Below are 115,343 nucleotides of genomic sequence, written 5' to 3'. Positions count from 1 at the left end.
GAGTCAAGTACGATAAAGGACTATTTAACCAAGACTTAATTGATGAATTAAGTGGCCGTGGACCAATTACAATCTTTAGATCAAAGTACAGAAAGCTAGTTAATGAATACTTCACGATTGATGAAGTAACTGATCAAGTTAATATTGATTCAGATAAAAGATATTTTGAAGTTAATATAAAATAATAAAGATGACCTAGAGCTCAGTATACTTCTTTGCTGAGCCCTTGGCTTTTTCAACTGGATATTTTTTCGCATTCTTATGCATTTTTCTAAGAGTAACCTCTTCAATATCAATTCCGGCCTTAATTGCAATTCTCATTAAATAAACAAATATATCAGCAACTTCATCCTCAAGCTTCTCTTTAAGATTTGTGTTTGAAGCAATATCATTAGACTCACTTTCTTTTAACCATTGAAAAATCTCAACTAGTTCAGAGGTTTCTACACTAAGGGCCATTGCCAGGTTTTTGATAGAGTGAAACTGGTCCCAGTCTCTCTCACTAATGAACTTACTTACTTCAGAGTTAATCTTTTCAACATTAATCGATTTCATATAGACCTTTTATACGACTCTTCTTGGGGAGTCTCCTATTCGATTATAATAATTTTCACATTAGCAATGCAAGTAATTGTCGATCTCAAATAGTTAGTACAATTAATAGAAAACATTCTTTAATAAATACAATAAATTTATGAGCAATAATCAAAAAGTAAATTTCCTGCTAGAGATAATTCCTTACTAAATAGTTAATAACACAAGTTAAAGTTAACCATCTTAACCATATAAAGTTTTACACAGATCAAATCCCCCTTATAATTAAACTAATACCTTAAGGAGAAGATATGAAAAGAAAGTACGTAGACCACTATAGTAATTTCGATATTAATGAGTTCAATAAATTCTTTGATGGAGATATCAATAACTCAATCAATGCTGCTGTCGAGTGTTGTGACCGCTATGCTGATTCAGATAAGATTGCCCTATACTGGGAAGGTGTAAATGGAGAAGAGGAAGCCATAACTTTTAAGAAGTTAAAAGATGAAACCTCAAGACTTGCAAACTTTCTTGTCGCTCAAGGAGTCAAACCAGGAGAAGTCATTTCAGGCCTTCTGCCACGAACTCCAGAGCTCTTGTATACAATCCTAGGAGCGTGGAAAGCTGGTGTAATCTATCAGCCACTCTTTACAGCGTTTGGACCTAAGGCAATTGAACAAAGACTAAATTCAAGTCAGGCAAAGATTGTATTTACTGATGATACGAACCGTTCAAAATTAGAACAACTCCCAATGAAGCCTAAGAAGTGTGTTATGGTTCGATCTATTGATTACAAATTAGCAGATGATGATTTTGATTTTCGTAAGGTCATGGCCGAACAAAGTGTAGACTTCACCCCAGTTATGAAAAAAGGTGAAGATACATTCTGTCTTCTTTCAACTTCTGGAACCACGGGACTTCCAAAGGCCGTGCCTGTACCTCTCTTTGCCCTATCTTCATTTAAGCAATATATGGACTTAGCAGTTGATTTAAAGCAAACAGATCGTTTCTGGAACCTCGCTGATCCAGGTTGGGCCTATGGCCTCTATTACTCTGTAATTGGTCCACTTGTAAATGGAAATGCTCTTCTCTTTTACGAAGGTGGTTTTAGTACAAAAAGTACAATACGTGTGATTCAAAAATATAAAATAACAAATTTAGCAGGCTCACCAACGGCCTTTAGACTCTTAATAGGAAATGGTGAAGAAGTATCTAAGGCCATAAAGGGACAACTTAGAGTTGTCAGCAGTGCTGGTGAACCTTTAAATCCAGAAGTTATAAATTGGTTTAAGAATAAGCTAGATGTTGTCATTAATGATCACTACGGACAAACGGAAACTGGGATGACGGTTAATAACCACCATGAACTAGAACATATAATAAAACCGGGAAGTATGGGTTATGCCATGCCTGGGTATAAAGTAGTCATCCTTGACGAAAATGGAAAAATCGCTCCACCTAATACTCCAGGAGTCATTGCTATTGATATCGCAAACTCTCCTATCATGTGGTTTAAGGGTTATTTAAAAACAGAAACTCCGGCCATCTCAAATGGCTTCTATACGACTGGTGATACGGCCGAACAAACTGAAGATGGACGCATTACTTATGTAGGAAGAAATGATGATGTCATTACTTCTTCAGGATATAGAATTGGCCCATTTGATGTTGAGAGCGTCCTTCTTGAGCACCCTTGTGTACTAGAAACGGCAGTTATAGGAATACCTGACCTAGAAAGAACTGAAATCGTAAAAGCATTTGTGGTTTTAAATAAAGGCTTTGAAGCTACGATAGAATTAAAAGAAGAGCTTAGCCTATTTGTGAAGAAAGGATTAGCGGCACACGCCTACCCACGTAAGATAGAGTTCATTGACGAACTACCAAAAACTCCAAGTGGGAAGGTTCAACGCTTTCTCTTAAAAAGTCGAGAAGCTTAAAATTTCATATTTGTGACAGGGCAGACAAATTCCTCAAGACGTTTCTTGTAGTCTGCCTCAAAGTCTTCGCGAGAAACTTTTGCAAGCTCACTGAATTCTGACTTTTTCATTTCAGCAACAAGATCAAATGGTAGATACATTTCAAGAGCAGCGAGGCCCCCATCAATTGAATCCACAAGATTCTTGTATCCACGGATATAGCCAAAGGCTTCATCTTGTCTCTTATAACCATCGTAGAATGCTGTTACGATCTCTGCTTTTTCTTCCATAGAAAGAAGATCACTCTCGCCTAACACCTTTCCCCAGTCATCCATAAATGGACCAACAGGAATGAGGAATTTTGAAGACTTTCTAAGACACTTTGGTTGTCTCATGGACATATGACGGTGATTCTCTTTTGAAGAGAATTCTTTATTTACCTTTCCTGTATACACAAGAATCGGGTCGTAGTTTTCATTTAATTGATGACCAAGTTTAAAGATTCGCTTATAAAAAGCATCTTCAGGGTCCATATTCCACTGAACCATCACGCGGTCAAGGTCCCCAAAATTATGGGCCATAAGAGGAGCCGCTCTTAAGAAATTGATATGATCCCTTTCCTCACGAAGCTTTTGCATAATAAGCTCTTCTTTTTTAATCTCTTCCAGAATAACATCGGCCATTTCCTGGGCAAGCTCAGTCTTTCTATTTTTAACAAGAGCACAGTAGGCACCAATGGCAACACTTAGCCATGTTCCCTCGTGAGTACTCATAACCGTATTATTATCGTTATTATAGGCCTTGCGACTAGTAACTTGAGCGTAGTCCCAAGTCCAAGACTCAATTGTAAGCCTTGCCATCTTATCGATATGCTTTGAAATATGCCCATGCTTCCATAGACTTTCACGAATTTGATTATCAACATCAGTTGGAACAAATGTTCCGGCCGTCGCCCAATGAGCACTAATACAAATATGAAAGTATTCCGCTAAATTAATATTACTTAGCTGTTTTAAGTTTTTCTTGTAAAACCTCAACTTCTCTAAGAAGGCACGTTTTTCACCAGTCGTATCCAGCTCTCCTTGAAAGAGAAAAGGTGCTGTATTTTCAACATGTTGAAGGAGAATATTTGGTGCAATTCCTACACCCTGTAGTGCCATAGCTGATTTTTTCTTTTTACTCATGGCCTCTTGATAACATGGTCTCCTTAAAATGAGTACTTATATTAGTAAGTTATATAGGTCGCATAAAAATTATACGGCCCTATTCATTAATACATAATGGGCCATTAAAGGGTAATCTCTTGATAAATTAGGCCCATGATAAAATCACTAAAAATTCTAATGACAATGGCCTGCCTTGTAAGTACACAGGCCAACGAAATCAATGCTCCACTTATTCTCGGTAAGAAACTCACTCCATTTTGGGCACAAGAGTATATTGGAGCCGACCTTATTAAGGACGAATTAAAAAAAATACAGAACTTAAAGAAAATCGATGTGGCCGTAATCGATATTGGATTTGAAAAAGATCATATAAACCTCACTGAAGATATTGAGGTTCCACCACAATTAAATGGCCGAAGAAGAATGATTGGAGATCACGGAACAAGTGTCGTTAATATTTTTAACGGACCTTATGGCATTACTGATCAACTGAATCTCATGAGCTTAGGGCGAGTGAATTATAATTTTCTCTATTCTTACTATTGGGATACATACGTTGAAAGTAATCGCATTCCTCGAATTATAAGTAACTCAGTTGGCTGGTCTGATAATCAAGATATAGCAGATATAGCCAATGAGGCCTTTGAGAAAGATGTTCTCTGGTTTCTAGCATCAGGAAATGGTCACCCAGAAGAAGAGACATCAAAAGTTGAAAGAGAGTCAAAGGCCCTTCTTATTGGAAGCTTTTCCCCTTCAGGCTTAACTAGCTCAGATACACAAAACCATGAAAGCCTACTCGTCCTTGCGCCTGCAAATAATGAGCTTGCTACAATTGATGGACGAGGAAGACATTCTCTCTTTGGCGCAACGAGTGGCGCGACTCCAATGGTTGCAGCGAGTGTGACAAACGTCCTATCTTTTCTTCCAAAGTTAAAACATCATCACGTAATTGCGCTGATAAAGAAGACAGCATTTAAGTCAGTTGAAAACAAACTTGGTAACGAAAGAATGCCAGGGCTTTTTAATGGTTATAAATTCTTTAAAGTTGCCCAAAGGGTTGCAAAACAATGTCCTAATCAAGATAAAACGTGTTTAGATCAAGTAATTAAAGACAGAGAAATTTATCAGTTCACTAAGACCAAGGTCATTTCATGTAAAAAGTTTAAAATGACAGCAACAGTGGATCAAGATGAAACTCTAAAGGCCATGAGAACATCAGCGTTTCTTGGCAATAATGAACAGGCCAGAGAGCTAGCTTGTGCATATGACTATATTGGCTTCGAAAAAAATGCTCAGTATTTTCGTTTTATAACAAGTGACAAGCTTGACCTTAAAGCAATGGAAGAATCAGCAATGAAGGCCATTGATGAAGAGATTTATGGTATCAGTTATTATCGCTACCGCTCCCATTATTCGGATAAGTACAACACGTACATTAAAGAACATAAAAAGATAGGACCCTATTTTAAAGAATCTCTATTGAGCTTCTAAATAGGATTAATCTGTGCTAACTTAGCTCAGTTTTATAAAGCATATGGACAGAAAGTGAATAAAGACAACTCTATGAGAATCAATAAGTATATTAGTCAAAGCGGTATTTGCTCACGACGTGAAGTTGATGGGTTAATAGATCAACAGCTAGTCAAAATAAATGGAGTAATTGCAGGGATTGGTGCAATTGTTAACGAGGGCGACATTGTTGAAGTTCGAGGCACAGTCGTCAAACCAAAAGTTGCGGATAAAGAAATTATTATTGCCCTAAATAAACCACGCGGAATTGTTTCAACAACTGAAAGCAGTGAGAAGGATAATATTGTTGACTACGTCAATCATGTGGAGAGAATCTTTCCTATCGGACGCCTTGATAAAGACTCTCAAGGCCTGATCTTTCTGACTAATAACGGTGATATCGTAAATAAAATCCTGCGCGCAGGTAACAATCATGAAAAAGAGTACATTGTAACAGTAGATAAACCAATCAATGACAACTTTATCAATGGCATGAGTGGTGGAGTTCCTATTTTAGGAACTATGACGAAGAAGTGTAAAGTTGAACAAATGAGTATGATGGTATTTAAGATCACACTCGTCCAGGGCCTAAACCGACAAATTCGTCGTATGTGTGAATACTTTGGCTATACTGTCACAAAGCTGGATCGCGTACGTATCATGAATGTGAGCCTTGATGGTCTTGGAGTTGGTGACTGGAGAGAGTTGAGTGAAGTAGAAGTGGCAACTCTTTACAAGCTAATTGAAAGTTCTTCTTCTGAAGATAAAAATTCAGTAAAAAAATCTCCAGCTAGAAAGCCTCAACAATCACAAAAAAAGAAAAAGAGTAAGTACGATAGGCTCTTTAAAGAGTTAGACAAGGAGTTTAACTTCAGTGGCAAGACAACAAAACGTGAAGAAAAACGTAAGCAAAATGCTAAAGGCAAGCACCGACGTCGTTAAAAACATATTTAATCTGCTCCAAATTTCAATTCTTCTGACTTCTTTGGTGAATATAAACTTCCTGCGATCTTATCCCAAAAAGTAAAACATGTACCATAGTTCTTATTAAAGTGCTTAGGGTTTGAAGAATGATGAATTTGATGCATATATGGGCTTATAAAAGCCTTTTCGAAAATACCAAATCGAATTGGAACACTAGAGTGTCTAAGATTACTAAAAGCACTATTAAAAATCAGACCAAAAATATTAACACCAAGAGCTGTATAGAAAATATCGAGAGAACCAAAAAGAAATGCTCCAATGGCCGTAACAATACCTCCGGATAAAGCATTTCGAAATGTAGCGATTAGAACTTCCAAAGGATGCGCTCTATATAATGTTAATGGATTTAAGCTTGTTGCAGTATGATGTGTACGATGAAGCTTCCAAAGAAATGGTACTCTATGCATTACCAAATGAACTCCAAAACGAATAAAATCATCGAAAGCAAATGCTAACGCAGAAAATAGAACAATTGAAAAAGTCGAAACCTCAATAGAGCTTCTCAAATATGGAAAATATTTCAAGAAGAAAACTTGTAAGTACCAAGCGATTTCAATGCTTAACCCCGCTACCGAAGCGAATACCGTAATTTTTAAAAGTGAATTAAAAAGAAATAATCCTAAATCAGTATGAAACGAGGAGTCTTTAATCGTATTTAAAAAAGATACTTTAAAACTTCTTCCATTCTTTAAATTCCATATACAGATTACAAGAATGGAAGATAAGAGAAATGGCAAGAAGAGCCGTGAAGAAGCTCTTTCAAATTGCCAAATCTCATTAATATAGTCTTGTAAATTAATCACTGTCACCTGTTGCCTGAAGAGTCTTAATTCCAACAGCGTTTAAGCAATCAAATGTTATTTTACGGTTTTTAAATGCTCCCATGCAAACATCACCATTCTTAGTTTTAATAACAAATTCCTTGCTATCAAAAAAGTACTCAAATTTTTCAATTTGCTTAATTGGAAAACCGTCAAGCTCTAGAGCAGATAGTGTCGCCATCTCAACACCTGTTCTTTGTAAAGCTTCGGCCTTTCTTGCCTGAAAACTATCAACTAGCTCATTTGCAAAAACAGCGCTTGCTACAAGTGTAAGTAATAATACTAATATTTTTTTCATTCATTCCTCCCAGAATATTTCATTTATTCCTTATATCCAAAAGTAACTAAAACCTGTTTCCCGTTCTCACCACAAATATTCTTAACTCCGTTTACAGCGAAGCCGAAAGCTATTTGCATATACCCATGTGAACCATCGTAGAAGTATGGAAAGTAGTCCATTAAAGAATCGAAGTAATTCTTTCCTGCTTCACAACTACTATCACCATCCAAACTGTAAGCAACAGAGTTCTCATAGAGCCCTAAATTGGCCCTTGTCTCTAATGTAAATAAAACATCATACTGGCATGTCGTTGACTCTTCTTTAAAAAGTAAAGACATTTTCAAGCGGTCTAGTCCAGCATCACTAGAGAGACTTAAAAACTTTGTATTCCACTCTTTAAAAGCTTGTGGCATACCTTGATCTGCTTCTCCAAAAGATCGACAAATAGTTCTTTCATAGTCAGCTTGATAGACTTGTCCTGGTAAAGTAAGGCCTTTGGCCAAAGCACTACTTCCAATAAAAGATAGCACTAAGATTGATAAGAAAATGGTAGTATTTTTATTCATAGAATTACCTTTGTTTAGTTTGTTTGACTTATAAAACAAATGTTTTAGTTTTTCAACATTCATTGAATAAAATATAGGACAAATATCGACTTGCTACCAAAGGACATCAACTTGTGAATAGATATGAATAATTACGAGGACTTACAATAAGCCATAAAGGCTTGAGGTAAAGAGTAGCTAGAATGCAATATCAAGAAGGAGATCAGCTGCTTGATCTAAAAGTTTATCAAGGGCACTTGGCTTTATTTCTTTTTGTAAAAATGGGCCATCTGAGTAGACGGCAGACTCTAATACTAACCCAGAAGAGATGAGCTTTGCTTCACCGTTAATCGTTGTACCACCAATAAAGTTAAAACCAACAGTTTCACCATCAGCTACATCACAACTAATCTCTGATTTTTTTCGATTTAAAAACATTTGCGTATAATAGTTTTCAACTTCAACATCATCAGTGAAACAATGCGTGCACCCTTGGTAATTCGGTCGCGGTGTAGCCACAATCTTGGCCATAGGAATTACACATTGCTCTTTTCCATATGTTTCAATAAGAATGACTCGCCCTCTTTCAGCAGAAAGAGTAGTCTTACTTATCTTTTTGATTTTATAGGTTTTGCTTTTTTCAGTTGAAGTACGAATTGTTAACGTATTCATTCCATCGCCATCAGCGTGGCCAATAAATACAATTTGAAATATGAGCAATACTTTAATTAGCCTCATGCATTCTTATCGTAATTTTTAACTAACTTCTTTAATCGACGATAGCATCAGGTACGGTAACGTAGCGAATTCTTTGTTGCAATTCTTTTGAAATATTATTTTTAATCCACTTCTTTAAGTCACTAACATTTCTTTGTCTCATATAAGAGAGATCCACAAGAATATGAATATTACCAACGGCCTCAAGCTTATGCTTGATACTATTTCCCGCCTTCTCAATATTAAAACGCCAAGAATGAGTCAGAAGTGGTGAGATTGGTGTTTTCACATCCCAAAAGACTCCATCACCATCAACAAATTCAGTACCCTCAGGCCCTCTTTGAATCCCATCAGCAATGATTCCCCTTTCTTGAGCATAGAGTCCGCTTACGGCCTCAAGCTGACTCGTTTGAGTTTGCTTAAAGTTATGGTCTGGATCTGATGCGAGAGAATCAAAGTCTTCATGAGATAGGTATTTTGGATTAACTGATGCCCCTTGCTCTTTAAAGATATGCCAAAGCATAATATTCTCTTCAAGATTTAAAGGTGAAAGAAAAGTTCTAAGTGCACTTGAGCAACTTATTTCTGAAACAGATCTCGAAGTAGAGTATGAACTTATCGAGCGCTGAATTTCTTTCGTACTAGAAGAATAGAAACCAAGGCCTAAAAAGGCAATAAACTGAATTGATAGTACAAAGAGCTTTATACGCATATAAACGTTTATCGACAATAATTAGTAATAGTTGAGCTTATTCTTTAGGTAAGAAGCTAAAATTATCAAGAGCACTTGGAAGGCGCTTAATCTTATCTAGATTGGCCACAAGATATTTTGATTCTTTACTAATTTGTAAGTCTGCAACAACACCTTTGATCTTACTAACTTGTCCTTGTAAATTAGCAAGGCGCTCACCTGTAAGCTTAGGTGTTGCAATCATTCTCTTATTTAAAGGATTCATCCATCTTCCTCTTGAATCTTTAAAGCCAAAGTGAAGATGTGGGCCAGTTACTCTTCCTGTTGCACCAACTGTTCCAATAACTTGGTGAGACCTAACCCATGCTCCTACTTTTACACTACGACGATTAAGGTGATAGTAGTACGAAGTTGATCCATCTCTATGCCTAATACCAATTTTATTACCTGCAAACTTATTATAAGTAGACATGATAACTTTCCCTGCAGCGACGGCATGTACTCGCTCACCTCTTCTACCTCTCAAATCAACACCTCTATGCATTGCACGCCTTCCCGTCACTGGGTGCATACGCCAACCATAATTTGAACGCACGTGAAGTCTAGAAAGCGGATAACGAAGTCCAGAATTAATAAGGGCCTGGCCATTTGGTGTGTAATGAGCTGTATAAGTTGAGCTCTTTTCCTTATCTTCATAGAAGTAAGCTTCATGACTTCCAGCTTTTACTCCACTATAAGAAGTAAAGAGAACTTTTGTTTGAACAGTTTTATTAGAGTGCTTTCTTTCGCTAAGAAGGATCTTATATTGATCTCCCGCTCGTGCATTCATTCTAAAATTCACTTTGCAAAGAAGGACATTGATAACCTCATTAACAACTGATCTTTCTAGGCCCATGGCCAAAAGATCATCTTGAAGAGTTGATCCCGAGTTGAGATTTCCTTCAATCATTCGCGGCTGCCAATAAGTATCCAGCTCATTTAAAGAGTAATCCCATTTACCAGTATCTTCATTTAAAGAAACAACGTGAGTTTCATAATCATTTTGCGCAAAAGAAAATTTAATAAGCATATTAAATTCATCAAAGGTTGCCTCTAAACGATCACCTACTTTAAGCTTTGAAAACTCAACTTCATCTCTAAGTTGGTTGATTAGATTCAATGCTTGCTTATTATCGATATTAATATTTTTCAGGGCCTGATACAGACCTTGTCCCCTTTTAACCTTCCCTTTTTTTACAATGGTTGTATGAATAAGGGGGCTTTTGACAATCATTTGTGTAGAGGCTTCTACATTTTGAGAGACATAAACTTGTTGGCAGCCAGTAAGGCCACTTAATAGAATTAAGCTAATAAATAATTTCGACATCTTACCAATAAGCATAGCAAACTTATCGGAATATACCAAAATTTCTTAACGAACTCTTAACGAAAGCTAAATAAGAACTAGCTAATTTTAGAAAGTACCGCCTCAATAAATCTGCTCTTCATTTCTTCATAAAGACCAATATCATTTGAGTGATTTTGTATGAGATTCAATTTGGCATTCTTATACTCTGTCGCAATCATAGGCTCAGCGTTTAGGTAATCTCTAAAGTCTAGAATATCGCTGATCTCGATATCACCTTTCTTAAGAATACGAACACTTGTAAGAGCTCTATCCCCCTCAGGAGACTTACGTTCAAATAAGAAATGTTTTGAATCATTTGAAATTAATGAAAAACCTTGGGCCTTGAATTCATTTCTAAACATTTCAATGCCATCGAGAGTATGGACAACACATAGAATATCAAGAGTTGGACGGGCCACAACTTTTGGCATGGCAGTTGAGCCTATATGCTCACAACCCATTAAATTATTTCTCAAAAGCTTTGCCAGAGTCTGACTCTCCTTTGCAAAAACCTTTAACCAAAAATCATTATATTCTACTAACTCTATTTTGTTTTCCATGTGGCCAACTTAGCATATTCATAAAAAGAGTGCGATACTAAAGTTATGAAAAATCAAAGCGTAAAGAAATTTCTATTCATTATTCTCTCAATCCTTTGCTTAAGTCCATGGGCCTCTTCGGCCATTGCTCTTTTTGCAGGCATCTTATTTTCATTATTTATAGGAAATCCATTTCAGGATTGGACAACCAAAGCAGTAAAGAAGTTACTTGCCCTTGCAGTTGTTGGCCTAGGTGCAGGAATGGACTTAAATGTAGTAACAAAGGTTGGGATGCAATCAATTGGTTTTACTGCGCTTAGTATCTTAGCGGTCTTTGCTGTCGGTAGTGTTTTAGGAAAGCTTTTTAAAACTCCTCTTAACACTACTCTTTTAATTAGTTCTGGAACTGCCATTTGTGGTGGAAGTGCAATCGCTGCCGTCGCTCCAGTCATCAAAGCAAAGAATCATGAAGTGACAGTATCTTTGGCCGTTGTTTTTACACTAAATGCAATTGCCCTATTCGTCTTCCCATGGATTGGCCACTTATTAAATATCGACCAAACTTCATTTGGACTTTGGTCGGCCTTGGCCATTCATGATACAAGTTCCGTTGTTGGAGCTGCCTTAAGTTACGGCCCAAAAGCGCTTGAGGTTGGAACAATTGTTAAGCTAGTTCGTGCTCTTTGGATTATTCCACTAGCTCTTATCTTTAGCTTTACAACTGCCGTGCAACTTAAGAAACAAAACGCTGTTACAACAACAAAAACAAAGAAGCCTTGGTTTATCCTAGGCTTCATCACGGCCGCGGCCCTCGTTACTTTTATTCCTGAGTTAAAGTCTACTGGAATGATGGTTTACGCTGGAGCTAAAAAACTTATGGTATTAACTCTTTTCTATATTGGCTCTAGTATAACTTTAGAACATATTAAAGAAGCAGGGATTAAGCCAATGCTTCAAGGAGTGCTTCTTTGGTGTTTTACTGCCGTAACAACACTTACTTTGATCATGTCTAATATTATCTCTTAGGGGCGCGGGTACCAATCGAGATTATAAATACTTACGTGTGATTCAAACTCAGTTCATCTCAAGTATCTATCAGAACTAAGATAATCTAGGTGTTCTATACTCACGATAGCCTTATTTATGACATATCTAGCTCTATTTTCACTAAATAAAGTGAGTAAATCAATTACAAGTTCCCGTAATCTCGAATGGTACCCGCGCCCCTTTTACTTTTAGGATTTAATCAATATACTTCATTTTCTCTATCCAAGACCTTGTCTTGTGATCATTGAAATTGCGTACGGGTCCAACCAAAATCGTTTGCTTCGTTTTAATTCCTGAAAAGCCAAGAATTAAGCTTTTAAGTAGTTTTGGTCCCAAGTTACCTTGTACATACTTATAGAAAAACGGTGGCGTATCCATTGTCGTGACAATGGTTGCTGTTTTTCCTTTTAGAAGTTTGGTTTGAAAACTTTGGCCTTGCTCAAACTTAAAGGCAAATCCAGGCAAGAATACGCGATCAAAGAAACCTTTTAGTTTAGCAGGAAGACTTCCCCACCAAGTTGGATAGAAGATTGCAATATGATTGGCCTCTTTTAAAGAAGCTTGTGCTGAAAGAAGAACTTCTTCGAGAGGAATGATTTCTTTATAGCCTTTTTCTAAAATAGGATTGAACTCTATTTCAGATAAATCAACGAAGCTCACATGGTTTCCCTTCGCCTCCTGTGCCTCAAGATAAGATTTGGCAAGAGAGTGTGTAAGAGATGTTGGATCAGAATGACCTTGGATGACTAAAATATTTTTCATACGCTCCTCAAAGTTAACACTTGTTTACATAATATAAGTTAACACTTGTTTACTTTCAAGACTAAAGAAGGCAAAATGATGAAATGAGAAAAAAATCGGATACTTATCATCATGGCGCTCTAAAAGAATCGATCCTATTAAATGCAAGTCAAATCATTGCAGAGAACGGAAGTGTCGATTTTTCAATAAGAGATATTAGTAATGCCTGTAAAGTTTCACCCGCTGCAATTTACAAACACTTTAAATCAAGAAATGAGATTGCAGTTAAACTTGCTCTACAAGGAGTGAGTCTAATTAAAGAAGAATTCGATATTATTTCAAACTCAAAGTCCCCTAGTCTTTTAAAATTTTGTAAAGCTTATATAAAATTTGCCAAAGAAAACGAGGGACACTTTAGGGCCATTTACTTTAAGAAAATTTGTACAATGGATGAGTTTCAAGAAGTTGAAAAAATAACAGATCAACTTTATGCATATCTGTCAGAATTAATTGATTCAAAGACAAGATTAAAGAAAGTATTGGCCTGTATCCACGGCGTTTCGTTTCTTATCATTGATAATTGTGCAGAATTTTCTGAAAAAGAAATTGATAAGATACTTAAAGATATAATCTAATTATATTTCAGTTTTAAGTTGAGTTAAAAAACTATGAAAAAAATCAAGTCTTCGCCTCCCCTCTTCTTTTCCAGCTTCAGTATTAAGACGATCATTTAGTTTTAATAACTTTCTTTCAAAGTGATCCAAAGAATAGCTCTTGTCATCTAAAGAGCGATCTTTCGCCCAAGGATCTTCCAAATGATAGTACTTTGACTTCATTTTAGTTCCACAGCTGGCCCATCTCATCACGCCAATGGCACCCATTGCATCGAGCTTATCAGCATCTTGTAAGATCTCTGATTCAATCGAGCTGGCCTTTAAGTTAGCACTATATGAATGTTCTAAGATAATTTGTGCGATATGCTCAATTTCATTGTCAGCATAATCACTTTCAACAAGTAGGGACTTGGCCTTTTGTGCAGCAAGAGTGCTGGCCTTACTACGGTGCTCACTATTTTTAGGAATATTGATAATATCGTGTAAGTACGCTGAAGCAATTAAGACTCTCAAGTTTACTTCATATCCTTGAGAGAGCTTCTCACACAGTTGTGTAACTCTAATAACATGTGACCAGTCGTGACTAGGATCATCATGGTCATAATATGACCTGATCTTGTCTAATAAATCTTTTTTAAACACTTAATACCTTATAACTAAATACTATTTCTCACAGTGTCATGATAAGAATAATTTTAACATCCAGTTCAAAAAAAATCTCCTTCCAAAGGCCGACATCTGATATTTTATATCGTAGAATCTCACCAAATATTGAATCAATTACGGAGTTCCTCATGAACGCAAATCTTAAAGAAACATTAACGCAAATCGTAAACAATATGCCAACAGACTGGCTTCGTTTAACGACGCATAGACTTGATATCTACAATGAGTCTCTAGCGAAAGTTGAGTTTCTTCAAAAATTAGAAACAGGTGTTGAGCTCGAAGAGCTTCCTACTGCATATGACTATATTCGTCTCGGTCACCCTCTTTCATGTGTTCTCGAGTGGGCCATTGCAAAAGAAGCAGATCTTAATCCAGAGAGTGTTATTTCATTTTCTTCTGATATGATGCCAATCCTTGCGGTTCTTCGTGCAAATAAATTTCTTGGTATTCGCACACAGATTGTTTGCGAAACACCTCTTTCGGAATTAATTCAATCAGTTTATCAATATGACTTTATTCAAAATCAAGAAATAGATAAAGACTTCGATGGAATAACGATTGTTATAGACGGCAGTGAAAAAGCTGATATCAATGTTGCTCGCTATCCGAATCTTGGAAGTGTTATCATTGTAAATGATAACAATACTGCTTATATTAAAGAAATTCAGCACGTGAGACGTCGTGAATCAATTGCCATGACTCCTCAAAACTGTCTTACTGTTATTAAGGCGATGCTTGGGGAAAGTACAAAAGGTATGAACGCTGTTGATACAACAGAGCTGACAAGAACAATTCAAGAAATTACAAACTCTAAAACTCAAGTAGCTTTTAGTAATTGTGGCCTTTCTGCTCAATATGCAATCATGATGGGACAAATTCACTTTGCAAATAAAAACCACCCAGGAAAAGATATTAAGTTTATCGTTCCTCCAAATTGTTACGGTGGAACAAATGACCAGGCCAGACGTGTAGCGGCCTGTATTGATAACGTTGAGATTATTGACCTTCCGGTTGATAGTGGTAAGGATATGGTAACTGAGCTCGAGCGTATTCTAACAGACGTTGCTCATGCGGATGCAGTTCCATATATTATTGGAGAGATTCCAACTAACCCGCGCGTTGAAATTCCAGACTTAATTAAACTTCGTGAAACACTTAAAAAGCCAAGATTTACAAATGATGGTGCAACAGCTGTTGGTGCAGTTTTTAACCTCGATCAAACATTTTGCCCAAATGTAAAATTCTTTGGCGATCACGGCTACCTTAATGACGTTAAGGTTATTTCTTATGTAAGTGGATCAAAATTTCCAAGTGGAGGTCTTTGTACAGCAGGTTATGCTGTTGCAAGTGATAGTGCCGCTGAATATATGAGTTTTGTTGAAAATCACCTAAAGCTTTGTGATAACGAAGCAACTAATCTACAACTGCAAATTCTTACTCGTGAAATGCCAACAATGAACGAAAGAATTGCTAAAGCCTATGCAAACACACGTGGGTTCGTTGATTATATTCAAGAGCAACTTCCAAAGGCCAAGATCAACTTTGTTTCACATGAATTAGCAGAAGCGACTTTTACTCCTTCAGTATTCTCTCTGGATCTTCCAGCTTCTAACGAAGAACAAAAGCGTGAACTTAATCATAAGCTCATTCGCATGATGATTAATGCTATTCCAGAAGAGAGCAAGCACTGTGTAAGCTATGGCCAACTAAAAGGTTGTTACTGGACAGTTCCAGCGACATCAACTCAAGGAACAACGAAAGAGAGCGACAAAGACTATATCGTTCGTGTTTCTGTTGCTGCCGACTTCGATCTTAAAAAGCACCAAGAGGTCTTCAAGAAATTTGTGAAAGAAGCCTTTTAAACAGAAACAAACACTAGGTTAAAAAGATTGTATTAGAGCGAATGCGCATTTTATCACTTACACGAGTAGGAAAGTATTTTTTGACATTATCTTTTTCGAAATGGACTTCGAAATAGTCAAAGACGCCGTCGTAGAGTTTAAATATATGAGTTACTCTCCCTACTCCAAATTCGTCAGAATATACTTTTGTTTTATTTTCAATATGCATTTCGAAATCAATAATCATTTTTATCTCCTAGAAAAATTGTAAAGGCGCCAATTATTGACGCCCAATTTATTTAGAAACTAATAACGATCGTATGATTTTCTTTTAGATGTTTTTGCCATATTCACAATTAACGATCTTCCCATAAAATTCTTATCGTTAAGATTGTTAATCGCTTTCTCAGCATCACTAATCGTTTCCATTTCAACAAAACCAAAACCTCTAGCTCTACCTGAGTCTTGGTCTCTTATAACGTTTACCGCTACAACATTTCCTTCTTCAGCGAATAGTTTTTCAAGGTCAGAGTTTTCGATATCGTATGATAAATTCCCTACATAAATATTTGATTTCATTTTTACCTCCAAGGTAAATCGGCCTTTACAATAATCAATACTTGTAAAGGATATTAAGAGACTGTTGCCTCAGCTACACAAGATTGTGTAAGTATATTTTAAAATTTAATTATTCAAACTGTTGCTAATAGCGAAAATAACCTAGGATCATTTATTATTACAAATCCTATAGTCAAAAAGATATTTATTTTCAGTGATTGCTAGCTACTTGGCCATAAAGAAAATCTCGACTTAACTAGTATAGCTCATCAACGCACCAATAGCAAACAACGGAAATACTGTGCAATAACGAAGGGTTGTGATTTTGCTAGAACAAAGAAAGCAAAACCTTAATACTTAATACAACTAGCGCTTTCGATGAACAAAAACTAAGGAAGTTTAAATGCAAGTGCTGAAACACTCTCTGGTATTAATTCATGTGAAATTGCCGTAGCAATTCTCCATTCAGGCATAAGCTTATATATTTTCTTTAAGCAAACAGCACGAATGGGACGGACAACATCTCTATCTTCTGCACAATTCTTAAAGAACTTCATTGCTGCTGATCTTTTAGAATGATCGACTTGGGCACTTGCATGAATTTTCCCAATTAGCTCACCGGCTTCTTTTATTAACTCAGGTGTATGGTGAACTTCATCTGCAGTTAATTTTTGAAGGTCTTCATTAATTGGTAAAATATTAAGCTCTCGGTCAAATTCTTCTTCTATCGTTTTATCATTGTCTCCACTATGTTCAAAATTTAACTTCTTACTTTGATTTACTTTATCATTACTCATCGATACTTCTCGACTTTCAGGATGGTTCAGTAAAAGCAAGAACGCCATAGTTGCTAATGTTAAAAAGAGTATTCGCACCTTCATTACTTAACCGATGCCTCTATAAGCATATTAGATTCCTCGATACTAGATTCACTAAAGTCTCCTTCAGGAGTTGAATCCATCATCTTTGGAGCAGGTGTATTTCTTAACTCAAAAAGCTGACTCTTTGCTTTTTCATACATTGCCGTAAAGCGATCGAGCTCTTTTTGAGAGAATTCATTTTGTGAAGGGCTTAAGACCATAAAATCGATATAGAAGTCGATAACCTTCTTATAAGATTCCATCTCATGAAGTAGTTGCTCTTCACTCTTACGATGCGAGACTGTAAGCACGCGATCAAAGCCATCAGCAATTGATGCTTCTAGTTTGGTCTTATCTTCTACACTACAAGTTAAACAGTTTGCTAATAGGTTCTTAGTTGCGATGGCCTCTAGTTGATAAGAACCGTTTCCATACATCTCACAGGCAGAAAACCCATACAAGGTATGTCCTTCGGGACATGTATGGTGATTAAAGCCAACATGTTCAGAGTTCCCATCACTATGTCTAGCTTCATGAAAAAGAGTTCCAAGGCGCTTAATCTTATTGGCTTCTGAGTTTATTTCGTCATTAATTAGAATACTATTTAAAAAGAGCCCTTCACCAATTTGTAAAATTCCTACTCTTGGAGAAGTTGCAAAAACTTTTTGGCGATTAATTTTAGCACCTTTTAAAAGTTTTGATTTCTTCCCACTTAGGTAGAGTCCTGCACCAATATTTGACATAACGACCACACCACCAAAGGCATCGGTATTTTGAAATGATGAACTTCCAGGAAGAGGTGTTGCAGGAAATTCATAACCTCTTTTTGTGACATAGTTACGTCCACGTATACGGTAGTCTTGGCCAACAATATATTTTACACGATTGAAAATCCAATTATAAAGAGTCGGCCCATTCACTTCTTCAAGCTCAAAGAATAAAGAAAAGTCAGAATCTAAATTCTCAAAATCTGATTGATAGAGATATGTAAGATCTTCCTTTAAAGAAAACACCTGATTAGCAGGAATAGAAGAGTCAAAGTAAATACCACCAAATCGCTCAGCGGCTTGTGAAGTTATTGAAATCAATGCCATAAAAGACAATATTTTTAGCGTATTCATGAAGTACCTCTTAATTTCAAGCACCATAACATACTTAAAAAACATGCTCTTATTTCTTTGTAATTATTACCTAAGAGTTTGAATACAAAAAATCTCTTCAAAGTTGAAAGTATTAATAAGAAAGTAATGTAAAAACTTTAGGCTTAATAGCATTACCTTGCTCTAAGTAACTAAAAACTCTATAAAACTCGAAAGTAAACAAATTTAGAACGACAAGGAAAATCTATCCTATGAAGGTAATCACAACTCTTCTTTCACTTCTCACATTAAGTACGGCGCTTGCAAATGATCCCCTAGAAAAAGATCAGTGGTATTTAAAATATAATACTAAGAATAAAGGCGCTAATATCGAGAAAGCTTGGAAAATTCTTGAAACAAATTATCAACCAGTTATTGCAATTATTGATGCAGGCTTTGATATTAGTCATGAAGACTTAAAAGATAGTATTCTTATCAATAAGAATGAGATACCAAATAATGGAATCGACGATGATAATAACGGCTATATTGACGACTATTTTGGTTATAACTCAAATAAGAAAAATGGTGAGCTGGCCGGAGACTACGATTTTCAAACAAAACACGGTACAGCAGTCGCTGGAGTTATCGCAGCTAAACATAATAATGGCCTTGGCATAAAAGGTGTCGCAAAAGGTATAAAAATCATCCCAATCGTCAAACCAGAGCCAATGGCAAAGAGAAAAGAAAAGCTTCCACACCTAATTGAGGCCATGAGATACGCAATGGATCGAGGTGCAGACATCATCAGTTTTTCAGCTCGACTTAAAGTAACTTCTCCAGCGTTTAAGAAAATTCTTCGAGAACTAAATGATAAGGGAATTCTTGTCATTGCTTCATCTGGAAATGTAGGAGTTGAAAACTCAACAAACCGTTATCCAGGAGCCTATGCAAACGAGTTTTCAAATATCATAGTTGTCGGTTCAAACGATAAAAGTGGAAAAAGAGCGAAGTCATCAAATTATGGAGACAAATCTGTTCATCTCTTTGCACCAGGAGTAAAGATTCAAACAACTCACCTATCTAATACATATGGTTACTCAAGTGGCACAAGCTTTTCAACACCTCTTGTAGCGGCCATTGCCGCAATGGTTCTTGCCACTCAAGGACCTGAAACTAGATGGAGTATGCGAGATAGGCTTATAAAGACAAGTCGTCCTCTAAAGAATCTAGAGGGTATGAGTGTGTCAGGTGGAATTGTTGATGCCTTCGAAGCAATCAAGAACTAAATTGTGATATAATGGAGAAATGATAAGTCAAATCTTTGATAAATTCATTCCTCTATTCTTCTTAGGGGCGATGGCCATCTTCGGACTCTTCTTTCATCTTCTTATAAGAAGTGTTAATTCATATTACAGAAAATTTGGTAAACTCACAAAAGGTAAGATCATTGCCTTTAAAGAAGAAACAAATAGAAGAAGAACAAATGGTAGGTATGAAACCTCAACAACGATTCGTCCAGTTATTGAATATATAAAGCAAGGTGAAAGGAAGTTATTCCTTGGTACAAATCAAAACTATCTAAATAATTTCATCGGAAAAGAAGTTGAAATCTATCTTATTGAAGACAAAGAGGATCAAGTTTTACAAAAAGATAATGTCTACAAAATTTTCACCTATGTTTCTCTCTTATTTGTCATCATCCCCTTAGTTATTATTGGCCTTCTGAAAGTTGAAACTATATATAAAATCACTATTCCTACTCTATCACTTTTGACATTTCTTCCAATCGCACTTGTTATTAAAACCCGCATGAGAAAATATCTAATTGCTTCAAACGATCAGCGAGGAATTTTTGAAACAATAAGGGAAAAAATGATTACAAATAATGATATCATTGCTCTTGATGATTTTGACAAAAGCGATAAATATATCAAGACTTCAAGAGACTTTAAGAAGAAAACAAAAATTGCAAATCTTTTTGGTGTAGTATTCTCGCTTCTATTTGGAGGCGGAATCTACTTTCTTATCCAAAATTTATACACAAAAAGAATTTCACAAGATGAAAAACAAGTTATCAATAACTTTCTAGAAGACGTTGGAAAGTACCAACCACTCCTAGATGAATGTAGAAAGAGTAATGACATTTTTATACTTATTGCACTTTGTGGCTTCGCAGTAATTTTAACATATGCTTTCATAAAGAACTTAAGCAGTTTATTAAAATCATGAAACTTCATTCTTCTTTGAATATGCATAGGCCATAGCATGTGTTGCAATTGGAGTTGTTATTAATAAGAAAATAAAGAGCAATAAATTTGTAATGGTAATATTTACTTCAGAGATGATCACACTTGATCCTAGTAAAATAAGAGCTGCCCCAAACGCACTGGCCTTACTTGCGGCTTGAAGTTTCATATAGAAATCCGGCATTTTAACAAACCCTACCACTGCCAAAAAAACGAAGATAGAACCTATGAAAATTAAAATTTCTCCAATAAAATTTATCATTTAATCTCCCTACTCTCATTTGATAGAAAAACTGCAAAGACGAATGCAGTAACAAAACCAACAATCGCAAATAGCTGTGCTATATTGTGAAAGAACGTATCCCTATAAGATGTATATAATATTAAAAAGAGACTGACCCCAGAAGTCCCAATTAAGTCAAAGGCCAAAACTTTTACGAGAACCTCTTTTTCCCTCTTTGCTTCAACTGTAAGTAAAAGAAATGTTAGAATTACAATTCCAGTTGAAATCTTTAACAACACACTCATTTTGATTTCTCCTTTTGACTTCCTCGTAATATCCTTAACACACGACTTTCAATAACATCTTTAAACTCCTGTATCGCATCTTCCTCATTTTCTAAAAACATCATATGAATATATAAGTGTGATTTATCTGAATCTAAATCAATGACCATTGTTCCTGGAGAAAATGTAATTAAATTAGATAGTAGTGCAATTTCAAAATCGCTATGCACTTCGAGAGGAAACTTTATAATGCCAGGGGTAGATAAATTCTTAGGTGTAACAACATCTTGGGCAACTCTTAGTGCCCCCAAAGTAAGATCCCATAAGTAGAGAATAACGAACTCTAAAATATACCATAATCTCATTGATACCTCACTAATACACTAGCCCAATTTTCCCCACCTCTTGGGCGAGTTTAAAGATCAAAAGAGGATTAAAACTAATAATCAAGGTAAAGATACATAATAAAATACAGGATATATATGAACGTATAATTGTGACCTTAGGAAAGGATACTATAAACTCATGGTATTCCCCCCAAAAGACTCCACTCCAAATTTTGACCATACTATATAATGTGAAGAAGCTGCCAATAATCATTGGAATAATGATCCAAATGAGGCGACTTTCAGTCGCTATTTTAAAAAGACCTAATTTTGCCCAAAAACCAGAAAATGGAGGTATCCCAATTAAACTTGCCGCCGGAATCATAAAGAGTAAAGCAATTGCTGGAGAAGTCTTAAGCAGCCCTCCCAATTTTGTTATCTTTTCAGTGTATGCAAAATTTCTAATAAGACCAGAAACAAAAAATAGATTTGTTTTTACAATGATGTGATGGAAAATATAGAATAAAGCACAAGCGAATCCAATTTTCTTCATGGCGACATCTGGATGTAAACAAAAACTCACTCCTATTCCAATGAAGCCGACCTGGCTAATTATATGATAACTTAAGATTTCACGTAATTTATTTTGTACAACAGCGAACCAGACCCCGACAAGAAGTGTAATCATTGCAAGAATTAAAACAGTCCAAAAAAATTGTAGATCTGGAGGAAAAACCTGTCCAAAAACCCTAATCATTGCATAGAGCCCTAGCTTCGTGAGTAGTCCTGCTAAGACCCCACTGAGACCGGGTGATATTTTCGGATAACTTTCAGGTAGCCAAAAGAACAAAGGAAAGAATGCAGACTTTATCGCAAAGGCGCCAAATAATGAAAGAGCAAGGGAGCGAACTAGGCCCGCATCATTCACATATAGCTGCGCTAGCCTCTCACTCAAGATTTTATAGTCTAACGTTTTGGTAAATTTATATATAAGAGCAATTGAAATTAAAAAAATAAGCCCACTAATAAAGTTAAGTAGAATGTACCTTAGTCCACTTTTAAGTCTCTTTCTAGATGAGTCCAATACTACGAGAACGTAGCTACTCATAAGTGTAATTTCAAACCATACAAATAAGTTAAATAGGTCACGTGTCAGGAATGCTCCAGTTAGACCTAGAAAAAGAGTGTTATACAAAAAATGATAAACGCTTTTTTTCTCAACGGTAACTCCAGGATACGCATAGAGCGCACCAGTAAAATATATCGCTCCTATAACAAAAATCATAATACCAGAAAAAAGATCATAGCTTAATGATATTCCAACTCCACTCGCCCAATCGCCTGCAACAAACGTTGAAGTTTCAGTGTATGAGAAGAGACAAAATCCAGAGTACACAAAGTATAACAGTGAAAATAAATTTGAAAAAAATAATCCCAATCTATCAGATTCTTTAAATAAGAGTGTAAATGATGCTGAAAGAAGTGGCAGAACTAGAAAAATGATAAAGAAATATTTATGAATCATTATGCCTTTCCCCCTTGCCTAGAATCATTGATTTTTTTAATTACAGAAATAACAAAGCACAAAGTTGCAAACGAGATAACGATTGCAGTTAGAATGAGAGCTTGAGTTAGAGGATCAGCAAAATGTACATCAAACTTATCACCTTCTTTGGCGAAAGGATAACCATGTGCAACGACCTGACCAATTGAGAAGATAATAAGATTAGCACCATTACCCAATGTGATAATTGCAAAGATACTATTAACCCAAGTATTCTTTAACAAGAACAGAAAACCAATAAATAAAAGTATACAACCAACTAGAAATGTCATTTAACTACCATTCTCCTTTGAGAAACTAATAAATTTCACATAGGCCATGGTAGTGCTTGATGAGACAATAATAAAAACGATTGAATCAAAAATTAAGACAGAGCTAATTTTACCAGCGATAGGAAAAGGAATACTCGTCCACAAAGAGCTAAGTCCCGCCATCCCTAAGGCAATCGGCATTATTAATACAAGTATAAGAACTATAATACTCATAGCGATAATGGATGTATAATTTGTATATATCCATTTCTTAAGCTCAGAGTCCTGATGGGAGATGAAGTGTAGTATCATGGATAATGATAAGACAAGCCCACCAATAAAACCTCCGCCAGAGAGATCGTGACCTCTTAATAGTAACAAGAAAGACAAGATAGCAAGTAGTGGACAGACAACTTTAAAACTACCTCGTATTAATGCCTCATTCACGCTCACCTCTCTTTGAAAAGATAGCAAGTACTCCAACAATCGCAATTGCAACAACAAGAACTTCACCAAATGTATCCATTGCCCGATAATCGACAAGAATCACATTGACGACATTCTCCCCCTTGGCCAAAGGCTTTGAATTTTCAAAAAAGTAGCGGCTGGCAGTCATATCAAAATTAAGATTCTTCGCCATGGAAAAAATAAATATAGAAACTCCGTACAAGAAAGCGATGACAAAATTAATCGGTTTAATATTAATTCTCAAATCACGTCCATCGATGGGAACGGCCTTAATAAGAAAAAATACAAAAAACAAGGATAGCGTTTCAACCATTAATTGAGTCATACTTACGTCTGCAGCACTATGATAACCAAAGAAGAGAACGAGAAAGAATCCAGAAAGAACGAAGTATAGAATCGCCTTTAAATTTGATTTACTTAAGTATGCAAAAGTCAATCCTGCTAATATACCCGACAAACTTAAGAACTTAGAAATTGAAAAATCAAACTTTGGTGAAACAATATTAGCAATACCTAGATGAGAAGTGAGTATCAAAACAGTAAGGAAGCCAAGTGTGATACGAATATAGTGAGCAAAATTACCATTTTGTAATGCCAAATTCATTCGTTTAAATACATCCAAAATTATATAGAGTCCCTTCTCAAGTCTATACCATGGGCTAAAGTCAGAATATTTCTTTGAGAACTCATCGAGTTTCAAATAGTACTTATCGAGAACAATGCTTCCAAAAACACTTCCTAAAATCGTTATGATACTTAGAACTAAGACTCTGCCATATGGGAACTTAAGTCCATGCCATGATTTTATATGTATACTTTGAACGCTAAGCCCTACCTCACCTACAGCATTTTGAGCAATTAAATTTATCCCCAATATATTTGGTGCCAGTGCTATAGACAGCGCAATTAATGAATAAATCAATGGTGAGATAAGAAGTCCCTTATAACCTAGCACATAACTTCTCATCTGAGGCCACGAGACACGAAGTAGATTAATTGCTTGAATTCCCATAAAGAGGTTTCCAAGAAAAAATGTAGGGATGAGAATCCATAACAAGTATGACTTTATCGCTGTTAAATATATATATTCTTTAGCATAAAAGCCCACGCTTAGTGGAATACCTACCATACTCATCGTACTAAGTAGGGCCACAATAAAAGGCAGTATACCAACACGATCACCATTTACTAACTCATACCTATCCATTGTTTTTAAAGCTTTCGCAAAATAGCCAACATATTGAAATAGGCTTGCTTTGTAAAAAGCGTGTGCAATAACTAACAAGACAAAGCTTGTAATTGAGTATTCATTTGCAATTCCAAGAAGAATTGCAAGCATTCCAAGAATACAGATAGTTGAATATGCTAACATTGTCTTAAAATTACTTTGTAGGAGGCACTGAAAACCACCATGCAAAACAGTTAAAGTACCTGAGCCAATAAAAAGTATCTGCCAAAGTGGATCTTGAGCATAAAGAGGAAATAACTTAACTCCTAGTATGAGTCCCGCCTTTACCATAGTTGCAGAATGGAGAAAGCTACTAACGGGTGTTGGACCGGCCATGGCCAAAGGAAGCCAGTATGAAAATGGAAAGAGTGCCGACTTTGAACTAATTCCAATAAATATTGTGACAAGAGAAACTTTAAAGTAATCATGACTAGATATTTCTTTTGTTTTAATTAAACTTGATAAATTAAACGACTCTAAAAAAGATAAACCTAAGTCAACGCCTATTTGTGAAATTAGCAAAATACCAAAGAGAAGAAAAAGACCTCCTCCAACAGTAGTATATAGTGCCCATTTCGCTTTTTCTCTAACTTGTGAGTCCTCATTTTTTAATCCAATCAAGAAGAAGGATGTTATACTCGTCATTTCCCAAAATAAATACAACAACAAGAGATTTGAAGAGTAGATTATTCCAAACATCGAAATAGTGAAGAGAATAAGTGAGATATAGTAGATAGCTTTATCTTTAATGCTAAAGCTCTTCATATAAAAAAAGCTATAGATAAAGACTCCTAACCCAATGATGGCAACAAGTACACCAAATAGATTATTCACACTTGATAGAGAAAATAGACCTTCCATTAGTATCTTCAAAACAATCCTTCGTACAAATTACGAGTTTAACTTTATCTAAGTGAGTGTTGGAAATCTTGAGGTCATACTTAATTTAGTTAGACCTCATTAATGAATCGAATTTTACTAAGCGCTTTTCTTAGTTGATACCTGATTTTTCTTTTTCATTGCCACTAAGTGATCCGTCTTTACTTTGCTACTGTGATCTTTTGTATCACTTTTATTACCGGCATCAATATGATAGTCTCTCTTTGAAGATTTAACCTTTATAAACTTCTCAATCGCAATATATACCCCAATCAATGCTAGGCATGAAATTAGGAAAATGATTTCATTGGCATTCATGCAATGCTCCTTTGTTTACATCTCTAATAACTATACCGGAATTGTAAACAGCAATAATATATATATTGACAATAGATTATATTAATTTATTCAATGACAAATTTAGGTTTTTATTTACTCTTTTGTGATATTAGTAATCTGGCCTCTATAAGAAAATTATAAGATGTGAGAATGAATCATGTTAATTCTTAAGATAATCCGTCGGCCAACATTCACTTAATCCTCTTTCATTTTCTTGTAACCTGATTAATGACACGGATAATTTAGACCGTCATAGCGAAGCTTTCATCTATTGTATTATAGGGATAAATAAGTTAAATCTGTCTAAATATTACTGGAGTGGCCATGCGGTTTGAAAAATACTTTAGACAATATCCTGATCAATTAAAGAAACAGATTCATGATCTAATTGATAGTGGCAATCTTCGTTCATACCTTTTAAATAAGTATCCTCATCCCCATCAGATCAAATCAGATAAGTTACTTTATAAGTATGCCAATGAACTTATAGATAAGTATATGCGCAATGTAGGGCAATTAAATAAGGTTATTTATGAGAAGCAAAAAGACCTTATTAACGATGCTCTTGGTACCCATACATTTATAAGTAGAAATCACGGTGGAAAATTAAAGAAGAAGCATGAAATGAGAATCTCTCGTACTCTAAAAGATGCCCCTCGAGAAATGCTTGAAATGCTTGTCGTGCACGAGCTTGCCCACTTTAAGGAAAAGGATCATAATAAGGCCTTCTATAAACTTTGCGAATATATGCAGCCTAATTACCATCAAGTTGAATTTGACCTTCGCCTCTACTTAGTTCTCTTAGATCAAGGAGAAGTTCTATATTAAGAATATATAAAGTTGTCGGCCAACTTATTTTGAACAAAAATCGCCTAATAACGGATCAGAAGAAATTCCACGACAACATGAAACAGAGCGAGCAATATCAAATGAGTTCTTCTTTAAGTACTCTTGAGCCTCCTCAACCGCTTTCCGATAAGCTCTTTTAAGTTTATTAGAGTTAATCTCAGATCTATTTTTACACAATATTCTTGTTCCGTTGAGAGTAGTAAAACAAGCCTTTGTAATATTACCTGAAGAATTAAATTCTAAATTTTTAAGTATAGGAACAGCTCTATCTCCACGGCCTAATGCTCTATCGAGAAACTGAACTTTATCAATCTTATTATCGCTACTTTCAACAATAATATTTTTTTCATCTAGCCCATTAATCTTTGTATCCCCACCTCTAAGGCATGACTTACCTATAAATCGGTCCCTTTGAAGGTCCTCATATATACCATCAACAACATGACACATATGCTTACTATTTCTTAGCTCTTGTTTTTGAGCGTCCCAAGGTTCATCTAAAAATTCAACAACTTTGGGACTTAGACCAATTAATGGCCTACAATTTGGATCTTTAACCCAGTTATGATAACCCATTTCTTGGCACCCAGTCTTTATTGAAGTAAGCATTAGTTCGACACCAGTTACACCCTTTATAAATTTACCATTTGCAAGAATGCCTGCGACCCGACTCCCCAAGTTTTTCGCCTTATGCTTAATTTGTGAAGATAGCGCGGCCTTACTTATTGATAGAACCCCTGCCTTATTTTGATCAAGAAGATCACCATATTTTAACTGTACATCAAGTCTAGACTTTAACTTTCCCTTTTCAAGAGCACCTAATTTCTTATAACCGAGGTTTTTATTAATCTCATTATAATTGTCCTCGAGATGCTTTGCTAAATCCCTATCAACCTTGTCCTTAAGAAAAAAGTCACTTTGACTTGCTAAGGTTGTTTTTCTCCCAAACTCTTCTGGTGCAACAGGACTCATTCCTCGGTCAACAAAGTCAGCGATCTTCTCAATACGCAATATTTGTTCTCTTGAAGATTTATCGAGGTTGTAGCGATCAAAGACCTTTTCTACAAATTCCTCATCTTGAGCATTCAAAGCATCCACTATCTTGCGATCAAGCTTCTTTCCGTAACCTTCTTCATACAAAACCTCATAAAAAGGACGTCCATTGTAACGGCTACTCGTTTTAATTTTAGCATTATCGTGAACAGATAAAACACTTCTTAATATTTGTGGATCAACATCTTTAAACTCATCAGGATAATCATTAAGGAGTCTCATCCCCATTTCAACAACTCGTTTCTTATGAGCTTGCATATGTTGATAAAAATCGAAAGCATCATTTACATACTTTCGTGGAGCGAGCTGTTTAGAGATCGCTTGCAACGAAGACTTTTGAAGTGCTACAAGTGAGCTTGCAACAGGGTAGCCTGTAGTTGGATGAAAGCAGGCCTGAGCAGAATCATCTCTTATAACTACTTGATTAATCTGGTCGTCAAATTCTGTATCTCGTAGAGATATTAACTTTAGACAATCATTTAGAGAGATTGAATTCGAACAAATAACGCTTGTTCTTAAATAGCTTATTTTATCTCTAGTTAGGTCAGCATTAGCGAGACAATTGAGGCGCTCTGCTGAAGAATTAAAACTTAGAGCAAATAAAAAGGTAAAGAGAAAGAGGTACTTTTTTAAAATTATATACTCCCAATATCGTTATCATACCTCTCTAGTCGACATTTAGTTATAAAAGTTAAATATAATTTTAAAATTAATTCATAACTATTTTACGAAGCTAGATAACTAATATTAGGTCAAAATACTTAAATAATCATTTCTGAGTTAGTAAATGATCAAGGCCACCAACAATGGCGGCAACCTGTGCATCTACACAATCCTCTTCACTCACCTTTGGACTATCTGGATAAACTTCCGTTGTTGTGGAATATATTGCATTAGAAAAAGATGCACAAAGATGTAGCTTCTTTAGGGCATAGTTAATGACCCCCTCTTGTTCAATGGTGGCCCCTATTATCTTGCCACTCTTATCCGCTGGTGCAATATGCGTGACCTTACGAACAGAATTAATGATCGCCTTTTGGAAGTCAGGGCAAGGGTTTTCACTATCTGCAACAAGATAGAATCCATCAGGAATATCCCAAACTTCTTGAGGGATACCATCTCTCTTTTCTAAGGCCGGCCTAAAAATAGTGTTGTCGGTATCTGTCGTCTCGTGAAGATCGAAGTGGGCAAAGACTTCAACACCTAAGTCTGCTATGGCCTTCATGACAAGATTACACTCTGGAGCTGGCCCATTTGTATAGAAAGAGCGATTTGGATCAACAGTCATTGGATTCCAACGATTAATTGTCTCATACCCCCAAGGGCCAATACATGGAGCAACGATAAAGTTAAATGATTCTTTATAATTACTAGCTTCTCTTTCAAGAAAAGCAAGGGCCCCGTGAACTCCACTTGTTTCATAACCATGGACGCCACCAGTTATAAGAATCGTTCTTTTCTCTGGTGAAAAGTTCTTACTTTTAATTAAATAAAGTGGGTACTTTTCTTCATCATAAGGAAGTGCACCATATTGAAAGATGTCAAAAAGCCTATCTAATTTCTTGATCTTTGTTACCACTTCTTCTAGGTACGATCTCTTTATTGTTTGCTCTTTACGCCAATTATCTTTTTCTTTGTCGCCCCACGGGATAAGTTTCTTTTCCATATTTGTACCTATATAACTATCTTGTCGCTATAATAACGTATTCCTTTTTGTGAGAAGGAATTTGTCGACTAATGATATTGTGAAATCCCCAATCATAGAATTGATCTTCAAATGATTCGATATTTTCAATATATTCCATCTTTACAACCTGAACAGTAAAGATAATTCCCTTTAATGTTCGATTATACTTCTTTGCTAGTCTTAGGACTTCTTTAATTGATTGCTTAGGATTAATATTAATATCGGCATGAATCCAGCGCACGTCCTCAGGCAGATCTTCATGTGAAAGATCCTGAACTGATCTTTTCATATGTGAGAAGTTTTTATGAATAGCGACTGCTGGACTTATTTTTGCAGGATCAATTCCAACAACCTTGCATCCTTCATCTAATAGAAGTTGAGAGGCACCACCAGGGGCACAACCAAAATCGAGCCATAGGTCACCTTTAAATAATTTTACCGCATAAAGTTTCAAAATTTGAAAAAGCTTTAAGTACCCTTTTGAAACGGCATTTTCAGGAGTTTCGATTTCAACCATAGAATTAGGATAGCGAGTACAACCATTTGCCACACAGTGAGCTCCAAACCAAATCTCATTTGGCCCTAAGCTAACTAAATCAATAACGATCTTTCCTTCAGCACTATATTCATTTATTTCACGTCCAAAGGCTGCCTGAGCATCGAAGTCAGTCTCACACCCAATTGCAAAGCTATGGATCATGAAATCTTCACTATCAAGCCCTGATGCCTTCACATCACTTACAATATTTTCAGGCGTTGATTTCCCGTAGAAGATTCCACTTCGTGTTGCAAATGTTAGTTGAAGTTGTGAAATCGTTTTCAAGTCATACGAAACACCTGTATTCTTAAATGTCACAAAGCCTTTCTTAGAAAAACTTAAAACTAATTCTGGATAAAATATCTTTATCTCTTCTTTTAAAAGAATTTCATTTCCTGGATTAGTGCATACAAAAATATATTGTTGTTGACTCATGGCCATCCTTATTCGTTATTAATAGATTAATTATTTTATACCATTTAAATGAAGAATGTACTTAATTATTAACGGCATTCATTAATCTCTTGATAAAACTTTTTTGATTTCGCACTTAAACAACTCTATAAACACCAGATTTTCTAGACATGAGCTTCTCTGCAATAAACTCGCGTCTAATTGTACAAAAGTCTTCATTATACTTTTCAAGTCTTTCGTTTACCTCGGCTTCTGTGTAGTCTCTCCCCTTCTTAAACTCTTGTAGTAGATGCTTTAAGATAACAAGCCTCTTTTTTCGTTGCACAGGAATCGACTTCAGTTCTCCATTTTTAAAAAATGATTTAATTATCTTTTGCTCATATTGAACTTCATTTTCATCTTCGTTAGAAATTGAGACTTCAAGAATTGAGTTTAAAATATTTTTATCTAATACCTTCTTTTGAAGTGAAAAGACTTTATAGTACTGCTCTTTACGAGACTTAATAAGTCCTACGGCCTCTAATTTTTTTAAATGATGTGTAATCGTACCAGGAGAAAGAGAAAGTCTTTCCGCAAGAACTTCTGCATAAAGATCTTTCTCTGTAAGGCTTCTAATAATACTCAATCTCGCCTCATCCCCTAAGACTTTGAATACTTTTGCAAGACTCATCATTTAGCCTTCACCAAGAGATGAGCGCATTTCTTGAACAGATGGTAGAGATACTATCCACTCAAATATACTAAGCTTAATCATTGCTTTGTCTGCATCCTCATCACGGCCAAATCTAATATCTTCGCTATAGCTTTGAGACCAATCTCTATACATAAGCTTTGTCGTTTTGATAAAATTGGCCGGAGTCGCATTACCATAAAGCTCTTCCATAATTTCAAAAACATTTTCTCTAATTTTTCTTTCAATATTGATATCGATTTTTCCTCTACTGAGATTCGATGCCTGTTTTGAAAGCTCTCTTAATTCATCTAAAAAGTTCATAATACCCCTCGATCTATTTTGATATCCGTCAAAGTAAACTAAAAAAAGAAAAGATCAATATTTATTTTGACATTCATCAAATTAGATATTTATAAAAGTAAAATATTTATGTAATTTCAACAACTTAGCACCTGCATATACGAGTACAATTTTACACTGTTCTTGGACAATATATCTTGCATAACATATTGATTACCTATGAAAAATCTTATTACAAATTTCCTAATCATCTTATGTCTATCAACTCAAGCAAATGCCATCACACGTTTTGATATTGCCCAAATCGCAAAGAAGAACCACGTGGCCCTTGAGTACAAAGAAGTTAAAAAAGTGATGTTTTCGATGGTGGACAATGTTGATGGTGTTATTTGTAGTGTCTACACACCTAGCCAGTGTAAGAAGAGATATCAGCAAAAAGAGAAGAATTTCAAAATCAATATTGAACACACATGGCCTCAGTCAAAGGGAGCAAAAGAGCTTCCTGCCAATAGTGATATGCACCACCTCTTTCTAACGAGTAAAGAGTCTAATAGTAAGAGAGCAAATCTTCCTTTTTGTAATGCTGCTTACAATTACTGGCAAATGGATGGAAGTATTCAAGGCTTTGATGATTATGCTCAGGATTGCTTTGAGCCACAAAATGGCCACAAAGGAAATGTTGCGCGAGCAATGTTCTACTTTGCTGTTCGCTATGATTTTTCAATTGATAAGGATCAAGAGGAAACTCTCAGAGCTTGGAATAAACTGGATCCAGTAGATGAGCGAGAACTAGAGAGAAATGAGATTATCAAATCTCTTCAAGGAAATATCAATCCGTTTATTTTAAACCCTGATTGGGTTAATGAAATTTCAAACTTCTAGACTTCAAAAGATTGGGCCCACCATCAGATGGGCACAAATCCTAAACTTCTTCTAAAATCTTTCTTCTAGGCCTTGCAATTAAAGAATAGAAACAAGGTACAACAACTAAGGTAAAGATCGTTGAAAGGAATACCCCACCGATAATAACTAGGGCCATAGGTCTTCTCGTTTCAGAACCAGCACCAATAATAACAGCTGCAGGAACCGCCGATGCAAGAGTTGTAAAAGTTGTCATAATAATCGGTCTAAATCTTGTTTTACATGCTTCTAAGATAGCGTCAGCTAATTCCTTTCCTTCATCACGTAATTGATTTGAGAATTCAACGATAAGAATTGATGTCTTCTTAACAATACCCATCGTTAAGAGAATCCCAATCATCGAGTAGATATTTAAGGTACTACCAGATAGCCATAGAGCAATGAAAGACCCCGCTAGTCCAAATGGTACGGCCAAGAAAACAGTAATTGGGTCAGAGAAAGAATTGAACTGACTTGCTAAAACCATGTAGGCAATAACAAGACCAAGAACCATAATCATAAGAACGCTAAATAATGACTCATTTAGGTCTTTTGAGAATTTAAGGTAGTAACCTTTAGGTAAAACCTTCTCTCCTAATTCTTTGATATAATCGATGGCCTTACTCTGAGCGACACCTTCTTTTAAGTTAGCATCGACTCGAACACCTCTTGAACGATTTTCACGGTAAATCGTCTGTGGCCCAAAGGCATCTTCAATCTTTACAACTTCACTTAATGTAACAAACTCTCCACGGTTATTTTGTAGAAGAAGTGATGAGATATTCTCTCTAGTACGATCTTCTTCTGCTAGCTGAACAAAGACGTCATAACGTCTTCCTCGTTCTGTATACTTTGTTGCAGGCGCCCCAGCAACACCAACATTTAAAGCTGTAGCAATAGTATTAACTTCAACCCCACGTTGTTGGGCCTTAAGACGATCTGGAATGATGTGAACTTCAGGAAGTTCACCAATATCATCGGAGCGAATTCCAACCATTAGATCAGATTCTTTCATCCCTTTCGCTAATTGCTCATATAGTTGAGCTTGGATTTCCGCATCTGGGCCAGTAATTGTAAACTCAATTGGACTTCCTCTTCGGCCACCAATTGCAGACCCCATTCTATCTCTAACAATAATATGAAGTCCTTTGATAACAGATAGATCTTTTCTTAATTGGGAAGCTATCTGAAATTGTGTCAGCTCTCTTTTATCACGGTCTTTAAGGATGATAACCCCAAAACCTCGGTTACCAGAAGAGGCTCCACGTCCACCACCAACAGCAACAATCATTCTTTCGATATTTTCGTTCTTAGAAACGATTGCTTCATACTCTTTAACTTTCTCATTTGTATAATCTAAACTTGCTCCATCTGGAGCAATGAAGATAACAAACATGAAGCTTCGATCTGATTCTGGTGCAAATTCTTTATCAATGTGATTTAGCGACATAAATGAAGCTAAGATAACAACCGTAGAAATAAGAATAACTTTTAAACGATGTCCAAGTGAGAATTTTAAAACTCCCATATAGATTTTATTTCCAAAGTCTACTGCACTATTAACCCAGTGGTGAATAAAGATCCCTTTAGATGTAACGTTTAGAAATTGTGAACATCTCATCGGTGCAAGAGTAAGGGCCTCTAGAGAAGATAGAGAAACAGCAATACAGATTGTTAAGGCAAATTCCTTAAAGAATCGCCCTTCTATTCCAGGCATAAGAGTAATCGGAGCAAAGATTGCGATAAGAACTGCAGTCGTAGCAAGAACCGCAAATGCAATTTCCTTACTTCCCTTAAAAGACGCCTGTACTTTATCATGTCCCTTCTTTGCATATCGGACAATATTTTCAAGCATAACAATGGCATCATCAACAACAATTCCAATAGCTAAAGTCAGACCCAAAAGTGAGAATGTATTTAATGAGAAGCCCATTAAATACATAAAAGAAAAAGTACCAATAATAGCAGTTGGGATTGCCAGAACTATATTAATTGTTGCCGACATAGAGTTTAGAAATAACCAACATACTAAAGAAGTTAATAAAACTGAGAGAACTAAGTTTTGTAGAAGCTCTCCAATTGATAATCGAATGAAAGAAGTACGATCAAAGTTTACCGTAAGACTTGTACCATCCGGAAGATTTTCAGAAATCTCTTTGACTCGTGCTTTCACACGATCAGCAACATCAACAGCATTCACTCCTCTTTGCTTATAAATAGGCATTGAAAGAGAAGGTTTTTGGTTCACACGTGAAATTCTTGTACGATTTTCAACACCTGCATAGATATTTGCAACTTCTGATAGTCGAATTGGAACATAATTTGCTCGCCCACCACGTCGACTGATAATCATATTCTTAAAATCATCAACAGTACGTCCTTCACCTAAGACACGTAAGCTTTTCTCGTCCTTTAGAGTTTCAAACTTACCAGCTGGAAGCTCCACACTCTCTCTTTGAAGTGTTTGTACAATATCAGATAGGGTTAGTTGAAATGAATCGAGCTTCTCTGCAATAACATCAACTCTCATCATTGGTTCGCGTGCTCCAAAAGCGCGAACTTCAGAAACACCTTCGATTGTTGTGATCTGATCAATAACACCATCTTTAAATAGAATATTTAGCTCTCTTTCAGAAAGAGTATCAGAAACAAGTGCAAGATAAAGTATTGGATCATCCGCCGCATTTGACTTTGTTACAGTAGGAGTTTCAACAATATCTGGTAATTGTCTTTGAGCTCGTCCTAAGAGAGTTTGAACTTCCTGAAGCGCAAAGTCGATATCCTTATCAAGTGTAAACTCAAGATTGATACGACCTTGGCCACGCCCAGCTGTTGACGTCATATCTTTAATCCCTTGCATTGAGACAAGAACCGATTCAGCAGGCTCTAAAACATCTTTTTCTACGACCTCTGGTGTTGCACCTTCGTATTCATACGCTATAGAAATCGATGGATAATCGACATCAGGGTTTTCATTAATTCCAAGTTCTCTAAATCCTAGTATACCAAACAGGATTAGCGAAAACATTAACATCCATGCGAAAACAGGATTTTTAATTGATAGAGATGATAAACTCATAATATATAACCTTCTTAATTTTTAGGAATATTACCTAAGTAAGCATTTGCCTGATAATATAAAGACTTAACTTCAAGAGATGATCTAATTGCTAGCTTTTCTAGGTCAATTACATCGTCTAAAGATCTAATAACTTCAATTTGAGTCACTAGTCCTTTATTAAGATCTTTTAACTGTTCTTGATATGATGCTCTACTTCGATACAAAGCTTTTCTTAGTGTTTGTAATTCATTTTTCTTATAGTCAAAGTTTTTAACAAAAGCACTCCAACGATTAACAGTGTTTCTTCTATTATAATCAATTTGGGCTTTATTAATTTGCGAAACAATTCTTCGACTTGTTACTTTTGACTTTCTTTCACCGAAGTCTAATAGATTCAGAGTAACATTCAAGCTAACTCTCCAATCACGCTCTCCAATATCATTCTTATCAATATTGTAATCAGCGCTTAAATCTACTTGAGGATAATAAGCGGCCTTTTCAATTTTAGCTTCAGCAACAGAAGCTTCATAATCATATTTTAAGCTTTTAAGGTCTGGTGTATTTTCTAGATCAACATTTTTAGAAAGAATCAATTTTAAAGGGTCGATACTATCTTTTACTTCTTTAACATCATCAAGACCTGAAAAGTTCATAAAGTCAGTCATTGATGTTTTGACTTGCGCTTTGCTTTGAACGAGTCCGGCCTCTAGACGATGGAGCTGAGATTCAAGAGCATATAAATCGGCTTTACGATCTCGCCCAATCTTTGCTCTTTGCCTTACTATGCTAACTCTCTTTTTTAAGTTTTTAAGAAGAGCTTCTACCCTTTCTTTTTCTTCTATTGCCGAAGACATTTGAAAAAACAATGTCGAAAATTGAGAATAATACTCAGCAAGACTTTTATCTGTTAATGCCTTGGCCTGTTTAGGGACAATTTTATTATAGTCGTATAGAGCGAATTCGGCTCCACCTTGAAATAGCTTTTGTCTTAATGATAGATAGACTTCAGAATCAATCTCTTTATTTTTTGAGCTTTCGGGATATTCATCACGATAAGTATTAGCATATACTGCATCTAAGCTTGGGTAGAGGCTTGACTCAACGGTCTCTAGGTCAGAAACAGTTTTTTTCTCTGTAAGTTTAAAGACCTCGACTTGCTTAGACTTCTTTAAAGATTTTAAATAAAGCTCTTCAACAGAAGCGCTGCAAATAAAAGGCGTAAAAGTAACAATTAAAAATGCAATTTTATAGTAATTCAAGATTGGTCCTCCTGTAATTTTAGAACAAAGTTTTCTATTACTTCGAGAGCATTTGTTAACTGTGAAACTTCAGCTGTGGAAAGGTTTTCTAAATTACTTGAAAACCTACTACTGGCGCCACTTCTGACCTTCTCAAACTTCTTCTTGCCCTTTGCTGTAATCTTTAAAAAAGTAATTCTTCGATCTGTCTTACAGGTCTCACGCGAAATATACTTGTCATTTACTAATGCATCCACAAGCTTTGAAATGGCAGCACAAGAAACATGAATAACATCAGCTAAATCACTACACGTACATACACCATCATTTACTCTTGCCAGTATACGATACTTTGGAAAGCTAATTTCAGCTTCACTTTCACTTTTAATGTATGACCTAATCATTCCCATCGATGACGGAATAACCTCGATGAATTTTCTAGATAAAGAATCTTTGATAAAATATAACCTTGTTAATATTTAACTTTGTTAAGTATTTTACTAGGATTATCTTTAATTTGAAAAATATTATTTTAATTCAGCGAAATAATTAATTCACTATAGATTTACAAGTGTGTCAATTAATTCTATTTCTAAAAGATAGAACAGACCTCTTCTAGGAGGGCCGCATGCCTGTTTCGAAGCTCAATTGGATCATCGAAGCTCATCGTTGTCTTCTTTTCAAAGAGAATAGTGCTCTCACCACTTGGGATTAAGCACGTTATCTGAGCAGAGCATTCATTCTTTTGCTCCCCTAACATCATCGTTTCTATGCACAAATTAATTCTAAGCTCTTGAGATGCCTTTCCTGGATACCTTTTACATAAATCAATTAGTGACTTTTTGAGTTCTGGGTTATCCCACTTCAGGGCCTCTAAAATTGACGGCTCACAAGATAGCACTCGAAATACATCCCCATCAACAACACACTTAATGCCTTTATCTGTTGATGTTTCAAGGTAGCGATAAGCAAAGTTTTCGAGATTATGAATGAAAAGAGCTGAAACACCACCAGACTCAATTAACCATTCACGATTCTTTGAATTCATTTCTTCCGTAAGCTTTTCTTTATCAATTTTCGTCATACATACATAATACTTGCTAAATCTAAGCAGTAAAGAGATTCTATAATTATAACTAAATAATAATTGGAGGGACTAAATGAGTAATGCTATCGAACCATCGTTAAAATCTAAAAAAGCAGGGATAGCCTTTGGCTTTATCATCTCCTTTGTACTCGGTTCAGCATTTGTTTTTTCAGCACTAAAAGCAGGTATTACCCCTGGGATCAGCCCCCTTGTAGTTCTATTTGGTTGGGTTGCAATGGGTAGTTTTTTTAAAAGTGATATGAAAGGTTTCCTGGCCATGGCCCAAGTCACGGGTTCAGCAGGAGTTGCAGTAACAGCAGGTGTCGCTTTCGTTGCACCAATCGTTCAAATCTTAGCGGCGGAACTTGGACAGCCTGTTCCACCAGTCGATATTCTTTCACTGATTCTAGCTTCTTCTGCCGGATGTTTCCTAGGCTGGGGTTTTGTCGGCCTTGCAACTCAAAGGTTTTTAACAGATCCAAAACTTCCAGCTCCTGAGGCCGTTGCCTGTGACCGTCTTATTCAAACGGCTGCAGAAAATCCACAAGCACGTCCACCTTTAAAGTTCTCACTTATCCCAGGTCTAGCACTTGGATTTGTGATGGCCTTCCTAAGCCAAATAAAAGTTTTAAAAGCAAGTATCTATGATCTTAAGTTCACTCTTAGTGGCGTTGAAACAAAACTTCCTCTTCCAATTAACCCACTATACTTTGGAATTGGAGCACTTCTTACTGTTCCTACGGCCATCCTAATCTTCTTTGGAGGACTTCTAAACGCCGTTGTTAAGGGAGTGTCCGCGTCCCAAAGTATGCCAGGGACAACTTTTCGTTGGGTTGGTGGTGCGGCCATGGTTGTTGCCGTAGTTTACTCATTAATTGCATATATTATTGAAGGAAGAAAAACTCGCAAAGCTCTAGCAAATAAGAAAGCAGACTTTAATGCTGAGCAATTAGAAATCCCTACCAGAGTTAGAAAGCAACTTCTTTCATCGATCGGTTTTGGTGCGTTCTTACTAATTGGAATGATGATATATTCAGGAGCGACACTGGTAGGACTTGTTGCACTTGGTATCGTTGCACTACTTCTTATCTTTTTCCTAAGTGGTCTCGGTGCTCTTTTATCACTTCAAGTTGGTTCATCAGCTTCCCCAGTTTCAGGTACTGTATTCATGGGAATGCTAGTTCTAAGTTTAGTTGGTCTTGCTATTGGACTTGAAGGGATTCAAGGTGTTTACTTCTTAGTTCCAATTATTGTTGCTGCTTGTGTTGCCATTTGTGCATCTAATGATTCATCACAAGATTATAAAACAATGCAATTTAATGGCCTAAAAGTTTCCAGCTCATTTGTTGGTCAAATTGTAGGACTTTTAGGTGGAGCAATTTCAGTTCCTCTAGCAGTTTATGTTGCTCACGAAACGGGAACTCTTGGAAGTGAAGCACTACCGGCACCGCAAGCCGCTTTCTTTGCCACAGTTCTTAAATCACTCTTTATTCAAAGCGATATTCCACTAATGCCTGTGCTTGCTGGTACAGGTCTTGGCCTTATAGCAGTTATTGTTGAAATCATCGGAAAACGTAAAGGTGTTATTTTAAGCTCACTTGCATTTGCAGTTGGAATCTATCTACCTTCATATATTGGAACAGGAATTCTATTAGGCTCTCTTGCTAGACTTTCTGGTACTAAGTCTGTGACAAAAATCACTCATCGCGGAATCCTAACTGCTGCTGGACTAATTACAGGAGATGCTCTCTTTGCACTTCTATTTGGTATCCTTGCTATTGCAGGAATGGAAATTGCTGGAGTTGAAGGCTTCAACTACCAAACAAGCCTAAGCGTACTCTTCTTTGTTAGTCTTCTTCTTACGACTGCAATTAACTACGCTAAAACTTCATCTATCGAAAAATAAACTTAAATAACCATGCTCCTTTTAATGGAGCATGGTTTTATAAGATTCCAGCAGACCTTTACGTAAACACTGCGTTATAACGATAAAATCCCCCTTTTCAGTCATATTTTTATACACACAATATATATTCTTCACGTTACCACTAAACTAAATTTAACTATGCTAATCTCAAGAAATGAAATCAGCAAAATCTATCTATTTACAATTACTTATAATTGCCAGTCTTTTTAATACAATTACTAGAGCGAGTGAAATATTTGACTTATATGAGCCCTTAATTAATAAAAATACAGCCTATATCAATATAAAGAACGAGTGCCCAAATTTATCAGATTACTACGCGATTTTTGATACAAGAAGTAGATACGGAAACCCTCCTGTACTTCAAATCGGTAATCGCACCAGTGCTACTTCGCCAGTTTTTGGCTTCAAACATGGTATAGCAGTTGTCTGTGAAAATAAAAATAATAACAAACAATTAATCATTGCAAATACAAAGAATAAAATTGTTTACAAGAGAGAGTTTAAATCATTTGAAGCTGTTGATGACAGAATGAATAGTATGGGAATCCAACTAAATGATTTATCACAAGATCATTCTGTTAGAACTTATGTGCGATTTCAAAATAAAAAGCTCTTTGTATTCACATTCTCAAGTATTGTTAAGTCTGCCTCAGATCAAGGAATCAAGAGAACAAAAGAAAGAGTTGAAATTGAGCAGATCACCTTCGAGGAAGGAATATTAAGAAAGCGTAATTTGACTGAATTCTATATGGAACTGGACCGTCAGCACTTCAAGAAAGAAACAAGTAATTATATTACCCTAGGTGGTGATCTAATTACTTGGCATACAAAGTACGAAGCATATATTCGAAATATTGTGACTAATGAAACTCTAATTATTGATAGAACTTCAGAATTAGCAAATACAGTTTTATCTAACAAGAACAATCATATTTGGATAAAAGAAGTTGGCGCAACAAAACTAATTAGCTCAACAACGAATTATTCGATTTACTTTAGAAATGGTAAACAATATTTTACTGAGGGCTTACTCTACTTAGATGGTTATGAGAACTTATTTAAGTGTGACGAAGACAAGAGCATATGCACTGTCTACAATCATGATGGAACAACAGTGGAAACAGATATGGTCACATCAAATATCGCTAGAAATGGCGCCCTATTCTATCATTATGAAATTGGTGAAACCACTTACTATGACGTATTCGGAAATTTAATAAAAAAATATGAAGGCCATAACCCAGTTTTTACACAAGAGCCCTCACCACATGTAATTCAAGTATGGCTTTTCAGATATGATTTATAACGTGAAGTCGCGCAAGTAACTCTCTAATTAAAAATAGTCCAACTGTTATAAGAAATTTAATAGTTGGACTATCATATATTTAATTAATGACTAGCTATGGTAAGCTTAAACAATCAGAACTGTAACGAGATGGCATCTCAAACGGCCCATTTCCAAAATTCTCATTTTTCTTGAATAAATAGTGAATTCTATCAAATGTTTGAACCCACTTATTCTTTTCCTCTACACTTTTAAACGGCATTATAAAGCTTAACTTCCTAGGTATTCCCTGTGTACCAGTATAAGTGATACTTTCGTCAGTAAATTTTAGGCCAATAATCCCAACATGAGATGATACTGAAACTTCTTCAAAAGGTCGTGCCCTTCTGAAATCGAGATAAATTGTACTGCTATAACCACAAATTTCTCTCGACTTGGCGTCCTTCACTTTAAGGCCCATCTTAGGACTTGAATTAAACTTCTGGTCACTAATATAGTCATCGACAATTCCAATATCCCATAGATCTGAACCTAGAGTGTTTTCAAATGCAGAATTGCTTAACTTTACAAGCTCTAGAATTAAAGAAACTGTCTCTTCTTTTTGTTCTAAAACTTTATTAGCAGAATTCCCCCAATCACTTCGATGAGACAATAATTCAACCATTTCTCTAGAATTATTGTTAGCGGCCATCATGATAGGGATGATATTATCTCCACTGATCAAGTCAACATCAGCATCGCCTTCCTCTACTAAAAGTCTTACTATACCTGGTTTATTGCTAAAGACAGCAAGAGATAAAGGTGTTGAACCAGAGTTGTTTTTAATATCAACAAAGGCTCCTGCGTAAATTAACTCACGAGCAACTTGTGTATAACCTTTTGAAGCGGCCCAATGTAGAGGAGTATCTTTATGCTCATTTCTAACATTAGGGTTCATCAGGTTCTCTAACAAAAGAAGTGCTATTTCTTGTGACACATCTTCATCGCGAGACAAAGTTGAAAGTAATGCATTTCCACCATCGGCAGCACGATATCTCATATTTGCAAGATCATTATCAATGAGGTACTCGACAAGCTCTAAGCGTTCTTTAGAGCTTACCTTCGGTGTATAAACGGCAGTATGAAGAGCATCTAATCTTGAAGGTCCAATATTTGTAAACGACGCCTTAGCGACCTTTAAATACCTTAGACATTTAATACAACCACTGTATACAGCAAGGTTAACAGCGCTACTACCACTCTTTGTTAGCTTGTTGTAATCAATTTTAGAAGTTGCTAAAAATGAATACCTATCAATAACTCTTAAAAACAGGTGTTTCTTATTCCATACAGCTAAAGTGAGAAGGGTATCACCATTATCATTAAGCTCTCGGTTAAAATCAATTCTCTCTCTTCTATATTCAACTTCTGAAAGATAGAAGTCTAACTCCTGAGCATTCTCACTAACGACAATTCTTTTAATCTCGTTATAATCGACTGCTGAGTATGTATTGATAGATAGAATGAATAAGGCGAATAGTATTATGTTTTTCAAAGTAATTCCAATGTCTAGAATCGACAGTTAAAGTTAACATTCGCATCGATTAATGGATCGACATATGGATTATTTGCTCTTACAAATCCATTTATACATTGACCTGGATAAACAACACCATTTTGAAATCCATTTAACCAAAAACCATTTGCCGTCATTCCACGCATATTCATATTACAATAAATCGGTCTATTATAATAATTATTACAAACCTGACAAACGGCTTGGCCTCCACCATTTACCCAACATTGAGCATTAGCATTAACATAAGCCTGAACATTAGATAAAGAACCAACAATAATAAATGCAAAAAGCATCATAAACTTTCTCATAGAAATCTCCTGTATATTTAACGGTTGGAGACTCATTACTTTTTTCTAAATACTATTGTCAATTTCACTTCGAGTGATCAAAAAAGTGATTTCTTTAGAGTAACTAAAGGTATACGGCAGAAAGCATTCGTTTTTAGATTGTTAAAAGGGTAAAGCTCCAAAAGACACAAATACCAAATTAAGAAAAACTTTACCTCATTAAGGTTTCCAACTTTAACTTAATAGTTACAAGAAAGTAGAAAATCTGTGATATATTCGAAAATATAAATATTTCAATTTATTACAAAAAGCTCCAAGCTACTATCTTTAATGAATCAAATAAACTCAGACAAGATTCAGCAGATATGTCTCATATTCAATGGACATTGTTTTTAGATTCCATCACGAATTTGTGAAATAGATTTCTAATATCCTTGCGGTAAAAAAGAAATTCAGGATGAAATTGTAGGCCCATAATAAAACATGCCCCCTCATTTTCTACAGCTTGAATAACCCCATTATTCTCAACAGCACTAACCTCAAGTCCATATCCAACCTTATCGATAGATTGACTATGTAGACTATTCACTTCAGATTCATTCTGTTTAAAGATATCACTTAGGCGTGTATCTGGTTTAATATTTATCTTCTTACGATAAAAGATCTTTCCCCATAAGCTATTTGGGTAATTTGCCTGTTCATATATTTTTGATACATCTGTATGAAGGGTTCCCCCCATAAATATATTTAAAAGTTGGGCCCCACGGCAAATACAAAAGATAGGAAGTTTTTTTCTCTTGGCCTGAGTAAGCCAGGCAAGTTCGAGTTCATCCCTTTCGTGGTCATACTTGTAATTTTCTTTGATATCTTTACTTTTATAGATTCCTGGGTATAAGTCCGTACCTCCAGAAATAACAAGGCCATGAATATCGACATCAAACTGAGGATACTTTGATGTAAGATTGATAGATCTTGCCTTAGAAAAATATAAGCACAACCTAATCGCTAAATTTTGAATAAGACCAGAAAAACCATATGATTTAGTTACGCCAATAAGGGGTCTCATTAACGAAAGTCCTCGATATAGTGATTAGAGAGCCTAAGCCATTTCTTTTCAAAATTAAGAGAACTATCATTATAGAGATCGATAAAAGACTTAGACATCTTACTAATCATCTTCTTATCACTTGCAACTTTCTCTAAAAGACGCCAACGCTTCCATTCTACAAATATATTCCAGGACTCTAGCCCCAGTTGGCAACTAGGCAAGCGGTAATGAAAAGTAGGCCTCGGTTTTATACGCTCATCAGTAACGACGTTTCGTACACGATCCTCATCTAAAAAGAGAAAAAGTGGTAAGAAATCCAATCCTCTATTTCGTGTTGGGTTATATTCCAAATAATCATCAATAAGCTTTGAAAGGTCTGGTTTGTACGTATGATCAAGAACCAGTTCAGCATAGTCATTTGGAAAGTCATCAACATAACCCGTTAACTCTCTTGTTAGGCCTATATCAATTTGTGAATGCAGCCACGTGCTAAGTAGAATATAAGAACGGAGTATACTTAAGAGATAGGCACTTTCTTTCGAAGTTATCTCTGGATTAAATTGCATTGCAAAGGCAAAATAAGATGACTCATTCGTCCCCCTTGCCCCTGCACTATGAAGTACTTCTTCAATTTTCCTAATCACATCAAAGTTGTCTTCTTCGATTGGCGGAGAAACAATCTCAGTTGGAACTAATTCTTGTGTAATTGGTTCTAAGATATCTTTAAGGACACCCTCAAAATCAATTTTTTTCACTTTAGTATTCCTCTCAGAAGATGCTGCTAATTCCTTCAAGAATTTCGCATCAATTTCGACTTGAAAGACTCCGTGTTCTGTGTGTATTTTAAAGCAAGCATCGCTAACCTTATCGACATCACCACCAATGTTATCAGCTATTAACACTGCCGTTTTCTCAGGAGTTAAACCTTGGAACTCTATCTCAAAACCTACTCTGCGATTTTTGTTTTTATAATTTTTTGTCTTCATTCACAGAATAATAACATACATAAGTTTTAAAACTTTATGACCAAGTTAAGCTTTAAACTAATGAGTAATCCTAGTGACTTAACAAATTGGAATTAATTCTAAAATTATCGTATGATAAAGGGATGGAGGTAATCATGAATAACAAACCAAAAGTTCCAAAAGAAGTACCAGAAGAGGCTCCTGTGCCACCAAAAGCACCAACGAGAACTCCTTTAAAAGCACCACCAGAAGTGCCAAATGAACCACCTATAAAAGAGCCAGAAAAACCGAAAGAAAATCCACCTATAGCATAATTAAGTAAAAATTTACCAACAAAGAATAAATGATAAGAAGTAAATCTTCTCTTTAAGAGCTAGTACAAAGCTGATAAGGCAAGCGGCGCCAAAACAAGATTTTTTATTTACCACATGTGTTTACTCTGTTATCGTTCATAGTAGACGAGGTAATTATGAATTCTCATTTAAAACTTATATTTCTTTTATATCTATTAAGCGCTAGTCCAATTTTCGCAGGAAATGGAGACTGTGGAATTTTCGGCGGTTTAAGTTACATTGGAAAAACTAGTGATAATAGCTCATCTGTATGGTTTGTTTTTAATAACTTTAAAGCATCAAGTGACTTTAGACTTGAGTCACAGGATGCATCATACTCAAATGATTTTCAGCTTAATTCAAATAGTTTTAAAATTAAAATTTCAAATAAAGTATCAACTGGCAGTGACGGTGATCATATTTTCTACGAGAATAGTGGGAATGCACCTTGTGCGATAGATACGAAATCACAAGAAGGTGGAATCACAATTCCTGTAGGTGGTGGTTCAGGTGGAGGAAATGGAGGCCTAGGCGAAATAGTTGTGGCATCACAACAAGAACTTTTAAAGACAAGTAATTATCATGGCCGTTCAATCTCTAGAAGAGTTTTACAAAACTATCTAGGAAGAAATCAAATTGATTCAGATAGAGTTCTAAAAACAGATACGCATGGCCTTAGACTATGGGCAGATACTAGACTTCTTGAGTCGACAGATACTGATCAAGATCGCGGCAGAATGACATCTCAGAAATCACTTCTTATTGGAGCGGATACTGAACTTAAGAATGAAGTATATGCAGGTATGGCCCTATCGTTAGAAGATTTAAAAGATAATGCGTTCAGTGGTGCTGCGCTTGCTGACAGCGATGGCTGGAATATTGGCCCATACGCTTCTATACTGTTTCAAGATAGATGGTTTTTTGATTTTTGGATTGGCCTTGGAAAAGCAAATGTAAATTCTAATCTTGATTGGCTAAATGGTGAATTCGACAGTACTAGGTATTTTCTATCATCTAACTTAACGACACAATTCTATTGGAACGACTTAACACTAGTACCTAAGGCAACTTTTTATTTTGCGCACATTGAGAACGATAGTTATACATATAGTGGAACAGACCCAGATACTTCAACTAGTGTAAATATTAAGATAGGAAGTGATAACTATAGATATTCATCGCTAACATTATCAAATGAGTTTAATAGAATTTTTGAAATAACATCAAAATTTAATTTTAAAGGTTATATTGTAGCAGCAATGAATGCTGACTTAATTCGACCTGCTGATGATATACAGTTGCTAAAAGACGCTAGCGTCGATACTCCAAATCGTTTTTCTGGAGAGCTGTATCTAGGAGCGAGCTTCTATATTTTCGAAGCGCTTGAGCTCGATGCTTCAGTTGGTTATATTTCTTTTTTTCAAAATGATTATGATAATTGGTCATATCGATTAAGCGCAGACATTTTTGTATTCTAGGAAAGAGCGATGACAAAATCTAACGACAAATTAGCAACAAATAAAAATAACAATAAGAACAAAAAGTCTATTTACTATATAATAATTCTTATTATCTTATTGGCCCTCCTACTTTTAGGATATTGTAAGCGTAAAGACGATAAGGCCATTCAAGAGACTCCTCCTCAATCATCAATTAAAGAAAAGATAAGAAAATCATGTCAAGAGAGATTAAATAGTTCAATTGAATTAAAATCAAAAAAAATCGACATCGAAAAAGAGTTTGAAGTTCACTTTGAATTTGACAGTGATGAAATTTCTGATGAAGAGCTAATAAAGATCGTTTCAATCGTTAGTAGAATAGAAAAAATAAATACAATTAGATTAACTGGTTACGCTGATGCTAGGGGTTCTAAAGAATACAACAAAGCTTTATCTACAAGAAGAGTTAACGCAATAAAGAAGTGCTTCGAATCGCTATCAGTGAAGACCAATTTCGAATTAGAAAACTGGGGAGAGGATCACCCAACGGCCTTTGGAACAAATAAAGAGGCCTATTCGAAAAACCGACGTGTTAAAGTAGAGATAGAATGATAAAGTATATATCTCTAATACGAACCATCTGTATTCATAATTAATATAAAGGGATCGTAGCCACTTGTATTATTAGAAGTTTCTCCGAGAAAATCTTGAGAAATGGATAGACCTGAAACAACTAACTTATCATTATAAACTTTGAGTCCCATAGGGATAGCTGAACCACTAGTTCCATCGTAAGAGTCACCAAATTGTGTAACCCAGTCTATATTACCAGTTGGAGAGAACTTAGTTATAAATAAGCTTCCGGCCCCAGTGTAGCTCTCAACTGTACTGCCGTTTGTAGAGCAGCTAACATAAAAATTACCATCCGTATCAACGTCAGAAATTCCACTTGTTACTAGACCTACGACTTTAGAAGTACAGCTTTCATTACCTGAGTAATCGTGGCCAGCAAAGCTTTGTTCACGAGTATCACCCAATTGGGTAACCCAATTTACATTCCCTGTAGAAGGATTGATATTAAAAGCAAATAAATCATATCCGCCAGCATTTATATCGGAAGTTGCTCCTTGAGTCTCTCCAGCACAGTATATAGAGTTGCCATTTTTGGCAACAGACAATGCACCACAATTTTCTCCTGCAGAGTAGTCATCTCCACGAGAAACTCCTGTAGCACTCCCCAATTGTGTTATCCAGTCTAGCGCACCACTATTATTAAATTTAACTACGACAGCATCATAAGATCCAGATATAGCCTCATTTAAATTCCCTTCGGTATATCCACCACAGTAAATATTACCAGAGTTATCAATATCTAAACTTTCACAACTATCTTTCGCTGATGATTCACCTGAGCTTAAGCTAGTACTACCAAGCTGAGTGGCCCACAAAATATCACCATCTGTGTCTAGCTTAGTAACTATAATATCGTAACTTCCACCATTAGGTTCTGCAAAATTACCATCTGAGGAACCTCCACAATATATATTCCCAGCTCCATCTATAGCGATATCATTACATCCATCCTCACCGGATAGATTGTTAATATGAATTGAAGATGATGCAGTATTTTGACCAAAGTGCCTGACCCAGGTTATCGAGCCATCACTTGAGAGTTTCGCTACAAACGCATCTTTACTACTTCCCGACCCATTGGGTTCAACAAAGTTACTGTGAGTATAACCTCCACAGTAAACATTTCCCATATTGTCGACTTTAACAGCTTGGCAAACATCAAGTTCTTCAGAGTTATTAATTTCTGGTTTAGTGGAGTCTAGTTGTGTAACCCATATTAAATCACCTGAAGGACCTATTTTCATAACAAAGGCATCTCCTGTCGAATCAACAAGGGCCCCAGGTTCTATCGCATCAGTAGTAAATCCCGCACAATATAAATTTCCGCCTGTATCCACTGTAATGGCATTACATAAATCATGTCCTGCCGTACCAAAACTCTCACTCCCTCCACTTAGAGAATTCGCTCCGAACAAGATCTTTTTAGTAAGGGCCGACGGTGAGTTTCTGAGGTCAAATTCGAAGAATATACTCCCATCACAACTCATAAAAATTATCAAAAAAAAAATGTAAGAAAAATTCTTTATATCATTAAACATTAAACCTCTCTCCTAACTTCTTATCGAAATAAAGCCAAGAAAGTTTAGAATTTGAGCAAATAAATTAAAAGTATTTGGAATTAAAGATAAGAAAAGTAGAAAAAGTTAGCTCCTATTAAACATAGGAGCTAGTATGAAATAGAATTAGAATCGGACACCGACACCTAGAAATATATTTACACCACTTTGATCAATCTGCTGAGAGAACCCATCGCTATACTCTTGAGGAGCAATAACATAACTTCTACTTTCAGCACCAACCGAAACAAAGAAACGGTCCCAGAAAATTGCTTTTGCCTCAAGAGAGACACCGTAAGAGTAGCCTCCAATATCGTTATAATGATTTTCTTCGTACTTCTCTCCATTATAATAAGTTTTTGAATCAGACTTCACGTGCACAACACCAGCACTCACTCCAGGGCTAATATCAAGTTTGAACTCTGGCGTATCTATCAGACGAATTGCGTATTTAACACCTAACTGTATATCATTTAACTCTGTCGTATTTTTTATTTCATACACATCGCTACGGTCTTCTTCTAAAAAACCTCCTTCCGTGTACCCAACATGACGCCCATTCATACTATACTTTCTATAGGTATCTGATAGTTCAATACTAAATTTATCTGTTACTAAATATTCAATGGAGATTTTTCTACCATCTTCTAAAACAGTATTCTCCTTAAGCATTTCATTAATTTCTTCATTGCTAAGGTTATAAAGATTTTCATCCTCGCGATTAACATTATATTCAGTTTCAACATCAGAGTATCTTAAATTGGAATATGTAATTACAATTTTCTTTCTAACACCATCAAGCCTAGACTTTTCATCTACCGCCCTTTCCTCGATAGCAATAGGCTTAAAAACAGCTTCACTATCTTGAGTGATCTCATTTAAATGCGAATGACTAATTTGATAATTATTAGCAAAAATATTGGCAGTTAGAACTAGGGCCACTGATAGCTTTTTCATATCTTCTCCTGAGTTGAATGGTTAATTAAATTAACTATAATATGATTTTGATCATCTTTGTCAGGGAGTGAAAATATGTTAATAATGTCTAAATATTAGACACTTACATTAAGCTAACTCAGTAAATTTCAATCTATATTTGAAGAGAATAACGAATATTAAGAGAGACCGAGATTTGAAAATCTCGGCCTATTCTTTATTAAATTTAACGAAGATTAACTTTTGGAAAGTCCAATGGTACGGCAAAGGATACGTTAGTATAATTTGTAAAAATATTGAGCGCAACATGAGCTAAGATCTCAGCGACCTCTTCATCATTAAACCCTGCCGCTTTTACCTCATCAACATCACTACTATCAATGGCACCTCTATTTTGAACAATCTTTCTTGAAAAAAGAAGGGCCGCCTGAGTTCTAGGGTCGTTTGATTCACAAGATTGTGCTGCTCTCATTTCATCCTCTGATGCGCCAGCTTTTTTCCCTAGAGCTGTATGCGCTGACAAACAATATTCACATCTATTAATATCTGCAACCAGCACAGCAATTTGCTCACCTAACTTAGCTCCAAGTTTTCCTTTTGCTAATGCTCCAAAAGAATTCCACATACTTTCAAGAGCGACTTCAGAATTACCTATTACCTTAAACATATTTGGAACTGTACCAAAAGCATCATTTATTTGAGAGAAGATTTCGGCATGACTTCCTGATGTTTGAGAAGGTTCTTTTATTTCAATTCGAGACATAATTCCTCCTTATTAGTTATGTCATATTATTTATAAGATGATCGATAAATGTTTCTAATTTCTCTTGCTCAATATAACCAAAATGCTGGAGTTGAATTTCTCCTAAGTGGTCAATAATAATTAGGCTTGGCGTCCCCTGAAGTTGATAAGCTTTCATCGTTTCAGGAATCTTATTCCCCTCTATTCGCTTATCTATCCCTATTGGAAATGGAAGTCTCCATTCCTTGATAAAAACATCCAAACAATCAGGAGTCATTGCATGATGGTTTTCAAAAACAGTGTGAAGTCCTACGACTATGACATTTTCAGAATTATATTTTTTATATAATTCAATACACTGAGGAATTCCACGATAAACACAGCCAGGGCATAGCATTTGAAAGGCATGAATTATTTTTATCCCAGGACCTTCTACATCTAACTCATGGCCATCTTTACAATTCACCCACTTGTCTACAACTAAGGCTTTGGCCTTCATCTAATACCTCAATGTAAAACAGACGATTGTTTTTTTAAAAACTAATAATATTTAAATGATCATACAAAAGGCCATTAGAGGCAAGGTCTGACAGAGCTGTCAGTAGGTATATATTAGTACATTATGATGAATTTTCGAAAGAAAGAATTAATAAAAAAATATCTAGTAGTTATAGAAACTCTACTTCTTCAATCGACTTTCATTAATCGAGATTTCTTTTATGCGGTCATCTTAAAACCCTAATTCACATCTCGTTAGCTGTTTTTCTCTATAGTATGCATCAGATATTAATCTTGCAGAATGATTACACTCGTATATAGTGTATTCGCCCTCATAGATATCTTTACAGTTTTCGAGTTGAGTATACTTGTCCATGCTCTCAGGAATTGATCTGATGAAGCTACTACATTGTCCAAAGTTAGATTGCCCCTTAAGCTCTTTAAAACAACTAGCAATCTTATCCATATAGATAATATCAAACCCCGTTGCATGAGATAGACACTCTTGTAGTGTGTAGCTGCCCTTAAACTTATCAAAACATTGTTGTTTGTCAGGATTAAGGCCTGTTTTTGATGCTTCAGAACAGTCTTTGAATGTTTCCACATAAGCGGGAAAAGTGAGTTTACTAAAGGTATAGTCAAGATTTTCATCTTCTCTATCACTTACTTTATTAATAAGAGTAAATAAGTAGAGCTCTTCATTTAGTTTCGTGAGTTTATGTCTTACATTTTTAAAGCTTACTTTTTTAATCTCATCTAAAACAAGGATTCCAAAGTCATCGGTTGTTGCATATTGATACAAGTTAATAAAGTTATTATCTAGTGAAACTATTTTTGGTTCACCAGCATCAGCAATCCTTACAACTGAAAACTGAATTTTAAATTGCGATTTTGGTAAGTACTCTACCCTACCATTGACTTTTACATTTATATCTCTACCATCAAAGTCAATATCTGATTTCACTGATACCTTAGGAGATATAGTAACAGGCAATTTCGGCTTAATAAGCTTCCATTTTTTCTTTAGCTCGACGGCCATAATTTGAGGGGCCCCATAGAGTTTATTAATATACTCAAAAGCAATTGTTCCATATCCATTACTTCCCCAGCTGTTTCCATAGCTATTTTTAAACTTAAAAGTTTTATCTTTAAGGTTATAACCTGTGATGACGATGGAGTGAGCAAAACACATACTATAAGTATTGCACTCATCTCTTAGCTTCGAATTATATTTGATATCTCCATTTTTCGAACTAAGCATTATGTCATCGTTAATTACGATATTAACAGATACTGGCCTTTTATTTTTAGAGAGGTATGAAATAATTAGATCTGATCTTTGATTTATATTATCGTCTATATCAATGATTTCTAAATTATTGCCTAATGAGATAATTCTATTTTTATCGACACTGCTATTATGGTGGTAGCATTCATAACCAGATGAAGTGCCAGCTGAGTCCTCTGAACATGGCATACCTGGTGAGAACCAGCTTTGTTGATAAGGAAGATCCTGTTCAAAAGTAATCCCATACTTTTTTGCTGCATAAAGATTCCTAATAACACTTGAGCCTTCTTCCAATGCTCCATAACCATCATAGTTCTTGGTAGTGTAAATCATAAATTGTTCTGAGATATTTATCTCAATATTTTGCTGTTTGATTATTTCGCTTTCTAATAAAGAGGTAGCACTAAAGAATGTACACGCCCCTCGATTTCCTTGATTTTTAACTGAAGACTGAATACTTCTTAAATCCAGAGTGGACGGTATTACGTGCCCACTCGCTTTTACTAAATTGCACACAGATGACTGCATGACAAAAATTGTGAATAAAAATAATGAGCGCTTCATAATCCCCAAACTTTAAAAAGAATTGTATCAGTAAATAGATAATGCAAGAGTAAAGCCAGTTTTTACTAAGAAGTAGGCTCTTGAGGCGTGGATAATCAGCTAGTTATGGATTGTCGGCTAGATAAAGTGTTGAAAAAAATTGTGAGTGTATAGATCATTAACACTCCTGTGCTAACACCTTAATTCAATTTGAACTAATTCGTCCCCGCGCGAAGATCATCTTGATTTAAACTCTGTTCTTGTTCTAAATATGCAATAGTCTCTTTTCCAGATCCCCCTCTAGCATTGCATCTTAATTCTCCGGCGCAATCTCACTATTCGGCTCCAAATCAGCTGATGAATATTCTTATATTCTATATTAGTTTTGACATCGAAGTATTTCCTCGATCTTTAAAGTATTTTCTAATACCCAAACGATTTTCAACAGGTTGGTTCTGACTAAGCTTAAAGACACCTTCTAATTTTTCAACTTTTAACCTAATGCCTACAACAGCCTTTAACATTGATTCTATATATTCACTTGGTGCATCAGTAACTTTCCATGGGTTACTTTCTTTAGATTCCATTTTATTAGTTAACTCATTTATTTGATCTAAAATCCATTCTCTTTCATTTATAATCGAAGCTGTTCCTTGAGCTTGCACCATTGAGTAATTCCAAGTTGGTACAGCTTTTCCATGTTTCTTCTTAGTCTCATAAACGTTTGGAGTAACGTAGCCCTCAGGTCCTCTAAATACAATAAGAAGGTTATTTTTTCTTTCAATACTTTTCAACTGGGTGTTTATTTTAGCAACATGACAATTTAAGTATAAATCTCCTGACTCAACTGAAATGGTCATAGGAACAAGATTAGCTTCAAAGTCATCTGTAACAATTAGTCCTAGTGGGTAATTATCAATTAATGTTAAGAGCTTCTCCCTTTCATCTTCTTTAAAATGCTTAGGTCTAAACATGAATATTTTCCTCAAGACTAGTGACATCAGTTTGAGGTGATGATGTAATTTTCAAACCGATAATCGAGATTAGTAAAAGTGCTAAGAAGATAAATCTATATAATGTAATTTCTTCTTTAAATAACACGACTCCAAGAATGGCCGCCCCAAGTGCACCAATACCAACCCAAACACCATAAGCAGTTCCAATGGGCAGAACTTGAGTGGCCTTCGCTAATAGCAACATACTTCCAATTAAAGTAAACACTGTAAATAACGAAGGAATTAGTTTTGTAAAACCACTACTATACTTTAGTCCAACGGCCCAGCAAATCTCTAATAATCCGGCCAAAATAAGAATAATCCATGAGGAACTATTATTCATATTAATCTCCTATAAGTTATTGATTAGCTCTCTATATGCATCAAACCCTAGCATATAAGCTAAATATGCTAGTATTAGACCAGTAAAAAAAGAGACTTTTTTTAAATTTTTTTCTTTCGTTAAAAATGTTGAAAACCTTGATGAGAAGTATGCTAAAAAATAAAACCAAAGCATTGAAAATAGACCTGCTCCAAATCCAAAAGTTAGCTTATCTTTTATTGACTCAAATTTCGTAGAGTAACCTCCAACGAGAAAAAAAGTATCAATATAGACATGTGGATTCAACAACGTAAAACTTAATGTAGTTAAAATAATTAGCTTTTTTGATAACCTTTCCGTTTTGCCATCTTTTTTCATTTCAATACCAAAGAATGACTCCTTAAGTTTTAAATATGAATAGTAAAGTAAGAACAATGCTCCCACTCCACCGACTCCAACTTTAAAAATTGGAGTTTTAACAAGTAGTGCTGATACACCCAAGACACCAAGTAGAATTAAAGCGACATCACAAATCGAACAAATGGTAGCTGCCAATATATGATTATTCTTTTTTAAACCCACATCTATCACAAATAGATTCTGAGCTCCTAATGCTAGGATTAGACTAGCTTGTAATAAAAATCCTTGTGAAAAAATAGCAAACATAATAACTCCTACTGACTTATATATTATTCCAATTTATGATATAAATAAAATTGATAATTATTATCAATAATAAGGAAATCTTATGATAGACTATCAAGCACTTAGAGCTTTACAACTAGTTATTGAACTTCAAAGTTTTGAACTAGCATCAAAAGCATTAGGAATATCCCAACCAGCTGTCTCTCAGAGAATACAAAGCTTTGAATCATATGTGGGAAGTAAACTACTCGTTAGAATGGCCCCTTATACAGCAACAAAGTCAGGAGAGGAGTATTTAAATTTATTAAGAAAAGTTATGAGCCTAGAAGCTGAAATCATTCATAATAAACAAATACGACCTATTATTAAATTGGCCATCAATAGGGATAGTCTTGACCTCTACTTTTTGGAGGCTTTGGGAAATAAAGATCTCGCAAGCAAGATAACATTACAAATAATTGCTGATGATCAGGATAACACACTTAACTATTTAAAAAGTGGCCAAGTCGATATGTGTATTAGCTCGTCAGAAAAGTCACTTCCTAGTCATAATTCGATCTTCTTAGGGAGTATGAAGTACTCACTTGTATGTTCAAAAGGATTCTACAAAGAGTTCTTCAAGGATGGAGTCAATAAAACGACTCTCGCTAATGCTCCATTAGTTGTTTTTGATAAATACGATAAGGTTCAACATAAATACTTAAAGGATAATTTTGGAATTGATAGCTTCACAAGAATCAATAATCTCCCTTCTGTTTCGAGTTTTAAGAAAGCTGTGACTAGTGGATTTGGATATGGCCTATTACCATATATGGATATTGAAAAAGAGTTAAAATCTCAAAAGCTTATACAAATGAACCCTAGTATGGATTTTAATATTCCACTTTATCTTCATCATTGGGAATATTTGCAAGACCATGTAAAAATGTTAATTAAGACAATATTAAAAGCATCTAAACACCTTGAGAAATAAGTCTTGCGTAATCTCCATTTTCTTAAAGGTTGAAACCTTACTTCCACCAGTGTTGGCCAAGGAACAAACCGACGTAGCACACTTACTTATCTATAAAGTCTATCAAAATTACAAGCGAACGGATGTATAAGTATTTTAGATTAGTATGCTTCGATTAAGGCACCTCTTTCAAGAAGTCCCTGATGATATACTTTGAGCTTCTTTATTTCTCGTTGAAATTGCTGGCGCTCTTTTAATTCATGAATTCCAAAAGGGTTCTCTCCACTTTCAAGGTAATCAATGATCATACTCTCCCCAATTGAACCTAAACTCATAATTGAATCGAGAGAGCGTATCGTATCTATAAACTCTAAAGCAGGAGTTGATGCCTTCTCACGAAAGTGACTGACAACTACTTCATGTATCGCATTTGAAAGTTCTAATAAGAGCTTCGCTTCATTTGAATCAAAAGTTATTTCGTAAAGGCGATCAAGTTTATCAATTCTTTCACCTAGGGCCTCAGGATCTGTAATACTATCGATACTTTCTTGAACTATTGAAAGTAACTCGGGCCTGTTTTTCAGCCTTTCATCTAAGGCAAGAGATCTTAATTTGGCCTTACTTTGAGAGAGCTCATCCTGACTCCTAAAGTGGAGGGCCGTAATTGAGTCCCTATGATAGTAGCTTCGAGAATCAAGACTCTCACCAGCAACAGGGTTTGTTAGCACAATTCGATAAGTTAAGTCGTGGATCGTATCTTCGCTTAATTTATCACCATAGCTTATACTCATATGCCTTAAGGCCTCATGAATAAGAAGGCCAACCTTTGTGAAATCACCAACGCGATTCCAAACAGGCGCCGAGATCCAAGCACCTTTACCACCTGAATAAAAAACTGCTCCTTCAAAAAGTTCACCTTCATAAAAGCTTCTTACTCGATGTGGAGTAAACCTCCAATCAGCACCCTTTAAAGCTGCTTTAATAGCATGAGTGATCACAGGACTACTTTCCTGCCAAATTTCTATTCTCTCTTTTAAAAGAGGATATACTTCCATTTCTTCAAATCGATCAAATGAAAACCTCTCGTAACCCAAGATGCTCGCATAATTCTTAAGTTTAACAGAAGAACCTTTTGAATAATGAAACTCATCAACGAACTCTTGATCATAAATAGCAAAGTCTAATAAGATAGGAGCTCCGACTCCAGTTTTAACAATAGTTCCACCGCCGGAACTCTCAAAACCACCGTCATCTGAATTGTCTTGGATATTCTTCTTTAAAAATGAATTTAAGTCTAATTGCTGAGGCTTGTCTTTATTAAGATGATTAGGATGAATCTTCTTAATATCAAGAAGTGTTTTATACTTTGATAAATCAACTTGAAGTTTACGCTTCAACTCCACTCCAAAGGCCTGCTGATTCAAGCATAAGCATAGTCCAAATAGTGAAATAAGTTTCTTAGTCCTCATTTTTCCAATATATGCGAAAAACAATGCAACAAAGGGCAAAGTGTTTAATTTATAGACCCTGTCTTTAATAAATACATATTGAAGCTTAAGTTAACTAAAAACATGCTAAAATATTAACTAACACTACGAACAACAGGGAAACATAAATAATAACGGTCACTTATGGATATTTACAGGTATCAAAATTATAAGAAATTCACCATTGATGCTCTTGATGAGCTTGCTAAGAAGGTTCGAGGGACTAGGTCTAGACTTGCAGAGAAGCTTGCCTGCCAAACGGCCTATATCTCTCAGGTCCTAAATAAAGATGCTCACTTTAGCTTGGAGCAGGCCCTTTTGACGGCCGACTTTCTATCTCTATCTAATAAGCAGACAGAGTTTTATCTCACCCTTGTTAATTACCAACGCGCGGGAAATAAGAGATTAAGTGATTACTATAAAGATAAAATGGAGCAGCTGATAAAAGACTCAAAGGATCTGAGTAAACGTTTTATTGATAAGAAAGAGCTAACAAAAGAGCAACAGTATGAGTACTACTCTAGCTGGCACTATCTTGCGATCCACGCTTATCTTTCAATTACAAAACAATATGACAGAGAAGAAATCGCTGCAACATTTTCAATTACTACAGAGACAGTGGCCAAGGTTATCGACTTTCTTTTAGATGCAGGATTAATCATTAATGATGGGGATAAAATAAAGCTAACCTCTAAAAGTTTTCATCTTGGAAAGAACTCTCCAATGATCGCAAGACACCACTCTAACTGGCGTTTGCGTGGGATGGAAAGCATGGATCGAACAACTGAAGACGAGCTTCATTACTCTTCTGTTATCACTCTCTCCAAAGAAGACCTACCAAAAGTAAATGGCATAATGGTAAAGGCCATTGAAGAAATTCGAGAAGTGGTGAAGAAGACAAACCAAGAGGATGTCTTCTGTTACACCATGGATCTCTTTAAAGTTTAGTTAAGGTCTAGTTGCTAACATAACTTCATGAAGTAGTGCTGAGAAAATTGCCAACTTATTAGCAGTATCTTCATCCATTGTTACTTCAAATTTTTCATCTAGTTCGAGGATATTAGAAAGAATAATTTTTCTATCATCTAAGTTTTCTAAGCTCTCTTCATAGATTAAGCCAATTTCAGGCTCGGCCATCAGCTCACTATCATTACCAATAAAAACCTCAAGTTGAGTTACAATCTTATCAAGTCTTGAATTTTTGGCCTCTACTGTCGCAAAAGTATTTAGTGAGAGAATTAGGCCACTAAGTAAAATCATCATTGTCTTTTTCATCTATTACCTCCTGATTATTTTATTTCGTTTTTGTTGAGGCAGTTATAATCACTAAGATGACGCAAGGATAGATGAATCTAATTAATAAAATTCACTTTCTTTAAGTTTTACTATGAAAAGCCAAGTATCTCTTATCATTTCAATAACTTACTTAAAGTCATGCTGAACAATGCTTTTTAGGGTTCCTGGATACTTTTCGGGATGCGTAGCAAAAGAGGCTCACTTATCACCACCAAAGATCATTAAAGCGCCACCAACGGCCCCGGCGCCCTTTTTCAAAATGCCAAATCCAAAGCCTTTCGGCTCAGGCCTCACAGTAGTAGCAAACCCATTATTAAAGCAGTACTTATTATTGATTTTTGATTTCACACCAATTCGGCCAATCTTCTTTTGCAGGAATGATTTTGATGCACCATTAGGATATTGAATTTGATCCCAGTACTTCACAAGTGGCATAAGCTGATACATATCAAGCTGATATTCCTTATGATAATAGCTTAGCTCACGATAGAAACATCTCATGGTTTTCACCGACTCAGCATTCGTCTCTAATTCATCACTAGTATAGAGGTCTTCAATTGCAGGGATTACTTTGTTTAGGCCCGTTCTAATAATCTTCTTTGCATCATCCCCAATCTCCATCCTCTGTGAAACACTTAGTAATTCCTTAAGCGGAGCTTCTGAGTAATCGGCCAGACCATTTCCATCTTTATCGATAAAGATTTCTTTTGAGAGTAGCTTTGAATCAACGTATTCCTTATATTGTCCGTACCCTATGGCCCCTGCAACAATAATGAATATAAACGCACCAAATACAATTAGAATATTCTTCGTATTCATCCTCAATCCTCTTTCAAGAAGGGTTCCAGCAGACTTTTACGTAAACGGTGTACAAATCAAACAACGAACCGATACTTTGTCTGATTCCTCTCCCCTACTTTTTCAACAACATCTTCATCAACAGCGTCTTTTAAGTCACGACTTGCGGTCGCAGATGAGATCGTTTTGAACTCTTCCATATACTCTTTACGTGAAAAGAACTTATCTCCAAAAATATCTTTCGCTCTTTGAATACGATCAGCATAAGTATTTGTCACACCGACGATTTCTTTCGACATCTCTTCTAGGGTCAGCTTTATGATTCCCAGAATAAACTCGATAAAGATCGTGCTATCACCCGCTTTATCCGAGTCCTCTAAAGCTTGGTAGTATGCTTGCTGATTTTTTTCAATCAAACTCTCCACCGGAACGTAACGAAAGAAGTTGTCATTTTCGGTCAAAATGAGTGCTTGCCAAAATCGCCCCATCCTTCCATTTCCATCTTCGAATGGGTGAATGAATTCAATTTCGTAATGAACAATGGAACTCAAGATTAAAGGATGCAATTCTTTTTCAGAGCTTAACCATTTAAATAGTTTTTCCATAAGTTCAGGAACGAGCATAGGTTTAGGCGCGAGGTGTTTTACTTTCGTTCCCGCAAGTACTCCCACATTTCTTGTACGCCACTTACCTGCCGTTGCAACAAGGCCCTTCATCAAGGTCTTATGTGCTTTCAAAAAGTCCTCTGCCTTATTTGAATTGAAATCATCAATCGATTCATAAAGCTCAATAGCATTATGAACTTCTTGCAATTCCTTTTCACTTCCAAGCACGCGCTTACCTTCAAGAATCGCAGAGATCTGCTCTTCTGTGAAAGTATTCCCCTCTATTGCTAAGGTAGACTTAACAGTACGAATCTTATTCTTCTTTCTTAATTTTGGATTTGGAATCGTAAGAGTTGTGGCCTCTAGCCCACCCACTAGTCTCGAGATATCTGCGACTAAACTCATAATTTTAGATGTGATTTGAAATGGAGGTCTCATTTATCAATAGTATCATATGATACTATCAAAACATACTTAAGAATTTCCTCGCCTGTAATTACAGGTACTTATAAAATCCAATAGACTAAAGAAATTCCTCACGAATAAGCTTCAAAAGATATGTCTCACGCTCAATGGACATCCCCTTCTTCTCACTTGAGGCCATGGTTTTTTCGTTGTGAGTGATTGCATCGTGAATATTAATCCACTTCGGTGTCATGCCATTACTCACTTCGTAGTGTTCAAGATTGGTCTGACCCAACTCCTCATCAGCAAAGCATGTAAAGCAGTATGAAATCATATGCATGATATCAAAGTCCGGTTTATACCAAGGCCTAAATTCTTCATAGATTCCAAATTCTTTGACCTCACGGATATTTTGCGCGCCAGTTTCTTCTTGCAGCTCGCGAATCATTCCATCCTTGATATCTTCACCGCTATCAACTCCCCCACCAGGAAGACTGTAGTCGTCATACCTTTCAGTGTAGAGCATGAGAATCATCTCACCACTTAGAACAATCGCCCTTGTGGCAAGGCGCTTAAAAACACTCTTTTCTTCAATGGACTCTCTTGGCCCAATATCGGGATGAATTGTACTCTTTATCATTCTCATTAATCTAGGATTTCCTTAACTCGTCCCACATCACCACTTTCAAGACGAACCTTGATACCGTGTGGGTGGTAATCAGACTTCGTGAGGATATCTTCTACGATACCTTCCGTTAACTCACCTGTGCGCTGATCTTTCTTTAAAACGATGCGAACTCGCTCGCCTCTTTCAATATGGTCTCTAACATTTCCTTCCATAATTATTTTTAACCTAATTTAGAATCTTCATCATTCATTAATAAACGCCTTAGCCTTCTCTATCTCTGAATTAAAGTGATATTTTAATTTCTTATTCATTATTTACTTATTCTACTATCTCTAATCATGTTTAGGAAGGTCACCTGGATACTTTTCGGGCCGCAACACGTTCAAATATCATATTGATCAAAGACTCTTGGTGCTGATAGGCGTAGCCGTCTTCTACGGCCCACAGAAGGCTCAAACAAAAATGCACATAAGCAAACCCTACGACGCGCTCCCGATCAAGCCCTAATTCAGTAACAAAACACTCAACTCGTTGATTAAATAATTCTAAATTTTGTGAGATCTTAGGCAGGCCCCAAGGATTCTTAAGGATTGCTCCAATTTCATATGCAGGATCGCCTGCCATGCCTTTTGGATCTAAGCAGACATACTCACCTGCTTCATTTTGCATGATATTTTCGTGATGAAGATCACCATGTAAAAGCACTGTTTGTGTTTGTGTCTCAAGAAGTTTTTTCGAAAGGCTTTTGCCAAAAGCTAATTGCTCATTAAGATGAGTCGGAAATGTAACTTTATCAAATTCTTTAAAAAGAAATTCATAAGAAGGCAGGCCATTATAAGAAGAACTTTGAATCTTTTTAATAACCTGGACAAAGACATCTGTCGCCTTGTCTTCTTGAGCAGACTTTGAAAACTCGTTGAGATTTCTTCCTGGAAGAAACTCAAGAAGCTGGGCCCCTTCATCTGAAGCATATAATTTGGCACAACTTCTGCCCTGCATATTCTTAAGAAAAAGAGTCCCTCCTCCTTCATCCACTCGGCCAATATCTGTGAACACTTTTAAAATAGCATCACCAAATTGTGAGTTTACAAGATAGAGATTTGCCGTTGTCGTCTGTGCAACAAGATCAACTAACTTAAGATCCCACTTTCTTAGATATTCTTTCATCTTTCTCTAAAGTATCACGTACCTTTTTGTAACAATTATTTATATTCTGAAGCTATCTCACGATTTGTCTTACACCAATCAACCTTCTTCTTAGTCCCACCATCATAAGCATAGGCAAGGCCATTTTTTAGAAGATAGTATGACAACGACTGGCCATCAATTTTCACATCGGCCACCACGCGAAAATACTTACCTCTTTGTACATTCTCTAGATCAATGCGTTTGGCGTGCTTTAAAAGATTCGTCACAATCTTCTTCGCATCTCGCCCCTTACTCTTCTCGCACGCATTCTTCGTTCGAATCTCCGGCGTATCCACTCCACTCACTCGCACATTAATTCGACTTCCAATCAGCGGATGCACATTTGGAATATCAAACGTCACCGTGTCCGCGTCGTAGTTCTTTACGTACTTTACACAGCGGAAGTTATTGGCATCGTGGGTGCATTCTGATGTTGCAAGTGTTGTTAGTTGGAAAAATGAGATTAGAAGTGTGAGGATTATGTATTTCATACATAACTTATCGGATAATAAGAACAAATAACTTAATCGAGCAACTCAAGAAGAGATTCCGAGCTAAACACTTTTTTGGATGAATCTCAATATCATCATCTTAAAGTTCCACCTCTTCAAAGTGATTGATTTGATCCTCTTTTAAGAAGGTCACAATCACTAATGTTTCGGGATCACATAATGCAAAGAACTCGATTTCATCATAAGTACCATGATAGCAGCTTAAGTATGAATCCTCTTCTCCTCTCTTAACACGGCCAATATATTGCGTATCACCAAGTTGGTGCCTAAGCATATCTTGAATATGCCTTAGCTCCTCAACAGAGATTTCACGGCCATAGCGAGAGAAAAATCGAGCTTGTGCATGTTTTGTTGTTTTTTCAATATCCATGATTTATTCACTCTTTTCAATCTGGACGACTTCTTTCATAAAATTATTAATCAATATAATAGCAGAGAAGTATATAAAGAAGAGGATACTATTAATGTTTTTATTTTTGAATATGAATTGAAGAGAGAGATAACATATAGAAAGAATTAAGAAATATCCCCATGTCTTTTTTGAATGTACATTTTTAAAGGAATACTCTTTCCCACATTCTTCACAAGAAGTTTCAAGCTTGTTTAAGAAATAAGGAAGTATCATTTCTTTCTTGCAATTGAGGCATACTCTTTTATTTTTCATCATAAACCAGACCTATTCTTTTTCATAATTAATTCAAAAACTCCGAGTAAATTTACATCTTGGATAGTTTTGACAGCCGAACAAGAATAAGTACAATACCTGAACTGTAATAATCAAAATTACTAAACTAGTATAATTCATCTAGACAAGTACGGATTTTCTAAAGCTTTTTCAATTTTTTGTTTTGCTTCTTTATCAGTATGAATAAATGAAGGGTGTCTTAAAAAGTAAATACTCTTCCAATTCGAAAACTTATCAACCCTTCTTTGTCCAACAAAGAAATTTTGCGCATGTAAACCCAATACAACAATATTTTCTAGATTTACTAACCTCTTCATGATTGTACCTAATCCGTAATCGCTAAAGAATGCATTCTCTAGATCTCTCTTAGAAAATTCTTTCAACTCTTTCTCTGTCGAAGAATATGTATCAAATAAGTTCCATACAAACACTTCTTCTCCAACACCAAATTTATTCCACATACCTTCGTAATAGTCTTTTTCTCGCAAGTTCTTACCTGCAACCCCGACAAAGCGATTCCTTCCAGATGTTTCAAGGTCCATCCTTTCCTCATCTTTTCCAGGATTTAGCCCTACAATCAGAGTTTTCACTTTTGTAAGATCTGTATTTTCAACTTGACGAAAAGGGGATTCAACTTTTCTCATTATGTTTCTCCTGAGTAGTCAATAATATACTCTCTATTTTAATTTATTTATAAATTGTTTCGCCGTACTGTCAGGAATATCACTTTTATAACAAAGCGGGCTCGCTCCACCTGGCCTAGAATACGCACTACGTTCTCCACATCGGCGACCATTTCTCATTGTGTTGTATGGGCAAGGACAATTACCTGAATACTGCATAATTGATTGACGAATCATTGCTTCTTTAACTTTATCCAGCTCAGAATTAGCAAAAGAGACAAAAGACATGAAGAAGAGAGTAACTATAAAGAAAGATTTTATCTTCATTTATACATCACTTTTAATAAAACTATTTTTCGACTCATCTGTAAGTTTGGAATCAATTCTTCTAAGCAGCACGATGACCTCATTAATTCTTAACATCCATGCACCAAGCCATCTTGTAATAAGAATCGAAAATATTGTAACAAAAAGAAATAAGCCTAAAGCTGTTAATGCTTCCATTAATCCCCCTTAATAAGATTGTTTTAAAACTTAATTATTAATCGACATTTCAAGGAAGAAGTTGAATAAAATTAATCACTTATGAAAACATTATGGTTTAAGTGGTAAATACTTAAAAAATCTAGTTCTATACGATTCTAGTTCTTAGTGAGAAGTAAATTAAGCCACCTCTCATCACGATCAGGCCTCTTATCCTCAGTTACCCAATCCTTACTAATCGTAAAATTAGAAGGCAAGAATTCCTTAATTGAATCGAGAGTCTGGTCATTGAAGAAGCGCCCACCTCGCTCTCCTTCAAACTCTCCGTGTTTGAAAGAGCAGTAGAATACGGCCCCATCATGCATAATTGTTGCAATTTTTTTGAACACACTTGAAAGCTCATTCGTTGGCACATGAAGAAGAGATGCACACGCCCAGATACCATCAAACTTCTCACCTTCAAATTCCACATCTTGAAGCAAGCCCTCGTGCACAACGCATCCACTATGCTCTCGTGCAAATTGCGCAAGCTTGTGACTTGGCTCTACAGCTTGCGCCTTATATCCATGCTCTGTGAAATACTTCAAATCACGCCCTGGCCCGCAGCCGATGTCTAAGATTGTGCCGCCCAGTTTTACGCATCCTAGAAATGGGCCATATAAAGACTCCATGTCTATTTCAAGTGTATTATCTATGAATGTTTGAGAGTTTTTGTAATAGTAGTTATTCATATAATTCATAATATGGTGGATTCGGCCACAAGATAATTAATTCAATGACTTACCTAGGTGCAAAGCCAAGATAAGCCAAAATCAATAAATAGGATAACAATAAACTAAAAATGATACAAGATTTGAAGAGATAGAACATATCAAAAGATTATTTCGAATTGGAATACCATGATCCCAATTTCTTTGTAGGGCCATACTTAAACGTCCCAACTTTTTTTATATAATTGAAATTAATCATCCCAAGAAATTACAATATCATCACAAAAGATTTCATCAATCTCAACGTCATAATTTTCAAAAGAGATTCCACCATCAGAAGTATACAGAGTTAACGTATAGGTACACTCAAAACTTACTTCTTCAGAAAAGTCTTCTGAGCCAGAATATTGATACTCTTTAGCCTCAGGGTCCCAAATTCTAAACTCAGGCTTATTAACATCAACCTCAATACTACCTGACACTTCTATTGAATATTCAATAAACTTTCCATATTCTTCATCAAAACCTTGTAAATTTATCTCCTCTATATCGCAGTCAATTAATGAAGTGCAAATTACTTCAGCTTCAAAATCATCCAAAAACACATATTCATCAAATATAAAGTTTTCATCTAACCAATGATCGTTTTTTTCAGATAGCTTTCGTGCATAATATTCATATTTTGCGAAGTGATCAACACCAAACAAAGTCTTAATGTAGTAGTCTAGAAAATTGGGGATATCCTCGAAAACATGACTAATCAAGTTTGATCGTTCGACATAGTCTCTCATTCCATTGTCTTTAGTAATTATAGCAACTATTGGCTGCTCAACTTCATTCTTCAATTCTGGAAAAATTGTTAACTGAGTAGATATTGCTTCACTTATAAAGTTCTCAATCGATTTCAACTGAAAAACATCTTTAAATTCGTCTGCTTTCTGACTACTAAACGGGGCTTTTCTATCGATGAATAATTCTGTAACTTCATCACCATCAAGACTACCGTATTTTAAAGTCTTACTATCAAAAAAGTCGTTAAATTCTTTTAACTTCATTTCTACTAAATCAGGATGTGAACAATCAATAAATCCAGAACTTACTTCTACCACACCAATCGATGAGAGAACGGGGTAAGACTTCATCTTTTTTACCGACTTCAGCTCTTTTGAGATCTGCTCACCTATATGCTTTTTTATTTCGAGCTGATGTATTGAATTCGTTATTGACTGAATCGTTCCTGAATTTAAATGATTTTTTAAAGATTTAAAAGAGTTAGACTTGAAAGAATAATTATGTTTTTTTAACACAGAGTTATCAATATATATGAATACGTCCCTCACATTCGACATTATTCCAGCTCTCCAACCTTAATAGAATATTATTATAAAAATACAAAGAGCACGACTATAAAATTACTTAAGTAAATCTATACCAAAAACAGCTCTAAAGATTTCCCAACTAATCAATTACTTTTAACCATCTATCAATATAATCCAATTGATAATAATCAAAATTCGAAACTCTTTGAGATTCTTTAAGTCTATCAATCAAGTCATTCAATTGACTTTCTGAAACAATCTTCTTTTCATTTGCTTTAGATAACAGATAATGGAAGCGGGCCCTTTTTGCAGCAGCTGGGGTCTGTGTTCGCCTTCTTGACTTTTCTGTAGCAAGATGTTTTTCACCAAACTGTCTAAACTCGACTAATCCAGTACTCAAAACACCTCTACAAATAGCACAACCACAAATTAGTCTAAAAAAATCAGTAGAGCTATTGATCCCTAAATCATAAAATGATCTTTGGACATCTGGAATTCCCATTTTTTTATGAAGTAGAGGGAAATAATAATTAACAACAGGCGTTGCGACTCCCACAACAGGCATAGCATCTTTCTGTTCTCCATAGCCCACGGCCGTGGACACCCCAGATAGCCCAAGCTTTGTTAGCATCATCGAGAAGTAGCCCCCATGTCTATTGAAGACTTCTTTTCCTTCACTGCTTAAGGCTTCAACTAAACTTCTCATTCCACTTAATTGTCGTTCGCTTGCCTCGGTTTCATTAAAGTCACTTGCCCAAATCCAAAAACCTTTAACTTTACTTAAAGAGCGTAGTTCCCCTAATAGAGAAATTTTTTCATTGTCATCTAACAAAGACTTATCAAAACATAATTTAATATATAAGTTATCTTCTTCAAACTTTGAAGATTCCTCTGCAATTCCCCTAATGACATCAATCCACTCATTCTCTCGCCCAGGTTGTATGAAGAAATAAGGTGCTAAAATATGTATCGGTGATGACATTTCTTCTGCATACTGAGCATACTCTTCATCTTTTTTTAAAATATTTATTATCCTATTTTTCTGATAATTAACTGTAGATTTACATATATCTTTTCGAGTTGCTTCATTTTGTAAATCCCCCAGAGAAATAGATCTTTTATTTTGAATTGACTCTAAAAAAGCTCCGCCTAAGTTTTCTCCGAGAGCCCTATACGACCTTTTAAAGTCAAGTCCGTATTTTTTTGTTTTAGACATTAGCCAGCTCAAATCATCACTTATTTCGCCATTTTTTATGTCAAAAAACTCACCAAAAGAATAAGTCATCGGGTCAATAATATATGGAACATTGTATTTATCACTTGAAAATTTAGCAATTAGACTAACTGTCGCAGAAGGAGTTGACTCCAATAAATTTGATGCGAATGTCACACCATCAAAAAACTTTAACATTTTTTCAAAATAATCTTTTTCTGAATGACTTCCATATCTAAGTAATAACTTCAAAAAAACTCCTAAAGGAAATTTATTAACTCGGTACGATAAACTTCTGTCAACACCGATGAAGGCCTGGCAGGAATTAACTCTCGACATGCACCACTTTCATACAGTGCAAGGAATCCAACACCATGATTAAAGAATGTATCCTTGTTTATAACTTTAAAAACATCAGCTGGCATTGCAACATATACAAAGTCTGAACATAGTTGATACAAAAGTGCTTGTCTTAATGCTTTTTTCCAATCTTTTAATTTTGCTTCTACTGCAATAGATTTATCTAACTTTCTTGAGAAGCAAAATAAATCAATTCTTCTTTCAAAAAAGTCTACCTCTTCTTCAATTATTCGAAAGCTTCTATTACCAAGATAACGTTTAAGAGGCTTATATAAATCTACTTCCCATCTATAAGCCATTATAAGTCCCTTTAAAGTCTAAAACTTTAGACTCAACACGATTAAGACTCATAATCAGAAATAATCCAATAAAAATCAAAACTAATGTAAAAGCACCTGATACAAATATAATTATTTTTGTATTTGATGAGCACAAGAAAGGTTCTGCTAGAAGTTTCACTTCTCCATTATTTAACTTGAAACAGAACTGACTTAAGTAAAAACAGGTTGCCATATTTATTAATTCTATAATAGTCAAAAAAATTGAGAAGTTCATGAGCAAGTTCTTATACTTCTTCCATTTTGAAAAGAGTTTTTTAAACTTAGCGTAATAGTCTATGAAGGATATTTCCTTCTCTAGATAATCATCTAACCAGTTTTTAAAGCTATCGCCTTTTAGCGGATTTGATACACCTTCATAATAACTTACTTCATTAACTTCCCCACCTGTAACATATACATCAGGAATAGGAGTAGCTAACCTTACTATCTCTTCTGTTATTTCAGAAGTTATACGATTTTTTATATCTACAATATTATCAAAGCTTTCAGTTAAGAAACTAGAATCTAAACCTTTAACCTTAAAAAAATATCCAATACTAATTGTTGCTATAACTCCATGAAATAGAGCAATTTTCTCCATTCTTATGCCCTTCTTCGCTTTGATAAGACCTGATCTTTAATTTCAGATTCTACAGTCATTTCAGGGTATTTCGTATAAACATAATATAACAAATCAGATAATGAGTACTTACCAAACTTAGACTTGATTTTTCTTATTCCTTCAAGAGATGGTGTGTATTCACCAGAGTTTAAAATTTCTTGAACTTTGGACATTCCTTTTTTTGTAATTTTAAAACTTCGCTCGACATAAGCATCAGCATACCCAACGTCATCTTTTGCAGAGGATTCTTCCCCCATCAAATCTTCAAAGTTTAAAGCATCCACCTCTACTGATTCTTCTGTTGTCGTTTCGCCTACAATTTCTGAGTCAATAAAGCCAAGATTTTCTAAAAATTCAAGCTCATCATAAATTCTTGATGAATATGGCCCTGCTTTATATGCAGTAAATTCAAGTTCTTCAAACCTTTCACCATTTGATAGTTCGTTTTCTAACAAGAACAATAGTTTTTGAAGTCGAGTAATCCCCCCCAATTCACCAGTGATAGTATCACCATCAATTGCTATCATGCACAAAATCATTGACTTCGTATCAAGACTTTTAGACATTGTTCCTCCTAAATAATATAAATATATATAATATTAACATATAAATCATCGATGATAAATTAGATTACATCTCAACAATTAGATATTTCAATAAAACAAACACGTTAATTCTTTAAAATTGAAAAAGTGACTGACAAAGCGAAAAAATCTTTGCCAGTCTATAAATTAGCTGTGAAAAAGACTAACTACATTATCTGCGACATCTACCTCAGAAGGCAGAATACTAAGACAATCAGTCGCACCTTTCTCGTCCACACCGGCTACCCGAATATAAAGCTCCATGGTTTTCAAATCTCTCCAACCACAGATTTTCATCACGATTGCAGCAGGTGTTCCTTTTGCTAAGAGCTGAGTTGCAAAACAAGCTCTTAAAGCATGAAATTTAATTTTGGGAAGGCCGTTACCAATCAAGAACATTTTTAATATTTTTGATTGATCTCCCCTTCTCCAATCGTTGAATCTTGGTAAAACAAATTTATCTTTAGACGATGACTTTAAAGAAATAAAAAGCTCTTTGAGTTCTGGTGACATTGGTACATTACGCCAATAACCAGCTTTTGTACTCTTGATCTCATTAGTTCTTTTGTTAAAAGACTTTGAAACTCGAACAATCTCATTTTCAAAATCAACATCATTCCATTCGAGAGCGTAAAGCTCTCCACTGCGCATACCTGTTAAAAGTGCTGTTGCCCAAATTGGATACCAAGGGTGCTCTTGTCTTCTTGCTTCATAAAGAAATTGTTTTATCTCTTCTAAAGTTAGAATATCTGGAACCTTCTCTTTTTTATGGTGTAATTTAATTCCATAAACCGGAGACTGGTGTACTCCCTTAATAAGTCCTTCTTCAATACCAAAGTTATAAACTAAGTTTACTGTGTTTTTAACTTTCTTAATGAAGCTGATAGACTTCTCCGCATTGGTCATTCTTTTTACAAGATCACGGCCATTTGCTTTACCGAGTTCAGATGCTGGTGTTTTAAGCCAGCTTTTTGTCCAATTTCTTAGACTGGCCACATGATCCATAATTGTTGCAGGATTGTATGTTCCAAGAAAACCACTTCTGGCTTCATGTTCCCATTTATCAATCACAGACTCCCATGTATCACATAAGCCTTCTAGCTCAGTAAGTTTCTTACCAAGCTCTTGGTTTATTCTATTCTCTTCTCGTCTTGCTAATGATAGCGACTTTAAGTCGGAAACTGTTTTTTGGACTCTTAACTTTCGGTCTGTTTTGCTTCTCGCATTTACATAGACCTGATAAAGTTTTTTCCCGTCCTTTTCATAACACCTGATTGCCATATTAACCTCCTATGGTTGTTGAGGTTTCAATAAGTCGATCAAGTTCGCTCCGTTTAAAGTAAAGTCTTCTTCTGAATTTTCTAGCTTTAATATGTCCTCGACATACTGCTGTCCTAATTGCATTAGTAGACTTTCTTAAGTAAGTCGCTGCTTCGTTAGTCGTCATCCATTTTAAATTGTCAAAGAGCACCGTTGGATTATTTTCAATATCTCCAACATGACTACTATACCGTGTAGTCCTAGGAATGTCTGTTACATTTTCTATCTTCATTTTGTGCAATTAGCCTCCATCTTTTTTAAGTATTTGGAAATCCAACAAGTCTTGCATTCCATTCAGTAATGCTTCTTAATTCTCCATTTTGATCCTTAAATTCGCGTACTCTCATACGGCCCTGCACAAAAACCTCTTTCCCTTTTTTTAAATATAATTTACAGCTCTCAGCTTGCTCTCCCCAGACAATAACTCTTTTCCAATCAGGCTTATCTTGATTTTTAACATCAATAGCAACAGATAACTTACACACTGGTTCATGCTTAGCTGTATACTTAAGTTCAGGATTCTTACCTAGCCTTCCCATAAATGTTTCGTATATAATTTCCATTCTTTAATTCTCCTTCTCTTAATTAATTCCAACCTTCTTAAGTAAGAAATCATCAAAGGATAAGCTTTGCTTATTCTTCTTATTGAATTCTTCCCAAGCCCTTTCCAGTAATTCTCTTTTACTTAGGCTACCTTCTTGGACCTTCTCAATGTCCTTTGATGAAATCTTGTCAATTCCAAATAAGGCCAAGTCTTTGAAAGTAATTTCTTTGCCGTAGTCTTTTTTATTAGTAGCTACAAGAAGATCAAATACCTTGCTAAGACTTTCCTTATCTTTTGATAGATCGACAAAAAACTTTGTCTGGTCAGGATTTATTTGGAATTCGGTCTTTGTATGTTTAGGCTTTCTTCCGCGCTTCTTAGGAGGCACAGGCTTCGCACTAGCACCTAAGCTTTCTTCTTTTTCAACACCATTCATATTCATTACTAATCACTCCTTGTTTTCTAATTCGCCCCTGCCATTTTCTTTTTCTAGGGACATAGAGAGGGACTTTTTGACCTCCTTCACGAACTGGTAGAGGGAGGGAGGTCAAAAATCATCTCGATAATGGCCCGAAATCATTTAGAAAAATGGCAGGGGCGAATTTTGTTTAACTTCATTTGACTCTAAATTAACTCTTCTCATCACCAAAAAGACTCTTAAAGCTTAATGTTCGTCTAAGATAGAAGCACTCTGACTTTTCATAATTAAACTTGGTTGCCGTCATTTGCTTATCTAGAATTAGAACTATGGCCTCTTGAATATCTTGCTTCATCTCCTCTAAGAAGCGTCGATAAGTCTTAAATAAAGTCTCCTTATTGGTGATAAAGACGCCATAGGTAAAGACACTTCCTGTTGCATAACGACGGTACTTTTCTTTAACTCTATTTTGTGACTTCTGAGTAAGCTCAACCTCTAATGCAAGTCTGAATATATCTCTTCCCTTACGCACGCTAGCCTCAGCATCTGGTAAGAGCTGATCTCCTGATATTTGATGAAACATTCTTCCATTCATAAATGAGTCGTTCTTTAATAATTCTTTTAGAACTCGACTTACAATCAGATCATGAGTTAAATTCTCATCACAAATCTCATAGGTGTAATCATGGCCAGTAAACTTAAGGCCCTTATCTGTTAAATAAATATGCTTATTCTTTCTCCCGAGAAGAACGCCTTTGATAAGTCCATGCGTTTCAAGCTTTCGGACTTTCTTTAAAAGGTTATGATATCCAACATCGTAGTTGCACATCTCACTTAGACTCTTCATGTCTACGACTTTCCATTGGCCGACAATATTGATGATGTCCTCATAAACCCCTTGGGGAATAAAACTAGCTTTCATCACCTACCCTCTACTAACAAAGGCCTACGTTTTTTTATTGAATAAGGTTTGTTCTTTTTGGATTCCTTAGGACTATCTTTTTCGATAACTACCTCCTTATTTATAAATTTGACATTATCCCAGACGATCTTAGGGTCGATATACTTCACGTTAAGAAGATCAACTTTTGTTGGGTAATGCCTTAAAAATACACATTGCCCCACATTTAAATTCTTTAAGATATTGGAATGAACAATTAACTCCTCAACAGTTCTCTGTGATCCTTGGGCCTGCTCTTCCCCATCTTGTACTCGCATTGTCTGCTTCTTTGACTCCATCGTTCCGATAGACTCAGCAAATAACCCTGCGCCGTCTTTTATTCTCTGTTTGAAAAGAAACCAATTAGAAGTATTCTCTAAGACTTGAGTACAAAGCTCAGGGTCATATTTTGCAATATCACTTGGCGACTGAAAGGCAAAAGTAAGCTCCATCTTTGCCCCTCTTACCTTATTTAGAATTTCGATAAACTCATCTGTAATAATAGCCGAAAGCTCATCAATATAAAGCCCCATCTTATTAAGCTGCCCCTCATTAACGGGAGTTATATCTCGATAGGTTTTATAAGCTGAATATGAGATGTCTCCTAAAATCACTTTCCCAAGAGACCTGGCAATTTCTGCAAAGCCAAGAACCGATAATCCGATATAGACGCATTTACTACTCTTTCTGATATCAGAAAAGCTAAGCCCATCTGCCCTATTAAGCTTCTGTCCAAAGTCAGATCTCATAAGCTTCTTAAGCCTTGATAAAATCCCTTGAATATCATCTCGCTTATAAAGACTTTCTTCTTTATTCTTAGGGTCACTTATTTCGATAAGCTTGTTGTAGATACTTTCAAGATTAACTAACTCATCTTTGCTTTTAAGGATTGAAACCGCATCCTCGATGGCATCACGACAAATCTGGGCGTAATGCTCTTCACTCCAAGTAAAGGACTTAAAAATACGGTCTGCTATATTTGTACTTGATCCATCCTTAACAGGATTTAAGGCACTAGTTCCCTCGCCATTCCAGTATTCAGAAAAGACATAAAAGTCCCGTCCTGTTAGCTTACAAAGATTAATAAAGTTTAAAAGAGAGCCGTTATCGCCCTTTGGATCAATAAAGACCACGGGCTTTCCTTGTCTCATATCTTCAAACATAAGAGCATCAAGAAGAACGGTTTTTCCTGAACCACTGGCCCCAACGACTGCCGTATGAGCTGACTTATTAATCTCACTGCCCATAATAATTCTTTTGGAAGTTACGGAATAACCGATGGCTTCATCAAGCAAGGTGCGTCTGTCATTTTTAAGATCATCTCTTTCAATCTTCTTAATGGTATTCTTATTATTTCTTTTAAAGACATACTTATCCATTCCAAGTACAAGTCCTGTGGCCATTAATTGGCTCAGCTTTAAAAGAATCTCTGACATTAGATCAATTACAGGTACTAAGGCCTCTCCAAGCCCAAAGTCTCCTGATTGCTTTTTATTGCTCATTGTTTTCTCCTTCCGGATTGCTATTAATAGAATCAGGTGTTTCACCGTAAGCGTGCTCGTAAACATCAAATGCTGGAATATAGAAAGTTTTGTTCCCTTTTTTTACGTAACGCTCTTTGGATTGATATTTGATTAGAAATTGTCTGTTTACTTTGCCCTTAAGCTTTTCAGGTAGCTCCTTAACTGGAACCTTATAAGCTTCTTCCTTGCTAAGATTGGCGTCTATATTGAGATTTCCGAGTCCTATCTCAATTGCATTTGGATCATACGGGATATTCGTTTTCTTCTTATCCATAAGCATTTGATCGAGCTTATAGTTTCGAGGATCATCCTTATAAAGTGCATAGCCAGCAAGAGCCGCGAGTCCTGCTCCAATAAGTCCAAAAACGGCTGCGTTTGCACCACGACTTTCCTTGTTAGGGCTTAGCATTGCTCCTGCCGTGGCCCCTGTTGCTCCACCGGCCAAGGAACTATAGATAAGGGTTTTCTTCATTGTTGAACATGAGGTCACGCTCAAAATTAAAATTCCTAATAATATTCGTTTCATTTTATTCTCCACCTAGCTTTAAAGACTTATTAAAAAAGACAAGTACCTCTTTTCCAGAGTTCACATAGGAGATCGTTAAATTCTTCTCTCCCGACTCGATAATCTTGTTCTTGGCATTAGTTGCAATACTGCTTAGACCGTCCATGATCTTATTCTTGGCCGTATTTTGATTGAATGTCCCAAAAGGAGAACTCACTCCACCTTTGGCCACATCAAAGGTAGCTCCTAGAAATGATGCGAACGAAGAAGTCAGAAAGGTCTTCTCTTCTCCTGAGTAGTAGTAATCAGCAATGATTCCTTCGGCACCGTCTAAGTCCCAGATATCCACATCAACGTCATATTCTTCACCATCCATAACCAATAGGTCACATTGACTAGGTACTCGTTTCTCAAAGCTAAAGCCAAGACAGCGAAGTTCTGCTCCGTTTAAATCCGAGCTTTCACTATTTATTCTCACGATAAACTTAGATGGCTTAACATTCATGGCCAGAACTGAATTTAGAATAATCCCACGTACACGAGTAAGAGCTGTGATTTTCTCTTCCTTCTTTCTGACGATGACTCGCTTCTCAGACTTTTTTAATAGGTCAAGGATGGCCTGATCCTTTTCAAGTAAGCTCTTAGTATGCTTATCAAGCTGATTCTTTTTACTCTTCCCAACTGTTCTTTTTTCACCTTCTTAGAAACTGGCTTCTTATACTGATAACGATTTGAAGCAGGGATCTCACTAAATCCCGCTTGAGCGTTTGAATTTAGAAGAAATAAGACAATTAACCACTTCATAGAGCACGCCCTTGGTAGTAGATCATCTTTCCATCTAAATAGATTGGAGGCCCTTTAGATAGGTAGCTCTTAGTTTTAATTGTTAGCTCATTGACCTTAACTGGTCTCTTAGACTTATTTACAAAGAATAAAGACTTAGGACACTCAAAGAGCTGATAGTCCTTTGTTTCTTTTAAGAGAGTAAAGTAAGTGCATCTCTCTGCCTTACGAATCTCAACGTCTTTGTTTGAAAAGTTCTCGCTGTATTTCAGATTGAAATGATATTTTTCCTCTTTGAGAAACGTTATGAAGTTTCGGCTAAAGCCTTTCTGCTTTGGCTCATAGACAAGACTTTTTCCGTTATTTAGCTCATAAATCTTAAAGTCTCCCTCTTGGCCTCCTACATAGTCTTGAACTTTGTTTGGAAAGTTCACGCTAGTAAGGTGTGACATGGAAAGGAAAATTGTAAATATATGTCCTGTAATGATGTAATAGATCATAGTGAGTCCTCCCATTGATAACGAGAAGCCAGTCTTTGCTCTTTTACATCTGCAATCTTGTAGAAATGGGGAAAGCTTGCATTTTTCTCCAAGGCAATTCTAAAACTACGATGACCTTTGCTATCTTTGGCCACAACATCACAACGAAAGCCACTTAATTGCTTTATGAGTCCAATTCCTTCAATCTCAAAGGTATGCTCTTTAACGTCCTTTAAAACAGACTTGTTAAAAAGCTTCTCCGTAGGACTATTCTCAAACAACTCTTTCATGCCCATGTAACACGCTTCCATAGCACTAAACCTCTTATTGTCTTCTCTGTGGTTGATTAATATTCCTGTTCCTAGAATGAGGACGTGAGTTAGCGCGCTTATTAGAGCGATATATATTAGAGGTCTTTTGATGTGGTCGATGGACTTTGCCATGCTTTTGTACTGTTCCATTGCTTACACTCCTTTTATTACTTTGCTGGTTAGTCGCTTGTGTTGGATTAATATGATGAGCCTGCTGAGACTTATAAGCAGGGTTCTTCCTTGTTGGAGCTGAAATAAAGTCAACTCCTGATGACTTATTAGAATTTTTAAGAGTCACATAATCAGAATCGTTCACATGAGGTGGGATATGACCCTTTATATGCGTATGCCCAAGACCTGTTGGCTTAATTCGTTCTGCTTGATTAGGTGCTGGACGAGAACTACCTCCACTTGATGTAAATTTATTCATGCCTGCAATCTTAGCCTTCTTGGCAAATTGATAGCCACCTTTGGCCATTCCTTTAGCAAATGTAGCCTTTGGGCCAAGTGGGCCTCCTGTTGCCATCATTGCTGCATTATTGACGGTGTTCTTTGGTAGATTCATCACGTAATTGGCCCCTATACTTGCGATAATTCCACCGGCCTGTGAGATACCGCTTCCAGTTAAAATCATGGCCCCAATGAGTGGAGTAAAAGCGATAAATAAAGTCAGGATAAAAAGTAGTGTCGTTCCCATCATAGAGCCACCAATGATATGCCCTGAGACATAACCCTTATTAATCTCTGTTCCAATCATTGAGATGATAAAGACAAGGACGTGAGGGATAATTAAGCACCACAAATAGCTTAGAATTGCCCCTCTAAGGACATTTCCCATAGATGGAAATAGATAGATTAGGCATGGAATTCCAATGAGCCCATATCCAAGATAGTAAACGAGAGAATACACAACTTTTAAAATCACAAAACAAAGCTTTGTGATGAAATAAATCGTTATAGTGAAACCATCATTAACGAATGAATCAAACATGTGGTACTTCAAAAATGCTAGAGCACCTGTAAATGCGTTTCGATCTTTGAAGAAGTCCTTTTTCTTATCCTCCGTAATTGCGTCCCAATACTTAAAACCATCAAAGAAATCCATTAAAAGGATATTCCCCTGTTTCTGCTCTCTCAGGACTTGATCGGCTGTATCCATAGATGATGCTATTGAGCTTTCATAAACACTTGTAACCGTCGTTAAAATCAGAATTGATATAAAAGCTCTCTTCACCAACGTAAATGGCTCTAAGCGATCAAAGTATTCAATGATTACGGCCAATATAAATACACTTGGAAGAAGGCTTAAAAAGAAAAGCCTATATTCTTCAATAAGCGTGCTTAGATTGAAGCTTTGAACCAAAAGAAGGTCACGCATGATGCTAGTCATAGCTTGCCACCTTTTGTTAGTGCTTCGTTTTGTTTTTTGCCATCAACTCCAATCCAGTTCTTATAAAATTCTTCACGGCGAAGTTTTTCGACCGTCTGGCTTTTCTTCATACCAAGATCAACCTTTTGGTATTCAAGGTTGTCTCGTCTAATTTTAGATAGAACTTTCCCATTAAGGGCCGTATTCATGGCAGTGTTTTGCGTATGTTTACTAATTGAACCTTCGCTTGCACTTATTAACTCTTGATTATGAGCTTCTCGTTCATCGGCCATTGAATTTACGACTTTCTCCCAGTACCGATCAGTAAAGTCTTGAGCTTCCAAAACGTCTTTTGCCATAAAGTCGATATTGCTCTTTAAGCCTTGTAGATTCATCTTAAGCCTAAGCATTACTTGGTTTAGCTCTTGAAGATTCTTAGGTTTCATCTTGTTAGCTTCTGCGATATCGACAACGTGTTGTTCGATTCGACGAGCAATGAAATAACGCCTCATTGCGATAAAATTATATTTATCTATCTGATCACTTGTTTTCTTAGCGACCTCTAGGATTTTAAGAGTGTTTGAAACGGTTGACGCCGTATTAGAGACAAGCATCACAAGGGCCGCTGTATCACTGTCTGGCATAAAGAACGTACTTGCGTTTATTCTCATGCTAAATATCAAAATAAATGACATTGTTATTTTGAAAATTTTCATGTCGTAACCTCACATAGGCCTCAATGGCCTCTTTACTTGAATCAAAGAACTCTTCAAACTTAGAAAGAAAGCTTTCAAGCTTCTTGTCTTTGCCTGCTTCTGTATGAAATAGCTCCAACTCCAAGGGAGTTAAGTAGTTTCTAATGATCTTTCTAAAACGATTATCTGTGGATTTCAGATAGCACTCTGAGAAGACTCCCTTTTGAAACTCTAGGGCTCCAATATTTTCGACATCAAAAGAATTGATGTCGTGCCTTTCTTCCATCTCTTGAGGAAAGAAGACTTTAAAATAGCAGTTATTTGTTATTGAATTAGCTAGATCATCTCCAAGACTAGAAAAGTCTTTTAAAGATTGGGAAATAGCGATAGGAAAAGCACCTGTTTTCCTAAATGTCCTAAAACATTCATCAATATATGAGCTGTGATCCCCAAGAAAGCTCCAACACTCATCAAAGACGAGAATCTTTTCTTTTTCTGGAATATTTTTAAAGTATTCCAAGATAAAGATGATAATTGGCGCAATAACACTCTTTGGATAGTTTTCTACGTCAACATATAGAATACTCTTTGTATCTATATGATCATCACAGATATAATCTTTGAAATCTTCAAAATAGAGATCAATTTCAGGGAAATCTTCTTTTAGATTATCTATAAGACCAAAAAAGGATTCGCTTTTAGGTAGGGTCTCTTTAATGGCCCTTAAAAGCTTTCCTTTTTCTAGCTTTCCAAACCTTTCTACATCAACAACAGAGAGAATAATCTCGCGTAGATACATCGGGTCTTTAAATTGGAAAGGATTAAATTCATGCTCTAAATTGCTTCCTCCGTAATACTTTGTGAGCTTACGAAAAGAGCCTCCCTTATCAAGGATTACAGTTGGGTGATCCTCAATAAGGTGATGGACAATCTTATTTACGAAAACAGACTTCCCACCACCACTTATGCCAGTTACGAGCATATTTCTATTTTTAATAGCGTCTGTAAAAGGATCAAAGTATATTGGCCTCCCAGAGTTATCATGAAGCTCCATTCCTTCATCCATAAGAAAGCTTCTCTCTACAGGTAAGAGGTAGCGAAGATGACTTGTTTTATTTGGTAGCGTTCTAAGACCAAGACGAGACTTAACTCCAGGAATAAGCTCGTTAAAGATAGAAGTAAGACCTGATTTGAAATGCCTTAGAGACTGTCCTTCTGCGAAGACCTTGATTCCACGTGAAAGCATTTCACTAACAAAGGCCTCGCTCATAGAATTTAGCTCTTCTAGTGAGTTACTACGCAAAAGAAAGAACATCTCCATTTCAAACATGGATTCACTACCATGAATAAGATCGTGCATGAGGTCTTCTGCTTGAGAATAGGCTCCTTCACTTGAAATATCTCTTTTAGATTTAAGAAAGCTAGTAAGGTGTCCTGTTCTAATTAGCTCAAGCTTATTAATGGACTTATCTTTAGCTTTCTTTTTAAAGCTTAGGACGTAATCAACGTCTTGAGGGATTAGGTGCTCATGGGCTTCATCATCTGAAAACTCACTTACCGAAAATACTCTTAGGTATTTCCCGTTAAAACTTAGGTAGTCATCATAGATTCCAACTTCTGAAAATATCTCTCTAGTTTGAAAGAAACACTCTAAGGGCCTATCTTGCTCCTTGAATTCAATCCCTGAAAAGCTCGGAAGCTGAGTTCCGTTAGTTTCTAGGAAAGAACAATCACTAATCTTGTAGAACTTGAAATAACTCTCAAGATTTAGGTTGTTAAGCCCACGGGCCAAGGATTCAAAGAATCCAGCTCGTTCAACATCATCCATTTGAGAAGTATCTGATGGTAGCATTGAGTAGAACCAAGATACGTCACCATGGATTGAGGTCAGCCTATTACCTTGAACTTCTAATACTGGAAAAGTTGATTTACTCATGACGACCTCCAAGCTTAAATTGCCAAGAAAGCTTCTTGTCATCTTTTAAATGAGCAAAAAAACCTTGTTTTAATCTCTTATTTACAAACTTAAGAAACACTAGAATCAAAGCAATAGTTGCGAGTGAATAAAGACCTGAAACTTTCATCCATGAAAGGATCAGGTAACTTGAACCAACTACGAGAAGATCAATTCTTGTAAGACTTGCGAGCATGGTGGCCTTCTGGTTTAGCAATGTTGGAAATTGATTTCTACTCATCTAAGACTCCTAGCTAAAGCTCTGAATTAGGTTTCTAATCAGCTCGAGGCCTGAGCCAGCAAAGATTGATAGAATCGCCACATTTGCCGCTTTCTTTTGATATTCGTCCTGCTTAAAAAATGAAAGAGTGACGAACATAATAAAAGAAGCTCCGGCCACCGCCCCCGCAAGGGGGATGAGATAGGTGGAGGTAATGGTTTCAAAACCATTCTTGAGCTTACTGAACGCAAAAGTATGGGGAGAATAGATCAAACTCGTTATTGCCATTGTCCACGTCAAAGGACAGGCAATATCAATTTGTTTCTGGTTCTTTTTTGTTAAAATTTTCATATTTTCCTCTTAGTTATAAAAATTTGTGACTTTAGAGATGATGTCCACGACAACGCCATTGAAGTACTTCTTCTTTTCACCACGTGTTGGAGTGAAACCAGTTTGAGGATTTTTGACACCCCATTGAACGTTTTGTTTCCATTTATCAAACCCCCAGCTTGTGACAGCGAGAGGAACTTTTCGAGCGTCTGCTTCTCTGATACAGATAAGGCCTGCATGCCAATTTTTATCAATATTATTCCCACCGATGTCGGTTATCTCTAGGCCTTCTCCTGCATAACCTTCACTTAATGGCTTAATCTTAATGAAAGCAGTATTTTCCTGACCAAGCTTAATTGCATCGATATCTTCTAAATTAGAAATTTCTAAAAATAAGAATTGTCCCAGATTGTCTTTTTGCAGACTGATTGAAAGTATATTTTGCTTTAGGAGATCATCTAAATTTAATTTAGTATTATTAATGTAGAGATCAAATGAAGGTAGGACTTCGCTATAATGATTTGCACTCCAACTAGATTCCATTTCTTGGAATCGGTTGTTAGAGAATTTTGCCCAAACATTCCACCTCGCTCCAACACAGTTTTTTCTACAATTTGGAGCATAAGCAAATTGTTCATTCGTTGTTAAAAGCTTAACTCCTTTAATTGATTTTAAATAAAGTGATAGAGATAATTTTGAATTTTTGGTGATATTACCTAAAGGTAAAGTTTTATCCTTGCTTCCGCTATAAACTGAATTTCTAAAGCTAGGAATAACTTCTGCTTCTCTTTTAGCTAAGTCGCTCCCCATAATGAAAGAAAGCGTAATCGAGTCCTTATTCTTGAACTTGTGTTTTAGATAGTGCTGTTTCAATGGATTGGTCATCACAAACCATTGACCGCTTTTATCCTCGGCCTTTAGCTCATGAAGGTATTTGAAGCTTGGAAGGTTGTTAGAGAACTGTTCAAGCCTTGTAAGTTTGTCTTCTTGAATCTCAAACTTCTCTGAATAAAGATGAGAGAGAACATTTATAAGAGAGTCGCCATCTTTTGATACGGCTACATAGTTTAGATCGTTCTCAAATGGGTTTGTTTTATAGACTGGTACAGTTTTGGCCTTAACAGACGCTAAAAGCTCTCTATAAGTCATCTTAAGGTCTGGTATATAGAAATCTTTTACCTCTGAGATAATAAACTCACCATGTCTCATATAAGTGTCATCAAGAAGCTCTTTTGGTGGATTGGTAATAGTAATTACAAAATCTTCACGCACCCCACTTTGAAAGGACTGCTCAATCTTTTGAGTGTGAAGCTGGATATAAGTTTCTTTTGAGTAGCTGTAGTAATAGAAGTTTAGCTCAAGGCCTTCTATAGAATTAAAGTAAGGCGATTCAACAAGCTTAAGGGTATTTTCAAGTATGATCTGTGATTCAGAAAGCTTTTTCTTTTTAAAGTCCTCGTACTCGGCACGCTTAGAGAAATAGAACTTTTCGTCAATCTCAGGGTACTTCACCCACGAATAGTCTTCTTGTCGAATATTTCCCCAAGTCACACCAGAGAAGCGCCCAAGTTTTGCCGTATTGTCAATGCTATTTTCTTTAAGGAAAAGCTCACCGACACGATACTTAAAATCGGGATCATCTTTGGCCGTACGAGTATCAATTTCAAAGATCATTTGATCCTCATATATTTGCTTAATATTATAGTTTTGAAGAAAGTTAACCTTAACTTTGGGAATGTCTGCGACATAAGGACTTCTTCCTTTATTGATTTCTTCTTGATCGTTTACAAGATCGCCGTCAGAGTCTTGGCTTGACCTCTGGGCATTAAGCGTATCAATGCTACGCTGTTCCTTACTTCCTTCTTCATCGGAAGAGTTAAAGCCACAACTCGCTAGTAGAGTTAGGCACATAATTAGTAGGTATTTCATATTTAATCTCCTTTTTTGGACGCAGGAATCCCTTAAAGCTTTTTTGCTTTTATTATAGGAAAGCCTTTGTTAGTTATTTTCTAGTTTCTATACTTCTCGATCTAAAAACTGTTGAATACTTGTGAACTGTCTTTGGGTTTCCATTAGGGCAAATTCAACATGTTCTTGTTTCAGAATATCGAAAATTACTTTTGCTATTTTTATCGCAACGACATTGATCTCATATAACGAAGTATTCCCTCGCTCAAATAAGTCAAAAATAAGATTGGTAGCTTCCTCTTTGATGTTCTCAGTAATTATCTGATCTACCGAATTGAAACCGTTCTGAGAGGCTATAATTATTGAGTGCTCGATACAGGAAAAATCATCACCTGTGACACTATAGAACTGACAAGAGTGAAAGATATCTTGAAGCTTGTGCTGAAGAACTAATAGTTCAATGTCTTTTCTTATCATTTCTGCACAGACATTTTTTAATTCTTTCTCTTTGTTTAAATCTGGATTGGTAATTGGTGGAATAAATCCATTTCTAATAATTTCCAAAGGCATGACATTTTCCATAGTTTTTTCTCCTTCATTTATTACATGGAAAGATACAAACATCTTGTCTTGGAAATCATTAAAAGATATAACAAGGACAAGAGTTTAATAGCTCTTTAGAGGTCAGATTACTCAGCTTGCCGGCAGGATGATCTGGCCTCTTGTTCAATAAAAAATGTCTTACCAATTTAATTTTTAAAATTACAAGTTCAATTTATAATTTAGAGAAGAAAGATTACAAGTTTGCGAAGACTCGGGCTTTGGTTTGCCGAATCTTTGCAAATTTACGAATCCATTTTATAATTTATAGTAATACTAGCTTAATTAATAACAGGATATTTTATGAAAATAATTTCTTTCGTAACTTTAATTCTTTTCTTTTCTTCTTGTTCTACACAACTTACTAAAAGTGGAAAAAATGTTCGTTTGGTAACAGAAAACCAAAAAGAAAAACACTGTAAAACTTTAGATATAATCACCACATCAAATGAGCTAGGCTGGGATGCTGCTCATGATAGTCAAAATGCGATGAATGATGCTCGCAATAAAGTTGCTGAGCTTGGTGGCAATGGAATGAAAGTTATTTCTAGTAATAATGCATATCAAGGTTATGGGGGAGCTTCTGAGGCCGTTATTCAAGTCGAAGCACTATCTTGTAACTTTGCGAAGAAATAATTGCCTAAGTGGTCTTATTCGCAAATTTGCAAACATCTCATTTGTAAGCAGTTAAAAACACAAAATCCTTTAGCAATACACTTTGCAAATTAGTGAACTTTTTTCACGCCTAAATTTATTTTGCTTAACAGTAGGTTTTCTGGCCGATAACACAATGCCAAACATACCTTGAGAGGCCTTTATGATTTCTATTCATGATGTGGAGGCAACGGTAGTAGGAAAAGTTGAAAAGCTATGTAGGCCGATTAACTATGAAGTCTTAGGAAGTGAAATTTTAAGCCTTCTGGATGACTACCTTGAGAAACACTCCAACATTACCATTAATGGATTTGCTGAGAAGAATGGCATCTCGCCAAGCTCTCTCTATTATCTGAAAAAATCAGATAGACGGAGCAAGATTAAAGCTGATTTAGTCCTTAAAGTTGCCTGTGGAGTAAGTGGTTCTAAAAATCCAGCCTCAGTTATTCAAGAAGCTAAGGGCGAGGTCGGAGCACTCCTAAAGTCTGCTTATCAGTCTCTATTAATGCCAAATAAACTCTCGACTGAGCCGGAACTGGATAAATACCTAACAAATAAAAACGCAATGATCATTGCTTTATTGGCCCACAACAAATCAGGTACAACAAGAAGTGAGATCAAAGAGCTACTAGATGGTTTTGCATTACAAGAACTAGAGAAAATGCTATCAGCCGAAGTCCTGAAAGAAGATAATGGGAAAATTACTGGTCATGTCGAAAGTCTATACTTAGATGCAGAGCAAACGAAATCAGCTGTTGCATATTTATCTCATTTTGCTAAAACGTCTGAGATTGAAAAAGGCCAAAACGATATTAAAGTTTTCTGGGGTTCTTTAACACCAGAGGGGATTAGAAAGAGAAAAGAAGTGACTCAAAAGTATATTGCAGAGCTTAGAGAAATTTACAACACACACGAAACAGAGGATGGAATACCAGATTTTACTACAATTCTTGCTGATACCATCACTGCGCCAGATTTAGGAGAATTACAATGAAACCTCTATTTCCAGTATTAATGCTTTTAAGTCTTAGCAGTTTTGCAAATAGTCCTCTAACTTTCAAAGAAGCTAACGTGGCCCTTTCTTACAAAGAGCTTGAAAGTGAAGTTTTTTACAACGTGGAAGATGTGAAGCTAAAAGACGTTAAATATATCCGTTCTTTTGATAATAGACTATATGTCCCGTCTTCAAAGGTCTCAGAAGCTCTTAAGATAAAAGATTTACCTATCTCGGGTGAGATTGATACGGTTATTCTCAAGCCTTTAAATGGTGTTGATGGTGGAGGTAGAATTCAGATTCCAGTTGAGAAAATGGAGCAACTAGAGCAGTCTATGCATAACTTTCGCATGACTCTTGGTGGCGAGGGGGGAACCTAAAAAGTCATCTAAGTTTTAGAGAGCCTGCTTACAAAATAACTATAATAATCTGACAGTGGGTTTTGAAGGAGGAACTGTCAGATCAAGCCTGAACTTTTACAAATTAAGCAATTAATTGCTTAAGACTCTCATAAATATATTCCTCAGGGTTCAGAGAGGTATCCTCTTGATCTCTAAACTCTCTTACAATTCTGTTTAATGCGAACCTATTCATAAAGCCTAAATCACACAACAACACAAAGTCATCTTTAGATATTCCAGTCATCACTTCGAAAAATTCCGGCGATTTTGTTTGTATGACATCATCAATATTATACTCTCTCTCCATTGTCATATAAATAAAGTCTGCCATACAAATTGCAAGTCTTTTAATTTGTGTTGCATACCACTTCTTTCTACTTTGTCTCTCCTTATCCTTCTCCTTTTCCATAAAGTCTTCAATAGCTTTTTCTTTTTCTTCTGGAGCTGTATTTGGGTCATTCTTAACATCTTCTAAATCAGATGCATCAACCCCTATCTTCACAAGTTCTTCCGCAGTAATACCTGCAACTTCCTGCGTTCTATAGCCTTTTACCTTTTTTAATATATCAAGAAGTTCAGGATTACTTTCTAGCATTTTCAAACAACTAAAATTAACAAGAACATTTGAAGTTATCCTTCTTGCAAGAGCGATCTTTGACCCCTCGTGATTCAGAACTTCAAAAATATCTTTCGCACTAGTTGAATCTCCAATAAGTCTTCCTTGATAAAATCTTTTTATATCTAAGGATTCACATAACCCCTCTGTAATGATTTCCAAGTTATTTCTATTAGCATCCGTTTTCTGCTCAAAACTTTCCTGTTGATCTACTTGATCTGCGATATTGGAAGCACAATCATATGTAACCTTCAAGCAACGTGTTATCGCAAAATCGAATACCCATGCCTTCCTTTTCATTATTTGACCTGATTTTTTATCAACCCAAGCAGATTGGACTCTAAAAATAGCTTGATAGTAGGACTCTGCTGACTGAACATCTGATAATATCATGATACTTTCCCACTCTCTGATGGTTACACCGGTTAAAAACCTTCCACAAGTAAACGTTATCGTGCCAAGTTTTGACGAATCCAAGTCAACTCTTTGTATTGCTTGCTGAACAACAGACTTATCCCTAGCAATAATATTATTGTCATCATCATTTTTCTTACTATCACTTCCTGAAGCATTAATTAGTTCAAATCTAGAAAAATATGGATGTTTCTTTAGTTTTTCAATTAGTGCAGAGATTGAGTCAACTCTATTCATCCACCATACACTATGTCTCTTTGCAGGACAGCCTAACTGCTCTCCGAGTTTACCAAATACACTCACAGCTCTCGCATCATGATCTCTTTTACATAGACCGTCAATAAAGTGACTTACAGCATCCTCGTGTATAAATTCACCATTTTGAGTTTCAAATAGGGCATTCAAGGAAAAGTCGATATCATCAGTTTCAAACTTATCCCTCTGCTCTTGAATATCTCTTTCTGTAATTTCAATTGTTGCAATACTTAAATCTGGAAGTTGCCTATAAACACCTTCTAGTTCTTCATTTGGATCGTTCTCTGCTTCCTTATTCTTTCTCTCCTGTTCATCCAAGTAACTATATGTAAAAACCTGTTGAGAACAGAAGTCATCCTGCTCAATCAAGCGAAAAGGTGTTCCAGAAAGATCCAAACGATATTTATAATCCAATTTATCTAAAATATCTTTAGCTCTTTCAGTTCTACTACCATAATGAACTTCATCAAAAATTATCAAATCCCAAGAAATATTTGGAATTTTATGTAGTCTCTTCTTTGTTTCACCATTATTTCCAATCCATAAATCTTGAAGAGATACACACATTACAATAGGCCCATCCGAAGAAGGAAATTCACCATTATCTGAAAGACAAGGATCGTGTCTCCCCTTTTTCTTCTTAGCTCTTATTCCTTTCCACTTATCAAATGCGACTTGATTATTTACAGTATCAATCCACTCACCAATAACATCAGGCTTATACGTTACAATTAGAGTATTTTTAGAATTTAAAGATTTTGCAAGATGAATACTTGTAAAACATTTTCCAAACCTCATTTTAGCATTTATTAAAAATCGCTCCGGGTGAGTAGCTGACCGAATTACATCTTCACTATATTCTTTTAGCAGCCATTTTTTTGCCTTATTCACAGCACTTTCCTGCTCTTCTCTTAATGTAAAATTGTCAGGTCTATTGCTCCCATAAACAACCTTATTGTAAGCTTTTTTTACTTCCTCAAAGGGGTCTGCTTTATTTTTTACCTTAAACCACTCTTTTCCCGGTGCATCTTTAATATGCTCACAATCATTCATAATCATAGCATTATGAATATCCTTGTCAGTGATATTACGAGGAAGTGTACCAATAAGAACATATTTCGGCACTTCTGGGTTGCTAGTACCAAATTGTTCTTTAACCCTCTGATCAGTTCGCCCTAATTTTGTATGGCCGACCTTTATTATTCCTTCTTTTAAATATTGATCAGTTGAATATGCATATAACTCTAAACACGACATCTAAGACCACTCCTCGACCTTTTTCTTAATATTTGCAATTTCAGAAGATGTAAGGTTAAATTTCTCAAAGAGCTTCTCATCAGTCCATTCACTCTTCATATCTAAATAAGGTACCCATGCCCATCTGTCCTTTGGTATATGTTGAGTAATTTTTCTTAGTCCCAACAGGTATCTTGCAAAGTCAGTTTGTAAATACTTAACAAACCTTTCAGCCTCAGTCTTTGTTTTAAAAATATCAATGACACTATAAGTTTCCGTCGTGATTTCATCTTTATTTAAAATAAAAAACTGATTCACAGGAAGTGTTACTCTTCTCACTCCTGTTTTCGAACCTGGGGCATAAGCAGACGGGATCACTACCTTATAAAAATTGACCTTATCATTGTTTTTACGAATCTCATTCGTCGTTGTCAGTTTAATTTTCCTTCCTCTTGAATAACATTTAATTGAATTAACATCATTACTATCTGCCTCTTCGTTATCTCTAAAGAAAGTACTAGGAAGTCCGTATGGGTTTCGACTCCATGCAATCTCATTAATAAACACATTATGATTACTCATAATTTTATTAATAATAGAGTATGCTTTTGGATCATCTGGAATAATATCAAACTGAGAAATATCTATCTTAGAAACCACATCACCTTCAACAAATGATGTCTTTCCACTATGAGAACTAGAATAATGAAAAAAACAAACTCCTCCAAGAACATCAACAGTTGGAAATACCGTCTTCGACTTGCTGAAATAGTGTAAGGACTTTATTTCAGATGATGCGAGAATCCTTTCTCGAAACTTATCAACCCCTTTCCCCACTGCAAACCACCTAGATGGTATAACAACCACAAACTCATCAATATCATCAGAATCCATTAAGGCCTCAACAAAATGATTATAAATTGCTCTTGCACTTCCACCAAAACCAGAATCAGACTCTTGATAAGGAGGGTTACCCACAGCGATTATCTTTTTAGCACCCGAATCTTTTTTAATATAGTTAATCATATCTTCAAACTCCTTTTTAAATACTGCTCTGTTTAGTGTCCCATCAACTTCTGATAAATAATTCCCATTTCTAATTACATGATTAAATTCATCCCGATGAGAATTTTCATTACCTAAAAATGTTCTTAAACTAAGTTTATGATGACGTTCATCTGGTGCTAATGCATAATACCTTTTGGACATGAAAATTTCTTCAAATATCTCTTGAGTATTCATTAATCTGGATTCTTCCTTCAATAGACTTAGGCAGGACTGATACGCACAGGAGAGCAAGAGTTCCCCTGCTTTACAGAAAGGATCAAAGAAAACTACATCTTTGTTCATAAAGTTTTCTTTACCTATAAGGGAAACCATCTCTACAGCTTTCTCCATCCTAAGAATTGGCTGATCTCGACCAATAACATTACCTAAAACATCTACAACATGTGCATTAGTCTTTAATAAAGCCCCCATTTTACGCACTCACTTCCATATAATTACCACCATTATATTTATATAAAATCTCCGCAAACTTAAAATCTTTAACATTCTTCCTACTTCCATCCAAATAAGACTCTATAAGCTTCGATGCTCTTTCGTACTCAAGAGGTAAAAGATCGTTAGTCTCACATTCATCAAAAAACTGAGCCCATGTAGTATGAAACTCCACGGGTTGATGTTCATTTTCACATGCCCACAGCTTACTTGCCTTGGTCTTCAATGCTTGCTTTTCATAACTCTCAGAGCAGCTTAACGATGTAAGTGTCTCATTTACATAAATCTGCCATTTAATAGCTGATATAATATGACAAAAAAACTCTTGATGTTCTTCTATGATTGAATACTCCGAATCATAGCCTAACTTAGACTTGAGAAATTGAAGTGTAATATGTAAAACCCTAGTTCTACAACTCTCAATATTCTCAGGATCAATATCGATTGCCCATAGGGTATTTAGAGAATTAGAAACTGCATACAGAGATGCTTCATTTGAATATTCTTTAGAGGCCTTTACAAATATTGACTCTAATCTTCTCTTGTAAATAGCAAGTACAATATTTCCATGGCCACAACAGGGCTCAAAAAAGACATTTCTTTCATCATTCCAAAAATTCTTTCTGTCTTTTGAGAGCATGTCTAACATTTCTTCAACATATTTATCAGGAGTAAAGACTTCTCCTAAATCTTTTATTCGCTCTTTACTTCTATGAAATAATGATTCTAGGCTTATGATATTTTCCACTACTTCTCTCCAATTTTTTAACATATTGAATCTTTTCGTGAATTATTATTTAGTGTTTAGGAACTACTTAATATTGCACAGAAATAGGTAATTTCTATCAGTACAAAAAAAGCACCTTAACATATTTCCAGTAAGTTATGCTGTTAAATTGACTAAATAAATACAGAACTAATCCGATAAGGGATTAAGATTTCATCTGAAAAAGGGAACTGTATACATGACCAACAATAGCCAAATCTTAGAGCATATTCTTGATGTACAGAGAGAAGCAAAAAAGATTCAACACTATTTTCAAGAACCTCAAGCAGTAATCGATTTTATCAACAATATGGATAAGGAGCTTATAGTAAGTCTTACTAACATATACAGAGATAAAGGCGTAAATAGAAAAGGAAAGCTTAGGATGGTAAATGCTGTTCGGCTGGAGGTTTTACTACGTCTCCAGAAAAGAGAGACTATTACTATAGAACTTGTTAATAACATGATGGATAATATTCGAGATAATAATACCAAATTATTTATAAATTCTCCTAGCGACACAAGACAAGCTATTAAAGAGTTCAAAGAAAAAAAAAGAGATTCTTTCTCTAATTGGAAAAAGCCTGCGAGAATGTTTAATACCTTCTACTTCCATGAAGAAGTAGAATCTAAAATTAACAACCACCTCGAAAATATTGGGAACTTTTTAAAAGAGCAGTCAGGGCTCAAAGACTATAGTTATCACTACAACAACTTCAAAGGCTCTACACAATTCGGCTCAGAACGCTGCTGGATAGCTCTCTACCCTACTGAATCAACAAAACATAAACATGCTTACCAGCTTTTTCTCAGCATACGAGGAGATGCTTTTCATTCAGGTATCGCAACAGGTTCAAATGTTAAGATCAACAAAGATAACTTTGAAGAATTTCATTCAGCAGAACAGGCTATCGAAAATATATGGAAACACAAAGAAGAACTACTTTCCTACAATGACAATATATCACTTAAGGAACCCCTAAAAGGAGAAAAGGAGCATCAACTCGAAGAGGAGATTGAAGAAGAAGCAGAATCAGTATATGACTTTGAACTGGCCCTTGAAACTATGTTTTTAGGAGAAAACAAGCTTAAATCAATTATAGATGCTTTAAATATTAAAAAGAATATTATTCTTCAAGGGCCACCGGGTGTTGGGAAAACATTCATCGCACAAAAAATCGCTTGGCTCTTTAACGGGACTAAAGATACAAGTGTCACTGAAATGGTTCAGTTTCATCAATCATACTCTTATGAAGACTTTATTCAAGGAATTCGACCTAATAAAGATGGAACTTTTGAAGTAAGAGACGGTGTTTTTTACAACTTTTGCAAAACTGCTAGTAAAAATAAAAATAAAAAGTTCTTCTTTATTATTGATGAAATAAACAGAGGGAACCTTTCTAAAATATTTGGTGAACTTATGATGCTACTTGAATCAGATAAAAGGTTTGAAGAATATTCAATAAAGCTCACTTATTCAGAAGATGATGAATCTTTCTTCATACCTGATAATGTCTACGTCATTGGTACGATGAATACAGCAGACAGATCACTTGCGATGGTTGATTTTGCACTTAGACGACGATTTGCTTTTATTTCTCTATCACCAGAATACCAAAGTAAAAAGTTTCACAGTCATCTTATTGACAATGGTGTGCCAAGCGATGTCGCAAATATGATAGTGCAAAGAATGACCAGTTTGAATGAAAAAATAATTAACAAATACAAACAACTGGGAGAAGGTTTTGCTATCGGACATAGCTTTTTCTCATCACTTCCTGAGGATATACCATATAATTTTAAATGGTATCAATCAGTAATAAAAACAGAAATCGCACCACTCCTGCGAGAGTATTGGTTTGATAATGAGGCTACAGCAACACAAGAGATTGAAGAACTTCTACGAGCTGGTTAATGAGTAAAATTCCAATAAAGAACCTATATTACATGTTAACATACGCTTGGGATATCCTAGACGAAGCAGATAAGATTCAAATCTCAAAAGATAGTTACGAACAAGACCTAGACTTCCTTGGAAGTATTCTAAACTCTTCTGTTAATTACCAACTTAAAAGAGGTCTCTATAAAGATTATCTTTTAAGAAGCGAACAAACGGCGACAATAAAAGGGAAGATAAACTTTAGTGATTCTCTAAAAAAGCAAACATTTCTGAAATGCCAAGCAATTTGTGAATTTGATGAATACACTGAAGATAATCAACCAAATAGAATTATTAAAACGGCCCTATACAGAGTGTTCTGCTCTGATAACTTATGTCCTAAACTTGCGATAGAAATTAAAAATACTCTTTCAATATTAAAAAATGTTAGTCTCCTATCAAGTGCACCTAAAGACATAGAAACAATAAGACTTCCTAAGAACTTTCAATTTTATAAATTATTACTATCTGTAAGTTCATTTATTTTAACTAATACATCTCAAAACGAGTCCAACGGTAAGTATGAGTTTATAGATTTTATCCGTTCCCCTCACAAAATGAGGAAGTTATATGAGAAGTTCGTTTATAACTTCTATCAAAAAGAACTGAGTGGAACTCATAAAGTTGAAAACAGTAAATCTCAATATGTTGGGATCGAAAACTCATTGAAAAACAGCAAGACTATTCCTTATTTAATAACAGATATTGAACTAGTTTCTCTTAAAACAGGTCAAAGAATTATCATTGACACTAAATTCGAGAAAGAGACTTTAACTAAAAATATGTATGGCCAAGAAAAGATTCATTCTAAATATTTAATGCAACTCATGACATATCTTGAAAACAGAAGACGGAGTTGTAAAGAAAAGGCAATAGGGATTCTTTTATATCCAACGATTGACCAGACCTACGAAGTTTCAAATAATATTTGGGACTATAATATCCATATTATGAATATAGACCTATCAGAAGACTGGTCTTCAATAAAATCTAACTTAATAAACCTTATTACAAAGGTGGAAGTATTCAAGAATACTTACGCCCAGAAGGCAGCCTAAGCGAAATAAAGACGAAAAGAGGAAGTTATGAGTAATCTTGCCAAGAAAATAGTTAGCAACCTAACAGAAGAAGAGCAAAAAGAATTAAAGTCATGGGCAGATGAAGCTTACGTAATTAGAAATAGTAACGATATATCTCGCACTGAAAAAATCAAACGAATCACAAAAATCACTATAAGAAGTAAAGTTACCTCTAATGTAATAGTCAGATTTTTCAGATTACTAAAAAAGCATTCATGGGATGATCGTGCATGGCCAGCTAGATTTGCTTTAGCAGGACTGACGATTGGGGCTACCGTTGGTGGAACTAAAATGGCTGGAGTAGCTACAGCAGGAATAGGAGTCGGAATACCAATATATATTCTCACATCGGCAGGAGGTGCGTTACTTGGTTCAATAATAGAGGAACTCAAGGATAAGTAATGTCTAATTATACTATAAAAGATTATCAAACATTAATTGCTTCATTTGTAGCGTCATTAATTGCACTTGGATACTATTGGCAGAAGTATAAGCTTGATAAAGAAAATGCAAAGAGAGAATTGTTCACACAACTAAATGAACGCTATGATGAGCTAAATGATCACCTAGAAGAACTCTTGCATATCGAATTTGAAACACAGATTAATAGCCAAGTTAATAACGAGAGGTCACTTGATGAAGTATGGGAGTACTTGTTTGAAGACGAACCCTGCCGTATCCCTCCATACATTGCTGCCACTTTTGACTACATCAATTTATGTTCCGAGCAATATTATTGGTACAAGAAAGGTTTTATAGATAAACAAGTATGGAGCTGTTGGCATAAAGGTATGCAAGATTGGTACAAATACTCATTTTTCTTAAAGAAAGTTGTAAAAAGAGAAAAAGAAAGAAACTCTTCATATTATAACGATGGCTTTCTTAACCTATTTGAAGGTTAATATGAAATACTTTCTTTTTATAGTGTTTACATCTCTACTATCACTTAATATCAGTGCTAATGACCTAATTGAATGTAAACAGAGAAAGGGGAGATGGGACTACCCCACCTCTCCATTAGCAAAAAAGATATCAAATATAGTTGGGAAGAAAACCTGTAATGGAAAAGACTTTAAAGACTATGTAAATCGTAATTATCCCCATCTTAAAATTCTCACAACAGGAAAAAGTGAAGACTCCTACAATGAGAAATTTTGTAAATTACAAGGAGGTATTACGGAATTGAAAAGAATTGACTGCGTGACGAATGTTTACGCAATCGAAGTAGACAGAGCTAAGAAATGGCGAGAAGCCATAGGCCAATCACTTCAATATGCCTATTTATCAAAAAAGAAGCCAGGTATAGCATTGATAACCTCTAAGTCTCAAAAAGATAGAGAATACTTAAAGCTTTTGAAGGAAGTTATTAAATATTCCAACCTAGACATAAAAGTTTGGATCATTCAAAAATAGCTCTAAAACATTATACAAAGAGATAGGCGTATAAACGCCCACCCCATGTAGATAGATATTAGCAATGGAACATAACTCGATGATAATCTTCGTAGCCTAAAAAAAAATAGAATAAAAACAATAACACTCATAAAAGGTTCCTATAAAAAATCTAAATTATTAGTAATCCCCTGAATATGAATCCCTGACTTGCGAATATAAATCTGCATCGTCTTCAAATCCTTCCAACCTCCCATAGACATAACCTTAATTGGCTCTATTCCTTTAGAAAGCATGATCGTCGCCCATGAAGCTCTTAGATCATGAAAGCGAATAAGAGGGAGATTTAATTCTTTTAAGAAATCTTTTAACGGTTTTGCCTGAGTGCCAGTTTCCCAGTCTCTAATCCTTGGAAGAACAAACTCCCCTTCTTTATTATCATAAAGCTCTTTGATAACTGGCATAAGGCTAGGAGCAATTTCTACGACCCTATCATCCCCCGACTTGGTGGTCTTAAGGCCATTAATCTTATTCCAAGAATGAGTGATATAGATAAGCCTATTTTGAAAATCGACGTTCTCCCACTTAAGAGCATAGAGTTCTCCGTTGCGAAGTCCTGTGTAACAGGCCACTGCCCAGACAGGAAACCATTCATGGTTTCTCTCTTGTGCTTCTCTAAGAAGGATCTTTATTTCTTCTTCCTTAAGCATTTTTTTGATTTTCTCATTCTTTTTAAATTTAAGCCTGGGACAAGGATCGCGATAAATGATGTCATGCTCTACTGCATACCTAAAGACAGCTCGTAAATACTTAAGCATACTTTTTCGATGGGCCTCAGAAAACTTAGCACAGTCATCTAAAATAAAATCTCTAATTTCAGAAGTACTAAATTCGTTAATTCTTTTCTTTCCCCAAATATGAAAAGTATTGGCTTTTATACATTGCTCGTAATTTTTAAGCGTGTTCTTAGCGATTCCACAATTGGCGTAGTAGTCTAAAAACTTTTCAACGAGATCGGGCCAAAGAGGATGAAGGTTCTCGTTAAACTTCTCCCCCATCTTGATTATTAATTCTTTGTAGACCCTTTCCGCTTCATACTTAGTCTTAATTCCCTGACGCCTTATGCTTTTAGATTGCTTCGTTACAGGATGCCTTCTATGGTATGTGACCACGTAATGTTTCTTTTCTCTGTCGTATTTAATTCCCATTGCTACCTCCAATTAACCGATGAAGGTATTTAAAAAAGCCTTAACAGCTCTTAGTTTAGATGGTTCAAGCCTTTTAATTATTTCGATACATTCGCCACGCATATTCTCAGGAAGAATAATATCGCCGTGGAGCATCTTCTCGAATTCGTCATAGCTGTAACCATAAACATCAAGATAGCTTGCGATGATTTGTTTAGTGAGGTCTCGCCTTCCATTTTCTGAATGGCAAACCGTAGACTCAGAAATTCCCATGATTCTGCCTACGGCTCTGACTGATAAATTTCGTGATTCTCGAAGGTACTTAAGAAGCTTCCCTTCTCTCGTTTCGACCTTTAGATCGCATCTTCTGTTCTTTTTCTTTGTCTGTTTTTTCTCGTTTTTCTTGGCCGTCATAACTACTCCTTTTGTGTAAAAACGCCGTTTAAATGGCCCAGACCGATACACTGAGTAGTTGTTTAAAATCAGAAACTTAACTGCGTTTTTTGGCCGTTTTTTGGCATTTTGCTACACTGAATAGTCCATCAAAAATGCATGTAGCCAAAAAGTTAGCCACAAATAGCCACATCGGGACAGTTTGAGACAAGTTCAGACAGGTCTCAACGTCCGATTTAAACGCAAGTTACTGTAATTAAGCAGCTGATTTTAATAATGTTTAAGGAAAGAGGGCTTCCACCACCGGAATCCGATGGTGGAGGTGGTGGGAATCGAACCCACGTCCGAAATGACGTCTTGATAGCGGCCTACGTGCGTAGTCTTCGGTTATCGTCAGAAGACAAGACTGTCCGTGATACGTGACCTCGGCGAACCCCGGTGAGTGATTAACGAGATGCCCCGGCAGGCTCGAAACCTAGTTAACCAGCAGATTCAACTGGATTGCTACATTCTGTTTCTTGGCAGTAGCGCCTCACAAGACTAATCCTAATTAATTAGGCAGCCATTGGCATTGCATAATCGTCTGCAATTAACGGTGGACTCCTTTTTACCAGGACCGTGGAGACCAACCTGGACACGCCCGGATACCTGTCAACCATCCCGTCGAAACCAGGGCACCCCCATGAGATTTTGACTAGCGGATATTTGGAACAAATATTCGTAAGCGGCAGTATAGCACAGCATTTCATATCTGGAAAGAAATCCATCGACAATCAACGCTGTGCACATCTTTATTTTTCATCTACATTTTCTAGATTAACTAAAGAAGCACCAAAGTAGATCAGGTTCTTAATTAGAACTAGGGCACATACTAATAAAATTGCAGCAAGTAGCGGTTGAATAATTCCATGAATATAACCGAGCTCTAAATCGACATTCTTATATAGGTATAGATTGAGTAGCAAAATATAACCAAGTATTTCCACATTGTGAGAATTTAAAACCACCTTTTTAAATAGAGGGCCAAGTTCATTACAATTTTCTATATCATTTCTTACTGTAGGCTTCATAATTCTTACAGTGTTATAGATTATCCCTAGAATAATGAGTTCTATTGCAAATACAGAAAACAGAGAAAGCAAAGCCTCAAGTAAAATAAAAATCCATATGAGAATTGAGTTGTCATGGGTTGAATACTCACTATAACTTTTTATCATAGAATATGCTGCTGCAATAAGTGGAGTGTAAACCATTAAGCTGTTCATTGTTTTATTTCTCATAATTTATTCCAAGTTTCCAAGCTGTAGCCTACCAGAGTTTCTGTGATGCATCCCCTTCATCTTATTACTCCTTAGTTTTCTTTGATCTATAATTAAATAAATCCACAAGTAACTGGGAAACAAAGAGATAAAGTAGACCACTAAAAAGTGAAGCAATTACGGCCAAGGCCATTCCTAATTCAAAACTTGTACCTTTCAGAGCAAGACAATAAAAAGTTATACCTGCAACAGTAATCGCACCAACAATATGTGAAACGCCAGCATAATATTCTAGTAAATCCAATAGTGAACGAACTTGATTAAATTGGGTTATTTTTCCTACACTAACCCCACTCTCATGTCCTAATATTGAATTGTAAATGAGGCCAAATATTGAAACGATAATCATAAATGCAATGAGAAAGAATAAGATTGAAATGCTTATGCTAAACTTCCCCTGTAAATAATTAATTGAATAGAAATATCCTAGTACTGGTGAGAGTAAAAGGCATGGCCATAAATATAAGCTCGTTTTATTTGAAAATTTCATTTTCTATTTCCTAGTCTTTAAAATAATCATCAAATTCTTCATAGAGTCTCCCTCGTAAACATTGAATTTAACGAAAGCTACTCCAATCTCATTCCAAAAACGAAATATTCCCAAAATGAAATAAGAAATTTTAAAAGAGAAAAGACTCTAGTAATTTAGCGCGGCGAGAATCACCTCAAGCGCCTCAACCTGCTGGGCCATCGCCATGGTCTCAAAGCTTGGTAGATGAACGAAGCCGGCCTTGGCGCGCATGCCCTTCTCTTGGGTAATGTGGCGAATGCCGTAGAAGACGTGATTGCACACAAAGCGGCCACAGTCGCGAGAGATGGCAACAGGAATCTGCGCGGCCAAAAGGGCATCTTCAATCTCACCTAGTGGAAGTGTTGAATCATACGTTACTGGCCCGTCCTTAAAGATCGCCTCTCCCACCGGACAATTGCCTTCGTTATCAGCAATTCTGGCATCATTTAAATTATGGGCGATGACCTCGAGGTTCACCTCGGCCGCCTTTTCATTGAGGCCAAAGCAGATGATAAAATCGGGGTTTAAGAAGAAGGCTTCCTTTTTAAGAATCGACAGACTCTTTTCAAAAACCGTCGGAAGAATTAATTTGTGAACCTCAAGATGTGAGTAATTGGCCGTGGTTGCTTCCACCACCTCGCCACTAGGGTTAATGAGATTATTTCCAAAGGCATCAAAGCCTGTGATTAAAACCTTCTTCATTCGCATACTAGTATGAGACATACTCTAACCTAAATCCCCAGAGCGCTTCATCGATATTTGTACGCGGATAGATCGAATTATTTTTCTCACTAAAGGCCGTCTGACACTTTCCTTCACTCACCTCATCCATCGTCAGGAAATTAGTGCGAGTCACACTACCATCCTTTGTTGAAATGACAAGTTCAGCGCTGCCGTAGTTAAAGACAATCTCCTCATCCATATACTCCACGGCAAGAAGATTTTGTGACACATACTTCTTTCCAAGTACCTTCACATCTGTTCGATAAATCACATACTGATCCATCACAAAGAAATTATCCCCAGAGAGAATCATTTTACGAAATGAGTTTTCCTCATTGGTGTAATCACCATGACACTTATAAAGCGTGTTGATTTCAAATTTTCCACCAAGGCTTTTTAAAATCACCTTGCCCGAAGAGTTACGAGTCATGGTATGGCCTAGAAAAAGATAGGCCATGCAATCCCCGTCTGTTGAAAGAGCATTGGTGTAACTTGTCGTAAGGCCACCTGGATGTCGAGACTTAAGTAGATCTGCCGAGAGACTACAATTATAAACTTCATCTTTCATTTGATAATCTTGATAGCAGACATCAACTTGGTGCTTTAGACTTTTTAAATAATCTAACTTCTGTCCCACTTTCACGCGAAACTGCTCCTGGCCACGAGCATCCTCAGGATAGAATGTCTTTTCAAGCTCGGCCTTTAAGTCACTTTTAAAAGTGTCAGCAATGGCCTCAAGGTTTGAACAGTTATTTGCAAAAGATGCAAGACTAAATAAAGAAGTGAGAATTATTTTTTTCATGGGAAAATCTTAGCAAAAAAAAAGCCCCCTTGCGGAGGCTTTTTTTCTATTTTGCTCTTACATCGAATACTTTGGACTGAAGTAGCTCGCCTTTGTAAGAAACATCGACTTTAAACTTAAGCTTATCGTCTTTTGTCTTTTTCTTAAACTTGTAAGTTAGTGCACCAGTTGCTGTTACTCCGCGACCAGGAGCTGCAACCTTAGTTGATCCCTTCTTTAGTTCAACAAACTTGTCACCTTCTAGAACGCTGATTGCAACATCATAACTTCCAGGAACAAAATCACGTAATCCTGTTAGTTTCACTTTTACATCGTGGCTTCTAAACTTACAGTTAAATAGACCTAGCGTACACTTGCGATCCTTAACCTTATCTTCAAAATCAAGGGCCACTTGAACTTCTGGGTTAACCACAACATTTGCATTAAATGTCGCGATTTCAGTGTAGCTTCCACTTAGCTCATCTCCAGGGTAAGTTAACTCTATCTTCATTTCGATATCTGATCCCGGGCGAGCGTTATTTGCAACCTTAGCTTGAATAACATCCGTTAGTTCAATTTGTGCTTGTGCAGGTAGTACTCTTAAGTTTGCTCGAGAATTTACGATCTCAACATTTGAAGTCGCTGCTACAACTTTTGCACTGATTGCCCCACGGTTTGAAGAAAGCTTTCCGAAGTTTACAAGCCCAAGTCCGACAGAGAATTTTCCATCTTGAGTAAGACCTTTTGCATCTTCAGTTTTAACACTTGTTTGAGCTGCTTGATTTAGGCGAACAACAGCGTTACTAGCAAATAGCTTCTTTGCTTGTGACTTACCAAGAGCAAGCATTTCTTCTTTAGCTGCTTGGATATTCTCATCAAATCCAGCTTCCTGGCCATCAGCTGCACCATTTTTGAAGGCAACACCCTCACCTTCTAAGCGAGCTTCAGCAAAGGCAGTCTTGTAGGCCTTGTCGAAACCTTTTTGCGTTTCGGCCCCAAAATCACCAGCGGCAGCGGCATCACGAGAACTCTCAAAGAAGTCCACATAGCCTGCGAAGTAAGTATCTTTGTGGCTAACATTAAATTCAGCTTTATAAGCGGCATCGTAAGAGGCGCCACATGCTTTCTTGAACTCATTAACACCTTTGTAAACATCAAAGCAATTTTTGAAGTCTTCATCGATATCGATGCGAGTTGGCGCAGTGTACGCATATTGAGGAAGCGCTTTTGTTTTTGCACGATCATTTTCATAAGATTCAATCTCTCTTTTTGTCTTTGCGATCTCTTGATCAACTTTAGAGTTGAAAGCTGAGCTTAAAGACTCAGGAGATGCAGAATATTCAGGAGCGACAAAATCAAATGCTTCAAAGCTTGTTGAAACAAATTCTTGTGCCACTGAGAAGGCTTTTTCTAAGAAAAGACTTCCGTTAACACTATTTGATAACATCACTCTATTTGCTGGTTTACTTGAGAAAGACTCACTCTTAACTTGCTCATATCCTCTTGGGAATTCTTGTGCTTTTGCTAGACTCTTGGCCTTAGCAACACCGGCCTCATACCCCTTTGCAAAACCTTCATCATAACTTGCTTGAGAGTTAACACCGGCTTCATAACCTTTTGTTAGCCCGTCTTCTTTACCGTCTTTAAGGCCTGCAAGGTAGCCACGTAGCTCACCTAGTTTTTTACCGTTTGCACTTCCAAAGAAGTTTGCATCTTCTTGGACATCGGCACTTGCCTTATACTCTCCTGCTGTTGCTCCAGCAGCCTCACCTTGAGATGCTCCAAGAGCTTTTGCATCTCTTTCATATTGAACATAAAGATTGCTACGGCTTTGGTAAGCTTGGTACTTCTCATTCGTGATATCTTCAAGATCACTTGCTACAGTATCTGCTCTTGCAAACTCTTCTTCTTTGACAAGCTTGTCTTCTAATAGACGGCTTCTTTCAGTTTCAAGATCAGCGATGCGATCTTCGTTACTTGCCATCTGAGATCTTTTCGATGCGATAACACTTGAGTTTTGCATGATTCGCTGAGATGAGTCAGCGATGATATTTTGATTAGCAACCAGTCTTTCACTTCTGGCTTGAGATTGTTCTTCAAATTCAAGTCTTGTTACGTGAAGTGAATCAAGACGATCAACAAGTAGCTTAATATCTGACTCAACCACAGAAAGTCTTCTCTGGTATGAATCACGTTCCGCAACAAGTGCCTTTTGCGTATTTCTTAGAGTGCCAACTTCACGGCGTTGAGTTTCAAACTGATTCTTTTCGCGATTAAGCTCGTTTCTAAATTTCTTAAGATCAGAGTCGATTAGTGCAACTCTTTGTGTTGCTTTTTGCTTTTGATCTCTAAGAGAAGCAATATCACCTTCAATGCGTTTGATATCTGACTTCACCTGTGCAAGCTTAGCTTGTGCCTTTTCAAGAGTTGACTTTGCTGATGCTTGAGCAGTCTTAGTTGAATTTAGATCACTCTTTGCAGAAGTAAGCCTTTGCTTAAGCTTTTCAAGCTGAGGAGCGGCTTGCGCGATTTCGGCCTCAACGGCCTTGATATCTTGACGTAGGTTTCTAACCTCACCTTTTTTTCTATTAACTTCTGACTCAAGGATAGCAATCTTACTACTTCCTCCATTGATTGTACTTTGTGCCTTCGTAATCTTCTTATTAACTTGTTCAAAATCACCAACAACCTTTGTTAGACGTGTTTTCGTTTGTTGAATTTTGTCTCTTAGAATTTTACGACGCTCTCTCAGGTTCTTAATTTGATTAGCATTTCCACGGTCATTTCGATCACCTGCCATTAAATCCCTAAGGGCCTGTTCTACTTGTTGCATTTCAGCTTCTAGTGCCGATCTCTTCTTTTCAAGATTAGTCTTTTGAGAAGCAAGAGTTTCTCTTTGTGATTTAAGGCCATCAATTTGTGATTTGGCACTCTCAAGCTCACTCTTCGCCTTTTCTAGCTCACTTGATTTAGCAGAGAGAGCTGTTTGAGCTGAACTTAATTGAGATTGTAAATTACTTCTCTTCTGAACAAGAGGCTTAACAGCTTGCTCTTGCTTTGAGATTTTATTTTCGATTTGAGTAACCTTAGCTTGGGCCTCACTTACTTCAGTATTTGCAGCTTGAAGTTTTGTGCGAGCATTTGCTACTTGTGACTCAAACGTTGAAACCTTAGAAGTTGCCTGAGTAAGGTCTTGTTTCTTCGATTTCATTTCTTCTTGGATTTTTGGAAGCTTGATATTTAAGCGGTCACGCTCATCAATTGCTTTTGAGATATTTGACTCTAATGATTTGATCTCATTTCTTGTACGATCTAATTTCTTTTGCGCGTTGCCTAGGCGATCATCATTTGTTCTAAGGCTTGAAAGAACTGAATCGAGGGCACGCCTTAGGTTACGAGCTGTATTTCGAGGACCTGCAAGCTCAGACTCAGTGCGATTGATATCGCTATTTACATCATCGAGCGAATCAGCAAGTCTTTGAAGCTCCTGCTCTAGCCCTTGGTTTTCAAAACTTAATTCAGAGATTGTTGTCTCTAGGTTCATATTCTGTGCATTTAAGTCTGAAACAACAGCGATGGCCTCTTCGATCTCTCTCTTAGAGATTGAAATTTCGCTTCCATTGGCCTCAAGTCTGGCCGCTAGTTCTTGGATAAGATCACTGATTTGAGTGGCAGACATTCTGGCCGCATCACTTTGGGATTTAGCTGAGTTGTAAGTCGAAAGATAAGTACGGTAGTCAATTTCGTCTGGTAGCCCCGCATGTGCACTGGCCGCCATGGCCATAACTGACAATAAAACAACATTTCTGCTTAGTGCATTTGATCTCATCATGATTCCCTCTCCTTTTGATCACTTTGATAAGAAGTGTTTTATAATTCCCTTTTGGGAATGTTGAGGGTTCTTTAAAAAGAAATTAATTAACTAATACAATTGTAAGATTTTATAAGAAAATGACATTATTGTTTGAATTATTTACAAGAAATAAAGGCCAAAAAGGCCCACCTATTATTAAGTGGGCCCTTTTGACATTACTTCACTTTAACATTGAAAACTTTGGTATGCAGTACGCTCCCCTTATAGAGGACATCCATTTTGAACTTTAACTCTTTCCCTGCGGCCTTCTCTTTAAACTTATAAGAGAATTTACCTGACTCGATCTTGCCTTGACCAGGAACTGGCATTTTTGCAATAGTCTCGTTTAATTCAAGGTACTTACCACCTTCAAGAACATCAAGTTTAACTTGAAATTCACCTGGAATATTGTCACGAACTCCTTTGAGTTGGAACTTAATATCGTGAGATTTATACTTACAAACTAGCCAACACTTTCCATACTCAACAGTCTCATCAAAAGCAACTGCATATCTAATATCTGGATTAGGCAGAACAACAGATTTGAAAGTTGTCACTTCTGTATACTTATCCTTTAAGCTATCACCAGGATAAGTCAGCTCAATATCCATACTTACAATAGAGCCAGGTTTTGCATTATTGGTAATCTTTGCAAAGATAACATCTTTTAGATCAATCTTTGATTCGGCTGGAAGTTCAGCTAGATTAACCTTCTTATCAAAGACCTCAATATTATCACTTGTTGAAATAACCTTCGCAGAGATAACACCTTTCTCACTTGCAACCTTTCCAAAGTTCACAAGTCCTAGACCAACTCCAAAATTACTATCTTGAGCAAGTCCTCTAGGATCACCACTTGTTAGAATCGCTCCTCTAGATTTATCAATTCTTACAACAGCATGATCTTCAAAAAGAGTAGTCCCTTTTTCCTTCCCTTCAATGGCCATTTGCTCACGAAGTGTACCTAGGTTTTCATCTTGGGCCAGTGCCGCACCATCTTTCTTGCCATTTTCAAATGCAACTCTCTGACCTTCAATCATTGCATCACCAAACCCATAACGGTGACCACGATCAAGACCTTGCTTATGAGCTTCTGCGTGATCATTAGTTCTCGCTTCTTCTCTGGCATCAACAAATAATTGGTCATACTCTTCAAAATAAACCTTACGGTGTGAGGCTAAGAATTCTTGGCCATAAATTTCATGATATGAATCTTCACAAATCGCTCTTAATTCTGAGACTTGTTTATATACGCTTTGACAACGTAACTTCGCCTTCCCTTCAGTAATCTTAGTCGGAGCAGTATAAACATATTCCGCGCTTCCTTTAATCTCTTCGATATTACTTGTAAGAGCTTCAATCTGATTTTCAATACGAACAACCTCTTCTTCATATGTTTCTTTTGAATCACCTAAATTAAAAGGTACATCATCTGAGTGGCCGTCTTCTTCGAAACTTACAAAATTTAGCAGCTCAGAAGTGCTCATAAAGAATTCTCTTTCCTGAACCTTATTTGTAAGAACAACATGATCATTTGGAAGGACTGACATTTTTAATTCTTTAGCTTGCGTAAAGGCAGCATGAAAATCTTCTTCCATTGCAATATTCTTAGCATTCTGTAATCCGATTGCATAACCTTCCTCATGGCCAAGATCATAGTCCTCTTGTGAGTTTACACCTTGATTATAACCATCAGTCTTACCTTGTTCTAGACCTTCACTTAGCCCAACAAGGTAGCTATCAAGCGCACCAACATTTTGCCCATTCATGCCACCATATTTATTAGCATCGGCCATTGCATCAGCAGATGCTGTCTCTGAACCTATACTTGCACCGTCAGTGATAGCATCGACTTGTCCGAGAACTTTTGATTCACTAACATATTCATTGTATAGGTTTTGACGAGTTTCATACTGAATACGAGCATCCTGTGTTGTTTGCTCTAATTCATTAGCTCTTGCTTCAGAAATAATTAGGGTATCTTCAGCATTCGTTCTTCTTAACGTAAGTTCAGCATTTTCTTTTTCAAGTTTATCAATTAATTCTAGACCTGCATTTAACTCGGCCTGGTTTTCTACAATTGCAGCAGTATTCGTTCTTAGACGAGAACGAGTCGTTAAGACTTCATCCACAAGCTCAGACATTCTCTTCTCTTTTGTCGATGCGATAATATTTAACTCTTCGCTTCTCTTAAGAGCATCTTGAGACATTTTTTGTGTTTCGAAAATCTTATCATTAATACCAGCGATTTTCTTCTGTTGTAAGTCACGCTTTGCTTCAAGCGTCGTGTGATTTCTAGCAAGTTTGCCAGAGTTCACTTCAGTTTCAACTAATTTGTTTTGAGTATTAAGATGATCTTCTTTTAATTCTTTAAGAGATACTTGAACAACTCTTAGCTTATCTTTAGCAAGAAGCTCTTTCTTTCTAAGAGTATCTTTCTCCTCATTAAGGGCTTCAATTTCTCCATTCACAAGTCTAAGCTGATGCTTTACCTCTTCGTATTCTGCTATCGAAACACCAAGGTCATCTTGTGAACGCTTTAACTCAAGCCTTGCTTCTTCTAAAGAAGCTTCAAGCTGTTTAAACTTTGGGGCCGCCCTAATAATCCTTTTATCAACTGCCACAAGAAGAGATTCCTGATATCTAAGCTTCTTTTCAGCACTTTCATATTGCTTTCCAAGATGCATTAACTTTAAACCACCATCTTTAATCTTATATTCAACAACTGAAAGTTTACTCTTAATGACATCATATTCATCATCTAAGACCTTAATCTCCCCTTCTACTTCAAGCTTCTTGGCCAAAAGAATTCTTCTTTCAGAAGTTTGATTATCACCTAATTGAAGTAAGTCGATTTCAATTTTTTCTAATTCATGCTTCTTAATTGATTGATCAGCATCGATTCGTTCCATCTCCGCTTTGTATGCACTGGCTTCAACCTTAATTGAGTCCATTACTTCTTGGTACTTAATTAGTGCGACATGTGATTTTGCATATTCTTTTTTTTCGACACTGATATTAGATAGAATAGTATCTCTCTTTCTCAGTAAAGGACGAATTGAGCTTGTTTGCTCATTATATTCAATATTGATATCTTCCGCTCTTAGCTTTGCTGCACGATAGATCTCTCTCTTTCTTACAATATAAGTATCAAGCTTTTCCATTTCTAACTCTAGAGGTCTTACCTTTGGTACCACGAGCCCTAGTTTCTTCTTATTAGCAGATACTTCCTTTAAAATACTACTATAGTCTTTCGTTAAACTCTTTACTTCAACTGCTTTATTTTCTGTTTGTTTTCCTAAGAGTGTCACTCTTGCTTTTAGAGAAATAAGCTTATCTTCGTTCTCTTTACTTAAAGTCTTATTGGACTCTAACTCCGTCATTACTTCTTTTAAGATAGACTGTTCAACCTCAACACTCTTCTTTAATGACGCTAGCATGGCCTCATTATTATTAACGATAACCCTACCTTCACTAAGCTCCTTTTTAACAGAAGCTAAGATTTCTTCAATTTGCCCTTGCTCTCTTACTAATTCACTTAAGTTCACTTCAAGAATTTCACTCTCTCCACTCAACTCATCGATCATAGCGGTAGCATCTGCAACAATCTTCATCGTTAACTCAAGATCTTGAGTATTTACTTCAAGCATCTCTGTCATCTTTAAGACTTCAGATTTAAGCTCTTCTACTTTGATTTTCGCTGACTGACTTTGAGTTTTTGAATTATCATAAAGTTTTGAATACTTTTGATAATCGATCTCATCAGGTAATGTTGCATGTGAAGCAACGGCCATAAGTGATAAAATAACTAATTTTTTACTAATTCCGATTGTACTCATATTCTCCCCTTCTTTTAGTAGATCAAAAGACTAACTTAGTGCACAAATACAAGGCCATTGGTAAAACCAACAGTCTCATTTGCGTCTAAAATTTGTGAGGAGTATTAAAGCAATTTGAGATTAAATTTAAATTTTGAGGATTGAAAAAATGCCTGGCCGCAACTTAAGCAGAGACAGGAAAAGACGGCGGCCAGGCTTTTACACACAAGATAAGGACTTTTCAATAACCTCAAATAAACATTATTTTGACTGATTCACATTGTAAATAGCTCTTCTCAAACTTTAACTTTTCTTTACTTAAATTCTTGGCAGATATTAGAAAATTTTCTTGTTTTGAAAAATAGACAATTTTATTAAAAGAAACACAATTAAGTACGGGTTATTAATAAACAGAGTAAAACACTCCAATGAAATCTCCTTTTCTGCCGGTATCTAAACACCTAAATTTATTATATACTTTTAAAGTATAGCTATTTTCCAATTTACAATAAAAACTCTACATAAATGGAAAGGGGGAACAAATGAAAAAGCTTTTTACACTATTACTTTTAGGTTCTGCACTAGTTATGACTTCATGTGGTTCATCGTCAAAAACTGATGAAACATCTTCTGTAGAATCTGTTGATTACAACAATGCTTCACTTGAAGTAAATGGTGACTCAGACTCTGGTAAAGCAGGTACTCTTAGAACTGTTTATTTCGCATTTAACTCTTCAGGACTAAGCTCATCAACAAAGTCCACTCTTGAAGCAAATGCTGACTTCTTAAAAGAAAATACTTCTGTTGAAGTACAAGTAGAAGGTCACGCTGATGAAAGAGGTGGACGTGAGTACAACATGGCACTTGGTGAAAACCGTGCACGTGCAATTAAGAACTACCTGGTAGCTCTTGGTGTTGATGCATCTAGAATCTCAACTACTTCTTACGGGAAAGAGAGACCTATTTCTTTTGGTCACAATGAAGATTCTTGGTCACAAAACAGAAGAGGAAACTTCGTAATTATTGCAAAGTAATCTTTAAAAAATGAAAAAATTAAAAAATAAGATCACATTTTTAATTTTACTTCTATCTTTGGGAAGCTGCGGTCTTACGACCGTACGCCCGAAGTTAGAAATGACTTATGCACAGGTTGCTTTCCTTGCGGCCAAGGAAGCTGGCGGACAAACACTCGCTCCTAACCTCTACCGAAAGGCCGAATTCTACTACTTAAAAGCGAAATCAAGCTACAAGAGAAAATTCTTTAATAAAGCTAAGAAGTACGCCATTCTTTCTAAGCAATTCTCAGAAAAGGCCGAGTTCAAGGCATATCGTAAGAAAACACTCGATAGCATTTAATATATCTTATTCGGAGAATTTCTCATGAAGAAAACTTCCCTAATTACTACAATTACATTAACTACATTAATGGCCGCTTCAATGACCTCTTGTAAAACGCAAGAACAAATTGAGCGCGAACAAAAAATAAATACAATGTCTGTCCAAATGCAACAGAGCCAAAAGCTTAATGCAGACTCTCTTTCAAAAATGCAGGAACTGCAAGACAGTGTTCTCCAATTCCAAGGACAACTTGAAGAGTACACTAATGGAAAAGATCAAAAGCTTGAAATTGTTGATCAAAAACTTCTAAAACTTGAAGAACAAAATACTGCCCTAACAGATGAAGTTACAAAGCTTACTGCTAAGATCGAAGAACAGGATAAATTCATTAAAGAAGTGCTCGCACTGTTAAAAAAAAAAGAAAGTAAGCGAAAAAAATTAGCAAAAGCAAAGAACCGCTCACCTTATGATCAGGCAATGTTCCTTTATGGAAAAGGCAAGTATAGCGAAGCACGTCCGATTCTAGAGAAACTTTTTAAAGAAGGTAAAATTAAAGGAAAGAGACGCGGTCGTATCATTCACAATCTAGGAATGATTTCTTATATTCAAAAGAGAAATGACGATGCAGTCACATATTTCTCAACTCTTTATACATCAATGCCAAATTCTGCTTACAACGGTAACGGGCTAGTATATCTAGCAAGAACGTTTAAGAGACAAGGCCAAACAGAACAGGCAATTGTGACTCTTGAAGAAATGCTTAAATCATTTCCAAAAAGCCGTCACGTCCCTACTGCTAAGAAGTTATTAGCGAGTTATAAAAAATAAGGTATGTAAATAATGAAACGAATTTTAGGACTCCTAAGCTTAACCTTTGCACTTTCTTGCCAAAGTATTATTGACTTAGACCGAGACAGTGAAGAGATAAAGATTGAAGGACCGAAGTTTTCCATTCTATTTTCTCACTCAATCTCAGGCGAAACACACCCGTGTGGATGTCGCCAATTTCCACTAGGAGGCCTCCCTCAGGTAGCGGGCTTTATGAGTGAATTTAAAAAAGATCATCAATACCTCTATATCGATACAGGAGATATGCTCTTTCCTTCATCTGTTGTACCAGGACATATTGAAAAGTCTCAAAAGTTTGCAGCGGTCTCACTAGCAAAGGGTTTAGATAAACTGGGACTTAAGTATACACTTCCAGGTGATCAGGATTTAGCGGCGGGACTCGATTTCTACAAAGAAGTTCTTTCTCAAGTCAGCTTTAAAGTTCTCGTTTCAAACCTTGCTGATAAAAACACTCTACCCCATCAAGAATTTGCTAAGATTAGCTTTGGAAAGAGTACAATTTTTCTAACAGGTATCGTGGCCGGGGGCACTTTACAACCTGAGTACAGAAACCTATTTGTTAACCCAGTTAAGAGCTTTAAGGACACAATAGCCAAACTTAAAGAAGCAGGCTTTGACGAAAAGAATCCACTTCATAAGCTGGTTTTAATGTCTCACGCTGGACTTGATTATGATAAGAAATTTGCTGAAGCATATCCTGTCATTGACTGGATTATTGGCTCTCACTCACAAAGCTTCACAAATTACTCAATCGATGTAGGAAATACCCAAATTGTACAAGTTCTTTCTAAGAATCACTACTTAGGAGAAGTCGCCTTCTCTGCAGGAGCTGAAAAGCTAGAAAAGGAATTCTCTTACCATGAGATGCGCGAGCAATTGGGAGAAAAAATTCCAAATAATCCATTCACAACATTTATTAATAATCACAAGCAAGAGCTTGATAAGATTCGTGACCAGGAACAAAAGAGTCTAAGTTTTGCTGACACTGGAATCAAGAAGCTTGCAGATACTAAGAGCTGTCTTGAGTGTCACTCTGATCAAGGTGATCATTGGGCAAAGACACCTCACGCGATATCTTTTGGAACACTTATAATTGCCAAGGAAGAGAATAAAACAAGCTGTATGCAATGCCACTCTCTTGGAATGAATGAAGAAGGTGGTTATATCAATCATAATGATATTGTGCACTTTAAAGATTTAAAAACAAGTGATGCTAAATTTAAGGCCCACAAAGACAAGTACTGGCAGGATGTAACAAAGGCCTTTAGTGGTGTGACCTCTGTTCGTAAGCTTGACTCTAAGAAGATTAAATCAATTCGCGTTGCATGGGATAAGGCCAATGAGAAACACAAAGTGGAACACTCATTTGCCAATGTACAATGTCTAAACTGTCACGCTATGGTTACAGATCATCCCTTTGCAATTGAAGATGAGACTCAAAAGAAGGCCCATACAAAGGCCGCTATTAAGAATAAGTGTCTTGGTTGCCATACAAGTGACCAATCACCTGAGTGGTATAAAAAAGATCGCGATGGAATTTATTCAGGGGTAAACGACGAGTACTTCGATAAAATGTATCAAAAAATGACACACTAAAAATAATAAGGGGGCCTCAGTTTTTACTGATAGTCCCCTCTTCTTAACTTTCTTTCCACATCTTTTTTCTGCTGATCAGATCTCTTATCATGAAGCTTCTTCCCTTTTGCTAGGGCGATTTCAAGCTTAACACGTGAGCCTTTAAAATAGATAATCGTTGGAACAATAGTAAGCCTTTCGGCCTTTGCACGGTGAGCAATCTCAGCAATCTCTTTTTCATGTAAAAGTAGCTTTCTCTTTCTCGCTTCTTCGTGATTGAATTGATTTCCAAATTCATATTCAGGAATTTTGATATTATTGGCCCAAACTTCGCCGTTCTTATCAATTGTAATATGGGCCTCACCAATTGAGACCTTTCCCGCACGTAGGGACTTTACCTCAGTTCCCACTAAGGACATTCCTGCTTCGTAAAGTTCAAGTAATTGATAATCGAACTTCGCTCTCTTATTTTTGGCTATGATTTTCTTTCCCATTATTTACTCATTTAAATGCTTATATAAATTTTGAAGGTCCTCTAATTTTAGCGCTTCTGCTCTAACTGTCAAAGGCTGATTGATTTTGGCCAAGGCCTGTTCAATTTTATCCACTGGAGCATAAGTCTTTAGAACCTTTCCAAGCTGTTTTCTCTTAAATTGAAAGACTGCTCTTAAAAACTTCTCAAACTTCGTAAACTCAGAAAGAGGAATTACTGGACTCTCCAAGCGCTCAAAACTAATAACAGCTGAGTCAACCTTTGGCGGAGGAGTAAAGGCACCGGGAGGCGCTTTTACAAGAAGAGAAGTCTTAAAATATGTTTGTGATAAGGCCATTAGTGAACCCATGAAGTTCTTCTTTGAAGCAAAGGCAAAGACCTTATCAGCGACTTCTTTTTGAAACATCAGTGTCATATATTTAATAGACGGTGTCTGTAAGAATTTTAGAAGAAGTGGGGTCGAAATATTATACGGTAGGTTTGAAACTAGCCATGTCTTATCCCCTAATCCCTTTTCAACGATGAAGGCTTCAAAATCAAACGCCAAGGCATCTGTAAAATTAATATTTTCGGCCTTAACTATTGGCGCAAGATATTCAATCATGCGCTCATCTTTTTCAACCACATGAAGATTTTCATTATGAGCAGCTAAATTCTTAGTTAAAATTCCTGGGCCTGGCCCGACTTCAATAATATTGCCAGCTGAACCAGCAAAGTCGTCTGTAATTTTTGAAATAATATTTTGATTATTTAAAAAGTGCTGACCGAGATCTTTATTGGCCCAAGGTAGTTTTGTTTTTGACTCATCCATGACTAGGCCTTCCTATGTTCTTTCTTATTAATAAATCGTGATCTCGCATCGATACTTAGCGTGTCCGGATATTGAATACGACTACTATAATTTCTAAAAGCATAATTTGCGATCATGGCACCGTTGTCAGTACAGAATTTTGGCTGCACAAAATGCACTTGCTTATACTTTTCTTTTAAAACTTGTCTTAGATAGCTATTGCAAGCAACTCCACCTCCAACAACAATTGGAAGGTTATTAAATCCCTTCTCTTTTGCGGCCTCAAGGGCGTAGCGAAGTTTAAGCTTAAGAGCTGAAACAATGGCGTGCTGATAAGAAGCACAAATATCTTTAGTATCTTGATTGATATCTTCCGGCGACTTCACAAGATACTGAGGATTCTTATCAAGGAATGTTCTTAAAGACGTCTTCACTCCCGAAAAGCTTAGGTTACAATCTTTTGATGCCTTTAGGCCAATTGGGAATTCGAAGCGATTGATATCACCTTCTTTAGCAAGGTCATCAATAATACGGCCAGCTGGATATCCAAGCCCCATAAGCTTTCCACCCTTGTCATAGGCTTCACCTGCGGCATCATCAATTGTCGAGCCAAGAACTTCAATCTCATCACTTGCTGTCACAAGAGTGTAGAGACTATGTCCCCCGCTGACTAAAAGTCCTAAATATGGATATGAGACTTTCTCTGTCAGATGAATCGCTTCAAGGTGAGCAAAGAGGTGGTTTACTGCAAAGAGATCAACTTTCTTTAAAAGAGAAATTGTCTTAGCAGCATTAAGTCCCGTTAAAAGTGGCCCAAGAAGCCCTGGAAAAGTTGTCACGCCAACAAGGTCGATATCTGAAAGATTCACACCCGCCTTAGCAATTGTTTGCTTAATAAGAGGAGCTAGCTTTTCAAGGTGATTTCGTGAGGCAATTTCTGGAACAACACCGCCCCATTGAGCAAGCATTTGTTCTTGAGAAAATAACTCAAAGGCCAACACTTCAGGAACCTCACCTAGAGAAATCTTATCAGGATCTCCTTTGAGAACTGCAACTGATGTGTCATCACAACTTGTTTCAATACCTAAAATATATTTAGTGGCCACGAAATATTCCGATCTTACGAGTAAATAATAAGATGCACCCTATCATTATTTTAAGATTTTATCGACAATTTTGATGATTTTTTCAAAGTGATCCTGTCCGAAATGATCCGCTAAGTACTGATAAATTGAACGGTTTTCGTCGAGGTTGTAGTTGCGCAGCTCTATTTGCTTAGCAAGCTCATGGGCGACAATAAAGACGGCCGTTAGTGGCTTGATTTGATTGGCATATAATCCACGAGGAAAACCTGAACCATCTGGCCTTTCATGATGATTGATTAGAATCTCATACATATTCTGATCAGTTAGGCCTTCCTTCTCAAGTATCTCACTCATTAAGCGGCCATGTCCCAGAACCACATTCTTATCATAATCAGACAACTCCGCCTTAAGTAGCTCTTCTTGGGAAGAAATACGGGCCAAGCTTTCATCTTCAAGAAGAAGATCGTGAAACACTGATGTACGGATTATGGTTTCTATATTATCTTTTTTCCCCCATGCTAGCTGCTTTAAAATCTCAACCCCAAAGAGGCTTGTCAGATAGCAGTGGTCATAGAGGTAGTTAGTCATATTCTCGCGCTCTTTTAAAAGGGCCTTAAGCTTAAGACTTCCCTGCGAAAGTTTTGAAATATTTGAAACATAGCTATCTACCACAGTGCTCGTTCCAGTGCTAATTCCGTAGCGGCCAACCAGACGCTTAAGTGTCATCATAGACTTTTGAGCAATATCTAAGTGCTCAGCTGGAGTGGAAGGGTCATATTTTAAAAATGAAACCTCTCCGGCCTTCTTCACGTATTCATCAATATCGTCTTTATTTATATAGAGATAATTAATATCACGATCGAGGTAGCTTTCAATTTGAGAAATTGTGAATGTGTCTCCGCGATGAATAACTTTTACAAATTTTGAATCGCTAAGTTTTACGTAAGTATCACAAATGGCCAGTGTACCTCTAAGGAAGTACTCAGTGTTGATCTTCTTATACGCACTACTGGATTGAACAAAAGTCGAAATCCCACCAAGTTGTGTTAAGAGTTTTTCAAATTTAACAAATGAAAATGGCTTTGGCAGATGCTCTCTTTTCTTGTGATAAGTAATATCTCTTTCAAAATTAATAAATTCTGCTTCCGTATAAGAAGTAATGATAAGTGATGGAATATTACAATCAATCGCATCACAAAAAGAGAAGATATCTTCATCCCCTTCTCGGAAGTAATCAGAAATGATAAGCTTATAATTTTTAGATGACTGAAGCTTCGCCTTTAATTCCTTAAAGTTAGAAACACGAACGACATTCACACCTTGGAAAGCGTTCTCAATTCCCAAGACATAAATATCACTAAGTTCAAAATCTGGTTCGGCCACTAATACGTTAAAACTCATAGAGGCTATTTTAACACTTCCATGGTTATAAACTAGAAGGAACTTTGTGCTTTAGCGTACCCAGTAAAGAACCATGGCGATATAACAGCTTAAAAAGATAGCGCCAGCAATACGATAGAAGGCCCTTTTTGCAAAACAAAGTACGAGTAAAAATAGTGCCGCAAATATTAGAGCAGACATC

The 115,343-nt window shown here is 36.2% G+C and carries 126 protein-coding genes and 1 other RNA gene (2 of these 127 cut by a window edge); 30 read left to right on the top strand and 97 right to left on the bottom strand.

Going from position 1 to position 115,343, the window contains the following annotated elements; translation table 11 throughout:
- Window positions 1–185, top strand: the final stretch of a protein-coding gene (locus M902_RS13405; RefSeq protein WP_021268126.1) for a hypothetical protein. Its footprint begins 256 nt before the window's first position; 185 of the gene's 441 nt are visible here — the last part of the coding sequence; its start codon lies off the left edge, out of view; the stop codon is at window positions 183–185.
- Between the two features lie 10 nt (window positions 186–195).
- On the opposite strand, the gene M902_RS13400 is transcribed toward M902_RS13405, so the two are convergent.
- Window positions 196–555 (bottom strand): nucleotide pyrophosphohydrolase, encoded by a 360-nt coding sequence (locus M902_RS13400; protein WP_021268566.1) that lies wholly within the window; start codon window positions 553–555, stop codon window positions 196–198.
- Window positions 556–845: 290 nt separating this feature from the next.
- Between M902_RS13400 and M902_RS13395 the strand changes: the two genes are divergently transcribed.
- A complete protein-coding gene (locus tag M902_RS13395; protein WP_021268364.1) occupies window positions 846–2,474 on the top strand; it encodes an AMP-binding protein in 1,629 nt (542 codons plus the stop codon).
- On the opposite strand, the gene M902_RS13390 is transcribed toward M902_RS13395, so the two are convergent.
- Complete coding sequence (locus M902_RS13390) at window positions 2,471–3,637, bottom strand: hypothetical protein (RefSeq protein WP_040314856.1); 1,167 nt, start codon at window positions 3,635–3,637, stop codon at window positions 2,471–2,473. The two genes, M902_RS13395 and M902_RS13390, sit on opposite strands and share 4 nt — an antisense overlap.
- A 135-nt stretch (window positions 3,638–3,772) precedes the next feature.
- On the opposite strand from M902_RS13390, the gene M902_RS13385 reads away from it, so the two are divergent.
- Together M902_RS13385 and rluF are read left to right on the top strand one after the other, a co-directional pair.
- Window positions 3,773–5,110 (top strand): S8 family serine peptidase, encoded by a 1,338-nt coding sequence (locus M902_RS13385; protein WP_021268452.1) that lies wholly within the window; start codon window positions 3,773–3,775, stop codon window positions 5,108–5,110.
- A gap of 72 nt (window positions 5,111–5,182) precedes the next feature.
- Complete coding sequence (gene rluF / locus M902_RS13380; protein WP_084710571.1) at window positions 5,183–6,070, top strand: 23S rRNA pseudouridine(2604) synthase RluF; 888 nt, start codon at window positions 5,183–5,185, stop codon at window positions 6,068–6,070.
- Window positions 6,071–6,078: 8 nt separating this feature from the next.
- On the opposite strand, the gene M902_RS16175 is transcribed toward rluF, so the two are convergent.
- The 7 genes from M902_RS16175 to M902_RS13345 all read right to left on the bottom strand — a co-directional run bounded on the left by M902_RS16175 (window position 6,079) and on the right by M902_RS13345 (window position 11,113).
- A complete protein-coding gene (locus M902_RS16175) occupies window positions 6,079–6,915 on the bottom strand; it encodes a sterol desaturase family protein (protein ID WP_021268480.1) in 837 nt (278 codons plus the stop codon).
- The gene (locus M902_RS13370) at window positions 6,908–7,231 is read right to left on the bottom strand and encodes a hypothetical protein (RefSeq protein WP_021268054.1); all 324 of its coding nucleotides are present in this window, start codon (window positions 7,229–7,231) and stop codon (window positions 6,908–6,910) included. Before M902_RS13370 ends, M902_RS16175 begins: the two co-directional genes overlap by 8 nt.
- A 23-nt stretch (window positions 7,232–7,254) precedes the next feature.
- Entirely contained in the window at window positions 7,255–7,779 is a 525-nt protein-coding gene (locus M902_RS13365; RefSeq protein ID WP_021268109.1) for a hypothetical protein, read from the bottom strand.
- A gap of 177 nt (window positions 7,780–7,956) precedes the next feature.
- On the bottom strand, window positions 7,957–8,496 hold the full coding sequence (locus M902_RS13360; protein WP_040314855.1) for a hypothetical protein: 540 nt from the start codon (window positions 8,494–8,496) through the stop codon (window positions 7,957–7,959).
- Window positions 8,497–8,527: 31 nt separating this feature from the next.
- The gene (locus M902_RS13355; protein ID WP_021267789.1) at window positions 8,528–9,187 is read right to left on the bottom strand and encodes a hypothetical protein; all 660 of its coding nucleotides are present in this window, start codon (window positions 9,185–9,187) and stop codon (window positions 8,528–8,530) included.
- Window positions 9,188–9,224: 37 nt separating this feature from the next.
- Window positions 9,225–10,547: a M23 family metallopeptidase gene (locus M902_RS13350; RefSeq protein ID WP_021268336.1), complete on the bottom strand. Its 1,323-nt coding sequence runs from the start codon at window positions 10,545–10,547 to the stop codon at window positions 9,225–9,227.
- Window positions 10,548–10,609: 62 nt separating this feature from the next.
- Complete coding sequence (locus M902_RS13345) at window positions 10,610–11,113, bottom strand: GrpB family protein (RefSeq protein WP_021268573.1); 504 nt, start codon at window positions 11,111–11,113, stop codon at window positions 10,610–10,612.
- Window positions 11,114–11,158: 45 nt separating this feature from the next.
- Here M902_RS13345 and M902_RS13340 point away from each other — a divergent pair, with 45 nt between their 5' ends.
- Window positions 11,159–12,118, top strand: coding sequence for a YeiH family protein (locus M902_RS13340; RefSeq protein ID WP_021268716.1), 960 nt, complete (start codon window positions 11,159–11,161; stop codon window positions 12,116–12,118).
- Window positions 12,119–12,334: 216 nt separating this feature from the next.
- Here the strand turns inward: M902_RS13340 and M902_RS13335 are convergent, their stop codons facing one another.
- Window positions 12,335–12,901 carry an NAD(P)H-dependent oxidoreductase gene (locus tag M902_RS13335; RefSeq protein WP_021268534.1) on the bottom strand — a complete coding sequence of 189 codons (567 nt, stop codon included), beginning with the start codon at window positions 12,899–12,901 and terminating at the stop codon, window positions 12,335–12,337.
- Window positions 12,902–12,984: 83 nt separating this feature from the next.
- On the opposite strand from M902_RS13335, the gene M902_RS13330 reads away from it, so the two are divergent.
- Window positions 12,985–13,515, top strand: coding sequence for a TetR/AcrR family transcriptional regulator (locus M902_RS13330; RefSeq protein WP_021267985.1), 531 nt, complete (start codon window positions 12,985–12,987; stop codon window positions 13,513–13,515).
- Here the strand turns inward: M902_RS13330 and M902_RS13325 are convergent, their stop codons facing one another.
- Entirely contained in the window at window positions 13,516–14,136 is a 621-nt protein-coding gene (locus M902_RS13325) for an HD domain-containing protein (protein ID WP_021268143.1), read from the bottom strand.
- Between the two features lie 152 nt (window positions 14,137–14,288).
- Between M902_RS13325 and M902_RS13320 the strand changes: the two genes are divergently transcribed.
- Window positions 14,289–16,022, top strand: coding sequence for a PLP-dependent transferase (locus M902_RS13320; protein ID WP_021267847.1), 1,734 nt, complete (start codon window positions 14,289–14,291; stop codon window positions 16,020–16,022).
- A gap of 13 nt (window positions 16,023–16,035) precedes the next feature.
- On the opposite strand, the gene M902_RS13315 is transcribed toward M902_RS13320, so the two are convergent.
- The 4 genes from M902_RS13315 to M902_RS13300 form a co-directional block, all read right to left on the bottom strand.
- On the bottom strand, window positions 16,036–16,248 hold the full coding sequence (locus tag M902_RS13315; RefSeq protein WP_021267981.1) for a hypothetical protein: 213 nt from the start codon (window positions 16,246–16,248) through the stop codon (window positions 16,036–16,038).
- 59 nt (window positions 16,249–16,307) lie between these two features.
- Window positions 16,308–16,580, bottom strand: coding sequence for a hypothetical protein (locus M902_RS13310; RefSeq protein WP_021268522.1), 273 nt, complete (start codon window positions 16,578–16,580; stop codon window positions 16,308–16,310).
- Between the two features lie 368 nt (window positions 16,581–16,948).
- On the bottom strand, window positions 16,949–17,356 hold the full coding sequence (locus M902_RS13305) for a hypothetical protein (RefSeq protein WP_021268690.1): 408 nt from the start codon (window positions 17,354–17,356) through the stop codon (window positions 16,949–16,951).
- An 83-nt stretch (window positions 17,357–17,439) separates the two neighbouring features.
- The gene (locus M902_RS13300; RefSeq protein WP_021268368.1) at window positions 17,440–18,540 is read right to left on the bottom strand and encodes a hypothetical protein; all 1,101 of its coding nucleotides are present in this window, start codon (window positions 18,538–18,540) and stop codon (window positions 17,440–17,442) included.
- A 230-nt stretch (window positions 18,541–18,770) separates the two neighbouring features.
- On the opposite strand from M902_RS13300, the gene M902_RS13295 reads away from it, so the two are divergent.
- Together M902_RS13295 and M902_RS13290 are read left to right on the top strand one after the other, a co-directional pair.
- Window positions 18,771–19,787: a S8 family serine peptidase gene (locus M902_RS13295; protein WP_021267997.1), complete on the top strand. Its 1,017-nt coding sequence runs from the start codon at window positions 18,771–18,773 to the stop codon at window positions 19,785–19,787.
- A gap of 19 nt (window positions 19,788–19,806) precedes the next feature.
- Window positions 19,807–20,730 carry a hypothetical protein gene (locus M902_RS13290; protein ID WP_021267979.1) on the top strand — a complete coding sequence of 308 codons (924 nt, stop codon included), beginning with the start codon at window positions 19,807–19,809 and terminating at the stop codon, window positions 20,728–20,730.
- On the opposite strand, the gene mnhG is transcribed toward M902_RS13290, so the two are convergent.
- The 8 genes from mnhG to M902_RS13250 all read right to left on the bottom strand — a co-directional run bounded on the left by mnhG (window position 20,725) and on the right by M902_RS13250 (window position 26,288).
- Window positions 20,725–21,009, bottom strand: coding sequence for a monovalent cation/H(+) antiporter subunit G (gene mnhG / locus M902_RS13285; RefSeq protein WP_052607444.1), 285 nt, complete (start codon window positions 21,007–21,009; stop codon window positions 20,725–20,727). The genes M902_RS13290 and mnhG overlap by 6 nt on opposite strands.
- Window positions 21,006–21,275, bottom strand: a complete 270-nt coding sequence (locus tag M902_RS13280) for a monovalent cation/H+ antiporter complex subunit F (protein ID WP_021268120.1) — start codon at window positions 21,273–21,275, stop codon at window positions 21,006–21,008. Before M902_RS13280 ends, mnhG begins: the two co-directional genes overlap by 4 nt.
- The gene (locus tag M902_RS13275; protein WP_021268165.1) at window positions 21,272–21,619 is read right to left on the bottom strand and encodes a Na+/H+ antiporter subunit E; all 348 of its coding nucleotides are present in this window, start codon (window positions 21,617–21,619) and stop codon (window positions 21,272–21,274) included. The genes M902_RS13280 and M902_RS13275 overlap by 4 nt, the downstream gene beginning before the upstream one ends.
- Window positions 21,620–21,629: 10 nt before the next feature.
- Window positions 21,630–23,105, bottom strand: coding sequence for a complex I subunit 5 family protein (locus M902_RS13270; RefSeq protein WP_021268451.1), 1,476 nt, complete (start codon window positions 23,103–23,105; stop codon window positions 21,630–21,632).
- Window positions 23,105–23,416 (bottom strand): NADH-quinone oxidoreductase subunit K, encoded by a 312-nt coding sequence (locus M902_RS13265; protein WP_021268569.1) that lies wholly within the window; start codon window positions 23,414–23,416, stop codon window positions 23,105–23,107. The genes M902_RS13270 and M902_RS13265 overlap by 1 nt, the downstream gene beginning before the upstream one ends.
- Window positions 23,417–23,842 (bottom strand): MnhB domain-containing protein, encoded by a 426-nt coding sequence (locus M902_RS13260; RefSeq protein WP_021268730.1) that lies wholly within the window; start codon window positions 23,840–23,842, stop codon window positions 23,417–23,419. It lies immediately after the preceding gene.
- The gene (mbhE, locus tag M902_RS13255) at window positions 23,835–25,952 is read right to left on the bottom strand and encodes a hydrogen gas-evolving membrane-bound hydrogenase subunit E (protein WP_040314853.1); all 2,118 of its coding nucleotides are present in this window, start codon (window positions 25,950–25,952) and stop codon (window positions 23,835–23,837) included. The genes M902_RS13260 and mbhE overlap by 8 nt, the downstream gene beginning before the upstream one ends.
- A gap of 117 nt (window positions 25,953–26,069) precedes the next feature.
- Window positions 26,070–26,288: a hypothetical protein gene (locus M902_RS13250; protein WP_021267925.1), complete on the bottom strand. Its 219-nt coding sequence runs from the start codon at window positions 26,286–26,288 to the stop codon at window positions 26,070–26,072.
- Window positions 26,289–26,633: 345 nt separating this feature from the next.
- Between M902_RS13250 and M902_RS13245 the strand changes: the two genes are divergently transcribed.
- Window positions 26,634–27,137, top strand: a complete 504-nt coding sequence (locus M902_RS13245; RefSeq protein ID WP_021268078.1) for a M48 family metallopeptidase — start codon at window positions 26,634–26,636, stop codon at window positions 27,135–27,137.
- 24 nt (window positions 27,138–27,161) lie between these two features.
- Here M902_RS13245 and M902_RS13240 read toward each other — a convergent pair whose 3' ends face one another.
- The 5 genes from M902_RS13240 to M902_RS13220 form a co-directional block, all read right to left on the bottom strand.
- Window positions 27,162–28,538 (bottom strand): hypothetical protein, encoded by a 1,377-nt coding sequence (locus tag M902_RS13240; protein WP_021268064.1) that lies wholly within the window; start codon window positions 28,536–28,538, stop codon window positions 27,162–27,164.
- A gap of 442 nt (window positions 28,539–28,980) precedes the next feature.
- On the bottom strand, window positions 28,981–29,877 hold the full coding sequence (locus M902_RS13235) for a M14 family metallocarboxypeptidase (RefSeq protein ID WP_021268193.1): 897 nt from the start codon (window positions 29,875–29,877) through the stop codon (window positions 28,981–28,983).
- A gap of 16 nt (window positions 29,878–29,893) precedes the next feature.
- Window positions 29,894–30,871 carry a putative ribosomal RNA large subunit methyltransferase J gene (locus tag M902_RS13230; RefSeq protein WP_021267821.1) on the bottom strand — a complete coding sequence of 326 codons (978 nt, stop codon included), beginning with the start codon at window positions 30,869–30,871 and terminating at the stop codon, window positions 29,894–29,896.
- Window positions 30,872–30,986: 115 nt separating this feature from the next.
- The gene (locus M902_RS13225; protein ID WP_052607443.1) at window positions 30,987–31,523 is read right to left on the bottom strand and encodes a metalloregulator ArsR/SmtB family transcription factor; all 537 of its coding nucleotides are present in this window, start codon (window positions 31,521–31,523) and stop codon (window positions 30,987–30,989) included.
- Window positions 31,524–31,844 (bottom strand): hypothetical protein, encoded by a 321-nt coding sequence (locus tag M902_RS13220; protein WP_021267769.1) that lies wholly within the window; start codon window positions 31,842–31,844, stop codon window positions 31,524–31,526.
- A gap of 198 nt (window positions 31,845–32,042) precedes the next feature.
- Between M902_RS13220 and M902_RS13215 the strand changes: the two genes are divergently transcribed.
- Entirely contained in the window at window positions 32,043–32,705 is a 663-nt protein-coding gene (locus tag M902_RS13215) for an endonuclease I family protein (RefSeq protein WP_021267901.1), read from the top strand.
- A gap of 40 nt (window positions 32,706–32,745) precedes the next feature.
- On the opposite strand, the gene M902_RS13210 is transcribed toward M902_RS13215, so the two are convergent.
- The 4 genes from M902_RS13210 to M902_RS13195 all read right to left on the bottom strand — a co-directional run bounded on the left by M902_RS13210 (window position 32,746) and on the right by M902_RS13195 (window position 38,106).
- Window positions 32,746–35,802 carry an efflux RND transporter permease subunit gene (locus tag M902_RS13210; protein WP_021268603.1) on the bottom strand — a complete coding sequence of 1,019 codons (3,057 nt, stop codon included), beginning with the start codon at window positions 35,800–35,802 and terminating at the stop codon, window positions 32,746–32,748.
- A gap of 14 nt (window positions 35,803–35,816) precedes the next feature.
- Window positions 35,817–37,043, bottom strand: coding sequence for a TolC family protein (locus M902_RS13205; protein ID WP_021268727.1), 1,227 nt, complete (start codon window positions 37,041–37,043; stop codon window positions 35,817–35,819).
- On the bottom strand, window positions 37,040–37,426 hold the full coding sequence (locus tag M902_RS16170; RefSeq protein WP_198011906.1) for a MarR family winged helix-turn-helix transcriptional regulator: 387 nt from the start codon (window positions 37,424–37,426) through the stop codon (window positions 37,040–37,042). The genes M902_RS13205 and M902_RS16170 overlap by 4 nt, the downstream gene beginning before the upstream one ends.
- Before the next feature lie 188 nt (window positions 37,427–37,614).
- A complete protein-coding gene (locus M902_RS13195; protein ID WP_021268457.1) occupies window positions 37,615–38,106 on the bottom strand; it encodes a hypothetical protein in 492 nt (163 codons plus the stop codon).
- Between the two features lie 76 nt (window positions 38,107–38,182).
- Between M902_RS13195 and M902_RS13190 the strand changes: the two genes are divergently transcribed.
- A complete protein-coding gene (locus M902_RS13190; RefSeq protein WP_021268072.1) occupies window positions 38,183–40,015 on the top strand; it encodes an oligopeptide transporter OPT family in 1,833 nt (610 codons plus the stop codon).
- 175 nt (window positions 40,016–40,190) lie between these two features.
- Window positions 40,191–41,345, top strand: a complete 1,155-nt coding sequence (locus M902_RS13185) for a hypothetical protein (RefSeq protein WP_021267758.1) — start codon at window positions 40,191–40,193, stop codon at window positions 41,343–41,345.
- Window positions 41,346–41,439: 94 nt separating this feature from the next.
- Here the strand turns inward: M902_RS13185 and M902_RS13180 are convergent, their stop codons facing one another.
- The 4 genes from M902_RS13180 to M902_RS13165 form a co-directional block, all read right to left on the bottom strand.
- Entirely contained in the window at window positions 41,440–42,858 is a 1,419-nt protein-coding gene (locus M902_RS13180) for an ankyrin repeat domain-containing protein (protein ID WP_021268018.1), read from the bottom strand.
- Between the two features lie 14 nt (window positions 42,859–42,872).
- A complete protein-coding gene (locus tag M902_RS13175) occupies window positions 42,873–43,190 on the bottom strand; it encodes a hypothetical protein (RefSeq protein WP_021268076.1) in 318 nt (105 codons plus the stop codon).
- Window positions 43,191–43,545: 355 nt separating this feature from the next.
- Window positions 43,546–44,235 (bottom strand): gamma-glutamyl-gamma-aminobutyrate hydrolase family protein, encoded by a 690-nt coding sequence (locus tag M902_RS13170; protein WP_021268306.1) that lies wholly within the window; start codon window positions 44,233–44,235, stop codon window positions 43,546–43,548.
- Window positions 44,235–45,203 (bottom strand): amidoligase family protein, encoded by a 969-nt coding sequence (locus tag M902_RS13165; protein ID WP_021268272.1) that lies wholly within the window; start codon window positions 45,201–45,203, stop codon window positions 44,235–44,237. Before M902_RS13165 ends, M902_RS13170 begins: the two co-directional genes overlap by 1 nt.
- 134 nt (window positions 45,204–45,337) lie before the next feature.
- Here M902_RS13165 and M902_RS16545 point away from each other — a divergent pair, with 134 nt between their 5' ends.
- The 3 genes from M902_RS16545 (at window position 45,338) to M902_RS13155 (ending at window position 47,565) form a co-directional block, all read left to right on the top strand.
- A complete protein-coding gene (locus M902_RS16545) occupies window positions 45,338–45,496 on the top strand; it encodes a hypothetical protein (protein ID WP_156979877.1) in 159 nt (52 codons plus the stop codon).
- A gap of 155 nt (window positions 45,497–45,651) precedes the next feature.
- Window positions 45,652–46,992 (top strand): autotransporter outer membrane beta-barrel domain-containing protein, encoded by a 1,341-nt coding sequence (locus M902_RS13160; RefSeq protein ID WP_021267874.1) that lies wholly within the window; start codon window positions 45,652–45,654, stop codon window positions 46,990–46,992.
- Between the two features lie 9 nt (window positions 46,993–47,001).
- Complete coding sequence (locus tag M902_RS13155) at window positions 47,002–47,565, top strand: OmpA family protein (protein WP_021267757.1); 564 nt, start codon at window positions 47,002–47,004, stop codon at window positions 47,563–47,565.
- Between the two features lie 14 nt (window positions 47,566–47,579).
- Here the strand turns inward: M902_RS13155 and M902_RS13150 are convergent, their stop codons facing one another.
- The 8 genes from M902_RS13150 to M902_RS13115 form a co-directional block, all read right to left on the bottom strand.
- Complete coding sequence (locus tag M902_RS13150) at window positions 47,580–49,085, bottom strand: SBBP repeat-containing protein (RefSeq protein ID WP_198011905.1); 1,506 nt, start codon at window positions 49,083–49,085, stop codon at window positions 47,580–47,582.
- Between the two features lie 183 nt (window positions 49,086–49,268).
- Window positions 49,269–50,099 (bottom strand): hypothetical protein, encoded by an 831-nt coding sequence (locus M902_RS13145; protein ID WP_021268092.1) that lies wholly within the window; start codon window positions 50,097–50,099, stop codon window positions 49,269–49,271.
- A 205-nt stretch (window positions 50,100–50,304) separates the two neighbouring features.
- On the bottom strand, window positions 50,305–50,841 hold the full coding sequence (locus M902_RS13140) for a carboxymuconolactone decarboxylase family protein (protein WP_021268311.1): 537 nt from the start codon (window positions 50,839–50,841) through the stop codon (window positions 50,305–50,307).
- A gap of 16 nt (window positions 50,842–50,857) precedes the next feature.
- Window positions 50,858–51,319: a peroxiredoxin gene (locus M902_RS13135; RefSeq protein ID WP_021268450.1), complete on the bottom strand. Its 462-nt coding sequence runs from the start codon at window positions 51,317–51,319 to the stop codon at window positions 50,858–50,860.
- Between the two features lie 231 nt (window positions 51,320–51,550).
- Window positions 51,551–53,134 (bottom strand): C1 family peptidase, encoded by a 1,584-nt coding sequence (locus M902_RS13130; RefSeq protein ID WP_198011904.1) that lies wholly within the window; start codon window positions 53,132–53,134, stop codon window positions 51,551–51,553.
- Between the two features lie 389 nt (window positions 53,135–53,523).
- On the bottom strand, window positions 53,524–54,123 hold the full coding sequence (locus tag M902_RS13125) for an FMN-binding negative transcriptional regulator (RefSeq protein WP_021267945.1): 600 nt from the start codon (window positions 54,121–54,123) through the stop codon (window positions 53,524–53,526).
- Window positions 54,116–54,487: a multidrug efflux SMR transporter gene (locus M902_RS13120; RefSeq protein WP_021268562.1), complete on the bottom strand. Its 372-nt coding sequence runs from the start codon at window positions 54,485–54,487 to the stop codon at window positions 54,116–54,118. Before M902_RS13120 ends, M902_RS13125 begins: the two co-directional genes overlap by 8 nt.
- A gap of 9 nt (window positions 54,488–54,496) precedes the next feature.
- Window positions 54,497–55,132, bottom strand: coding sequence for a LysE/ArgO family amino acid transporter (locus M902_RS13115; RefSeq protein ID WP_021267837.1), 636 nt, complete (start codon window positions 55,130–55,132; stop codon window positions 54,497–54,499).
- An 82-nt stretch (window positions 55,133–55,214) separates the two neighbouring features.
- On the opposite strand from M902_RS13115, the gene M902_RS13110 reads away from it, so the two are divergent.
- Window positions 55,215–56,084, top strand: a complete 870-nt coding sequence (locus tag M902_RS13110) for an ArgP/LysG family DNA-binding transcriptional regulator (protein WP_021268230.1) — start codon at window positions 55,215–55,217, stop codon at window positions 56,082–56,084.
- 140 nt (window positions 56,085–56,224) lie between these two features.
- Here the strand turns inward: M902_RS13110 and M902_RS13105 are convergent, their stop codons facing one another.
- Window positions 56,225–57,532 carry a hypothetical protein gene (locus M902_RS13105; protein ID WP_021268129.1) on the bottom strand — a complete coding sequence of 436 codons (1,308 nt, stop codon included), beginning with the start codon at window positions 57,530–57,532 and terminating at the stop codon, window positions 56,225–56,227.
- A gap of 162 nt (window positions 57,533–57,694) precedes the next feature.
- Between M902_RS13105 and M902_RS13100 the strand changes: the two genes are divergently transcribed.
- On the top strand, window positions 57,695–58,498 hold the full coding sequence (locus tag M902_RS13100; RefSeq protein ID WP_021268234.1) for a TIGR02147 family protein: 804 nt from the start codon (window positions 57,695–57,697) through the stop codon (window positions 58,496–58,498).
- Here the strand turns inward: M902_RS13100 and M902_RS13095 are convergent, their stop codons facing one another.
- The 35 genes from M902_RS13095 to M902_RS12925 all read right to left on the bottom strand — a co-directional run bounded on the left by M902_RS13095 (window position 58,499) and on the right by M902_RS12925 (window position 83,782).
- A complete protein-coding gene (locus tag M902_RS13095) occupies window positions 58,499–58,825 on the bottom strand; it encodes a hypothetical protein (protein ID WP_021268061.1) in 327 nt (108 codons plus the stop codon).
- Window positions 58,826–59,044: 219 nt separating this feature from the next.
- Window positions 59,045–59,665 carry a hypothetical protein gene (locus M902_RS13090; protein ID WP_021268482.1) on the bottom strand — a complete coding sequence of 207 codons (621 nt, stop codon included), beginning with the start codon at window positions 59,663–59,665 and terminating at the stop codon, window positions 59,045–59,047.
- 56 nt (window positions 59,666–59,721) lie between these two features.
- Window positions 59,722–60,687, bottom strand: a complete 966-nt coding sequence (locus M902_RS13085; protein ID WP_021268712.1) for a Fic family protein — start codon at window positions 60,685–60,687, stop codon at window positions 59,722–59,724.
- Window positions 60,688–60,772: 85 nt separating this feature from the next.
- Window positions 60,773–61,300, bottom strand: a complete 528-nt coding sequence (locus M902_RS13080; protein ID WP_021268552.1) for an NUDIX hydrolase — start codon at window positions 61,298–61,300, stop codon at window positions 60,773–60,775.
- On the bottom strand, window positions 61,300–61,494 hold the full coding sequence (locus M902_RS13075) for a YwbE family protein (RefSeq protein WP_021267904.1): 195 nt from the start codon (window positions 61,492–61,494) through the stop codon (window positions 61,300–61,302). Before M902_RS13075 ends, M902_RS13080 begins: the two co-directional genes overlap by 1 nt.
- Window positions 61,495–61,633: 139 nt before the next feature.
- Window positions 61,634–62,449 carry an aminoglycoside phosphotransferase family protein gene (locus tag M902_RS16165; RefSeq protein ID WP_021267804.1) on the bottom strand — a complete coding sequence of 272 codons (816 nt, stop codon included), beginning with the start codon at window positions 62,447–62,449 and terminating at the stop codon, window positions 61,634–61,636.
- A gap of 35 nt (window positions 62,450–62,484) precedes the next feature.
- Window positions 62,485–62,961, bottom strand: a complete 477-nt coding sequence (locus M902_RS13065; protein WP_040314850.1) for a thermonuclease family protein — start codon at window positions 62,959–62,961, stop codon at window positions 62,485–62,487.
- Window positions 62,962–63,061: 100 nt separating this feature from the next.
- A complete protein-coding gene (locus M902_RS13060; RefSeq protein WP_021267905.1) occupies window positions 63,062–63,352 on the bottom strand; it encodes a hypothetical protein in 291 nt (96 codons plus the stop codon).
- A 431-nt stretch (window positions 63,353–63,783) separates the two neighbouring features.
- Window positions 63,784–64,311 (bottom strand): uracil-DNA glycosylase, encoded by a 528-nt coding sequence (locus M902_RS13050; RefSeq protein ID WP_021268330.1) that lies wholly within the window; start codon window positions 64,309–64,311, stop codon window positions 63,784–63,786.
- Between the two features lie 33 nt (window positions 64,312–64,344).
- Window positions 64,345–64,617 carry a hypothetical protein gene (locus M902_RS13045; RefSeq protein ID WP_021268191.1) on the bottom strand — a complete coding sequence of 91 codons (273 nt, stop codon included), beginning with the start codon at window positions 64,615–64,617 and terminating at the stop codon, window positions 64,345–64,347.
- The gene (locus M902_RS16540) at window positions 64,618–64,794 is read right to left on the bottom strand and encodes a hypothetical protein (RefSeq protein ID WP_021268077.1); all 177 of its coding nucleotides are present in this window, start codon (window positions 64,792–64,794) and stop codon (window positions 64,618–64,620) included. It abuts the gene before it with no gap.
- Between the two features lie 137 nt (window positions 64,795–64,931).
- Complete coding sequence (locus tag M902_RS13040; RefSeq protein ID WP_052607440.1) at window positions 64,932–65,504, bottom strand: bifunctional 2-polyprenyl-6-hydroxyphenol methylase/3-demethylubiquinol 3-O-methyltransferase UbiG; 573 nt, start codon at window positions 65,502–65,504, stop codon at window positions 64,932–64,934.
- Window positions 65,505–65,734: 230 nt separating this feature from the next.
- Window positions 65,735–66,832 (bottom strand): PIN domain-containing protein, encoded by a 1,098-nt coding sequence (locus M902_RS13035; protein WP_021268514.1) that lies wholly within the window; start codon window positions 66,830–66,832, stop codon window positions 65,735–65,737.
- Between the two features lie 109 nt (window positions 66,833–66,941).
- On the bottom strand, window positions 66,942–68,267 hold the full coding sequence (locus M902_RS13030; RefSeq protein WP_021268105.1) for a hypothetical protein: 1,326 nt from the start codon (window positions 68,265–68,267) through the stop codon (window positions 66,942–66,944).
- Between the two features lie 8 nt (window positions 68,268–68,275).
- Window positions 68,276–68,674 carry a hypothetical protein gene (locus M902_RS13025; protein ID WP_021268275.1) on the bottom strand — a complete coding sequence of 133 codons (399 nt, stop codon included), beginning with the start codon at window positions 68,672–68,674 and terminating at the stop codon, window positions 68,276–68,278.
- Window positions 68,664–69,296: a hypothetical protein gene (locus tag M902_RS13020; protein ID WP_021268414.1), complete on the bottom strand. Its 633-nt coding sequence runs from the start codon at window positions 69,294–69,296 to the stop codon at window positions 68,664–68,666. Before M902_RS13020 ends, M902_RS13025 begins: the two co-directional genes overlap by 11 nt.
- Before the next feature lie 2 nt (window positions 69,297–69,298).
- Window positions 69,299–69,883, bottom strand: coding sequence for a type II toxin-antitoxin system antitoxin SocA domain-containing protein (locus tag M902_RS13015; protein ID WP_021267877.1), 585 nt, complete (start codon window positions 69,881–69,883; stop codon window positions 69,299–69,301).
- Between the two features lie 165 nt (window positions 69,884–70,048).
- Window positions 70,049–71,182, bottom strand: a complete 1,134-nt coding sequence (locus M902_RS16160) for a site-specific integrase (protein WP_021268046.1) — start codon at window positions 71,180–71,182, stop codon at window positions 70,049–70,051.
- Window position 71,183: 1 nt separating this feature from the next.
- Window positions 71,184–71,348 carry a helix-turn-helix domain-containing protein gene (locus M902_RS16840; protein ID WP_369793848.1) on the bottom strand — a complete coding sequence of 55 codons (165 nt, stop codon included), beginning with the start codon at window positions 71,346–71,348 and terminating at the stop codon, window positions 71,184–71,186.
- Window positions 71,349–71,478: 130 nt separating this feature from the next.
- Window positions 71,479–71,784 (bottom strand): single-stranded DNA-binding protein, encoded by a 306-nt coding sequence (locus M902_RS13000; RefSeq protein ID WP_021268381.1) that lies wholly within the window; start codon window positions 71,782–71,784, stop codon window positions 71,479–71,481.
- An 18-nt stretch (window positions 71,785–71,802) separates the two neighbouring features.
- Window positions 71,803–72,207: a hypothetical protein gene (locus tag M902_RS12995; protein ID WP_021268617.1), complete on the bottom strand. Its 405-nt coding sequence runs from the start codon at window positions 72,205–72,207 to the stop codon at window positions 71,803–71,805.
- 187 nt (window positions 72,208–72,394) lie between these two features.
- Window positions 72,395–73,105, bottom strand: coding sequence for a hypothetical protein (locus tag M902_RS12990; RefSeq protein WP_040314848.1), 711 nt, complete (start codon window positions 73,103–73,105; stop codon window positions 72,395–72,397).
- Window positions 73,105–74,625: a helicase HerA domain-containing protein gene (locus M902_RS12985; RefSeq protein ID WP_021268454.1), complete on the bottom strand. Its 1,521-nt coding sequence runs from the start codon at window positions 74,623–74,625 to the stop codon at window positions 73,105–73,107. The genes M902_RS12990 and M902_RS12985 overlap by 1 nt, the downstream gene beginning before the upstream one ends.
- Window positions 74,615–75,172, bottom strand: a complete 558-nt coding sequence (locus M902_RS12980) for a hypothetical protein (RefSeq protein ID WP_156979868.1) — start codon at window positions 75,170–75,172, stop codon at window positions 74,615–74,617. The genes M902_RS12985 and M902_RS12980 overlap by 11 nt, the downstream gene beginning before the upstream one ends.
- A 1-nt stretch (window position 75,173) precedes the next feature.
- Window positions 75,174–75,629, bottom strand: a complete 456-nt coding sequence (locus M902_RS12975) for a TrbI/VirB10 family protein (protein ID WP_232215058.1) — start codon at window positions 75,627–75,629, stop codon at window positions 75,174–75,176.
- A gap of 122 nt (window positions 75,630–75,751) precedes the next feature.
- On the bottom strand, window positions 75,752–75,955 hold the full coding sequence (locus M902_RS12970; protein ID WP_021267855.1) for a hypothetical protein: 204 nt from the start codon (window positions 75,953–75,955) through the stop codon (window positions 75,752–75,754).
- Window positions 75,952–76,434, bottom strand: a complete 483-nt coding sequence (locus M902_RS12965; RefSeq protein WP_021268743.1) for a hypothetical protein — start codon at window positions 76,432–76,434, stop codon at window positions 75,952–75,954. Before M902_RS12965 ends, M902_RS12970 begins: the two co-directional genes overlap by 4 nt.
- Window positions 76,431–76,703, bottom strand: a complete 273-nt coding sequence (locus M902_RS12960; protein ID WP_156979865.1) for a hypothetical protein — start codon at window positions 76,701–76,703, stop codon at window positions 76,431–76,433. The genes M902_RS12965 and M902_RS12960 overlap by 4 nt, the downstream gene beginning before the upstream one ends.
- A gap of 34 nt (window positions 76,704–76,737) precedes the next feature.
- Entirely contained in the window at window positions 76,738–78,114 is a 1,377-nt protein-coding gene (locus M902_RS12955) for a hypothetical protein (protein ID WP_021267902.1), read from the bottom strand.
- The gene (locus tag M902_RS12950; protein WP_156979862.1) at window positions 78,111–78,764 is read right to left on the bottom strand and encodes a hypothetical protein; all 654 of its coding nucleotides are present in this window, start codon (window positions 78,762–78,764) and stop codon (window positions 78,111–78,113) included. The genes M902_RS12955 and M902_RS12950 overlap by 4 nt, the downstream gene beginning before the upstream one ends.
- A gap of 1 nt (window position 78,765) precedes the next feature.
- A complete protein-coding gene (locus tag M902_RS12945) occupies window positions 78,766–80,724 on the bottom strand; it encodes a VirB4 family type IV secretion system protein (protein ID WP_021268130.1) in 1,959 nt (652 codons plus the stop codon).
- Window positions 80,717–80,983 carry a hypothetical protein gene (locus M902_RS12940; protein WP_040314841.1) on the bottom strand — a complete coding sequence of 89 codons (267 nt, stop codon included), beginning with the start codon at window positions 80,981–80,983 and terminating at the stop codon, window positions 80,717–80,719. Before M902_RS12940 ends, M902_RS12945 begins: the two co-directional genes overlap by 8 nt.
- Window positions 80,984–80,992: 9 nt before the next feature.
- Window positions 80,993–81,313, bottom strand: coding sequence for a hypothetical protein (locus tag M902_RS12935; RefSeq protein ID WP_040314839.1), 321 nt, complete (start codon window positions 81,311–81,313; stop codon window positions 80,993–80,995).
- Between the two features lie 9 nt (window positions 81,314–81,322).
- Window positions 81,323–83,221, bottom strand: coding sequence for a hypothetical protein (locus tag M902_RS12930; RefSeq protein WP_021268616.1), 1,899 nt, complete (start codon window positions 83,219–83,221; stop codon window positions 81,323–81,325).
- Between the two features lie 87 nt (window positions 83,222–83,308).
- Window positions 83,309–83,782: a hypothetical protein gene (locus tag M902_RS12925; RefSeq protein WP_021267971.1), complete on the bottom strand. Its 474-nt coding sequence runs from the start codon at window positions 83,780–83,782 to the stop codon at window positions 83,309–83,311.
- A gap of 321 nt (window positions 83,783–84,103) precedes the next feature.
- Between M902_RS12925 and M902_RS12920 the strand changes: the two genes are divergently transcribed.
- The 3 genes from M902_RS12920 to M902_RS12910 all read left to right on the top strand — a co-directional run bounded on the left by M902_RS12920 (window position 84,104) and on the right by M902_RS12910 (window position 85,828).
- Window positions 84,104–84,436, top strand: a complete 333-nt coding sequence (locus tag M902_RS12920; RefSeq protein ID WP_021267888.1) for a DUF4156 domain-containing protein — start codon at window positions 84,104–84,106, stop codon at window positions 84,434–84,436.
- Between the two features lie 181 nt (window positions 84,437–84,617).
- A complete protein-coding gene (locus tag M902_RS12915) occupies window positions 84,618–85,448 on the top strand; it encodes a hypothetical protein (protein ID WP_021268246.1) in 831 nt (276 codons plus the stop codon).
- On the top strand, window positions 85,445–85,828 hold the full coding sequence (locus M902_RS12910; protein WP_021268202.1) for a hypothetical protein: 384 nt from the start codon (window positions 85,445–85,447) through the stop codon (window positions 85,826–85,828). Before M902_RS12915 ends, M902_RS12910 begins: the two co-directional genes overlap by 4 nt.
- A 103-nt stretch (window positions 85,829–85,931) precedes the next feature.
- On the opposite strand, the gene M902_RS12905 is transcribed toward M902_RS12910, so the two are convergent.
- From M902_RS12905 to M902_RS12895, 3 genes are read right to left on the bottom strand one after another with little or no spacing between them, the layout of a single operon-like run.
- Window positions 85,932–88,391 (bottom strand): DEAD/DEAH box helicase family protein, encoded by a 2,460-nt coding sequence (locus tag M902_RS12905; protein ID WP_021267842.1) that lies wholly within the window; start codon window positions 88,389–88,391, stop codon window positions 85,932–85,934.
- A complete protein-coding gene (locus tag M902_RS12900; RefSeq protein WP_040314836.1) occupies window positions 88,392–89,849 on the bottom strand; it encodes an Eco57I restriction-modification methylase domain-containing protein in 1,458 nt (485 codons plus the stop codon).
- Between the two features lies 1 nt (window position 89,850).
- Entirely contained in the window at window positions 89,851–90,618 is a 768-nt protein-coding gene (locus M902_RS12895; RefSeq protein ID WP_156979859.1) for a hypothetical protein, read from the bottom strand.
- Window positions 90,619–90,835: 217 nt separating this feature from the next.
- Here M902_RS12895 and M902_RS16535 point away from each other — a divergent pair, with 217 nt between their 5' ends.
- The 5 genes from M902_RS16535 to M902_RS16150 are packed head-to-tail and all read left to right on the top strand — an operon-like array spanning window position 90,836 to window position 95,067.
- Window positions 90,836–92,551 carry an AAA family ATPase gene (locus tag M902_RS16535; RefSeq protein WP_021268378.1) on the top strand — a complete coding sequence of 572 codons (1,716 nt, stop codon included), beginning with the start codon at window positions 90,836–90,838 and terminating at the stop codon, window positions 92,549–92,551.
- Window positions 92,551–93,633, top strand: a complete 1,083-nt coding sequence (locus M902_RS12885; protein ID WP_021268443.1) for an McrBC 5-methylcytosine restriction system component — start codon at window positions 92,551–92,553, stop codon at window positions 93,631–93,633. The genes M902_RS16535 and M902_RS12885 overlap by 1 nt, the downstream gene beginning before the upstream one ends.
- A gap of 27 nt (window positions 93,634–93,660) precedes the next feature.
- Entirely contained in the window at window positions 93,661–94,056 is a 396-nt protein-coding gene (locus tag M902_RS12880; protein WP_021268170.1) for a hypothetical protein, read from the top strand.
- The gene (locus tag M902_RS12875) at window positions 94,056–94,556 is read left to right on the top strand and encodes a hypothetical protein (protein WP_021268207.1); all 501 of its coding nucleotides are present in this window, start codon (window positions 94,056–94,058) and stop codon (window positions 94,554–94,556) included. The genes M902_RS12880 and M902_RS12875 overlap by 1 nt, the downstream gene beginning before the upstream one ends.
- A 1-nt stretch (window position 94,557) precedes the next feature.
- A complete protein-coding gene (locus M902_RS16150; protein WP_021267870.1) occupies window positions 94,558–95,067 on the top strand; it encodes a hypothetical protein in 510 nt (169 codons plus the stop codon).
- A 140-nt stretch (window positions 95,068–95,207) separates the two neighbouring features.
- Here the strand turns inward: M902_RS16150 and M902_RS12865 are convergent, their stop codons facing one another.
- The 9 genes from M902_RS12865 to M902_RS12830 all read right to left on the bottom strand — a co-directional run bounded on the left by M902_RS12865 (window position 95,208) and on the right by M902_RS12830 (window position 107,652).
- Window positions 95,208–96,254: a site-specific integrase gene (locus M902_RS12865; protein ID WP_040315063.1), complete on the bottom strand. Its 1,047-nt coding sequence runs from the start codon at window positions 96,252–96,254 to the stop codon at window positions 95,208–95,210.
- A 12-nt stretch (window positions 96,255–96,266) separates the two neighbouring features.
- Window positions 96,267–96,647 (bottom strand): helix-turn-helix transcriptional regulator, encoded by a 381-nt coding sequence (locus M902_RS12860; RefSeq protein ID WP_021268741.1) that lies wholly within the window; start codon window positions 96,645–96,647, stop codon window positions 96,267–96,269.
- A 293-nt stretch (window positions 96,648–96,940) separates the two neighbouring features.
- Window positions 96,941–97,308: a transfer-messenger RNA gene (gene ssrA / locus M902_RS16385) on the bottom strand.
- Between the two features lie 109 nt (window positions 97,309–97,417).
- Window positions 97,418–97,906, bottom strand: coding sequence for a hypothetical protein (locus M902_RS12855; protein ID WP_021268305.1), 489 nt, complete (start codon window positions 97,904–97,906; stop codon window positions 97,418–97,420).
- 64 nt (window positions 97,907–97,970) lie between these two features.
- Window positions 97,971–98,435 (bottom strand): hypothetical protein, encoded by a 465-nt coding sequence (locus M902_RS12850; RefSeq protein ID WP_021268252.1) that lies wholly within the window; start codon window positions 98,433–98,435, stop codon window positions 97,971–97,973.
- A gap of 147 nt (window positions 98,436–98,582) precedes the next feature.
- Complete coding sequence (locus tag M902_RS12845; protein ID WP_198011903.1) at window positions 98,583–99,158, bottom strand: pyroglutamyl-peptidase I; 576 nt, start codon at window positions 99,156–99,158, stop codon at window positions 98,583–98,585.
- Window positions 99,159–99,165: 7 nt separating this feature from the next.
- Window positions 99,166–99,981 carry a hypothetical protein gene (locus M902_RS12840; protein ID WP_021268718.1) on the bottom strand — a complete coding sequence of 272 codons (816 nt, stop codon included), beginning with the start codon at window positions 99,979–99,981 and terminating at the stop codon, window positions 99,166–99,168.
- A gap of 46 nt (window positions 99,982–100,027) precedes the next feature.
- Window positions 100,028–103,792, bottom strand: a complete 3,765-nt coding sequence (locus M902_RS12835) for a hypothetical protein (RefSeq protein ID WP_021267825.1) — start codon at window positions 103,790–103,792, stop codon at window positions 100,028–100,030.
- A gap of 197 nt (window positions 103,793–103,989) precedes the next feature.
- A complete protein-coding gene (locus M902_RS12830) occupies window positions 103,990–107,652 on the bottom strand; it encodes a hypothetical protein (RefSeq protein WP_021268180.1) in 3,663 nt (1,220 codons plus the stop codon).
- Between the two features lie 521 nt (window positions 107,653–108,173).
- Between M902_RS12830 and pal the strand changes: the two genes are divergently transcribed.
- The 4 genes from pal to M902_RS12810 are packed head-to-tail and all read left to right on the top strand — an operon-like array spanning window position 108,174 to window position 111,414.
- Complete coding sequence (gene pal / locus M902_RS12825) at window positions 108,174–108,665, top strand: peptidoglycan-associated lipoprotein Pal (RefSeq protein WP_021268044.1); 492 nt, start codon at window positions 108,174–108,176, stop codon at window positions 108,663–108,665.
- Between the two features lie 10 nt (window positions 108,666–108,675).
- Window positions 108,676–108,987, top strand: coding sequence for a DUF4398 domain-containing protein (locus tag M902_RS12820; RefSeq protein WP_040314832.1), 312 nt, complete (start codon window positions 108,676–108,678; stop codon window positions 108,985–108,987).
- Window positions 108,988–109,011: 24 nt separating this feature from the next.
- Window positions 109,012–109,797: a tol-pal system YbgF family protein gene (locus M902_RS12815; RefSeq protein ID WP_021268369.1), complete on the top strand. Its 786-nt coding sequence runs from the start codon at window positions 109,012–109,014 to the stop codon at window positions 109,795–109,797.
- A gap of 12 nt (window positions 109,798–109,809) precedes the next feature.
- Complete coding sequence (locus M902_RS12810; protein ID WP_021268495.1) at window positions 109,810–111,414, top strand: multiheme c-type cytochrome; 1,605 nt, start codon at window positions 109,810–109,812, stop codon at window positions 111,412–111,414.
- 23 nt (window positions 111,415–111,437) lie between these two features.
- Here the strand turns inward: M902_RS12810 and smpB are convergent, their stop codons facing one another.
- The 5 genes in view from smpB to M902_RS12785 are tightly spaced (at most 51 nt apart) and all read right to left on the bottom strand, a layout consistent with a single transcriptional unit that may run on beyond the window.
- The gene (gene smpB / locus M902_RS12805; protein ID WP_021268598.1) at window positions 111,438–111,887 is read right to left on the bottom strand and encodes an SsrA-binding protein SmpB; all 450 of its coding nucleotides are present in this window, start codon (window positions 111,885–111,887) and stop codon (window positions 111,438–111,440) included.
- A 3-nt stretch (window positions 111,888–111,890) separates the two neighbouring features.
- The gene (rsmA, locus tag M902_RS12800) at window positions 111,891–112,697 is read right to left on the bottom strand and encodes a 16S rRNA (adenine(1518)-N(6)/adenine(1519)-N(6))-dimethyltransferase RsmA (protein ID WP_021268445.1); all 807 of its coding nucleotides are present in this window, start codon (window positions 112,695–112,697) and stop codon (window positions 111,891–111,893) included.
- Window positions 112,698–112,699: 2 nt separating this feature from the next.
- A complete protein-coding gene (gene tsaD / locus M902_RS12795) occupies window positions 112,700–113,782 on the bottom strand; it encodes a tRNA (adenosine(37)-N6)-threonylcarbamoyltransferase complex transferase subunit TsaD (protein ID WP_021268362.1) in 1,083 nt (360 codons plus the stop codon).
- 45 nt (window positions 113,783–113,827) lie between these two features.
- Window positions 113,828–115,162: an HD domain-containing phosphohydrolase gene (locus M902_RS12790; protein ID WP_021268723.1), complete on the bottom strand. Its 1,335-nt coding sequence runs from the start codon at window positions 115,160–115,162 to the stop codon at window positions 113,828–113,830.
- Window positions 115,163–115,213: 51 nt separating this feature from the next.
- Window positions 115,214–115,343, bottom strand: partial view of a calcium/sodium antiporter gene (locus M902_RS12785; protein WP_021267978.1) — the 3' portion only. 809 nt of this gene lie beyond the right edge of the window; only the last 130 of its 939 coding nucleotides appear in the window; its start codon lies off the right edge, out of view; it ends in the stop codon at window positions 115,214–115,216.

This window comes from Bacteriovorax sp. BAL6_X (assembly GCF_000443995.1).
GTDB lineage: Bacteria > Bdellovibrionota > Bacteriovoracia > Bacteriovoracales > Bacteriovoracaceae > Halobacteriovorax_A.
The sequence above is the reverse complement of the archived record's forward strand: the minus strand, read 5'-3'. Positions and strand labels throughout refer to the sequence as shown.

Bases quoted from the DNA above. Each gene is read 5' to 3' on its own strand.
- M902_RS13400 (WP_021268566.1), bottom strand. From the start codon at position 555: ATGAAATCGATTAATGTTGAAAAGATTAACTCTGAAGTAAGTAAGTTC.
- M902_RS13395 (WP_021268364.1), top strand. From the start codon at position 846: ATGAAAAGAAAGTACGTAGACCACTATAGTAATTTCGATATTAATGAG.
- M902_RS13390 (WP_040314856.1), bottom strand. From the start codon at position 3,637: ATGAGTAAAAAGAAAAAATCAGCTATGGCACTACAGGGTGTAGGAATT.
- M902_RS13385 (WP_021268452.1), top strand. From the start codon at position 3,773: ATGATAAAATCACTAAAAATTCTAATGACAATGGCCTGCCTTGTAAGT.
- rluF (WP_084710571.1), top strand. From the start codon at position 5,183: ATGAGAATCAATAAGTATATTAGTCAAAGCGGTATTTGCTCACGACGT.
- M902_RS13370 (WP_021268054.1), bottom strand. From the start codon at position 7,231: ATGAAAAAAATATTAGTATTATTACTTACACTTGTAGCAAGCGCTGTT.
- M902_RS13365 (WP_021268109.1), bottom strand. From the start codon at position 7,779: ATGAATAAAAATACTACCATTTTCTTATCAATCTTAGTGCTATCTTTT.
- M902_RS13360 (WP_040314855.1), bottom strand. From the start codon at position 8,496: ATGAGGCTAATTAAAGTATTGCTCATATTTCAAATTGTATTTATTGGC.
- M902_RS13355 (WP_021267789.1), bottom strand. From the start codon at position 9,187: ATGCGTATAAAGCTCTTTGTACTATCAATTCAGTTTATTGCCTTTTTA.
- M902_RS13350 (WP_021268336.1), bottom strand. From the start codon at position 10,547: ATGCTTATTGGTAAGATGTCGAAATTATTTATTAGCTTAATTCTATTA.
- M902_RS13345 (WP_021268573.1), bottom strand. From the start codon at position 11,113: ATGGAAAACAAAATAGAGTTAGTAGAATATAATGATTTTTGGTTAAAG.
- M902_RS13340 (WP_021268716.1), top strand. From the start codon at position 11,159: ATGAAAAATCAAAGCGTAAAGAAATTTCTATTCATTATTCTCTCAATC.
- M902_RS13335 (WP_021268534.1), bottom strand. From the start codon at position 12,901: ATGAAAAATATTTTAGTCATCCAAGGTCATTCTGATCCAACATCTCTT.
- M902_RS13330 (WP_021267985.1), top strand. From the start codon at position 12,985: ATGAGAAAAAAATCGGATACTTATCATCATGGCGCTCTAAAAGAATCG.
- M902_RS13320 (WP_021267847.1), top strand. From the start codon at position 14,289: ATGAACGCAAATCTTAAAGAAACATTAACGCAAATCGTAAACAATATG.
- M902_RS13315 (WP_021267981.1), bottom strand. From the start codon at position 16,248: ATGATTATTGATTTCGAAATGCATATTGAAAATAAAACAAAAGTATAT.
- M902_RS13310 (WP_021268522.1), bottom strand. From the start codon at position 16,580: ATGAAATCAAATATTTATGTAGGGAATTTATCATACGATATCGAAAAC.
- M902_RS13305 (WP_021268690.1), bottom strand. From the start codon at position 17,356: ATGAGTAATGATAAAGTAAATCAAAGTAAGAAGTTAAATTTTGAACAT.
- M902_RS13300 (WP_021268368.1), bottom strand. From the start codon at position 18,540: ATGAATACGCTAAAAATATTGTCTTTTATGGCATTGATTTCAATAACT.
- M902_RS13295 (WP_021267997.1), top strand. From the start codon at position 18,771: ATGAAGGTAATCACAACTCTTCTTTCACTTCTCACATTAAGTACGGCG.
- M902_RS13290 (WP_021267979.1), top strand. From the start codon at position 19,807: ATGATAAGTCAAATCTTTGATAAATTCATTCCTCTATTCTTCTTAGGG.
- mnhG (WP_052607444.1), bottom strand. From the start codon at position 21,009: ATGATAAATTTTATTGGAGAAATTTTAATTTTCATAGGTTCTATCTTC.
- M902_RS13280 (WP_021268120.1), bottom strand. From the start codon at position 21,275: ATGAGTGTGTTGTTAAAGATTTCAACTGGAATTGTAATTCTAACATTT.
- M902_RS13275 (WP_021268165.1), bottom strand. From the start codon at position 21,619: ATGAGATTATGGTATATTTTAGAGTTCGTTATTCTCTACTTATGGGAT.
- M902_RS13270 (WP_021268451.1), bottom strand. From the start codon at position 23,105: ATGATTCATAAATATTTCTTTATCATTTTTCTAGTTCTGCCACTTCTT.
- M902_RS13265 (WP_021268569.1), bottom strand. From the start codon at position 23,416: ATGACATTTCTAGTTGGTTGTATACTTTTATTTATTGGTTTTCTGTTC.
- mbhE (WP_040314853.1), bottom strand. From the start codon at position 25,952: ATGGAAGGTCTATTTTCTCTATCAAGTGTGAATAATCTATTTGGTGTA.
- M902_RS13250 (WP_021267925.1), bottom strand. From the start codon at position 26,288: ATGAATGCCAATGAAATCATTTTCCTAATTTCATGCCTAGCATTGATT.
- M902_RS13245 (WP_021268078.1), top strand. From the start codon at position 26,634: ATGCGGTTTGAAAAATACTTTAGACAATATCCTGATCAATTAAAGAAA.
- M902_RS13235 (WP_021268193.1), bottom strand. From the start codon at position 29,877: ATGGAAAAGAAACTTATCCCGTGGGGCGACAAAGAAAAAGATAATTGG.
- M902_RS13230 (WP_021267821.1), bottom strand. From the start codon at position 30,871: ATGAGTCAACAACAATATATTTTTGTATGCACTAATCCAGGAAATGAA.
- M902_RS13225 (WP_052607443.1), bottom strand. From the start codon at position 31,523: ATGATGAGTCTTGCAAAAGTATTCAAAGTCTTAGGGGATGAGGCGAGA.
- M902_RS13220 (WP_021267769.1), bottom strand. From the start codon at position 31,844: ATGAACTTTTTAGATGAATTAAGAGAGCTTTCAAAACAGGCATCGAAT.
- M902_RS13215 (WP_021267901.1), top strand. From the start codon at position 32,043: ATGAAAAATCTTATTACAAATTTCCTAATCATCTTATGTCTATCAACT.
- M902_RS13210 (WP_021268603.1), bottom strand. From the start codon at position 35,802: ATGAGTTTATCATCTCTATCAATTAAAAATCCTGTTTTCGCATGGATG.
- M902_RS16170 (WP_198011906.1), bottom strand. From the start codon at position 37,426: ATGATTAGGTCATACATTAAAAGTGAAAGTGAAGCTGAAATTAGCTTT.
- M902_RS13195 (WP_021268457.1), bottom strand. From the start codon at position 38,106: ATGACGAAAATTGATAAAGAAAAGCTTACGGAAGAAATGAATTCAAAG.
- M902_RS13190 (WP_021268072.1), top strand. From the start codon at position 38,183: ATGAGTAATGCTATCGAACCATCGTTAAAATCTAAAAAAGCAGGGATA.
- M902_RS13185 (WP_021267758.1), top strand. From the start codon at position 40,191: ATGAAATCAGCAAAATCTATCTATTTACAATTACTTATAATTGCCAGT.
- M902_RS13175 (WP_021268076.1), bottom strand. From the start codon at position 43,190: ATGAGAAAGTTTATGATGCTTTTTGCATTTATTATTGTTGGTTCTTTA.
- M902_RS13170 (WP_021268306.1), bottom strand. From the start codon at position 44,235: ATGAGACCCCTTATTGGCGTAACTAAATCATATGGTTTTTCTGGTCTT.
- M902_RS13165 (WP_021268272.1), bottom strand. From the start codon at position 45,203: ATGAAGACAAAAAATTATAAAAACAAAAATCGCAGAGTAGGTTTTGAG.
- M902_RS16545 (WP_156979877.1), top strand. From the start codon at position 45,338: ATGAATAACAAACCAAAAGTTCCAAAAGAAGTACCAGAAGAGGCTCCT.
- M902_RS13160 (WP_021267874.1), top strand. From the start codon at position 45,652: ATGAATTCTCATTTAAAACTTATATTTCTTTTATATCTATTAAGCGCT.
- M902_RS13155 (WP_021267757.1), top strand. From the start codon at position 47,002: ATGACAAAATCTAACGACAAATTAGCAACAAATAAAAATAACAATAAG.
- M902_RS13145 (WP_021268092.1), bottom strand. From the start codon at position 50,099: ATGAAAAAGCTATCAGTGGCCCTAGTTCTAACTGCCAATATTTTTGCT.
- M902_RS13140 (WP_021268311.1), bottom strand. From the start codon at position 50,841: ATGTCTCGAATTGAAATAAAAGAACCTTCTCAAACATCAGGAAGTCAT.
- M902_RS13135 (WP_021268450.1), bottom strand. From the start codon at position 51,319: ATGAAGGCCAAAGCCTTAGTTGTAGACAAGTGGGTGAATTGTAAAGAT.
- M902_RS13130 (WP_198011904.1), bottom strand. From the start codon at position 53,134: ATGCAGTCATCTGTGTGCAATTTAGTAAAAGCGAGTGGGCACGTAATA.
- M902_RS13125 (WP_021267945.1), bottom strand. From the start codon at position 54,123: ATGTTTAGACCTAAGCATTTTAAAGAAGATGAAAGGGAGAAGCTCTTA.
- M902_RS13120 (WP_021268562.1), bottom strand. From the start codon at position 54,487: ATGAATAATAGTTCCTCATGGATTATTCTTATTTTGGCCGGATTATTA.
- M902_RS13115 (WP_021267837.1), bottom strand. From the start codon at position 55,132: ATGTTTGCTATTTTTTCACAAGGATTTTTATTACAAGCTAGTCTAATC.
- M902_RS13110 (WP_021268230.1), top strand. From the start codon at position 55,215: ATGATAGACTATCAAGCACTTAGAGCTTTACAACTAGTTATTGAACTT.
- M902_RS13105 (WP_021268129.1), bottom strand. From the start codon at position 57,532: ATGAGGACTAAGAAACTTATTTCACTATTTGGACTATGCTTATGCTTG.
- M902_RS13100 (WP_021268234.1), top strand. From the start codon at position 57,695: ATGGATATTTACAGGTATCAAAATTATAAGAAATTCACCATTGATGCT.
- M902_RS13095 (WP_021268061.1), bottom strand. From the start codon at position 58,825: ATGAAAAAGACAATGATGATTTTACTTAGTGGCCTAATTCTCTCACTA.
- M902_RS13090 (WP_021268482.1), bottom strand. From the start codon at position 59,665: ATGAATACGAAGAATATTCTAATTGTATTTGGTGCGTTTATATTCATT.
- M902_RS13085 (WP_021268712.1), bottom strand. From the start codon at position 60,687: ATGAGACCTCCATTTCAAATCACATCTAAAATTATGAGTTTAGTCGCA.
- M902_RS13080 (WP_021268552.1), bottom strand. From the start codon at position 61,300: ATGAGAATGATAAAGAGTACAATTCATCCCGATATTGGGCCAAGAGAG.
- M902_RS13075 (WP_021267904.1), bottom strand. From the start codon at position 61,494: ATGGAAGGAAATGTTAGAGACCATATTGAAAGAGGCGAGCGAGTTCGC.
- M902_RS16165 (WP_021267804.1), bottom strand. From the start codon at position 62,449: ATGAAAGAATATCTAAGAAAGTGGGATCTTAAGTTAGTTGATCTTGTT.
- M902_RS13065 (WP_040314850.1), bottom strand. From the start codon at position 62,961: ATGAAATACATAATCCTCACACTTCTAATCTCATTTTTCCAACTAACA.
- M902_RS13060 (WP_021267905.1), bottom strand. From the start codon at position 63,352: ATGGATATTGAAAAAACAACAAAACATGCACAAGCTCGATTTTTCTCT.
- M902_RS13050 (WP_021268330.1), bottom strand. From the start codon at position 64,311: ATGAGAAAAGTTGAATCCCCTTTTCGTCAAGTTGAAAATACAGATCTT.
- M902_RS13045 (WP_021268191.1), bottom strand. From the start codon at position 64,617: ATGAAGATAAAATCTTTCTTTATAGTTACTCTCTTCTTCATGTCTTTT.
- M902_RS16540 (WP_021268077.1), bottom strand. From the start codon at position 64,794: ATGGAAGCATTAACAGCTTTAGGCTTATTTCTTTTTGTTACAATATTT.
- M902_RS13040 (WP_052607440.1), bottom strand. From the start codon at position 65,504: ATGAATAACTACTATTACAAAAACTCTCAAACATTCATAGATAATACA.
- M902_RS13035 (WP_021268514.1), bottom strand. From the start codon at position 66,832: ATGTCGAATGTGAGGGACGTATTCATATATATTGATAACTCTGTGTTA.
- M902_RS13025 (WP_021268275.1), bottom strand. From the start codon at position 68,674: ATGGCTTATAGATGGGAAGTAGATTTATATAAGCCTCTTAAACGTTAT.
- M902_RS13020 (WP_021268414.1), bottom strand. From the start codon at position 69,296: ATGGAGAAAATTGCTCTATTTCATGGAGTTATAGCAACAATTAGTATT.
- M902_RS13015 (WP_021267877.1), bottom strand. From the start codon at position 69,883: ATGTCTAAAAGTCTTGATACGAAGTCAATGATTTTGTGCATGATAGCA.
- M902_RS16160 (WP_021268046.1), bottom strand. From the start codon at position 71,182: ATGGCAATCAGGTGTTATGAAAAGGACGGGAAAAAACTTTATCAGGTC.
- M902_RS16840 (WP_369793848.1), bottom strand. From the start codon at position 71,348: ATGACGACTAACGAAGCAGCGACTTACTTAAGAAAGTCTACTAATGCA.
- M902_RS13000 (WP_021268381.1), bottom strand. From the start codon at position 71,784: ATGGAAATTATATACGAAACATTTATGGGAAGGCTAGGTAAGAATCCT.
- M902_RS12995 (WP_021268617.1), bottom strand. From the start codon at position 72,207: ATGAATATGAATGGTGTTGAAAAAGAAGAAAGCTTAGGTGCTAGTGCG.
- M902_RS12990 (WP_040314848.1), bottom strand. From the start codon at position 73,105: ATGAAAGCTAGTTTTATTCCCCAAGGGGTTTATGAGGACATCATCAAT.
- M902_RS12985 (WP_021268454.1), bottom strand. From the start codon at position 74,625: ATGAGCAATAAAAAGCAATCAGGAGACTTTGGGCTTGGAGAGGCCTTA.
- M902_RS12980 (WP_156979868.1), bottom strand. From the start codon at position 75,172: ATGAAACGAATATTATTAGGAATTTTAATTTTGAGCGTGACCTCATGT.
- M902_RS12970 (WP_021267855.1), bottom strand. From the start codon at position 75,955: ATGAAGTGGTTAATTGTCTTATTTCTTCTAAATTCAAACGCTCAAGCG.
- M902_RS12965 (WP_021268743.1), bottom strand. From the start codon at position 76,434: ATGATCTATTACATCATTACAGGACATATATTTACAATTTTCCTTTCC.
- M902_RS12960 (WP_156979865.1), bottom strand. From the start codon at position 76,703: ATGAAAGAGTTGTTTGAGAATAGTCCTACGGAGAAGCTTTTTAACAAG.
- M902_RS12955 (WP_021267902.1), bottom strand. From the start codon at position 78,114: ATGACTAGCATCATGCGTGACCTTCTTTTGGTTCAAAGCTTCAATCTA.
- M902_RS12950 (WP_156979862.1), bottom strand. From the start codon at position 78,764: ATGAGAATAAACGCAAGTACGTTCTTTATGCCAGACAGTGATACAGCG.
- M902_RS12945 (WP_021268130.1), bottom strand. From the start codon at position 80,724: ATGAGTAAATCAACTTTTCCAGTATTAGAAGTTCAAGGTAATAGGCTG.
- M902_RS12940 (WP_040314841.1), bottom strand. From the start codon at position 80,983: ATGAGTAGAAATCAATTTCCAACATTGCTAAACCAGAAGGCCACCATG.
- M902_RS12935 (WP_040314839.1), bottom strand. From the start codon at position 81,313: ATGAAAATTTTAACAAAAAAGAACCAGAAACAAATTGATATTGCCTGT.
- M902_RS12930 (WP_021268616.1), bottom strand. From the start codon at position 83,221: ATGAAATACCTACTAATTATGTGCCTAACTCTACTAGCGAGTTGTGGC.
- M902_RS12925 (WP_021267971.1), bottom strand. From the start codon at position 83,782: ATGGAAAATGTCATGCCTTTGGAAATTATTAGAAATGGATTTATTCCA.
- M902_RS12920 (WP_021267888.1), top strand. From the start codon at position 84,104: ATGAAAATAATTTCTTTCGTAACTTTAATTCTTTTCTTTTCTTCTTGT.
- M902_RS12915 (WP_021268246.1), top strand. From the start codon at position 84,618: ATGATTTCTATTCATGATGTGGAGGCAACGGTAGTAGGAAAAGTTGAA.
- M902_RS12910 (WP_021268202.1), top strand. From the start codon at position 85,445: ATGAAACCTCTATTTCCAGTATTAATGCTTTTAAGTCTTAGCAGTTTT.
- M902_RS12905 (WP_021267842.1), bottom strand. From the start codon at position 88,391: ATGTCGTGTTTAGAGTTATATGCATATTCAACTGATCAATATTTAAAA.
- M902_RS12900 (WP_040314836.1), bottom strand. From the start codon at position 89,849: ATGGGGGCTTTATTAAAGACTAATGCACATGTTGTAGATGTTTTAGGT.
- M902_RS16535 (WP_021268378.1), top strand. From the start codon at position 90,836: ATGACCAACAATAGCCAAATCTTAGAGCATATTCTTGATGTACAGAGA.
- M902_RS12885 (WP_021268443.1), top strand. From the start codon at position 92,551: ATGAGTAAAATTCCAATAAAGAACCTATATTACATGTTAACATACGCT.
- M902_RS12880 (WP_021268170.1), top strand. From the start codon at position 93,661: ATGAGTAATCTTGCCAAGAAAATAGTTAGCAACCTAACAGAAGAAGAG.
- M902_RS12875 (WP_021268207.1), top strand. From the start codon at position 94,056: ATGTCTAATTATACTATAAAAGATTATCAAACATTAATTGCTTCATTT.
- M902_RS16150 (WP_021267870.1), top strand. From the start codon at position 94,558: ATGAAATACTTTCTTTTTATAGTGTTTACATCTCTACTATCACTTAAT.
- M902_RS12865 (WP_040315063.1), bottom strand. From the start codon at position 96,254: ATGGGAATTAAATACGACAGAGAAAAGAAACATTACGTGGTCACATAC.
- M902_RS12860 (WP_021268741.1), bottom strand. From the start codon at position 96,647: ATGACGGCCAAGAAAAACGAGAAAAAACAGACAAAGAAAAAGAACAGA.
- M902_RS12855 (WP_021268305.1), bottom strand. From the start codon at position 97,906: ATGAGAAATAAAACAATGAACAGCTTAATGGTTTACACTCCACTTATT.
- M902_RS12850 (WP_021268252.1), bottom strand. From the start codon at position 98,435: ATGAAATTTTCAAATAAAACGAGCTTATATTTATGGCCATGCCTTTTA.
- M902_RS12845 (WP_198011903.1), bottom strand. From the start codon at position 99,158: ATGAAGAAGGTTTTAATCACAGGCTTTGATGCCTTTGGAAATAATCTC.
- M902_RS12840 (WP_021268718.1), bottom strand. From the start codon at position 99,981: ATGAAAAAAATAATTCTCACTTCTTTATTTAGTCTTGCATCTTTTGCA.
- M902_RS12835 (WP_021267825.1), bottom strand. From the start codon at position 103,792: ATGATGAGATCAAATGCACTAAGCAGAAATGTTGTTTTATTGTCAGTT.
- M902_RS12830 (WP_021268180.1), bottom strand. From the start codon at position 107,652: ATGAGTACAATCGGAATTAGTAAAAAATTAGTTATTTTATCACTTATG.
- pal (WP_021268044.1), top strand. From the start codon at position 108,174: ATGAAAAAGCTTTTTACACTATTACTTTTAGGTTCTGCACTAGTTATG.
- M902_RS12820 (WP_040314832.1), top strand. From the start codon at position 108,676: ATGAAAAAATTAAAAAATAAGATCACATTTTTAATTTTACTTCTATCT.
- M902_RS12815 (WP_021268369.1), top strand. From the start codon at position 109,012: ATGAAGAAAACTTCCCTAATTACTACAATTACATTAACTACATTAATG.
- M902_RS12810 (WP_021268495.1), top strand. From the start codon at position 109,810: ATGAAACGAATTTTAGGACTCCTAAGCTTAACCTTTGCACTTTCTTGC.
- smpB (WP_021268598.1), bottom strand. From the start codon at position 111,887: ATGGGAAAGAAAATCATAGCCAAAAATAAGAGAGCGAAGTTCGATTAT.
- rsmA (WP_021268445.1), bottom strand. From the start codon at position 112,697: ATGGATGAGTCAAAAACAAAACTACCTTGGGCCAATAAAGATCTCGGT.
- M902_RS12790 (WP_021268723.1), bottom strand. From the start codon at position 115,162: ATGAGTTTTAACGTATTAGTGGCCGAACCAGATTTTGAACTTAGTGAT.